At 69.1% G+C, this 111833-nt stretch carries 103 protein-coding genes, 2 tRNA genes and 2 pseudogenes (1 of these 107 running past the window's edge); 49 read left to right on the top strand and 58 right to left on the bottom strand.

The features are described 5' to 3' along the window. The 3 genes in view from rfbC to rfbA are tightly spaced (at most 11 nt apart) and all read left to right on the top strand, a layout consistent with a single transcriptional unit that may run on beyond the window. Positions 1–76: the 3' portion of a dTDP-4-dehydrorhamnose 3,5-epimerase gene (gene rfbC / locus GGR16_RS22140; RefSeq protein ID WP_183318217.1), read on the top strand. Its footprint begins 482 nt before the window's first position; 76 of the gene's 558 nt are visible here — the last part of the coding sequence; the start codon falls outside the window, past its left edge; the stop codon is at positions 74–76. Positions 77–87: 11 nt separating this feature from the next. Then, positions 88–996, top strand: coding sequence for a dTDP-4-dehydrorhamnose reductase (gene rfbD, locus GGR16_RS22135; protein WP_040405102.1), 909 nt, complete (start codon positions 88–90; stop codon positions 994–996). After that, a complete protein-coding gene (gene rfbA / locus GGR16_RS22130) occupies positions 993–1871 on the top strand; it encodes a glucose-1-phosphate thymidylyltransferase RfbA (protein ID WP_183318215.1) in 879 nt (292 codons plus the stop codon). The genes rfbD and rfbA overlap by 4 nt, the downstream gene beginning before the upstream one ends. A 27-nt stretch (positions 1872–1898) precedes the next feature. On the opposite strand, the gene GGR16_RS22125 is transcribed toward rfbA, so the two are convergent. Together GGR16_RS22125 and GGR16_RS22120 are read right to left on the bottom strand one after the other, a co-directional pair. Then, positions 1899–3368, bottom strand: a complete 1470-nt coding sequence (locus GGR16_RS22125) for an NAD-dependent succinate-semialdehyde dehydrogenase (protein ID WP_019403460.1) — start codon at positions 3366–3368, stop codon at positions 1899–1901. A 163-nt stretch (positions 3369–3531) separates the two neighbouring features. Further along, complete coding sequence (locus GGR16_RS22120; RefSeq protein ID WP_210289673.1) at positions 3532–4299, bottom strand: helix-turn-helix transcriptional regulator; 768 nt, start codon at positions 4297–4299, stop codon at positions 3532–3534. Positions 4300–4432: 133 nt separating this feature from the next. Here GGR16_RS22120 and GGR16_RS22115 point away from each other — a divergent pair, with 133 nt between their 5' ends. Next, positions 4433–5998 carry an MFS transporter gene (locus tag GGR16_RS22115; RefSeq protein ID WP_183318213.1) on the top strand — a complete coding sequence of 522 codons (1566 nt, stop codon included), beginning with the start codon at positions 4433–4435 and terminating at the stop codon, positions 5996–5998. 41 nt (positions 5999–6039) lie between these two features. On the opposite strand, the gene GGR16_RS22110 is transcribed toward GGR16_RS22115, so the two are convergent. Beyond that, positions 6040–7227, bottom strand: coding sequence for an MFS transporter (locus GGR16_RS22110; RefSeq protein WP_183318211.1), 1188 nt, complete (start codon positions 7225–7227; stop codon positions 6040–6042). A gap of 250 nt (positions 7228–7477) precedes the next feature. Between GGR16_RS22110 and GGR16_RS22105 the strand changes: the two genes are divergently transcribed. Next, a complete protein-coding gene (locus GGR16_RS22105) occupies positions 7478–7939 on the top strand; it encodes a MarR family winged helix-turn-helix transcriptional regulator (protein WP_183318209.1) in 462 nt (153 codons plus the stop codon). An 89-nt stretch (positions 7940–8028) separates the two neighbouring features. Here GGR16_RS22105 and GGR16_RS22100 read toward each other — a convergent pair whose 3' ends face one another. From GGR16_RS22100 to ccoN, 12 genes are all read right to left on the bottom strand, one after another. Continuing rightward, the gene (locus GGR16_RS22100; protein ID WP_246373248.1) at positions 8029–8397 is read right to left on the bottom strand and encodes an SPW repeat protein; all 369 of its coding nucleotides are present in this window, start codon (positions 8395–8397) and stop codon (positions 8029–8031) included. A 274-nt stretch (positions 8398–8671) separates the two neighbouring features. Further along, positions 8672–10237, bottom strand: a complete 1566-nt coding sequence (locus GGR16_RS22095) for a DHA2 family efflux MFS transporter permease subunit (protein WP_183318206.1) — start codon at positions 10235–10237, stop codon at positions 8672–8674. A 23-nt stretch (positions 10238–10260) separates the two neighbouring features. After that, entirely contained in the window at positions 10261–11427 is a 1167-nt protein-coding gene (locus GGR16_RS22090; protein ID WP_210289672.1) for an HlyD family secretion protein, read from the bottom strand. Between the two features lie 5 nt (positions 11428–11432). Beyond that, the gene (locus GGR16_RS22085) at positions 11433–11891 is read right to left on the bottom strand and encodes a MarR family winged helix-turn-helix transcriptional regulator (protein WP_019403452.1); all 459 of its coding nucleotides are present in this window, start codon (positions 11889–11891) and stop codon (positions 11433–11435) included. 169 nt (positions 11892–12060) lie between these two features. Next, positions 12061–12243, bottom strand: a complete 183-nt coding sequence (gene ccoS, locus GGR16_RS22080; RefSeq protein WP_019403451.1) for a cbb3-type cytochrome oxidase assembly protein CcoS — start codon at positions 12241–12243, stop codon at positions 12061–12063. Then, complete coding sequence (locus GGR16_RS22075) at positions 12240–14501, bottom strand: heavy metal translocating P-type ATPase (protein WP_183318202.1); 2262 nt, start codon at positions 14499–14501, stop codon at positions 12240–12242. Before GGR16_RS22075 ends, ccoS begins: the two co-directional genes overlap by 4 nt. A gap of 4 nt (positions 14502–14505) precedes the next feature. Next, complete coding sequence (locus GGR16_RS22070; RefSeq protein WP_183318200.1) at positions 14506–15300, bottom strand: DUF2189 domain-containing protein; 795 nt, start codon at positions 15298–15300, stop codon at positions 14506–14508. A 25-nt stretch (positions 15301–15325) separates the two neighbouring features. Continuing rightward, positions 15326–15556 carry a hypothetical protein gene (locus GGR16_RS22065; RefSeq protein WP_019403448.1) on the bottom strand — a complete coding sequence of 77 codons (231 nt, stop codon included), beginning with the start codon at positions 15554–15556 and terminating at the stop codon, positions 15326–15328. A gap of 3 nt (positions 15557–15559) precedes the next feature. Beyond that, complete coding sequence (gene ccoP, locus GGR16_RS22060) at positions 15560–16435, bottom strand: cytochrome-c oxidase, cbb3-type subunit III (RefSeq protein WP_183318198.1); 876 nt, start codon at positions 16433–16435, stop codon at positions 15560–15562. Next, positions 16426–16593 carry a cbb3-type cytochrome oxidase subunit 3 gene (locus tag GGR16_RS22055; protein ID WP_019403446.1) on the bottom strand — a complete coding sequence of 56 codons (168 nt, stop codon included), beginning with the start codon at positions 16591–16593 and terminating at the stop codon, positions 16426–16428. The genes ccoP and GGR16_RS22055 overlap by 10 nt, the downstream gene beginning before the upstream one ends. Further along, positions 16590–17330 (bottom strand): cytochrome-c oxidase, cbb3-type subunit II, encoded by a 741-nt coding sequence (ccoO, locus tag GGR16_RS22050; RefSeq protein WP_019403445.1) that lies wholly within the window; start codon positions 17328–17330, stop codon positions 16590–16592. Before ccoO ends, GGR16_RS22055 begins: the two co-directional genes overlap by 4 nt. Before the next feature lie 5 nt (positions 17331–17335). After that, a complete protein-coding gene (ccoN, locus tag GGR16_RS22045; protein ID WP_019403444.1) occupies positions 17336–18988 on the bottom strand; it encodes a cytochrome-c oxidase, cbb3-type subunit I in 1653 nt (550 codons plus the stop codon). A gap of 314 nt (positions 18989–19302) precedes the next feature. Here ccoN and GGR16_RS22040 point away from each other — a divergent pair, with 314 nt between their 5' ends. From GGR16_RS22040 to GGR16_RS22025, 4 genes are read left to right on the top strand one after another with little or no spacing between them, the layout of a single operon-like run. After that, positions 19303–20289 carry a metal ABC transporter solute-binding protein, Zn/Mn family gene (locus GGR16_RS22040; RefSeq protein WP_183318196.1) on the top strand — a complete coding sequence of 329 codons (987 nt, stop codon included), beginning with the start codon at positions 19303–19305 and terminating at the stop codon, positions 20287–20289. A gap of 43 nt (positions 20290–20332) precedes the next feature. Next, a complete protein-coding gene (locus GGR16_RS22035; protein WP_053193651.1) occupies positions 20333–21157 on the top strand; it encodes a metal ABC transporter ATP-binding protein in 825 nt (274 codons plus the stop codon). Continuing rightward, the gene (locus tag GGR16_RS22030; protein ID WP_183318194.1) at positions 21154–22365 is read left to right on the top strand and encodes a metal ABC transporter permease; all 1212 of its coding nucleotides are present in this window, start codon (positions 21154–21156) and stop codon (positions 22363–22365) included. The genes GGR16_RS22035 and GGR16_RS22030 overlap by 4 nt, the downstream gene beginning before the upstream one ends. Further along, positions 22365–23357 (top strand): metal ABC transporter permease, encoded by a 993-nt coding sequence (locus GGR16_RS22025; RefSeq protein ID WP_019401594.1) that lies wholly within the window; start codon positions 22365–22367, stop codon positions 23355–23357. The genes GGR16_RS22030 and GGR16_RS22025 overlap by 1 nt, the downstream gene beginning before the upstream one ends. Here GGR16_RS22025 and GGR16_RS22020 read toward each other — a convergent pair. Continuing rightward, positions 23318–23626, bottom strand: a complete 309-nt coding sequence (locus GGR16_RS22020; protein ID WP_019401595.1) for a hypothetical protein — start codon at positions 23624–23626, stop codon at positions 23318–23320. The genes GGR16_RS22025 and GGR16_RS22020 overlap by 40 nt on opposite strands. Before the next feature lie 120 nt (positions 23627–23746). Here GGR16_RS22020 and GGR16_RS22015 point away from each other — a divergent pair, with 120 nt between their 5' ends. After that, a complete protein-coding gene (locus GGR16_RS22015) occupies positions 23747–23899 on the top strand; it encodes a DUF3309 family protein (protein ID WP_019401596.1) in 153 nt (50 codons plus the stop codon). Positions 23900–24116: 217 nt separating this feature from the next. Here GGR16_RS22015 and GGR16_RS22010 read toward each other — a convergent pair whose 3' ends face one another. Continuing rightward, positions 24117–24959 carry a TrmH family RNA methyltransferase gene (locus GGR16_RS22010; RefSeq protein WP_183318192.1) on the bottom strand — a complete coding sequence of 281 codons (843 nt, stop codon included), beginning with the start codon at positions 24957–24959 and terminating at the stop codon, positions 24117–24119. A 170-nt stretch (positions 24960–25129) separates the two neighbouring features. Between GGR16_RS22010 and ilvD the strand changes: the two genes are divergently transcribed. Further along, positions 25130–26983 (top strand): dihydroxy-acid dehydratase, encoded by a 1854-nt coding sequence (ilvD, locus tag GGR16_RS22005; protein WP_183318190.1) that lies wholly within the window; start codon positions 25130–25132, stop codon positions 26981–26983. A 7-nt stretch (positions 26984–26990) separates the two neighbouring features. Then, positions 26991–28226 (top strand): MFS transporter, encoded by a 1236-nt coding sequence (locus tag GGR16_RS22000; RefSeq protein ID WP_183318188.1) that lies wholly within the window; start codon positions 26991–26993, stop codon positions 28224–28226. 3 nt (positions 28227–28229) lie between these two features. Here the strand turns inward: GGR16_RS22000 and GGR16_RS21995 are convergent, their stop codons facing one another. From GGR16_RS21995 to GGR16_RS21960, 8 genes are all read right to left on the bottom strand, one after another. Continuing rightward, complete coding sequence (locus GGR16_RS21995; RefSeq protein ID WP_183318186.1) at positions 28230–29222, bottom strand: Gfo/Idh/MocA family oxidoreductase; 993 nt, start codon at positions 29220–29222, stop codon at positions 28230–28232. Between the two features lie 3 nt (positions 29223–29225). After that, positions 29226–30116 (bottom strand): sugar phosphate isomerase/epimerase family protein, encoded by an 891-nt coding sequence (locus tag GGR16_RS21990; RefSeq protein ID WP_210289671.1) that lies wholly within the window; start codon positions 30114–30116, stop codon positions 29226–29228. Then, positions 30113–30949: a carbohydrate ABC transporter permease gene (locus GGR16_RS21985; protein WP_183318184.1), complete on the bottom strand. Its 837-nt coding sequence runs from the start codon at positions 30947–30949 to the stop codon at positions 30113–30115. The genes GGR16_RS21990 and GGR16_RS21985 overlap by 4 nt, the downstream gene beginning before the upstream one ends. Then, positions 30946–31848, bottom strand: a complete 903-nt coding sequence (locus tag GGR16_RS21980; RefSeq protein ID WP_183318182.1) for an ABC transporter permease subunit — start codon at positions 31846–31848, stop codon at positions 30946–30948. Before GGR16_RS21980 ends, GGR16_RS21985 begins: the two co-directional genes overlap by 4 nt. Before the next feature lie 93 nt (positions 31849–31941). Beyond that, on the bottom strand, positions 31942–33204 hold the full coding sequence (locus tag GGR16_RS21975) for an ABC transporter substrate-binding protein (RefSeq protein ID WP_183318180.1): 1263 nt from the start codon (positions 33202–33204) through the stop codon (positions 31942–31944). Between the two features lie 80 nt (positions 33205–33284). Further along, a complete protein-coding gene (locus GGR16_RS21970) occupies positions 33285–34229 on the bottom strand; it encodes an alpha/beta hydrolase fold domain-containing protein (protein ID WP_183318178.1) in 945 nt (314 codons plus the stop codon). Continuing rightward, positions 34226–34858, bottom strand: coding sequence for an FCD domain-containing protein (locus tag GGR16_RS21965; RefSeq protein WP_183318176.1), 633 nt, complete (start codon positions 34856–34858; stop codon positions 34226–34228). Before GGR16_RS21965 ends, GGR16_RS21970 begins: the two co-directional genes overlap by 4 nt. 113 nt (positions 34859–34971) lie before the next feature. Then, positions 34972–35793: an IclR family transcriptional regulator gene (locus GGR16_RS21960; protein ID WP_019401607.1), complete on the bottom strand. Its 822-nt coding sequence runs from the start codon at positions 35791–35793 to the stop codon at positions 34972–34974. Between the two features lie 185 nt (positions 35794–35978). Here GGR16_RS21960 and GGR16_RS21955 point away from each other — a divergent pair, with 185 nt between their 5' ends. From GGR16_RS21955 to GGR16_RS21925, 7 genes are all read left to right on the top strand, one after another. Continuing rightward, complete coding sequence (locus tag GGR16_RS21955) at positions 35979–36881, top strand: dihydrodipicolinate synthase family protein (RefSeq protein WP_183318175.1); 903 nt, start codon at positions 35979–35981, stop codon at positions 36879–36881. Positions 36882–36934: 53 nt separating this feature from the next. Beyond that, positions 36935–37927 carry a Bug family tripartite tricarboxylate transporter substrate binding protein gene (locus GGR16_RS21950; RefSeq protein WP_019401609.1) on the top strand — a complete coding sequence of 331 codons (993 nt, stop codon included), beginning with the start codon at positions 36935–36937 and terminating at the stop codon, positions 37925–37927. Positions 37928–37943: 16 nt separating this feature from the next. Then, complete coding sequence (locus GGR16_RS21945; RefSeq protein WP_183318173.1) at positions 37944–38423, top strand: tripartite tricarboxylate transporter TctB family protein; 480 nt, start codon at positions 37944–37946, stop codon at positions 38421–38423. Positions 38424–38429: 6 nt separating this feature from the next. Beyond that, positions 38430–39953: a tripartite tricarboxylate transporter permease gene (locus GGR16_RS21940; protein WP_183318171.1), complete on the top strand. Its 1524-nt coding sequence runs from the start codon at positions 38430–38432 to the stop codon at positions 39951–39953. Then, on the top strand, positions 39950–40855 hold the full coding sequence (locus tag GGR16_RS21935) for a PfkB family carbohydrate kinase (protein ID WP_183318169.1): 906 nt from the start codon (positions 39950–39952) through the stop codon (positions 40853–40855). Before GGR16_RS21940 ends, GGR16_RS21935 begins: the two co-directional genes overlap by 4 nt. Next, the gene (locus tag GGR16_RS21930; RefSeq protein WP_183318167.1) at positions 40855–41913 is read left to right on the top strand and encodes a tagatose 1,6-diphosphate aldolase; all 1059 of its coding nucleotides are present in this window, start codon (positions 40855–40857) and stop codon (positions 41911–41913) included. The genes GGR16_RS21935 and GGR16_RS21930 overlap by 1 nt, the downstream gene beginning before the upstream one ends. 122 nt (positions 41914–42035) lie before the next feature. Further along, positions 42036–42800 (top strand): SDR family NAD(P)-dependent oxidoreductase, encoded by a 765-nt coding sequence (locus GGR16_RS21925; protein WP_019401614.1) that lies wholly within the window; start codon positions 42036–42038, stop codon positions 42798–42800. A gap of 114 nt (positions 42801–42914) precedes the next feature. Here GGR16_RS21925 and GGR16_RS21920 read toward each other — a convergent pair whose 3' ends face one another. The 10 genes from GGR16_RS21920 to GGR16_RS21875 form a co-directional block, all read right to left on the bottom strand. Further along, positions 42915–44576: a Na/Pi cotransporter family protein gene (locus GGR16_RS21920; RefSeq protein ID WP_183318165.1), complete on the bottom strand. Its 1662-nt coding sequence runs from the start codon at positions 44574–44576 to the stop codon at positions 42915–42917. 92 nt (positions 44577–44668) lie between these two features. Next, positions 44669–45418: a 5'/3'-nucleotidase SurE gene (gene surE / locus GGR16_RS21915; RefSeq protein WP_183318163.1), complete on the bottom strand. Its 750-nt coding sequence runs from the start codon at positions 45416–45418 to the stop codon at positions 44669–44671. Positions 45419–45426: 8 nt separating this feature from the next. Then, complete coding sequence (locus tag GGR16_RS21910) at positions 45427–46578, bottom strand: MBL fold metallo-hydrolase (RefSeq protein WP_183318161.1); 1152 nt, start codon at positions 46576–46578, stop codon at positions 45427–45429. A 5-nt stretch (positions 46579–46583) separates the two neighbouring features. Next, positions 46584–47660: an ABC transporter ATP-binding protein gene (locus GGR16_RS21905; RefSeq protein ID WP_019401618.1), complete on the bottom strand. Its 1077-nt coding sequence runs from the start codon at positions 47658–47660 to the stop codon at positions 46584–46586. Then, complete coding sequence (locus GGR16_RS21900; protein ID WP_019401619.1) at positions 47648–49354, bottom strand: ABC transporter permease; 1707 nt, start codon at positions 49352–49354, stop codon at positions 47648–47650. Before GGR16_RS21900 ends, GGR16_RS21905 begins: the two co-directional genes overlap by 13 nt. A 21-nt stretch (positions 49355–49375) precedes the next feature. Continuing rightward, positions 49376–50374 carry an ABC transporter substrate-binding protein gene (locus GGR16_RS21895; RefSeq protein WP_183318159.1) on the bottom strand — a complete coding sequence of 333 codons (999 nt, stop codon included), beginning with the start codon at positions 50372–50374 and terminating at the stop codon, positions 49376–49378. Positions 50375–50488: 114 nt separating this feature from the next. Next, complete coding sequence (locus tag GGR16_RS21890) at positions 50489–51787, bottom strand: dihydrolipoamide acetyltransferase family protein (protein WP_183318157.1); 1299 nt, start codon at positions 51785–51787, stop codon at positions 50489–50491. Next, on the bottom strand, positions 51787–52785 hold the full coding sequence (locus GGR16_RS21885) for an alpha-ketoacid dehydrogenase subunit beta (RefSeq protein ID WP_343059924.1): 999 nt from the start codon (positions 52783–52785) through the stop codon (positions 51787–51789). The genes GGR16_RS21890 and GGR16_RS21885 overlap by 1 nt, the downstream gene beginning before the upstream one ends. A 7-nt stretch (positions 52786–52792) precedes the next feature. Further along, a complete protein-coding gene (locus GGR16_RS21880) occupies positions 52793–53809 on the bottom strand; it encodes a thiamine pyrophosphate-dependent dehydrogenase E1 component subunit alpha (protein WP_183318154.1) in 1017 nt (338 codons plus the stop codon). 241 nt (positions 53810–54050) lie between these two features. Beyond that, a complete protein-coding gene (locus tag GGR16_RS21875) occupies positions 54051–55394 on the bottom strand; it encodes an NAD(P)H-dependent oxidoreductase (protein ID WP_210289670.1) in 1344 nt (447 codons plus the stop codon). Positions 55395–55580: 186 nt separating this feature from the next. Here GGR16_RS21875 and GGR16_RS21870 point away from each other — a divergent pair, with 186 nt between their 5' ends. The 6 genes and pseudogenes from GGR16_RS21870 (at position 55581) to ptsP (ending at position 61420) form a co-directional block, all read left to right on the top strand. Beyond that, positions 55581–56543 (top strand): sugar-binding transcriptional regulator, encoded by a 963-nt coding sequence (locus GGR16_RS21870; protein ID WP_055460328.1) that lies wholly within the window; start codon positions 55581–55583, stop codon positions 56541–56543. 364 nt (positions 56544–56907) lie between these two features. Then, a complete protein-coding gene (locus GGR16_RS21865; protein WP_019401115.1) occupies positions 56908–57348 on the top strand; it encodes a transcriptional regulator GutM in 441 nt (146 codons plus the stop codon). Between the two features lie 111 nt (positions 57349–57459). After that, a pseudogene (gene srlA, locus GGR16_RS21860) lies at positions 57460–57978 on the top strand (PTS glucitol/sorbitol transporter subunit IIC); the annotation flags it as partial. A 37-nt stretch (positions 57979–58015) separates the two neighbouring features. Continuing rightward, a complete protein-coding gene (gene srlE / locus GGR16_RS21855; protein ID WP_183318152.1) occupies positions 58016–59026 on the top strand; it encodes a PTS glucitol/sorbitol transporter subunit IIB in 1011 nt (336 codons plus the stop codon). An 18-nt stretch (positions 59027–59044) separates the two neighbouring features. Continuing rightward, positions 59045–59428 carry a PTS glucitol/sorbitol transporter subunit IIA gene (locus GGR16_RS21850; protein ID WP_019401413.1) on the top strand — a complete coding sequence of 128 codons (384 nt, stop codon included), beginning with the start codon at positions 59045–59047 and terminating at the stop codon, positions 59426–59428. 3 nt (positions 59429–59431) lie between these two features. Next, positions 59432–61420, top strand: a complete 1989-nt coding sequence (ptsP, locus tag GGR16_RS21845; RefSeq protein ID WP_246373245.1) for a phosphoenolpyruvate--protein phosphotransferase — start codon at positions 59432–59434, stop codon at positions 61418–61420. A 146-nt stretch (positions 61421–61566) separates the two neighbouring features. On the opposite strand, the gene GGR16_RS21840 is transcribed toward ptsP, so the two are convergent. The 4 genes from GGR16_RS21840 to GGR16_RS21825 form a co-directional block, all read right to left on the bottom strand. Further along, positions 61567–61962 carry a VOC family protein gene (locus GGR16_RS21840; protein ID WP_183318150.1) on the bottom strand — a complete coding sequence of 132 codons (396 nt, stop codon included), beginning with the start codon at positions 61960–61962 and terminating at the stop codon, positions 61567–61569. A 125-nt stretch (positions 61963–62087) separates the two neighbouring features. Further along, on the bottom strand, positions 62088–62375 hold the full coding sequence (locus GGR16_RS21835; RefSeq protein ID WP_019401410.1) for a PTS sugar transporter subunit IIB: 288 nt from the start codon (positions 62373–62375) through the stop codon (positions 62088–62090). Positions 62376–62456: 81 nt separating this feature from the next. After that, the gene (locus GGR16_RS21830; RefSeq protein ID WP_019401409.1) at positions 62457–62921 is read right to left on the bottom strand and encodes a PTS sugar transporter subunit IIA; all 465 of its coding nucleotides are present in this window, start codon (positions 62919–62921) and stop codon (positions 62457–62459) included. A gap of 9 nt (positions 62922–62930) precedes the next feature. After that, a complete protein-coding gene (locus tag GGR16_RS21825) occupies positions 62931–64361 on the bottom strand; it encodes a PTS galactitol transporter subunit IIC (RefSeq protein ID WP_019401408.1) in 1431 nt (476 codons plus the stop codon). A 312-nt stretch (positions 64362–64673) separates the two neighbouring features. Between GGR16_RS21825 and GGR16_RS21820 the strand changes: the two genes are divergently transcribed. Next, positions 64674–65669 carry a sugar-binding transcriptional regulator gene (locus tag GGR16_RS21820; RefSeq protein ID WP_019401407.1) on the top strand — a complete coding sequence of 332 codons (996 nt, stop codon included), beginning with the start codon at positions 64674–64676 and terminating at the stop codon, positions 65667–65669. 208 nt (positions 65670–65877) lie between these two features. Next, positions 65878–67500 carry a hypothetical protein gene (locus GGR16_RS21815; protein ID WP_183318148.1) on the top strand — a complete coding sequence of 541 codons (1623 nt, stop codon included), beginning with the start codon at positions 65878–65880 and terminating at the stop codon, positions 67498–67500. Between the two features lie 77 nt (positions 67501–67577). On the opposite strand, the gene GGR16_RS21810 is transcribed toward GGR16_RS21815, so the two are convergent. Beyond that, a complete protein-coding gene (locus GGR16_RS21810; protein ID WP_019401405.1) occupies positions 67578–68633 on the bottom strand; it encodes a LacI family DNA-binding transcriptional regulator in 1056 nt (351 codons plus the stop codon). Positions 68634–68818: 185 nt separating this feature from the next. On the opposite strand from GGR16_RS21810, the gene GGR16_RS21805 reads away from it, so the two are divergent. From GGR16_RS21805 to GGR16_RS21790, 4 genes are all read left to right on the top strand, one after another. Continuing rightward, positions 68819–69847, top strand: a complete 1029-nt coding sequence (locus GGR16_RS21805) for an ABC transporter substrate-binding protein (RefSeq protein ID WP_019401404.1) — start codon at positions 68819–68821, stop codon at positions 69845–69847. 240 nt (positions 69848–70087) lie between these two features. Then, entirely contained in the window at positions 70088–72325 is a 2238-nt protein-coding gene (locus GGR16_RS21800; protein WP_019401403.1) for an ABC transporter permease, read from the top strand. Then, positions 72322–73383 (top strand): ABC transporter ATP-binding protein, encoded by a 1062-nt coding sequence (locus GGR16_RS21795; RefSeq protein ID WP_183318146.1) that lies wholly within the window; start codon positions 72322–72324, stop codon positions 73381–73383. Before GGR16_RS21800 ends, GGR16_RS21795 begins: the two co-directional genes overlap by 4 nt. Before the next feature lie 38 nt (positions 73384–73421). Then, a complete protein-coding gene (locus GGR16_RS21790) occupies positions 73422–74231 on the top strand; it encodes an inositol monophosphatase family protein (protein WP_019401401.1) in 810 nt (269 codons plus the stop codon). Between the two features lie 4 nt (positions 74232–74235). Here the strand turns inward: GGR16_RS21790 and GGR16_RS21785 are convergent, their stop codons facing one another. The 3 genes from GGR16_RS21785 to GGR16_RS26310 all read right to left on the bottom strand — a co-directional run bounded on the left by GGR16_RS21785 (position 74236) and on the right by GGR16_RS26310 (position 79249). Then, positions 74236–75015, bottom strand: coding sequence for a bestrophin-like domain (locus GGR16_RS21785; protein ID WP_053193679.1), 780 nt, complete (start codon positions 75013–75015; stop codon positions 74236–74238). A 76-nt stretch (positions 75016–75091) separates the two neighbouring features. Beyond that, positions 75092–75379, bottom strand: a complete 288-nt coding sequence (locus tag GGR16_RS21780) for a hypothetical protein (protein WP_156332738.1) — start codon at positions 75377–75379, stop codon at positions 75092–75094. A gap of 525 nt (positions 75380–75904) precedes the next feature. After that, positions 75905–79249, bottom strand: a complete 3345-nt coding sequence (locus GGR16_RS26310) for a calcium-binding protein (RefSeq protein ID WP_281380650.1) — start codon at positions 79247–79249, stop codon at positions 75905–75907. Positions 79250–79607: 358 nt separating this feature from the next. On the opposite strand from GGR16_RS26310, the gene mbfA reads away from it, so the two are divergent. Then, complete coding sequence (gene mbfA / locus GGR16_RS21745; RefSeq protein WP_019401986.1) at positions 79608–80591, top strand: iron exporter MbfA; 984 nt, start codon at positions 79608–79610, stop codon at positions 80589–80591. Positions 80592–80639: 48 nt separating this feature from the next. Here mbfA and GGR16_RS21740 read toward each other — a convergent pair. Next, a tRNA-Thr gene (locus GGR16_RS21740) sits at positions 80640–80714 on the bottom strand. A gap of 122 nt (positions 80715–80836) precedes the next feature. Continuing rightward, entirely contained in the window at positions 80837–82063 is a 1227-nt protein-coding gene (gene hemA / locus GGR16_RS21735; protein ID WP_183318144.1) for a 5-aminolevulinate synthase, read from the bottom strand. A 208-nt stretch (positions 82064–82271) separates the two neighbouring features. Here hemA and GGR16_RS21730 point away from each other — a divergent pair, with 208 nt between their 5' ends. Both GGR16_RS21730 and murA read left to right on the top strand, forming a co-directional pair. Continuing rightward, positions 82272–82526 (top strand): hypothetical protein, encoded by a 255-nt coding sequence (locus GGR16_RS21730; protein ID WP_156332739.1) that lies wholly within the window; start codon positions 82272–82274, stop codon positions 82524–82526. A 46-nt stretch (positions 82527–82572) separates the two neighbouring features. Continuing rightward, complete coding sequence (gene murA, locus GGR16_RS21725; protein ID WP_183318143.1) at positions 82573–83862, top strand: UDP-N-acetylglucosamine 1-carboxyvinyltransferase; 1290 nt, start codon at positions 82573–82575, stop codon at positions 83860–83862. A 64-nt stretch (positions 83863–83926) separates the two neighbouring features. On the opposite strand, the gene GGR16_RS21720 is transcribed toward murA, so the two are convergent. After that, positions 83927–84262, bottom strand: coding sequence for a hypothetical protein (locus GGR16_RS21720; protein ID WP_040404279.1), 336 nt, complete (start codon positions 84260–84262; stop codon positions 83927–83929). Between the two features lie 228 nt (positions 84263–84490). Between GGR16_RS21720 and GGR16_RS21715 the strand changes: the two genes are divergently transcribed. From GGR16_RS21715 to GGR16_RS21700, 4 genes are read left to right on the top strand one after another with little or no spacing between them, the layout of a single operon-like run. Beyond that, positions 84491–84940, top strand: a complete 450-nt coding sequence (locus GGR16_RS21715; protein ID WP_019401991.1) for a DUF2948 family protein — start codon at positions 84491–84493, stop codon at positions 84938–84940. Between the two features lie 2 nt (positions 84941–84942). Beyond that, positions 84943–86235, top strand: a complete 1293-nt coding sequence (hisD, locus tag GGR16_RS21710; protein ID WP_183318141.1) for a histidinol dehydrogenase — start codon at positions 84943–84945, stop codon at positions 86233–86235. 14 nt (positions 86236–86249) lie between these two features. Beyond that, positions 86250–86738 (top strand): UPF0262 family protein, encoded by a 489-nt coding sequence (locus tag GGR16_RS21705; RefSeq protein ID WP_183318139.1) that lies wholly within the window; start codon positions 86250–86252, stop codon positions 86736–86738. Positions 86739–86742: 4 nt separating this feature from the next. After that, positions 86743–87189 carry an arsenate-mycothiol transferase ArsC gene (locus GGR16_RS21700; protein WP_019401994.1) on the top strand — a complete coding sequence of 149 codons (447 nt, stop codon included), beginning with the start codon at positions 86743–86745 and terminating at the stop codon, positions 87187–87189. 60 nt (positions 87190–87249) lie between these two features. Here the strand turns inward: GGR16_RS21700 and GGR16_RS21695 are convergent, their stop codons facing one another. Further along, positions 87250–87930: a TerC family protein gene (locus GGR16_RS21695; protein ID WP_183318137.1), complete on the bottom strand. Its 681-nt coding sequence runs from the start codon at positions 87928–87930 to the stop codon at positions 87250–87252. Between the two features lie 279 nt (positions 87931–88209). Between GGR16_RS21695 and GGR16_RS21690 the strand changes: the two genes are divergently transcribed. Together GGR16_RS21690 and GGR16_RS21685 are read left to right on the top strand one after the other, a co-directional pair. After that, positions 88210–89175, top strand: a complete 966-nt coding sequence (locus GGR16_RS21690; protein WP_183318135.1) for a LysR family transcriptional regulator — start codon at positions 88210–88212, stop codon at positions 89173–89175. 387 nt (positions 89176–89562) lie between these two features. Continuing rightward, entirely contained in the window at positions 89563–90342 is a 780-nt protein-coding gene (locus GGR16_RS21685; RefSeq protein WP_183318133.1) for an outer membrane protein, read from the top strand. Between the two features lie 159 nt (positions 90343–90501). On the opposite strand, the gene GGR16_RS21680 is transcribed toward GGR16_RS21685, so the two are convergent. Then, the gene (locus GGR16_RS21680) at positions 90502–90723 is read right to left on the bottom strand and encodes a hypothetical protein (protein WP_019401998.1); all 222 of its coding nucleotides are present in this window, start codon (positions 90721–90723) and stop codon (positions 90502–90504) included. 242 nt (positions 90724–90965) lie between these two features. Here GGR16_RS21680 and GGR16_RS21675 point away from each other — a divergent pair, with 242 nt between their 5' ends. Both GGR16_RS21675 and bfr read left to right on the top strand, forming a co-directional pair. After that, the gene (locus tag GGR16_RS21675; protein ID WP_183318131.1) at positions 90966–91304 is read left to right on the top strand and encodes a (2Fe-2S)-binding protein; all 339 of its coding nucleotides are present in this window, start codon (positions 90966–90968) and stop codon (positions 91302–91304) included. A 115-nt stretch (positions 91305–91419) separates the two neighbouring features. Beyond that, entirely contained in the window at positions 91420–91899 is a 480-nt protein-coding gene (bfr, locus tag GGR16_RS21670; RefSeq protein ID WP_019402000.1) for a bacterioferritin, read from the top strand. A 57-nt stretch (positions 91900–91956) separates the two neighbouring features. Here bfr and GGR16_RS21665 read toward each other — a convergent pair whose 3' ends face one another. The 3 genes from GGR16_RS21665 to GGR16_RS21655 form a co-directional block, all read right to left on the bottom strand. Beyond that, on the bottom strand, positions 91957–94686 hold the full coding sequence (locus GGR16_RS21665; protein ID WP_183318129.1) for a bifunctional acetate--CoA ligase family protein/GNAT family N-acetyltransferase: 2730 nt from the start codon (positions 94684–94686) through the stop codon (positions 91957–91959). Between the two features lie 352 nt (positions 94687–95038). Continuing rightward, positions 95039–96196 carry an acyl-CoA dehydrogenase family protein gene (locus GGR16_RS21660; RefSeq protein ID WP_183318127.1) on the bottom strand — a complete coding sequence of 386 codons (1158 nt, stop codon included), beginning with the start codon at positions 96194–96196 and terminating at the stop codon, positions 95039–95041. A 156-nt stretch (positions 96197–96352) separates the two neighbouring features. Further along, on the bottom strand, positions 96353–99256 hold the full coding sequence (locus GGR16_RS21655; RefSeq protein ID WP_183318125.1) for a PAS domain S-box protein: 2904 nt from the start codon (positions 99254–99256) through the stop codon (positions 96353–96355). A 241-nt stretch (positions 99257–99497) separates the two neighbouring features. Between GGR16_RS21655 and GGR16_RS21650 the strand changes: the two genes are divergently transcribed. The 3 genes from GGR16_RS21650 (at position 99498) to GGR16_RS21640 (ending at position 101245) form a co-directional block, all read left to right on the top strand. After that, complete coding sequence (locus tag GGR16_RS21650) at positions 99498–99881, top strand: phasin (protein ID WP_019402004.1); 384 nt, start codon at positions 99498–99500, stop codon at positions 99879–99881. A 587-nt stretch (positions 99882–100468) separates the two neighbouring features. Then, a complete protein-coding gene (locus tag GGR16_RS26540; RefSeq protein WP_183318123.1) occupies positions 100469–101017 on the top strand; it encodes a phasin family protein in 549 nt (182 codons plus the stop codon). Positions 101018–101168: 151 nt separating this feature from the next. Beyond that, a tRNA-His gene (locus tag GGR16_RS21640) sits at positions 101169–101245 on the top strand. 38 nt (positions 101246–101283) lie between these two features. On the opposite strand, the gene GGR16_RS21635 is transcribed toward GGR16_RS21640, so the two are convergent. Continuing rightward, positions 101284–102477 (bottom strand): diguanylate cyclase, encoded by a 1194-nt coding sequence (locus GGR16_RS21635; RefSeq protein WP_183318122.1) that lies wholly within the window; start codon positions 102475–102477, stop codon positions 101284–101286. A 254-nt stretch (positions 102478–102731) separates the two neighbouring features. Here GGR16_RS21635 and ada point away from each other — a divergent pair, with 254 nt between their 5' ends. Both ada and GGR16_RS21625 read left to right on the top strand, forming a co-directional pair. Then, positions 102732–103805, top strand: a complete 1074-nt coding sequence (gene ada / locus GGR16_RS21630; protein ID WP_183318121.1) for a bifunctional DNA-binding transcriptional regulator/O6-methylguanine-DNA methyltransferase Ada — start codon at positions 102732–102734, stop codon at positions 103803–103805. Continuing rightward, on the top strand, positions 103802–104536 hold the full coding sequence (locus tag GGR16_RS21625; protein ID WP_183318119.1) for a 2OG-Fe(II) oxygenase: 735 nt from the start codon (positions 103802–103804) through the stop codon (positions 104534–104536). Before ada ends, GGR16_RS21625 begins: the two co-directional genes overlap by 4 nt. A gap of 37 nt (positions 104537–104573) precedes the next feature. Here the strand turns inward: GGR16_RS21625 and GGR16_RS21620 are convergent, their stop codons facing one another. Next, positions 104574–105188 (bottom strand): glutathione S-transferase family protein, encoded by a 615-nt coding sequence (locus GGR16_RS21620; protein ID WP_183318117.1) that lies wholly within the window; start codon positions 105186–105188, stop codon positions 104574–104576. A gap of 284 nt (positions 105189–105472) precedes the next feature. Between GGR16_RS21620 and GGR16_RS21615 the strand changes: the two genes are divergently transcribed. Continuing rightward, positions 105473–105952, top strand: a complete 480-nt coding sequence (locus tag GGR16_RS21615; protein ID WP_246373243.1) for a BA14K family protein — start codon at positions 105473–105475, stop codon at positions 105950–105952. 33 nt (positions 105953–105985) lie between these two features. On the opposite strand, the gene GGR16_RS21610 is transcribed toward GGR16_RS21615, so the two are convergent. Then, the gene (locus GGR16_RS21610; RefSeq protein ID WP_183318115.1) at positions 105986–106705 is read right to left on the bottom strand and encodes a GntR family transcriptional regulator; all 720 of its coding nucleotides are present in this window, start codon (positions 106703–106705) and stop codon (positions 105986–105988) included. Positions 106706–106867: 162 nt separating this feature from the next. Between GGR16_RS21610 and GGR16_RS21605 the strand changes: the two genes are divergently transcribed. After that, complete coding sequence (locus GGR16_RS21605; protein ID WP_183318113.1) at positions 106868–108268, top strand: NAD(P)H-dependent oxidoreductase; 1401 nt, start codon at positions 106868–106870, stop codon at positions 108266–108268. 99 nt (positions 108269–108367) lie between these two features. On the opposite strand, the gene GGR16_RS21600 is transcribed toward GGR16_RS21605, so the two are convergent. The 4 genes and pseudogenes from GGR16_RS21600 to GGR16_RS26300 all read right to left on the bottom strand — a co-directional run. After that, on the bottom strand, positions 108368–109885 hold the full coding sequence (locus GGR16_RS21600; protein ID WP_183318111.1) for a tripartite tricarboxylate transporter permease: 1518 nt from the start codon (positions 109883–109885) through the stop codon (positions 108368–108370). Between the two features lie 51 nt (positions 109886–109936). Continuing rightward, positions 109937–110437, bottom strand: a complete 501-nt coding sequence (locus GGR16_RS21595) for a tripartite tricarboxylate transporter TctB family protein (protein ID WP_183318108.1) — start codon at positions 110435–110437, stop codon at positions 109937–109939. 207 nt (positions 110438–110644) lie between these two features. Then, entirely contained in the window at positions 110645–111637 is a 993-nt protein-coding gene (locus GGR16_RS21590) for a Bug family tripartite tricarboxylate transporter substrate binding protein (protein WP_343059923.1), read from the bottom strand. A gap of 55 nt (positions 111638–111692) precedes the next feature. Beyond that, a pseudogene (locus GGR16_RS26300) lies at positions 111693–111833 on the bottom strand (4-hydroxythreonine-4-phosphate dehydrogenase PdxA); the annotation flags it as partial.

Raw genomic sequence — 111833 nt, 5'->3', positions numbered from 1 at the left:
ACGCGCGGCGGCCATCCTGTCCGGCAAGGACCGCACCCATCCGCGCCTCGCCGCGCTGCCGGAGTATTTTTCGTGAGCGCGCAGCCGCTGCGCATCGCCGTCACGGGCCGCGAGGGCCAGGTGGCGCGGGCGCTCGTGGAGCGCGGCCGCGCCCTCGGCGTCGAGGTCGTTCCCGTCGGCCGGCCGGCGCTCGACCTTGCGAAAGCTGAGACGGTCCTGCCGGCCCTCGCGGCGGCGGCGCCGCAGGTCATCGTCAATGCGGCCGCCTACACCGCCGTCGACAAGGCCGAGAGCGAGCCGGAGCTCGCCCATGCCGTCAACGAAGCGGGCGCCGGCGCGGTCGCGGCGGCGGCGGCGCGGCTCGGCGTGCCGGTGGTGCATCTGTCGACGGACTACGTCTTCGACGGGCACATCGGCCGGCCGCACCGGGAGGAGGACGCGCCTTCCCCGGTGAACGTCTACGGCCGCTCGAAGCTGGCAGGCGAAGCCGCGGTCGCCGCGGCCGCGCCGGACCATGCGATCTTGCGGGTCGCCTGGGTCTATAGCCCCTTCGGCCGCAATTTCGTCCGCACCATGCTGGCGCTCGCGGCGAGCCGCGAGGTCCTGCGCGTCGTCGCGGACCAGCACGGTGCCCCGACCTCCGCCCTTGCTATCGCCGACGGCGTCATCGCGGTGGCGCGCAATCTCGTGGCGCGGCCGGGCGAGGTGGCCCTGCGCGGCCTCTTCCACATGAGCGCGGCGGGTGAGGCGACCTGGGCCGATCTTGCCGAGGCCGTCTTTACCGAAAGCGCGACGCGCGGCGGCCCCGCCGCCCGCGTCGAGCGCATCGGCACGGCCGATTATCCGACGCCCGCGGCCCGCGCCCCGGACACGCGGCTCGATTGCAGCCGGATCGCGGCGGTGCACGGCGTCGCGCTGCCGCACTGGCGCGTCTCGCTCGCCGAGGTCGTGGCACGGTGCCTTGCGGGCGAAGAAGGGGAAGGGAAAACGGCATGAAGGGCATCATTCTCGCCGGCGGCAGCGGCACGCGCCTGCATCCGATGACGCATGTCGTCTCCAAGCAGCTGCTGCCGGTCTACGACAAGCCGATGATCTACTACCCGCTGACGACGCTGATGCTCGCCGGCATCCGCGAGATCATGGTCATCTCGACGCCGGCCGACCTGCCGCGCTTCCGCCAGCTGCTCGGCACCGGCGAGCAGTGGGGCCTCGCCCTGACCTACGCCGAGCAGCCGCGTCCCGAAGGGCTGGCGCAGGCCTATCACATCGCGGCCGATTTCGTGGCGGGCGGCCCCTCGGCCCTCATCCTCGGCGACAATCTCTATTTCGGCCACGGCCTGACCAACCTCCTGCAGCAGGCGCGGCGGCAGGCGCTCGCCGGGGGCGCCACGGTCTTCGCCTATCACGTCAAGGATCCGGAGCGGTACGGCATCGTCGAGTTCAGCGAGGACGGGCAGGCCCGCACCATCGAGGAGAAGCCGGCAAGGCCGCGCTCCAACTGGGCGGTGACGGGGCTCTACTTCTACGACGCGGACGTGGTCGACATCGCGCGCGGCCTCAACCCCTCGGCGCGGGGCGAGCTCGAGATCACCGACGTCAACCGCGCCTATCTCGACCGCAGCAAGCTCAGCGTCCTGCCGATGGGGCGCGGCTATGCCTGGCTCGACACCGGCACGCCGGACAGCCTCGTCGAGGCGGCGGAATTCGTGCGCACGCTCGAGAAGCGCCAGGGCTTCCGCATCGCCTGCCCGGAGGAGGTCGCCTTCGCCATGGGCTACATCGACCGCACCCAGCTGCGCGCCCTCGGCGAAGCCCTCGGCAAGAGCGACTATGGCCGCTACGTCCTCGCACTTGCGGAGGCGGGGCGCTGAACCCTGCCGCGGGCGTCGCCGCCTGCCTCACAGGCCGCCGACGCAGACGTACTTGATGTGCAGGTAGTCATCGATCCCGTATTTGGAGCCCTCGCGCCCGACGCCGGATTCCTTGACCCCGCCGAAAGGCGCGACCTCTGTGGTAATCAGCCCCTCGTTGATGCCGACGAGGCCGTATTCGAGCGCCTCTGAGACGCGGAAGGCACGGCCGAGGTCGCGCGTGTAGAAATAGCAGGCGAGGCCGAACTCCGTGTCGTTGGCGAGCCGCACGGCTTCCGCCTCGTCCTTGAAGCGGAAGAGCGGCGCCAGCGGCCCGAAAGTCTCCTCGCGGGCGACGGCCATGGCCGGCGTCGCGTCCGCGATCACCGTCGGCTCGAAGAAATTGCCGCCGAGGCCCTGGTGGCGCCGGCCGCCCGTGAGCATGCGCCCGCCCTTGGCGAGGGCGTCAGCGATATGCTCCTCCACCTTGGCGACCGCCTTCTCGTCGATGAGCGGGCCCTGCACGACGCCGTCCTCGAAGCCGTTGCCGATCTTCATGGCGGCCGAGGCCTTGGCGAGGCGTTCGGCGAAGGCGTCGTAGATGCCGTCCTGGACGAGGAAGCGGTTCGTGCAGACGCAGGTCTGGCCGGCATTGCGGTACTTGGCGACCATGGCGCCCTCGACGGCGCGGTCGAGGTCGGCGTCGTCGAAGACGATGAAGGGCGCGTTACCGCCGAGCTCCATCGACACCTTCTTCATGGTGCGCGCCGCCTGTTCGGCGAGCTGCTTGCCGACCTCCGTCGAGCCGGTGAAGGTGATCTTCTTGACGAGGGGGTTCGACGTCAGCTCTCCGCCGATCTGTCGCGCCGCGCCGGTGAGAATGTTGACGACGCCGGCGGGAATGCCGGCCTCCTCGCTGAGCACGCCCCAGGCGAGCGCCGAATAGGGCGTCTGCGAGGCCGGCTTGACCACGATGGTGCAGCCGGCAGCGAGCGCGGCGCCGAGTTTGCGCGCGATCATGGAGGAGGGGAAATTCCACGGCGTGATGGCGCCGACGACGCCCACCGGGTCCTTCGTGACGAGGATGCGCCGGTTCTGCCACGGCGAGGGGATGACGTCGCCATAGATGCGCCGGCCCTCCTCGGCGAACCACAGCACATAGGCCGCCGACATGCCGACCTCGCCGCGTGCCTCGGCGAGCGGCTTGCCCTGCTCGGCGGTGAGGATGCGGGCAAGGTCCTCCTTGTTGTCGGTGATGAGCTGGGCGAGGCGGCGCAGGTGGTCGGCCCGCTCGGCCGCGGTCTTTGCCCGCCAGGCCGGAAAGGCGGCATCGGCGGCCTCAATGGCCCGGGCGGTTTCGGCCTTGCCCGCATTGGGCACGGTGCCGACGAGCCGGCCGGTTGCCGGATCGGAGACGGCGATGGGCTCGCCGGCCGAGCTGTCCTTGACCCATTCGCCGCCGATGAGATTGGCGCTGCGGAGCAGTTCGGGGCGCTTCAGTCGGGGCTCTGTCTGCATGGTCGTTCTCTCCAGCTGAGCTCTCTCGCTGGCGCGCGCATCTCAACGGCACTGGCGAGGGGAGGCGAGGGCGAATGCGCTTCCCACATCCTCGAAGGGCAATGTGGCGCTGGCAAGGGCCACGGCGACAGCCGAGACCTGCGCTGTCGGCGCAGGCCGGGCTCTACGGAGCCCGGACGCCGGCCGGCGGCGAGTCCTCGAAGTAGACGACCATCCGGAGATGACGGTGCTCATCCACCGTCAGCACTTCGTGGCGGAACGTGCGGTGCCTGCCGGCCGGGTCGATGAAGGCGCTGATGCCGCGGCTGTAGCTGTCCATGGTCGGCTGCTCGATCCAGCGCCGGAAGTCCGCCGACAGGCTCTTGAGCTCGCCGATCAGCGACGCCAGCACCGGGCTGTCAGGCGCGGCGGCGAGATCGCAGCGGAACTGGGCGAGCAACCTCGGCGCATCCCGGTTCCATGCCGGTAGCCGGCGGCGCAGGTCGGGATCGGCGAAGAGCATGCGCATGACGTTGCGATCCGCCTGCTCGCGGCTCGCGAGGTCGAGCAGCCGGTCGATGGCCGCATTCCAGGCGATCACGTCCCAGCGCAGGTTGACGACGCAGGCCGGCCGCGCGGCGAGGTCGTCCAGCATCTGCTGGATGAGAGGGCTGACGGAGAGCCACTGATAGTCTTCGAGCGGCGGCGGCCGCCGGTGCGCCAGCAGGAAGAGATGGCAGCATTCCGCGTCGTCAAGCCTGAGGGCCTTCGACACCTTGAGCAGGAAATCCTCGGACACCTGGATGTCGCGCCCCTGCTCGAACCACGTGTACCACGTGAGCCCGACGCCGGCGAGGGCGGCAACCTCCTCGCGCCTCAGGCCCGGCGTGCGGCGCCGGCCCATGGAGGCGAGGCCGACATCGGCGGGCGTCAGCCTACGGCGGTGGCGCATCAGGAAGTCCGACAGTTCGCTGCGCGTGCGGGCGAGGGTCCGGTCCGACAGGGGATTGCTCCAGGTAACAGGATAATTTCCTATATTGTAACAGGATGATGCCGCGCCGACAGTCCTCCCGCAAGGAGGCAACATGACATCGCGCTGCGACATCGACATTTCTCTTCCAGGTGGCGTTCTGAGCGACGTTGCGTCGGTCCCGTCCGCTGCGGGCCTGCGGGAATGGCTGGGCCTTGCCCTTCTCGCCCTGCCGACGATCCTGCTCGGGCTCGATCTGACGCTGCTGCATCTGGCGCTGCCCGCGCTGGCGGCCGACCTCGAGGCAACGAGCACGCAGGCGCTCTGGATCATGGATGCCTACGGCTTCCTGATCGCGGGCTTTCTCGTCACCATGGGCACGCTCGGCGACCGCATCGGGCGGCGCCGGCTCCTGATGATCGGTGCGGCCGCCTTCGCCGCCGCCTCGATCGCCGCGGCCTTCTCGCCCTCCGCACCGATGCTGATCGCGGCGCGTGCGGCGCTCGGGATCGCCGGCGCGACGCTGATGCCGTCCACCCTGGCGCTCATCAGCAACATGTTCGCCGCCCCCCGCGAGCGGGCGCTGGCGATCGGCGTCTGGGCCACCATGTTCGCGGTCGGCATGGCCCTGGGGCCGATCGTGGGCGGCGCCCTGCTGGCGCATTTCTGGTGGGGCGCGGCGTTTCTCATCGCCGTCCCCGTCGTCGCCCTGCTGCTTGCCCTCGCCCCGGTCCTGCTGCCGGAATACCGCGCCCCTCGCGCCAGCCGCCTCGATCTTCCCAGCGTCGCCCTGTCCCTCGCCGCCATGCTGCCGGTGATCTACGGCATCAAGCGGATCGCAAAGGACGGGCTCACGCCCGAGGCCGCCGTCGCCATCGGGCTCGGGTCGACCGTCGCGCTCGTCTTCGTGCGGCGGCAGCGGCGCCTCGCGGACCCGCTCGTCGACATGGACCTGTTCGCCGAAAGGGCGTTCAGCGTCGCGCTCATCGTGCTGCTCTTCGGGCTCGTGGCCGTCGGCGGCACCATGCTGCTCGTCACGCAATACCTGCAGCTGGTGGCCGGCTTCTCGCCGCTCGTCGCCGGGCTCTGGATGGGGCCGCCGGCCGTGGCCATGGTCGTTGCCGGCATCGGCGCGCCGCTCGTCGCGCGGCATGTCAGGCCGGGATATGTGGTCTCCGGCGCGCTCGCTCTATCGGTCGCCGGCTATCTCATGCTGACGCAGCTCGGCAGCGACGACGCGGGGCTGGCGCTGCTCGGGATCAGCTTCTCGCTGGCCTATCTCGGGCTCGGCGCCATCGCGGCGCTCGGCACCGATCTTGTGGTCGGCTCGGCTCCCCCGGAGAAGGCCGGTTCCGCCTCGGCACTGTCGGAGACGGTGCAGGATCTCGGCGCCTCCCTCGGCATCGCCGCACTCGGCAGCCTCGCCACCGCCGTCTATCGCGGCGCGATGGCCGGGCGGGTGCCGGAGATGCTGGCCGGCAATGCACGCGAAGCGGTTGCGGACAGCCTCTGGGCGGCCTCCGCGATCGCCGGCGCGCTGCCGGCCGGGCTGATCGATGCGGCGCGGGGCGCCTTCATGGCCGGCTTCACCACCGCCGCCGCGGTCAGCGCCGCGTCGGTGGCGATCCTCGCCGTCCTTGCCGCCGTGGCGCTGAGGCATGTCGGCGGCCCGGGCGATTGAGCGGCCGAAGATTGAGCGGCAGGAGGCTTGGCGGATGCGCCTCAGGCACAGCCGAGGGCGGGCCGCTGCGCCCGGCTGTCGAGCATGGCGCTCCACGCGGTGAGGACGAGCGCCCCCGTGACCATGATCGCGCCGATCCACGGCGTCGCCGCCAGGCCGAGCGTAGGCGCTGCGACGATGACGCCGCCGAGCCAGGCGCCGATCGCGATGCCGAGATTGAAGGCGGCGATATTGAGCGCCGAGGCCGTGTCCACTGCGCCGGGCCGGTGCTCCTTGGCGAGCTGTACCACATAGAGCTGGAGGCCCGGCACGTTGGCGAACTGCAGGAAGCCGAGGGCGGCGAGCGTGACGAGGGCCGGGACGGCGCTCGCCGCGGTGAAGGTGAAGAGGACGAGCACGAGCGCCTGGGCGAGGAAGAGGCCGGTCAGCGCCCTTGCCGGGCTTCTGTCGGCGATGCGCCCGCCCGCCAGGTTGCCGGCGGCGATCGCGGCGCCGTAGAGCACGAGGACGAGGCTGACGCCCTGGGGCGAGAAGCCGGTGATCGTCTCGAGGATCGGCGACAGATAGGTGAAGGTGACGAAGGTGCCGCCGTAGCCCAGGGCCGTCATGGCGAAGACGAGCAGCAGCCGGCCGGAGCCGAGCACGCGGACCTGGTCCATGAGGGACGCCGGCGGCGCCTTGGCGAGATCGCGGGGCAGCAGCGCCCAGATGCCGGCGAAGGCGACCGCCCCGAGCAGCGCAACGGCCCAGAAGGTGGCGCGCCAGTCGAGGATCTGGCCGATATGGGTGCCGAGCGGCACGCCGGTGACGATGGCGACCGTCAGGCCCATGAACATGAGCGCGATCGCCGAGGCGCGGCGGTTCTCCGGCACGAGGCCGGCCGCGATGGTCGAGCCGACGGAGAAGAAGACGCCGTGCGCGAAGGCGGACAGCACGCGGCCGGCGAGCAGCAGTCCGTAGGAGGGGCTGAGCGCCGCCAGCAGATTGCCGGCGATGAAGAGCACCATCAGCCCGAGCAGCAGCGGCTTGCGCGCGATGCGGCCGGTGAGCGCGGTGAGAATGGGCGCGCCGAAGGTCACGCCGAGGGCGTAGACCGAGACGACGAGCCCGGCGAGCGGCAGGCTGATGGAGAAGTCGCGGGCGATGATCGGCAACAGGCCGACGCTGACGAATTCGGTGGTGCCGATCGCATAGGCCGCGATCGTCAGCGCATAGAGCGCAGCAGGCATGGGACATCCTTTCGCCGGCCGGGCAGCCCGGCCGGATCGTGGAGGCGACATTGAAGTCGGAGGGGTTGGTCCGGCCTAAGATGCTGTGCGCCTCTGCGCCGTTGAAGACAGGCGCGGTTCCAAGGACCTGTGCCTGGAATTCTCGAATGGTGGGGCAGGGCCGGTATGCCAGCGCAATGGCAAACTGCGGCCATGGTTGCGATTAAATCGCGTGCGATTATATTAGGCAGGAGGATGAAGGAGGTCTGGCATGGCCGCAAACAAGGACCCGGGCGCGAGGAGCCTCGACGGCTTTCTGTGCTTCATGGTCTATTCCACGGGCCTCGCGTTCAACCGCGTCTACAAGCCGCTGCTCGACCGGCTGGGCCTGACCTATTCGCAGTTCCTGGTGATCATGTCGCTGACGCAGCAGGACGATCAGACGGTCGGCTCCATCGGCGACGGGCTCTTTCTCGAATCGAACACGCTCACGCCGCTCATCAAGCGGCTCGAGGCGGCAGGCTTCGTGACGCGCCACCGCGACCCGGCCGACGAGCGGGTCGTGCGCGTCAGCCTGACGCCGGCGGGCCGCAAGCTGGCCGACGAGGCGGCTTGCCTGCCGGAGAAGATCCTCGAGACGACCGGCATGTCGCCGGGTGAGGTCGAGGCCAGCCGCCGGTCGCTGGCGGCGGTGCGTGAAAAGCTGCGCGTCGGCCTGTCGGACAAGGGCTGACGCGGCCGCCGGAACAGGGGCGTTCTTCTGGCGTCTTCTTCAGGAGGGCCCCGCCGCGGGCGACGGGGTCCACCCGCATGGGCTTGCCGTCAGGCGGCGGGCATCGGCCGCCGGTGGATGAACCACAGCTCGATCGCGGCAAGGGCTGCGACGATCACGCCCGCGATCACGTGCGGATAGAACGCCGCGGCGAGCCCGGTAAAGCCGAGCACCCATGGCGAGATCGCCGCCCAGATGCCGAGCGCGAGGTTCGCCCATTCCTCCCATTCCGCGAAGGAGACGAGCGCGCCGATGGCGATGAGCGCGATCGCCGCCCCGACCAGCCATGCGTTCCAGGCCGCGGCCCCCTCCATGGTGAAGCCCAGCACCCATGGGCTGAGCGCGAGGCAGACGCCGACGAGGGCATTGCCCACGTCGAGCGCCGTGTGCTCCGTCTTCCTCATCATTCTCGCTGGCATGACACTGCTCCTTCCTTGACGCACCGGTCGCGCGAGACGCCGGCAGCCGGCCTTCGCCATGGCAGAGCCGCAAGGCCACGCCGCCGGCGCGGCCAGCGAATATGCGAGGTGAAGGAGAGGGACACGTTCTGCGTCGTCCTCATGGCCACATCCTCCGGTGGAGGACCGTGCATGGGCGACATCTCCGGACCCTGGTCCGGCTGCGGCCCGTGTCACGGCGACCGCTTGCTCTTCATTTAGCCGGAAAAACCTTATTTTTCAAGGGTACCAGGCGTCAGTCCATCACCGCGTGGCCCGGTTCGCCCTTGGCAGCCGTCGCGCCCGGCCGGCGCATCATCAGGAGCAGCAGCACCGTCGGCAGGGTGATGAGCAGCATCAGCTTGAAATCGTCGGCATAGGCGACGATCGCGGCTTGGCGGTTGACGACCTGGTCGATGAGGCTCAACCCCTGGGTGGTGCCGATGTTCCAGTATTCACGCGCGGCGCCCGTCTGCAGCAACCGGTTGAAAGGCGTGATGTGCTCGGCGAGCGTCGCGTGCACGGTCTGGGTATTCTGCGCCAGCATGAAGGCCATCACCGAGATGCCGATGGCACTGCCGATGTTGCGCACCAGGCTGAAGAGCGCGGTCGCGTCGGTGCGCAGATCCGGTGCCAGCGTCGCGAAGGCGACGACCTGCAGCGGGATGAAGACGAAGCCGAGGCCGAAGCCCTGCAGCACGGTCGTCACCGTCAGCGTCGTGGCCGAGACGTCCGGCGTCCAGTAGCTCATGTCCCAGAGCGAATAGGCCAGCATGAGGATGCCGGTGAGCATGATGAGGCGCGGGTCGACCCGCGACGACAGCCGGCCGGCCACCATCATGGCGATCATGGTGCCGACCCCGCGCGGCGCCATCAGGAGCCCTGCGGTCGCAACCGGATAGCCGCCGAGCGTCTGCAGATAGGGGGCGAGCAGGGCGGAGCTGGCGAGCAGGATCATGCCGATGGCGAACATCAGCATGAGGCCGGACAGGAAGTTGCGGTCGTTGAAGATGCGCGGCGGGATGAAGGGCTTCTTCGCCGTGAAGAGATGGACGATGAAGAGGTAGATGCCGAGCCCGGCGAGCACCGTCTCGACGACGATCTCGGTGGAGCTGAACCAGTCCTTCTGCTCGCCGCGGTCGAGCATCAGCTGCAGGGCGCCGATGCCGAGGCTGAGGACGGCAAAGCCCAGCCAGTCGAAGCGCAGGGAGGCGTTGCGCTCCGTATCCTTCAGGAACAGCGCGAGCCCCGCGACGGCGGCGATGCCGAAGGGCAGGTTGACGTAGAACACCCAGCGCCAGTTGTAGGCGTCCGTGAGATAGCCGCCGAGGGTCGGCCCGAGGATGGGGCCGACCATCACGCCCATGCCCCAGATGGCCATGGCCGAGCCGCGCTGCTCGGCCGAGTAGATGTCGAGCATGGTGGCCTGCGACAGCGGTACGAGCGCCGCACCGAAGACCCCCTGCAGCAGGCGGAAGACGACCATCTGAGAGAGCGAGTCGGCGAGCCCGCACAGCATCGAGGCGCCGGTGAAGCCGACGAGGCAGACGATGAAGAAGCGCTTGCGGCCGAAACGGCTTGCGAGCCAGCCGACCGGCGAGGTCATGATCGCGGCCGCGACGATGTAGGAGGTCAGCACCCAGGTGATCTGGTCGCTCGTCGCCGACAGCGAGCCCTGCATGTAGGGCAGGGCGACATTGGCGATGGTCGCGTCGAGCGCCTGCATCAGCGTCGCGATCATCGCGCACAGGGTCACGATGCCGCGGTGCCGGCCGGCGTCCTCGGCCGGGGCAGCGCTTGTGGGCGATGCGGTGGCGCTCATGGCTCGTCCTCCGCCGGCGACCTTCAGAAGAGGTCGCCGAGGCCGCGCTGGTGGCCGGTGTCGATGTCGGCGACGACGCTCATGCCGACGCGCAGCGGCGGATCGTCGGGCCGATGCTCGACCGCGATGCGCACCGGAATGCGCTGCACGACCTTGACCCAGTTGCCGCTGGCGTTCTGCGCCGGCAGCACCGAGAAGGAAGCGCCGCTCGCGGGGCTGATGCTCGCGACGTGGCCCGTCCAGACGTGGCCCGGATAGGTATCGACGGCGATCGAGACGGGGTCGCCGGGCTTGACGTAGGTGAGGTCCGTCTCCTTGGCGTTGGCATCGACCCACAGGCCGCTGCCGCCGACGAGGCCGAAGGCCGCGGTATTGGCGGCGAGGAACTGGCCGGGCTGCAGCTGGTCGACCTGCGTCACGACACCGTCGAAGGGTGCACGCACGACCGTGTGGTCCAGCTCGCGCCGCGCCTCGGCGACTTCGGCCTGCGCCTGGAGGAACTGCGGATGCTTCTCGATGTCGGTGTCCGCCTGGCCGCCGAGCTTGACGAGCTGCACCTCGGCCTCCTGGCGCAGGGAGGCGAGCTTGCTCTCGGCCGCGTCGAGCGCGAACTTGGCCTGATCATAGGCCGCCGCCGAGACGTTGTTGCTGCGCAGGAGGGCGGAATAGCGGTCGAACTGCGCCCGCGCCTGGTCGACCACGGCCTGCTGGGCGGCGATGTCGCTCTCGATGCGCTTGTAGTCCTGGCGCATCGCCTCGAGCGTGAGCCGCGTCTCCGCGAGCCCGGCCTCGGCCTTGTCGAGCGCGATGCGGAACTGGCGCGGGTCGAGCCGGAAGAGCACGTCGCCCGCCTTCACGTCCTGGCCCTCGCGTACGTCGATGCGCTCGACGATGCCGGACACGTCCGTCGAGACGATGAGCTTGGCCGCCCCGACATAGGCATCGTCCACGGACACGTAGCGCCCGCCGTTGAGCCAGGCGACCGCGGCGCCGATCGCGACCACCGCGATGCCGCCGATCATCAGGACCGGGCGGCCGAGACGTCGGCGCGCCTTCGGCGGGCTCTGCGCGGGCGGCCGGGCGGGCGCCGGCACCTCGCCCCGCGCCTCGGCGGGAGCGGCCGGCTCGGCGATCTCGGCGCGGTCTTCGGCAACGGATGGCGATGCGGACAGCGAAATGGATTGCGACATGGTGGTCACCCTTCGTCCGTGGTCCGGCGCATGCGGGGCATGTCGGCCGCGAGATTGTTCTTGACCATGAGAAGCGTGCGCGAGAGGTCCGCGAGCGCCTCGCTGGGCACCCCCTCGGTCGCGCTTTCCACGAGGGCCGTCTTGTAGGCGGTGATCTCCCGCAGGACAGGCCCGGCGGCGGACAGGAGGTGCAGCCGCCAGACGCGGCGATCCTTCGGATCGCGGCGCCGCTCGACCAGCCCGCGCTCGGCCAGCCGATCGATGAGGCGACCGATGGAGATGGGCTCCACCTCGATGAGGTCGGCGAGTTCCTGCTGCGACAGGCCCGGCTGCTGGTCGAGCTTCATCAGGATGACCCACTGGGCACGGCTCATGCCGTGCTCGCGGGCGCGCTTGTCGGCGTGGGCCCGGATCAGCCGGGCGACGTCGAAGATCTCGCTGAGGAAATTGTCGTTGCTGGCCATGTCGGCCTCCGGGTCGGCAGCGCGGGCCGCCTCTCGTCAGGCCGACATATAATAAGCATAGTTATTATATCCATGCTGCAGTTCGCGCAGCTGCTCTGCATGCAGCGCATGATCGAGCCGGCGAAGCCCTGCTCCACCGGCTGCCGCTTCCGTTGCGATGATGCGGGGTTCAGCCTTGGCCCGGGACGGTCCGTCTCTGCGGCAGGATGGGCGCGTCCTCGTCGTCGAGGACGCGTTCGGCGGCGCCGTCGAGATCCTCGTACTGGCCGCCGCGCAGCGACCAGAGAAAGACGGCGAGCCCGACGAAGCCGAGGCCCAGCGACAGCGGGATGAGATAGAAGAAGTCGCTCATGCGTGTGCCTCCGACATCCGGGCGGCGCGCCGGCCCGGCTCGCGGGTGCCGCCGTCGGCGCGGCCGAGGCGCAGCGCATTCGCCACCACGATCACCGACGACGACGACATGGCGATGGCGGCGAGGAGCGGCGTCACGAAGCCGAGCACCGCGAAGGGCAGGGCGATGGCGTTGTAGATGAGCGCGAGGGCGAGGTTCTGGCGGGTCAGCACCTGCGCCGCGCGGGAGAGGCCGAGCGCCGCCGGCACGGCCTCGAGCCCGTCGCGCAGGAAGACGAAATCGGCTGCGTTGCGGCCGATATCGGCAGCCGTGGCCGGCGCCATCGAGGCATGCGCGGCGGCGAGCGCCGGCGCGTCGTTGAGGCCGTCGCCCACCATCAGCACCTTGCGGCCCTCGGCGGCGAGCGCGGCGAGGGCCGCCACCTTGTCGCCCGGTACGAGGTCGCCCGCGCATTCGTCGATGCCGAGCTCGGCGGCAAGGCGCAGGACCTCGTCGCTGCGATCGCCAGAGAGGAGGACGATCCTGAGCCCCTCGGCCTGGAGTGCCCGCACCGCCTGCTGTGCGCCCGGCCGCAGCCGGTCGGCGAAGGAAAAGCCGGCGATGAGGCGGCCGTTGCGCGAGAGCACGGTGCCGGTGATGCCGCTGGTGTCGCTGAGCGCCCAGGCCGCGCGGCCGAGGCGGTAGACGTGGCCGCCGGCCGTCGCCTCGAGACCGAGGCCGGGATGTTCGCCGACACTGTCGAAGACGGGCGCCAGCCGCACCCGGTCCTGTGCGGCGGCAGCGATGGCCCGCGCGTGCGGATGGCGCGAATGGGCGGCGATGGCCGCGGCGACGGCAAGGTCGGCCGGCGCGATGTTGCCGGTATTCGTGAGCGCCAGCGCCCCGAGCGTCAGCGTGCCTGTCTTGTCGAAGACGACGGTATCGACCTCGGTGATGCGCTCCAGCGCGCCCCCGTCCTTCACCATGATGCCCGCCTCGAAGAGACGGCGGGCGGCGACCACCTGCACCATCGGCACGGCGAGCGCCAGCGCGCAGGGGCAGGTGATGATGAGCACGGCGACCGCGACGGTGAGCGACTGGTGCCAGCCGCCGCCGACGAGCATCCAGCCGATGAAGGTGACGAGCGCAGCCGCGTGGACGAAAGGCGCATAGAGCGAGGCCGCCCGGTCGGCGAGGCGCCGGTAGCGCGAGCGTCCGCCTTCCGCCGCCTCCATGAGGCGCACCATCTCGGCGAGGAAGGAATCCTTCGCCGCCGCTCGCGCCCGCATGGTCACGGGCCCGGTGAGGTTGAGCGTGCCGGCCTCGACGGCGGTGCCCGGGCCGGCCTCGCGCGGCAGGCTCTCGCCGTTGACCAGCGAGCAGTCGATGTCCGACTGCCCGGCGATGATCTCGCCGTCGACCGGGATGCGCTCGCCCGCGGCCACCATCAGCGTCATGCCGGGGGCGATCTCGGCGAGCGGCAGGTATTCCTGCCGTCCGTCGCCATGGACCACATGGGCGCCGCGCGCGGCGAAACGTGCGAGGCCCTTGACGGCGGTGCGCGCGCGCTCGCGCATGACATGGTCGAGCGTGCGGCCGATGAGCAGGAAGAAGATGAGCGACACGGCCGCGTCGAAATAGGCATGGGCGCCGCTGTTCAGCGTGTCGTAGAGGCTCATGCCGAAGGCGATGAGGATGCCGATGGAGATCGGCACGTCCATGTTGGTGCGCCCGTGGCTGAGCGCGTTCCAGGCGGAACTGAAGAAGACGCGGCCGGAATAGGCGATGGTCGGCAGGGCGATGGCGGCGGAAATGAGGTGGAAGAGGTCGCGTGCGCCGGCCTCGGCGCCGGACCACACCGCTACCGACATCAGCATGATATTCATCGCGCCGAAGCCCGCCACCGCGAGCGCACGCACGAGGCTGGAGAGCGTCTCGTCGCGCTCGTCGGCTGCCGGGTCGTCGAGATGGGCGGGATAGCCGATGGCCGCAAGCGTCGGGACGAAGGCGCTCGGGTCCGCCACCTCGCGCCAGCGCACCGAGACGCGGCGCGTGGAGAGGTTGACGCGCGCGCCCTCGACGCCGTCGATGCGACCGAGCGCGTTCTCGACCGTGCGCATGCAGGCGCCGCAATGCACGGCCGGCACGGACAGGTCCGTCTGCCACAGGCCCTCGCCGATGCGATGGCTGGCGAGGACGATCTCCTCCCGCGAGGGCCCTCCTTCCGCGCCCGCGGGCGCGGCGGCGAGGGCGAGCGTGGCCGGCCCGCAGCAGCTCATGGGGTCATTCCTCCTGCGCGATGGCCTTGTAGGCGTGCCAGGTGCCGTGGCCGAGCACCGGGAAGGTGATGAGGAGCCCGAGGAGGCCCGTCGCGAGGCTCGCGAGGAAGAGCGCGAGCACGACGGCGCCCCAGGCGAGCATCACAGGCAGGTTGTTCCACACGAGCGCCATGCTCTTGCCCATGGCCGTGAAGGCGTCGACGCGCCGGTCGAGCAGCATCGGGATGGAGAAGGCGCTGATGGCAAAGGAGAAGGCGGCGAACAGCGCCCCGACGAGGCTGCCGACGACGAGCATGGCAAGGCCGAGCGGCGTGGCGAACAGCATCGCCGCGATGGGCCCGAGGCCCGGCACGAAGGGCTGCCAGCCGAAGAACAGCGCGTAGATGATGACGGCCGCCCGCATCCACACCAGCATCAGCATCATCAGGAGCGCGCCGGTGAAGAGGATCTGCCCCGTCGAGGCCGCCTTGACGAAGATCATGGCGATAAGGCTCGCCCGCCGCCCCTCGGCGAGGCGCCGGCTCTTCTCGTAGAGGCCGATGGCGAGCACGGGCCCGACCACCATGAAGCCGGCGAGGGCCGGGAAGAGGATGTAGTCGAAATCGAGGGCGAAGAGCCCCCAGATGGTGGCGAGCGACACGGCGAAGACGAGGAGGCCGTAGACGAGGCTCACCCCCGGCTGCATCGTGAAATCCCGCCAGCCCTTCCGGAGCCAGGTGAGGGCCTCCGATGCCGGCAGTCCGCGGTCGAGATCGACGCGGGCGGGCTTGACCGGCGCTTCGTGCGCAACTGTGCTCATGTCCTTTTCCCCTCGCTCGGTCCGCTCAGCAGGATGACTTCGCCGCGCGGAAGGCGCCTTCGCCCCCGCCCGGTGCCTTGAGATGGGTGACGCAGTCCGGCTGCGAGGACAGCGCCACCACGACGAGATGCGCGTTCGCCCCGACGATCACCGCGGCCGCCGCGGCGACGATGAGGAGCGCGGTGAGGCGCCCCCGCGACCAGGGCCTGCGGGCCGGATGTCCGGTTGGCTCCCTGCCTTGCGTCCTCGCCGTCATGGCTCACTTGCCTCCGCTAAGGTCGAGCACGTAGAGCGTGAGGATCTTGCGGTCGAGTTCCGAGAGCCGCGTCTCCCACGCCGGCATATGGCCCTGGCGGCCGCCGTAGACGGTGTTGAAGATCGACTGGCGGTCGCCGCCGTAGATCCAGAAGCTGTCCGTCAGGTCGGGCGCCCCTACGTCGGTGCTGCCCTTGCCCTCCGGCCCATGGCAGGAGGCGCAGTTGGCGTCGTAGACCTCCTTGCCGGCGACGACCGCTGCCTTCTCCGGCCCGCTGGCGAGGGTCGGGTCGCTCAGCGACTGCACATAGGTGACGACGTTGAGCACGGCCGCGCGGTCGAGCATCTGGTCGCGGCCGAAGGCGAGCATCTGGGCGATGCGGCCGTCGGGATGGCCGCTGTTGATGCCGACGCGGATCGTCTCCGCCACGGCGTCCGGCGTGCCGCCCCACAGCCAGGCGCGGGCCGCGAGGTTGGGATAGCCCGGTCCGCCCTTGCCGGAGGTGCCGTGGCAGACCGCGCAATTGTCGCCGAAGAGGGCGCGGCCGCTCTCGCGCACCTTCTGCATCAGGCCGGCATCCGCCTGGATGGTGGCGTAGTCGTCCTGCGCGACGCGCTGCGCCCAGCTGCGCTGGCGCGCGGCCTCGGCGACGCTCTCGCGCACGATCTCGCGCTGGTCGATGCCGAGCAGGCCCTTCGTATAGGTCACGCCGAGCGGCCAGGCCGGCATCAGCACCCAATAGACGAAGGCGAAGACGGCGGTGATGGAGAGGAAGAACCACACCGCCCTGGGGACGGGGGTGTTCAGCTCCTTGATGCCGTTCCACTCGTGCCCGGTCATCCGCTGGCCGGTGTAGGGATCGTGCTCGCCTACCGACATGGCATGTCCTCGTCGTCGATGATGCTCTTGGCGGCTTCCTCGAACCGCTCCTTGTTGGAGGGCCAGAAGGTGTAGGCGACGACGGTGATGGCCATCGCCATGAGGTAGAAGAGGCCGTAGGACTTGGAGAATGCGACGAGCGTGTCGTGGTCGATCATGGCTTCGCCCCTTCGGTCGATGCGGTCTGCTGGTGGGCGGCGTCCGTGAGGCGGCCGAGAACCTGCAGGTAGGCGACGAGCGCATCCATCTCGCTCACCCGCTCGGGCTTGCCGTCGAAGGCGCGCACGTTGGTGGCCTCGCCGTAGCGGGCGGTGACGCCGGCCGCGAAGGGGCCGTCCGGCATCGCCTGGCCATAGGCGTCGGCGGTGGCGTTGGCGATCATCTCGTCCGTGTAGGGCACGCCGACCACGCGCTGGGCGGCGAGATGGTCGGAGAGGTCGTTCACCTTGAGCGGCGTCTCGGCGAGCCAGCGGTAGGCCGGCATGATCGATTCCGGCACCACGTCGCGCGGGTTGATGAGATGCGCGACGTGCCAGGCGTCGGAATATTTGCCGCCGATGCGGGCGAGGTCCGGCCCCGTGCGCTTGGAGCCCCAGAGCATCGGGTGGTCGTATTTCGACTCGACCGCCAGCGAATAGGGCCCGTAGCGCTCCACCTCGTCGCGCAGGGTGCGGATCATCTGCGAGTGGCAGGCATAGCAGCCCTCGCGGATGTAGATGTTGCGCCCCGCGAGTTCGAGCGGCGTGTAGACGCGCATGTCGGGCGCCTCCTCGACCGTCTCGTCGATGGTGAAGAGCGGGGCGATCTCCATGAAGCCGCCGATGCTCGACACCACGATGATGGCGACGACGAAGCCGATGGCGTTGCGTTCGAGCTTTTGATGGATGCCGAACATCTCAATCATTCTCCCGCTTGGAGCGACCGGGCGAGGGCGGGGACGACGGGCGCGTCGGGCTCGTCGGCCCGCTCGGCCGAAGCCTCGCGGATGGTCATCCACACGTTGTAGAGGCCGACGACCGCGCCGATGGCGAAGAGGAGGCCGCCGATGGCACGGGCGATGTAGTAGGGCCGCATCGCCACGAGCGAGTCGATGAAGGAATAGGCGAGCGTGCCGCCCTCGTTATAGGTGCGCCACATCAGGCCCTGGATGATGCCCGAGTTCCACATCGCGAAGACGTAGACGAGCGTGCCCGCCAGCGAGAGCCAGAAGTGCACCTCGACGAGCTTGTTGGAATACATGGCCGGCCGCTTCCAGACCCACGGCACGACGGCATAGATCGAGCCGAAGGTGATGAGCGCCACCCAGCCGAGCGCGCCGGCATGCACGTGGCCGACGGTCCAGTCCGTGTAGTGCGAGAGCGAGTTGACGGCGCGGATCGACATGAACGAGCCCTCGAAGGTCGAGAGGCCGTAGAACACCGCCGCCAGCATCATGAAGCGCAGCGTGGCGTCGTCGCGCACCTTGTGCCAGGCGCCGTTGAGGGTGAGCAGGGCGTTCGCCGCCGCCATCCACGAGGGCACGATCAGCATGATCGAGAAGGTCATGCCGAGCGTCTGCACCCATTGCGGCAGGGCCGTGTAGTGCAGGTGGTGCGAGCCCGCCCACATGTACATGAAGGTGATGCCCCAGAAGCCGAGGATCGACATGCGGTAGGAGAACACCGGCCGGCCCGCGCGCTTGGGCAGGTAGTAGTACATCATCCCGAGGAAGCCGGCGGTGAGGAAGAAGGCGACCGCGTTGTGGCCGTACCACCACTGCGTCATCGCATCCTGCACGCCCGAGAAGGCGGAGTAGCTCTTGGCGCTGCCGAAGGAGATCGGCACGGCGAGGTTGTTGACGATGTGCAGGATGGCCACGACCAGGATGAAGGCCATGTAGTACCAGTTGGCCACGTAGATGTGCGGCTCCTGCCGGCGCATCAGCGTGCGCAGGTAGATCGAGAAATAGACGACCCACACGACGACGAGCCACAGGTCGGCGTACCACTCGGGCTCGGCATATTCCTTCGACTGGGTGATGCCGAGGAGATAGCCGCTCGCCGCGATGAGGCAGAAGAGGTTGTAGCCGACGAGCACGAACCACGGGCTGAACTGGTCGGGCAGGCGGGCGCGGGACGTGCGCTGCAGGACGTGGAAGGAGGTGGCGATGAGCGCGTTGCCGCCGAAGCCGAAGATGACGCCGGAGGTGTGCACCGGCCTGAGGCGGCCGAAGCTCGCCCAGGCGGCGTCGAAGGTCATGTCCGGATAGACGAGCAGCCAGGCGACCCAGTCGCCCACGCCCATGCCGATGACGCCCCAGATCATGGCGAGCACGACGCCGGCCTTCGTCGGCGTGTCGTAATACTGGGCGAGGCGCTCCTCGCCCGGCTCCGGCGCATAGAAGCCGGCGATGACGAAGAACATCAGGATGACGGCCGAGGCCATGATGAGCCCGCCGTGCACGGCGAGAATGTCTCCCCGGCCGGCGATGGCCAGGGCAAGGCCGAATGTCGCCACGGCCGTCAGTACGGCAAGGGCCAGCCGCCTCTCGCCCCTCGTCAGTTCCGATATCATGGTGGCGTTGCTCCCGCTCCGCTCCTGGACCCCTGCGACGGGCGTGAGAATCCACCCGTCCTTCAAGGCCATAGGACGAGCCGGCGACCAGTTGTTTGATGCGGATCAAAGAACGCCGGATTCGGCTGTGCTCGGCGCCCGCCTTTCCTCCTTTCCCGATGCGGCAAAGTGCCCGCGCGCGGAACCTTGCCGGGGGCACGCCGTTGCGGGTGCGGGATGCCAACTTCGTAATGCAACTCATTTGCACTTGCGCGGCGGAAGCGTGCAGCCTATATCTGCAATTGCAATTCATTCGCAACAAGGAGAGATGCCTCATGCCCGGTGCTTCGCGACGCAGCCTCATGGCCATGGCGGCCGGTGCCCTGCTCGCCTTCGCCGCCGCGGCCGGCCCGGCAGCGGCGCAGACGCCGCCGGCAGGCAGGCTCGCCATCGTCGCCACGACGGGCATGATCGCCGATGCCGTGCGCCAGGTAGCGGGCGACCGGGCCGAGGTGAAGGCCCTGATGGGTCCGGGCGTCGACCCGCACACCTATCGCCAGACCCGCGCGGACATCGTCGCCATGACGAAGGCCGATGCCGTCATGTGGCACGGGCTCTATCTCGAGGCGCAGCTCGAGGCCTTCTTCGTTGACCTTGCGAAGCACAAGAAGGTCATTGCCCTCGCCGACACCCTGCCGAAGACGGAGCTGCTGGCGCACGAGGATTATGAGGGGCGCTACGATCCGCACGTCTGGATGGCGCCGCGCATGTGGAAGGGCGTCGTTTTGGCCGCGCGCGACGCGCTGATCGCGCTCGACCCGGCCGGCGAGGAGACCTTCCGCCGCAATGCCGATGCCCATCTCGGCGAGATTGACGCGCTCGCGGCCTATGGCGAGCGGGCCATGGCGAGCGTGCCGGCCGAGGCGCGCGTCCTCGTCACCGCGCACGACGCCTTCCGCTACTTCGGCCGCGCCTATGGCTTCGAGGTGCTCGGCATCCAGGGCATCTCGACCGAGAGCGAGGCGGGGCTCAAGCACATCGAGGATCTCGTCGGCACATTGGTCGGGCGCAGGATCGGCGCGATCTTCGTCGAGACCTCGGTGCCGGACCGCAACGTCAAGGCCCTCATCGAGGGGGCGGCGGCGCGCGGCCACAAGGTGGTCATCGGCGGCGAACTCTATTCCGACGCCATGGGTCGGCCGGGCACCTACGAAGGCACCTATGTCGGCATGATCGACCACAACCTCACGACCATCGCCCGGGCCCTCGGCGGCGACGCGCCGGCCCTCGGCTTTCAGGGCAAGCTCGACCCGGTCGACTGAAGAGGCATGACGCCAGGATACCTGATGTCAGGAACATGACGCCATGAGTGCCCCGACCCTGATTGCCGACCACGGCCGCACGCTCGGCCAGAGCCATCCCGACAGTCCGCTCGCCATCAGCGGGCTGACGGTCAGCTATGGCGAGAAGCCGGTGCTGTTCTCGATCGACTTCGTCGTGCCGAAGGGGGCGATGGTTGCCATCGTCGGCCCGAACGGCGCCGGCAAGTCGACGCTCATCAAGGCGGCGCTCGGCATCGTGCCGCGCGTCGCCGGCGAGGTCACGGTCTTCGGGGCCCCTTATGAGAAGGCGCGCCACCGCATCGCCTATGTGCCGCAGCGTGCCAGCGTCGACTGGGATTTCCCCGCGACCGTGCGCGACGTCGTGCTGATGGGGCTCTACCGCGAGATCGGCTTCCTGCGCTTCGCCGGCCGCCGCCATCGCGAAAAGGCGCTCGCCTGCCTCGAACGCGTCGGCATGGCGGCCTTCGCCGACCGGCAGATCGGACAGCTCTCCGGCGGCCAGCAGCAGCGCGTCTTTCTCGCCCGCGCGCTCGCGCAGGAGGCGGACCTCTATGTGATGGACGAGCCCTTCGCCGGCGTCGATGCGGCCACCGAGCGCGCCATCATCGCCGTGCTCAAGGAGCTCAACGGCGCCGGCAAGACCATCGTCTGCGTGCACCATGACCTCGCCACGGTGCCCGACTATTTCGACCATGTCCTGCTCGTGAACGTGCGCAAGATCGCCGACGGGCCCGTTGCCGCCACCTTCACCTCGCACAACCTGCAGGCGACCTACGGCGGGCGTCTCGCGGCCGCCCATGTGGAGGAGGTCGCGGTGGGGCGGGAAGCGGCGGGGGAGGGGCGATGACGGCCTTCCTCACGGCGCTCGCCCTCGGTGCAGGCTACAACACCGCCCTCGTCACCATCGGCGCGGCCATCCTCGGCGGCAGCGCCGGGGCCATCGGCGCCTTCGTGCTCCTGCGCAAGCGCTCGCTCGTCAGCGATGCCGTCAGCCACGGCACGCTGCCGGGCCTCGCGCTCGCCTTCATCCTGATGGCGCTCCTGACCGGCGACGGGCGCAACATCGTCGCGCTCATGGCGGGTGCGGCGCTCAGCGCCGCCCTCGGCCTCTTCTGCGTCGAGTGGATCACCCGCCGCACGCGTCTCACCGAGGATGCGGCCATCGGTGCGGTCCTGTCCGTCTTCTTCGGCTTCGGCATCGTGCTGCTCACCGTCATCCAGTCGCTGCAGACCGGCGGGCAGGCCGGCATCGCCGGCTATCTCCTGGGCTCGACCGCCGGCATGCTGCGCTCGGAGGCGGAGACCATCGCCGTCGCCGCGCTTGCCACGGGAGCCGCCATCTTCGTGCTGCGCCGGCCCTTTACGCTGGTGTGCTTCGACGAGGGCTATGCCGCGACGCGCGGCATCGACGTGCGCCTCACCGACCTTGCCATGATGGGCGTGCTGCTCGCCGTCACGGTCATCGGCCTCAAGGTGGCCGGCCTCGTGCTCATCGTCGCGCTCACCATCATCCCGCCGGTGACGGCGCGGTTCTGGACCGACCGGCCGGAGCGCATGGTGCTCATCGCCGCCGCCTTCGGCGCCGCTGCAGGCTATGTCGGCGCCGCCATCTCCGCCTCGGACCGGGGCCTGCCGACCGGGGCGGTCATCGTGCTCACCGCCGCCGCTTTCTTCGCCCTCTCGCTTGTCCTGTCGCCCGTCCGCGGCCTGATGTCCGGCCTTGCCACGCGCCTGCGTTTCCGGCGGCGCGTGCACGAGCGCCAGGGCCTGCTCGCCCTCGCCCGCGGCGAGGCCATCTACGATCCCCTGACCATCAAGGTGCTGCGCCGGGCCGGGCATATCCGCGCCGACGGTGTCGCGACGCTCGAAGGCCGCGCCGCCGCGGCGGCCGCCGTGCGCGAGGAGGCCCTATGGGGGCTCTATCGTCGGCTGCATCCCGACGAGGCGGCGGCCCTCGACCATCAGGGCCTTGCGCCCATCGCCAAGGCCCTGCCGCCGGACGTGGTGGCCGACCTTGCAGCGCGTCTCGATCCGGCCGGGGCAGGAGCACGGTGATGGGCACCGATTTCGTCGTCCTCAGCCTTGTGCCGATTACCATCGGCATCCTCGTCTGCGTCTCCTGCGCGCTGCTCGGCAACTTCCTCGTGCTGCGCCGCCAGAGCCTCATCGGCGATGCGGTGAGCCATGTGGTGCTGCCGGGCATCGTCGGCGCCTTCATCTTCACCGGCACCGTCGCGGCCGGGGCCATGCTGCTCGGCGCCGGCATCGCCGCCGTCCTCGCCGTCCTGCTCATCGAGGTGGTGCGCCGGGTCGGCCGCGTCGAGCCGGGCGCGGCCATGGGCGTCGTCTTCACCACGCTCTTCGCCGCGGGCGTGCTGCTGCTCGAGCAGTCGGACACGAGCTCCGTGCATCTCGACGTCGAGCATGCGCTCTACGGCAATCTGGAAAGTCTCATCTGGCTCGCGGGCGGGGCCGGCTGGCCGGCGCTGCTCGATCCGGGCGCGCTCGCGGCCCTGCCGCCGCAGCTGCCGCGCCTGGCGCTCGTCACGCTCGCCGTGGTCGTGTTCCTGCTTGTTTTCTGGAAGGAGCTCGTCATCGGCACCTTCGATGCGACATTCGCGGAGAGTGTCGGCGCCCGGCCCGGACCCGTGGGCTTCGCCCTCATCGTCATGGTGGCGGTGGCGGCGGTCGCGGCCTTCGATGCCGTGGGCTCGATCATCGTCATCGCCATGTTCATCTGCCCGCCGGCCGCCGCGCGGCTGATGACCGACCGGCTCGTGCCCCAGCTCGGCTGGAGCGTCGCCTTCGCCGTCGTCTCGGCCATCGCCGGCTATGTGCTGGCCGGCTACGGCCCGCTGTGGCTCGGCGCCGCCTACAGCGTCAGTGCCGCGGGGATGATCGCGACTGTCGCAGGGCTGATCCTCGCGCTCGCCTGCCTGGCCGGGCCGCGGCGCTTCGGCACGCGCACGGCCGCCCGCCGGCGGCGGCCGTCGCCCGGGCGGGCATCTCACCACCAGTCGTCGATCTCGAATTCCTTGCAGGTATAGCCGATGAAGCAGCGTGGGGTGTCCGCGGCGACCACCCAGGCGGGGCGTGTGACCTGCGTCGGGTAGCAGAAGCTGCGATTGGCGACATAGCGGTCGTAGGTCGTCTGGCTCGTCGAGACGACGACGGCTCCGCGCGAGGCGACGATGCCGACGAGCGCGCGGCAGGTGAGCCCCGGCGCATAGGGCCGCGACTGTGCGAGGGCCTGCGCGGCCGGGCCGGCGACGGCCGCGGCGGTCAACAGGGCAAGGGTGAGGGTGCGGGCTTTCATCGTCTCGCCTCCACATCGGGCGCCGGGCGCCGGACGAACAATAAATTATAGCCTGCTTGAAACAGAATGGCCCCTTCGTGCGTTCCCATGACACTCGCTTAAGTCAAGGGGTGGAACGCCATGTCCACGATACTGATCGTCATACTGATATTGTTGCTCATCGGCGCTCTGCCGAGCTGGCCCTACAGCGCGGGCTGGGGTTATTACCCCAGCGGCCTCCTGGGCCTCATCCTTGTCGTCGTTCTCATTCTCGCACTGATGGGACGCTTGTAGCGCCCGACAAGATCAGGCGTTTTCGGGTCGGCCGCCGGCGCACGCTCTCTGCGCCGGCGGCGGCGTGACGTTTAGGGGTCACAGGGAGAGAGAACATGGAGTTGACGATCCAGCTTCTCGGTGTGCTCGGTTCCATGATCGTCTTCGTGACGATCTGCGCTCTCGAAGGGGCAAGCTGACGGCGTCGACCCAGGCCGGCTGGGGCAGGAGGCCGTTTTCAGGAAGCGGAGGGTGCACCCTCCTCGTCGTGACGGCGCTTTGCCACCTGTGACAGGTGGTAGAGCACGATGCCGCTCGTCGTCGCGACGTTGAGGGAATCGAAGCCGTGCGCCATGGGGATGGTGACGGTGTGAGCGCGCGCCATGACGCCGGCCGGCAGGCCCGGCCCCTCCGTGCCCAGGAGGATGGCGGCCCGGGCCGGACGCGCGAGCTGCGCAAGTGGCGTTGCGCCCGACGGGCTCAGCGCGAGGGGAACGAAGCCGTGCCGCTCCATGAGGGTCACGACGTCCTCGCCCTCGCCGATGCGGGCCGAGGGCACGATGAGGCTCGCGCCGACGGAGACGCGGATTGCCTTGCGGTAGAGCGGATCGCAGCTCGCCGCGTCGAGCAGCACGGCCGCGGCGCCGAAGGCGGCGGCATTGCGGAAGATGCCGCCGACATTGTCATGGTTGGCGATGCCGAGGCCGACGACGACGAGCGCCTCCTCAGGCAGTTGGGCGAGGAGCTCGGCCGCTCCCGGCATCGGCGCCCGCTCGCCAAGCGCCAGGATGCCGCGATGGATGTGGAAGCCGACGATGGCGTCCATCACGGCCGGCGCGGCCCGGTAAGCCGGCACGTCTGCCGGCATCCGTGCCAGAAGATCGCCGAGGCTGTCGAAACGGTTGGCGGCCACGAGCAACGAGCGCGTGCGGTGGACGGCGCGCGTCAAGAGCACGCGCAGCACCACCTCGCCCTCGGCGATGAAGTGGCCCTGCCGGCCGACGAGGTCGCGCTCGCGCACGTCGCGATAGGCGGCGATGCGCGGGTCGCCCGCATCGTCGATGTCGATGATCTCAGCCAACGGCAGCTCCCGCGCGGCTTTGTGCGCAGCAGTCGCCAGCCATGCGCTCGTGCGCATGGCTTTTCCTTGCGTTCGCTGGCATTGTCCCTTGCCTCATTGGAACAGCCATAAGAAAAAGCCCGCTCACGCTCAAGGACGGCGCCGCAAGGCGCCAGGATATGGAAGACCCGATGCCCAGCTATCGCTCGCGTACCTCGACCCACGGCCGCAACATGGCCGGTGCCCGCGGCCTGTGGCGCGCCACCGGCATGAAGGATGGCGATTTCGGCAAGCCGATCATCGCCGTCGTCAATTCCTTCACCCAGTTCGTGCCCGGCCACGTGCACCTGAAGGATCTCGGCCAGCTTGTGGCGCGCGAGATCGAGGCGGCGGGCGGCGTCGCCAAGGAATTCAACACCATCGCGGTCGACGACGGCATCGCCATGGGCCACGACGGCATGCTCTACAGCCTGCCCTCGCGCGAGATCATCGCCGACAGCGTCGAATACATGGTCAATGCGCATTGCGCCGACGCCATGGTGTGCATCTCCAACTGCGATAAGATCACGCCCGGCATGCTGATGGCGGCCATGCGCCTCAACATCCCGACGGTCTTCGTCTCCGGCGGGCCGATGGAGGCCGGCAAGGTCGTCCTCAACGGCAAGGAGAAGGCGCTCGACCTGATCGACGCCATGGTCGCGGCCGCCGACGACACCGTCTCGGACGAAGACGTGAAGGTCATCGAGCGTTCGGCCTGCCCGACCTGCGGCTCGTGCTCGGGCATGTTCACGGCCAATTCCATGAACTGCCTCACCGAGGCGCTGGGCCTCGCTTTGCCGGGCAACGGCTCGACGCTCGCGACCCACGCCGACCGCAAGCGCCTGTTCGTCGAGGCCGGCCACCTCATCGTCGACCTCGCCCGCCGCTATTACGAGCAGGACGACGCCTCGGTGCTGCCGCGCGCCATCGCCAGCTTCAAGGCCTTCGAGAACGCCATGACGCTCGATATCGCCATGGGCGGCTCGACCAACACGGTTCTGCACCTTCTCGCCGCCGCGAACGAGGGCGAGGTGCCGTTCACGATGAGCGACATCGACCGCCTGTCGCGGCGCGTGCCCGTCCTGTGCAAGGTGGCCCCGGCCGTCAGCAACATCCACATGGAGGATGTGCACCGGGCGGGCGGCATCATGGCCATCCTCGGCCAGCTCGATCGCGTCGGCCTCATCGACACCAGCCTGCCGACCGTGCACAGCACGACGATGGCCGAGGCGCTGGACCGCTGGGACATCGCCCGCACCGACAGCGAGAGCGTGCGCACGTTCTACAAGGCCGCGCCCGGCGGCGTGCCGACGCAGGTCGCCTTCAGCCAGGACCGGCGCTGGGACGACCTCGACCTCGACCGCGAAAAGGGCGTCATCCGCGCGGCGGAGCACGCCTATTCGAAGGACGGCGGCCTCGCCGTGCTCTACGGCAACCTCGCCGAGGACGGCTGCATCGTGAAGACGGCCGGCGTCGATGAATCGATCCTGAAATTCTCCGGCCCCGCCCGCATCTTCGAGAGCCAGGACGCGGCGGTCGAGGGCATCCTCGGCAACAAGGTCAAGGCCGGCGAGATCGTGCTCATCCGCTATGAGGGGCCGCGCGGCGGCCCGGGCATGCAGGAGATGCTCTATCCGACAAGCTACCTGAAGTCGAAGGGCCTCGGCAAGCTCTGCGCCCTCGTCACCGACGGGCGCTTCTCCGGCGGATCCTCGGGCCTGTCCATCGGCCACGTCTCGCCGGAGGCGGCCGAGGGCGGCACCATCGGCCTCGTCGAGGAGGAGGACGTCATCGAGATCGACATCCCGAACCGGCGCATCCACCTCGCCGTGGCGGAGGAGGAGATCGCCCGCCGCCGCGCCGCCATGGAGGCGAAGGGCCCTGCCGCCTGGCAGCCGGCCGCCCCGCGCAAGCGCGCCGTCTCGGCCGCTCTCAAGGCCTATGCGGCCCTGACGACCAGCGCCGCCCGCGGCGCCGTGCGCGACGTGAGCGGCCTGAAGCGCTGAGCCTGCCATGACGACAGCTGCGCCCGCCACCGCGCCCGCCGGTGGGCGCAGCTTCTTCATCACCGGCCTCGGCATCGGCCAGATCTGCTCGTGGGGCTCGCTCTACTACAGCTTCCCCCAGATCGCGGAGGCGATGGGCCGCGATCTCGGCTGGGACAAGCCGCAGCTCTACGGCGCGGCGACGCTCGGGCTCGTGCTCGGCGGCCTCGCCGCCTATCCCGTCGGCTCGGCCATCGATCGCGGCCACGGCCGCGCGGTGATGGCCGGTGGCTCGGCGCTCGCCGGGCTGCTGCTGCTCCTGTGGTCGCAGGTCGAGAGCCTGCCGGTCTTCTATCTCGCCGTCGCCGGCATCGGTGCCCTGCAGGCCGCGACGCTCTACGAGGCCGCCTTCGCCGTTGTCGCGCGCCGCACGGGCGCGGGCGAGGCCCGGGCCGGCATCACGGCGCTGAGCCTGTGGGGCGGCTTCGCCTCCACCGTCTTCATCCCGCTCGTCGAATTGCTGCTGTCCGGCCTCGGCTGGCGCGGGGCGCTCATGGTCCTCGGCGCCGTCAATCTCCTCGTCTGCGCAGGCCTCTATGCGGCGGTCATCGATCCGAGGGCCGATGCCATGCCGGTGCGCCACGCCGATGCGGCCCCGCCGCCCGGCGGGCGCGCCGCCGTCGCCGCCGCGGTGCGTCGCCCGGTCTTCTGGGCCCTGGCGCTCGCCTTCACCGCCTATGCCGCGACCTTCTCGGCCTTCACCTTCCATCTCTATCCGCTGCTGACGGAAAAGGGCTTTGCATCCGCCTCGGTGGTGGCGGCCATGGCGATCATCGGCCCGGCGCAGGTGACGGGGCGCGTTCTCGTCTGGCTGTTCGCCGCGCGCGCCTCGGTGAGGGCGATCGGCTCGGCGGTCGTCGCCGTCTTTCCGCTCGCGCTCCTGATGCTCGCCGCACTGCCGCCGAGCTTCGCGCTCATCGCCGTGGTCGCCGCGCTCTATGGCGGCGCCAACGGCATCATGACCATCGTGCGCGGCCTCGCCGTGCCGGAGATGCTGACGCGCGACGCCTACGGCGCCGTCAACGGCGCGCTCACGGCGCCCGCCACCGTGGCCAAGGCCTTCGCGCCCGTGGGCGCCGCAGCCATATGGGCCGCAGCCGGATCCTACGATGCGGTGCTCGTCGGCATCATCGCCGGAGGCAGCCTTCTCGCCGTCGGCTTCTGGGTGGCCGCGGCGCTGTCGCGCCGGGAGGCCACCCGGTAAGCCTCATCCCTTGACGATCGCCTCCAGCAGCCGCATCGCCCGCGCCCCGGCGGCGGCGTCGGGCACGTCGCGCTGCTCACCTCGTACCACCGCGAGGAAGTCACCGATCAGGGCGTGATAGCCCTTGTGGTCCTCGTTGGCGGCGACCGTCAGGTTCGGCTCCCAGACGAGCGTGTCCTCGCCGTCGACGAGGCTCGCGTCCGTGCGGCTCACCTTGAAGGGCGGCGCGCGGTAGTAGCGGACCTCGTGCACGTTGCGCACCTCGACGCGCTGGTGGTCGGCCATCACCTGCCACCATTCCATCGGCGTGCCGCGCGACTGGTGCGTGCCCATGACGAGCGTGCCGATGCCGCCGCTCGCGAAGCGGAAGTCGACGTGCAGCAGCAGCTTGCCGGGCGCAAGCTCGTGTCGGCGCACGCCGATATCGGCGACTTCGCCCATCAGCCACGGCACAAGGTCGAGATAATGCACGCAATGGTGCAGGTAGAAGCCGGTGTAGTCCGGGTCCTTCTCGAAATAGGTTGGCGCCGTCATGTACTCGCCGAGGAAGCTCGCCGGCGTGCCGAATTCGGGCCGGGCGACGACATTGGCGGCGATGCGGTTCGCCGTCGAATAGCGCTTCATGAAGCCGAGCACGACGGGCACGTCCGCGGCCTTCGAGGCCTCGGCCAGCTCTTCGGCCTCGCGCGCGCTCGCCGCCGGCGGCTTCTCGATGAACACGGGCAGCTTGCGGGCCATCGCCGCCATGCCGACGGCGAAGTGTACGGCAGGGCCCGCAGCGACGCCGACGGCATCGATGTCCTCGCGCGCCAGCAGCGCCTGCCAGTCGCGCGTCGTGTTCTGCGCCGGGACACCGTAGCGTGCCGCAGTTTGGGCGAGCCGCGCCTCGTCGGTGTCGCAGAGGGCGGCGATGGTGACCTTGTGGCGGATGAGCTGCGGCAGCAGCATCTCGTTGGCATGCGTGCCGCAGCCGATCCAGCCGATGCGGATGGTCATGGCTCAGGCCCTCCCGGCAAAGGCGAGCGCGGCCTTGAGATAGGCGACGCTGTGGGCGAGCTCAGCGTCCTCATCGCGCTGCGGCGCGCGCCATTGGGCGAGCGGCACCCCCGGCCGCTCGTCGTCGCGGCGGAATGGCTCGAGCGTGATCGGCCCAGCGTAGCCGACGTCGACGAGGGCGCGCGCCACCGCCGGCCAGTCGATATGGCCGGATCCGACGAAGCCGCGGTTGTTCTCGTTGGCCTGGAAGTGCACGAGCCACTTGCCGGCGCGGCGGATGGCATCGGGGATAGAGGGATCCTCCATGTTCATGTGGAAGGTGTCGAGCATCACGCCGAGCGCCGGCGAGGAGACAGCCTCGGCGATGGCGAGACCGTGGCGCGTGGTGTTGGCGATGTCCGTCTCGAAGCGGTTGAGCGGCTCGAGCCCGAAGGTGACGCCGGCATTTTCGGCTTTGAGGCTCGCCTCCTTCAGGCCGATGACGACGCGGTCGATGCGCCGCTTGCGCTCGTCCTCCGCGACCGGTGCGGGCGGGCGCCCGGCGAAGACCATCGGTGCGCCGTAGAGCGGCCCGCCGACGATGGTCGCGCCAAGCGCCGTCGCGGTCTCGACGCAGGTGCCGAGATAGCGGATGCCCGCCTGTCGGGCGCCCTCGTCGGCGCTCGAAATGTCGCGGGCGAGGCTGACGCGGGCGGCCAGCACCACGCCGAGACCGTTGTCGGCGAGCGCCGCTTTGGTCTCGGCGAGATCGAGCTCGCCGGGCTCGGGCACCAGCAGCTCGACGAAGTCGCAGCCGGCCTTCTTCGCCCGGGCGAAGGTTGCGAAATGCTCGCGGCCGAAGGGCCGGGCATAGAACATGGAGATGATGCCGATCGGGTTCGTTTTCATGGTCATGACTTCACCGCACCGGCCGTGAGACCGCCCACGAGCCGCCGTTGTACGAGGAGGAAGAGGATGGTGACGGGGATGGCGACGAGCGTTCCGCCCGCCGTGAGCAGGCCCCATTGCACCGTGAATTCGCCGATGAAGAGCTGCAGGGCCACCGTGACGGTGCGCACGTTCTGGCCCGACAGCATCATCGCGAAGAGGTATTCGTTCCACGAGGTGACGAAGATGTAGATGCCCGTCGTCACGATGCCGGGCATGACGATGGGCAGGATGACGAGGCGGATGGTCTGCAGCCGGCTCGCCCCGTCCATGATCGCCGCCTCGTCGAGCTCGGGCGGGATCGCGTTCATGTAGCTCGTCATCATCCAGATCGAGAACGGGATGGCGAAGGTCGAGTGCCCGGCGATGACGCCGAGAAAGGTGTCGAGCAGCCCGAGCATGCGCATCAGCACGAAGAGCGGGATGATGATGAGCACGATCGGGAACATGTTCACGACCAGGAACTGCACCATCAGGAAGCGCCGGCCGCGAAAGCGGAAGCGTGAGAAGGCATAGGCCGCCGGCACGCTGACGAGAAGCCCGACCGTGACCGCGCCGACGGCGACGATGAAGCTGTTGGCGAGATTGCCGGCGAAGGTCGTGCGGGCGAGGAGGTCCCGGTAGTGCTGCAGCGTGCCCGCGCTCGGCCAGTACTCGACCGGCCAGCGCGCGATCTCCTCGTTGGGCTTGAAGGAGGTGATCACCATCCAGGCGTAGGGCGCGAGCGCGAAGAGCACGATGAGGAGGACGGGGATCTCCACCTGGACGATGCGGGCGAGGCGGGAGCGGCGTTCGATCATCGGCTGAGCTCCCGCGCCACGCGGCGCACATAGATGAAGACGACGACGAGCAGGAGCGCCGTGAGCACCAGCGCGAGCGCCGCGCCATAGCCGAATTCCATGCCGCTGTAGGCCTTGAGGAAGGCGTAGAGCGGCAAGGTGTGGGTGGCGTAGCCCGGCCCGCCGCCGGTCATGACGAGGATCACGTCGAGCGAGTTCGCCACCCAGATGGTGCGCAGCAGGAGCGCGGTTGCGATCACCTCGGAGATCGACGGCAGGGTGACGTAGACGAGCTTCTGGAAGCGGCTCGCCCCGTCGATCTCGGCCGCCTCGTAGAGCTCGGCGGGGATCGTCTGCAGGCCGGCGAGCACGACGACGGCGAAGAAAGGAAAGCCCTGCCAGATGAGGGCGAGGATGACGGCGTAGAAGGCAGTGTCGGGCTGCGCGAGCCAGGCGACCGGCTCGGAGATGAGGCCGAGCCGCAGGAGCCCGTCGTTGATGACGCCGACGTTGAAGTCGTACATCCACGTCCACATCAGGCCGATGATGACGCTCGGCAGGGCCCAGGGCACGATGATCAGCGAGCGCGCGATGCCGCGCCACCAGAAGCTCTCGTTGAGGAGCAGCGCGGCACCGAGCCCGAGCAGGAACTGGAAGCCGACGACGAGCGCGATCCAGAGGAAGGAATGGCCGAGCGAGATCCAGAAGACCTCGTCGTCCCACATGCGCGCGAAATTGCCGAGGCCGATGAAGGGCACGTCCCGCGGGCGGAAGAGCACGAAATCGTGCAGGCTCATCCACGCTGTCTGCAGGACGGGAAAGAGGATGACCGCCGCCGTGACCACGAGGGCGGGCAGCAGGAAGGCATAGGGCGTCATGAGCGCGCGCGAGCGCGCTCCCGCCGTCACGAGGCTCGTCACGGGCCGAAACTCCGGAAAAAGGCGGGTGGAGGCGGTATTGCGCCGCGCTCCACCCGGGGTCGGCGGGGGGGCCAGGGGGGCCCCCCGCCACCATCAACCGTGGAAGTGCTTCTCGATGGCCTGCATCATGTCATCGGGGCTGATCTGGCCGAGCAGCGCGCGCTGCATGTTGGTCGGCCAGACGGTGCGCACGAAATCCGCCGTCTTGGGGCTGTCCGGCAGCACGCCGGCCATGGCGAGCGACTGTTCGCTCGCCTCGACGAAGCGCTTGGGATGCAGCTTCCAGTCCGCCATGCCCGAGGTGGTCACGGTGAGCTGGCCGGTGAAGCCGTTGAAGGTGACGTTGTTCTCGGCCGTGGACAGGAAGGTGATCCACTTGAAGGCGGCCTCCTTGTTGGCGCTTGCCGAGAAGACGGCGTTCGATTCGTCGCCGAAGGAGGTCCAGCCGTTGCCGTCGGGCCCGCGCGGCACCGGCACGGCCGAGACCTTGTCGCCGAGCGCCTCCACCATCTCGTTGGACGAGCCGACGTGGTGGATGGTCATGGCGGTGCGGCCCGCCTTGAAGCCGTCGATGATCTGGCGGAAGCCGTCGGTCGGCGCGGACGGCGGGAAGACTTTCTCCTTGGTGCCGAGGTCGACGAACCAGCGGTTGGCGGCGAGCGCCTTGTCGCTCACCATGCCGCCCTTGCGGAAATTGGCGCCGCCGCCGAGGACGAACGGCCCCCAATGGTCGTGGCCGCCGGCGCCGCCGCGCATGCCGAAGCCGAAGACGCCGTCCTTGGTGAGCGCCTTCGCCGCCTTGAGGAAGTCGTCGAACGTGCGCGGCGCTGCGACGCCGGCCTGCTCGAAGAGATCCGGCCGGTAGTAGAGATAGAGCACCACGTACTGCAGCGGCAGATAATACTGCTTGCCGTCGCTCGCCTTGTTGAGCTGCCAGATGTCCTCGGTGATGTCGGTGCGCGCGTTCCAGCCCTTGAGCATGTCGTCGAGCGGCTCGAGCACTCCCATCTCCACGAGGCGGGCCTGGTTGTTGAGCTTCACCATGGCGCAGTCGGGCGCATTGCCCGCGACGAGCGCGGCGAAGAGGCGCGTGTAGTAGTCGTTGCCGCCGCCCCACGGAATGCTTTCGGCGACGACCTTGATGCCGGGGTTCTCCTTCTCGAACTTCGCGACGAGCTCGGCCGGCGAGTGCTGCGGATTGTCGAAATGGTACCACCAGCGCACCGTCACGCCCTGCGCGACGGCCGGGGCGGGAAAGCTGCCCGCGAAGGGCGCGGCAAGCACGCCCGCGCCGGCGAGCTGCAGGAACCTGCGCCGCCCGATGCCCTTTTTGCGGGTCATGTTGTCCTTGGTCATGTCCTCTCCTCCGGTTCTTTGCGTGTTGTTGTCTGGGGTGCCGCCCCGATTCCCTCGCGGCCGAGGGGAGTTGCCGCCTCCTACCGGCCGAACACCTCCCTGATATGCGCTGCCCCCGCCGCGATGGCCGCCCGCGCCGCCGGCAGCTCGCGCGTCATGCGCAGGAAGCCGTGGACGACGCCGGGTGACACGTCGAGGCGGAAGGGAATGCCGGTGTGGGCGAGCTTTTCGGCGAGCAGCAGCGTGTCGTCGAGCAGCGGATCAAGCCCCGCCGCATTGAGATAGAGCGGCGGCAGGCCGTCGAGCTCGGCGCGCAGCGGGACGGCGAGCTCGGCCGTGTCCGCCGGCAGGGCGCCGAGGAAGTTGCCCCAGTACCACTGCATGATCGCGGTACCGAGGAAGAAGCTGCCGTCGCCGAGGCGTTCATGGCTCGCCGTGTCGAAGATCGGCGCATAGCAGCCGTAGAACAGGGCGGCCGTTGCCGGCAGCGCCTGCCCCTTGTCGCGCCGGGCGAGGAGGGCGGCGAGCGCGAGATTCGCCCCGGCCGAATCGCCAGCGAGCGCGATGCGCGCCATGTCGACGGGCCGGCCGAGCCCGCCGTCGGCCGCAAAGGCGAGGGCGGCGAGGACGTCGTCGAGCGGCGCGGGGAAGGGATGCTCTGGGGCGAGGCGATAATCCATGCCGAAGACGGCGCAGCCCGAGGCCGCGGCCAGGTTGCGCATGGTGCCGTCGTGCGTGTCGATGGAGCCGAAGGTCCAGCCGCCGCCGTGCACGAAGACGACGAGGCCGTTCGTGAGCGCGTCCGCCTGCGGCTCGTAGAGCCGTGCCCGCATGCCGCCGGCGGCCGTGGGGACGGTGAGGTCACGCACGGCGGCAAGCTCCGGCGCGCCCACGTTCCAAGGCTTCGCCAGCTCTTCGAAAGTCCGTCGGGCCTCGCCCATCGCCATGGCGCGGTAGTCGACGGCGGGCGCCGCGCGCATGCGCTCGTAGATGGGCTGGAAATGCGGGTCGAGGGGCAGGGTCATGCTGACTGACGCTCCGAGGAAACGTCGACGATGGTGTCGATGTGGTGGCCGAGCGCCTCGGCGAGGCCGGCGCCGTCGCGCGCGGCGAGGCGCTCGTAGATGGGCTGGTGCCGGCGCGCCGTTTCGAGCAGCGGCCGGCGATGGCGCGGCTCCCACAGCTTCTGCCGGTGCGAATGCAGGATGCAGCGCACGAGGATCTGCTCCAGCGCCTGCAGGCCCGCGAGGCGGAAGATGGCGAGGTGGAAATCGGTGTCGAGCTCGATGAGCCGGTACTGGTCGCCGGCGCTCGCGACCCGCTCCATCTCGTCCTGCAGGGCCTGCAGCTCCTGCAGCGCGCCGTCCGTCACCGCCGCCGCGGCGCGCACGGCCCCGCGCATCTCGATGCGGCGCCGGAGCGCGATGATCTCGTCGGCCTCTTCCGGGTCGAGCGGCGTGACGGTGGTGCCGCGATGGCCGCTGCGGATGACGAGCCCGTCCTCCTGCAGGCGCAGCAGCGCCTCCCGCACCGTGCCCTGGCTGCAGCCGAGCTCGCGCGCGAGGCCGAGCTCGGTCAGGGCGATGCCGGGCTGCAGGTCGTTGAGGATGATGCGGCGTTTGACCGCCGAATAGGCTGCCTCGCGCGGACGCACGTCCGAATCCTCCCTGCTTTCTTATTATCGATATTGATATTGATAATCCAAACGGCGTAGCCTGACAAGACGGCGCCTGCCGGGCGGCCGGAATGATCGAGGTGGCGATGGCCTCAGGACGCGGCGGCGCGTGGGGCGGAGTGGCTTTCCGCCTGCTTCGCGGGCGCTGTCCAGCCGAGTGCGCGCGAGATGGTGTCGGCCGTCTCGATGACGAGTTCGCCGAGCACGGGGATGCGCGCCGGCGAGATGCGCTCGGCCGGGCCGGAGACGCTGATCGAGGCGAAGACGCTGCCCGAGGCGTTGCGGATCGGGGCGGCGACGCAGTTGAGGTTGCGCTGGTGTTCGGACCAGTCGATGGAGTGGCCGCGCTTGCGCGTCGCCGCCATCTCCTCGCGCAGTCGCTGGGGATCGACGATCGTGCTTTCCGTGAAGGCCTTGAGCCCGGCCGCGATGACGCGCTCCAGCGTCGCCTCGTCCTGGAAGGCGAGGATGGCCTTGCCGACCCCCGTGCAATAGACCGGCGCGCCCTCGATGGTCATGACGAGCGAGCTCGGGCCGCTGTCCATCTCCTTCCGGTCGACGAAGACGGCGTGGAGGCCGTCGAAGATGCAGAGATGCACCACCTCGCCGCTCAACTTGGCGAGCCGGTCGACATGCGGCTGCGCCTCGCGGTGCAGGTCGAGGTTGGCGAGATAGAGGCTGCCGAGTTCGAACAGCTTGAGGCCGAGGCGATAGCGTTCCCGGTCGCGGTCCTGCTCGATGAAACCGATCTCCTTCATCGTCGCGAGCAGCCGGTGGGCCGTGGCCTTGGGATAGCCGGTCCGCGCCTGGATCATGCCGAGCGTCAGCGTCCGGTCGTGCTTGGTGAAGCACTGCAGGATGCTTGCCATCTTGCCGAGCGAGTTGACCAGATCCTTGCGCTGGGTCCGCGTCACGCGTTGCCTCGTTCATTCCACGATGCGGAACATATCGGCAAATTTGTGGGGGCCGTCAAGCTCTTTCGAGCCGTTTGTTGGCCTTGATGGATGCGAAATCCGATTCCGTGTTGACGGTCGGCTCGGAAGCTCGATAAAGTCTGCTATGCGGAATAAAGATCCGATATTCGGACTAGGGAGCTGAAATGCATACGAAACTCGCAGGTGTCATTCCGCCGATGACGACGCCGTTTCGGACCGATGGGGCGATGGCGCTGGAGGCCGTGGCTGGGCAGGTGGACTTTCTTGTCGCGGCCGGCGCGCACGGCCTCGCCGCCGGCGGCTCGACCGGCGAGGGCCATACGCTCGACCCGGAGGAGTTCCGCGATCTCATCGGCGCGACGGTCGCCGCCACCGCCGGGCGGGCGCCGGTGATCGCCGGCATCATTGTCGACAGCACGCGCGACGCGATCCGCCGCGGCAAGCTGGTGCGCGACATGGGCGTCGCCGCCCTGCAGGTCACGCCGGTGCACTATCTTTTCAAGCCGGACGACGAGGCGATGGTGCGCCACTTCCGGGCGCTCGCCGACGAGACCGGCCTGCCGATCATCATCTACAACGTGGTGCCCTGGACCTATCTGTCGCCGAAGCTGCTCGCTCGCATCATGCGCGAGGTGCCGATGGTGGTCGGCGTCAAGCAGAGCGCCGGCGATCTCAAGCTCTTCGCCGATCTCATGGCCGAGAACCTCGCCGACAAGCTGATCTTCAGCGCCGTCGACGCGCTGATGTATCCCTCCTACACGCTCGGCGCCCATGGCTCGATCGCCGCGATCCTCGCCGCGGCGCCCAAGGCGTCTGTCGACCTGTGGGACGCGGTGAAGGCCGGCGACCACCCGCGCGCGCTCGATCTCCACGTCAAGCTGCTGGCGCTGTGGAACGCCATGGTCTCGGACAACCTGCCGGCCTGCACGAAATACGCCCAGAGCCTGCAGGGCGTGAACGCCATGGAGCCGCGCGCGCCCATGCCGCCGGCCTCGCCCGCCCAGCGCGAGGCGATCCGTGCGGCGCTCGCGGGCCTCGGCGTCGCCGTCAAGGCAAAGGCGGCCTGAAGGCCGCCTCCTGTTCAAAAAAGCAAAAGCATATCGGGTTGGAGGAAACGTCCATGTTCTCGCGCAAATCGTTCTCGCGCATATCCCTGACGCGCCGGGTCGCCATGGCCGCGGCGGTCTCGCTCGCCTTTGCCGGGCCGGCGCTCGCCGCCTGGCCGGAGCGGCCCGTCACCATGATCGTGCCGTGGAGCGCTGGCGGCGGCACCGACGCGACGGCGCGCATCGTCGCGAGCCTGCTCGAGAAGGAGCTCGGCAAGCCCGTGTCGGTCGTCAACCGCACCGGCGGCGGCGGCATCGTCGGCCACACCGAGATCGCCAATGCCAAGGCGGACGGCTACACCATCGGCGTCGTCACGACCGAGCTGTCGATGTATCACTGGCTCGGCACCTCGGCGCTGAACTACGACAGCTACAGCCTCATCGCCCTCTACAACACCGATCCGCAGGGCGTGCACGTGCGCAAGGACGGGCCGGCCACGATCAAGGACCTCGTCGAGGCGATCAAGGCGGCCCCCGGCAAGCACAAGGCCTCTGGCGCCAACCAGGGCGGCGCGGCGCATCTGTCCTTCGTTGGCCTGCTCAACGCCATCGGCCTCAAGGCCCAGGACGCGCCGTGGGTGCCGACGGACGGTTCGGCGCCCTCGCTGCAGCTCCTCACCTCGAAGGCCATCGACATCGTCACGACGACGATGCCCGAGGCGCAGACCATGGTCGATGCCGGGGAGGTGAAGACGCTCGCCCTGATGCGCCCCGAGCGTGACCCCGCCTTCCCCGACGTGCCGACCATCAAGGAGACGCTCGGCGTCGACTGGAGCCTCGGCGCCTGGCGTGGTGTCGCCGGCCCCAAGGGCATGCCGGAGGAGGTCGTCGAGGCGCTCTCGAAGGCCATGGCCAAGGTCGTGAAGGATCCGGAATTCGTGAAGTTCATGGACGCCCGCAAGTTCGGCATCGAATATGCCGGCGGTCCTGATTTCGCGAGTTACCTCAAGCAGATGGATGAACGCTTCGGCGAAGCCATGAAGGCCGCCGGCCTCGCCAAGCAATAGGGCGAAGGCTCCTTCCATGCGCAAGGTGGATGTCGCCGCGGGCTTGCTCTTCGCGGCCTTCGGGGCGGGCGTCGTCGTTCAGGCGGCGTCCATTCCTCCGATGATCGGCCAGGCCTACGGGCCCGGCTTCTTCCCCTCGCTCGTCGGCGGCGGGCTCATCGTCGCCGGGCTCATCATCGCCCTGCGCGGCTTCTTTGCCGCGCCGGAGGCGGTGGGCGAGGGGGCGGGGCCGCCCGCGCCGGCCGCGACGCGGCCCTACTGGGGCGCGCTCGTCTGGCTCGTCGCGGGGCTCATCGTCATCATCCGGGCTTTCGAGCCCATCGGCTTTGTGCCGCTTCTCGGCACCTATCTCGCCGGCTTCATGCTGCTGCTCGGCGTGAGACTGGTGCAGGCGGTCGTCCTCGGGTTCCTCCTGACGCTCGGCGTCTATTTCCTGTTCGTCCGCCTGCTGCTGGTGCCGCTGCCGGCCGGGCTGCTGCAACCCCTTTTCGGGTGAGCGCTCATGCATTCGGTCATCCAGGCGGTCGGGCTCGTGCTCGATCCGCAGGTGCTTCTCACGGTGGTGCTCGCCTCGCTGTTCGGCCTGTTCGTCGGTGCCGTCCCCGGCCTCACGGCGACCATGGCCACGGCGCTGCTCGTGCCGATCACCTTCTTCATGGATCCCCTGCCGGCCGTCGCCGCCATCGTGGCCTGCACGGCGATGGCAATCACGGCCGGCGACATTCCGGGCTGCCTCCTGCGCATTCCCGGCACGCCTGCCTCGGCCGCCTATACGGACGAGACCTTCGCCATGACGAAGCGCGGGCTCGGTGCGCAGGCGCTCGGTGCGAGCCTCGTCTCCTCGGTCATCGGCGGCATCGTCGGCACCGTCGTCCTCATCCTCGCGGCGCCGGCGCTGGCGCGCATCGCCCTGCAGTTCTCGAGCTTCGAATATTTCTGGCTCGCGCTCATCGGCCTGTCCTGCGCCGCCTTCGTGAGCTCGGACGATCCCGTGCGGGGCTTCGTCTCCCTGCTCATCGGCCTCTTCATCGCCAGCGTCGGCATGGATGGCGTCAGCGGCACGCCCCGCTTCACCCTGGGCGTCACGGAGCTCCTGGGCGGCATCAGCTTCATCCCCGCCATGATCGGCATGTTCGCCGTCTCCGAGATCCTGAACAGTCTCGTCCGCGGCACGGCGCGTGAGCGCTTCGCCGCGACGCAGAAGGTCACCGGCATCTTCCGCGGCATCCTCGGCCTCGTCCGCCACTACTGGCGCAACGTGGCGCGCGGCTCGGTCACGGGCACGCTGATCGGCGTCCTGCCGGGCGCCGGCGGCGACATCGCCGCCTGGATCTCCTACGCCACCGCCAAGCGCTTCTCGAAGACGCCCGAGAAGTTCGGCAACGGCCATCCCGAAGGCGTCATCGAGGCGGGCGCGGCCAACAACGGCGGCCTCTCCGGCGCGTGGGTGCCGGCGCTCGTCTTCGGCATCCCGGGCGATGCGGTGACGGCGATCGCCGTCGGCGTCCTCTTCATGAAGGGGCTCAACCCCGGTCCGCGGCTGTTCGAGGCCCAGGCGGAGATGCTCTATGCCGTCTTCATCATCTTCCTCATCGCCAACCTGCTGCTCCTGCCCTTCGGCTGGGCGGCGATCCGGCTCGCGAGCCGCATCCTGACCGTGCCGCGCCCGCAGCTGATGGCGATCATCCTGCTCTTCTGCGTCGTCGGCTCCTTCGCCATCAACAACACCGTCTTCGACATCGGCCTGATGCTCGGCTTCGGCATCCTCGCCTTCCTGCTCAGCCTCGCCGGCTTCCCCGTGGCGCCCATCATCCTCGGCATCGTGCTCGGGCCGCTGCTCGAGCAGAACTTCCTGACCTCGATGGTGATCGCGGGCGGCGACATCACCGGCTTCTTCGAGCGCCCGGTCGCCGCCGCGCTCGGCGTGGCCGCCATCCTCATCTGGGCGGTGCCGCTCGGCCTCGCCGGCCTGCGCCTCCTGCGCGGCGGCGCGCGCGCCGCAAAGCCCGCGGAGAACAACTCATGACGAAACGCGTGATCGCCGTGGGCATCGCGGTGATGGACAAGATCTTCTCCGTGCCCGCCATTCCGGACGAGCCCATCAAGGTCTTCGCCACCGGCTACAGCGAGATCGGCGGCGGACCGGCCGCCACCGGCGCGGTGACGGTGGCGCGCCTCGGCGGCGAGGCCATGCTGTGGGCGCGCGTCGGCGATGATCCCGTGGGCCGGCGCATCGTCGAGGAACTGGGCGAATGGGGTGTCAGGCCTGAAATCCGGCTCGTCCCCGGCGCCCGCTCCGGCGTCTCGGGCGTGCTCGTCGACAAGGAGGGCGAGCGCCTGATCATCGCCTTCGCCGACCCCGGGCTCGACACCGATCCTGCGTGGCTGCCCCTTGCCGAGGTCGCGGCGGCGGATGCCGTCCTCGCCGACATGCGCTGGCCGCGCGCGAGCGAGATCGTGCTCGATGCGGCCCGGGCGGCCGGCGTGCCGGCCGTGCTCGATGCGGACTTGGCGTCCGACGACGTCGCCCACCGGCTCGTCGCGCGCGCGGATTATGCCGTCTTCTCGCGTCCGGCGCTCACGCGCTTTGCCGGGACGGACGATGTCGCCGAGGGGCTCCGGTCGGCGGCGCAGGTCTGCCCCGGCCGCGTCGGCGTCACCCTCGGCGGCGAGGGCTTCGCCTGGCTGGAGGGGGAGCGCCTCACGCGCGAGCCGGGCTTCACCGTCGAGACGGTCGACACCCTCGGCGCGGGCGACGTCTTCCACGGCGCCTTCGCCCTCGCCATCGCGGAGGGGCGCGACATGCGCGCCGCGGCGCGCTTCGCCAATGCCGCCTCCGCTCTCAAATGCACCCGGCGCGGCGGCCGCGCCGGCATTCCGGATCGGGCCGAAGTCACGGCCCTCATGTCTTTGTCCGAGGAGGTATGATGACTGTTTCCGCAGGCAAGCTGCGCGGGCTGAAGAGGCTCGCGGACGACAGCGGGCGCTTCAAGATGGTCGCCGTCGACCAGCGCCCGCCCATCCTGAAGGCGCTCGGCGAGAAGCTGGCGCCGCGCCAGCCCGGCTACGACGAGGTCAGCGCCGTCAAGGCGCTGCTCGCCCGCGTGCTGACGCCGCTGGGCTCGGCCGTGCTGATCGATCCCGACTACGGCTACAGCCGCGCCGTCGACGACATTCCCGCCCGGCGCGGCCTGCTGATCACGCTCGAGGACTTCCGCTTCGAGGAGGACGAGGGCGGCCGCCGCACCCGGCTTTATCCCGGCTGGGATGTCGGCAAGATCAAGCGCATGGGGGCGGACGGGGTCAAGCTGCTGCTCTGGTATCGGCCCGATGCGGCGCGCGAGGTCGTCGCGCACCAGCAGGCGCTGGTGCGGCAGGTGGGCGAGGCCTGCGCGCGCTACGACATCGCCTTTCTGCTGGAGCTCCTCGTCTATCCCTTCAAGGGCGCCAGCAACCACACGACGGATTACATCGAGGATCGCGAGAAGCGTCCCGATCTGGTGCTGCAGAGCCTCGCGGATTTCGCCGACCCCGCCTATGGCGTCGACATCTACAAACTCGAAAGTCCGGTGCCAGCCGGGGCCCTGCCGGATCCCGCAGGCAGCGATGCCGCTGTGGCGGAGACCGAGCGGCTCTTTGCGCGCATGGCCGGGCTCATCGATAAGCCCTGGGTGATGCTGAGCGCCGGTGCGGGGATGGAGGAGTTTCGCCGCGTTCTCACCTATGCCTACCGGGCCGGCGCCAACGGCTATCTCGCCGGCCGTGCCATCTGGTGGCAGGCCTTTCGCCATTATCCCGACCTTCAGGCGATGGAACGGGAGTTGGCGTCGGACGGCATCGGCTATATGAAGGATATAAATCGATTAACAGACGATTCCGCGCAGCCGTGGCAGACGGCTGCTGCCTTTGGCGGCGCGCCGGGGCTGGCCGACGCGGGACACGATTTCCCCGGGCGCTACGCGGGCTTCGGTTCGCAGGCTGCCTGAGGTGCGGGGCCGGAGGCGCGCCGCCTCCGGGGCGGCTCGCGCCGAACCGATGGGAAACGATCGCCGGCGATCTGCGGGTGAGCCGCAGCGCCGGCGGTCCAGTCTAGGGAGACGAGACCGATATGTTGAATGATCTGAAGGGCAAGCGCGTCCTCATCACCGGCGCGAGCACCGGCATCGGCGCGGCGACGGCCGTGGAGTTCGGCCGGCTCGGCAGCCATGTCGTCGTTCACTACAATTCGAGCGAGGACGATGCCAAGGCGGTGGTCGAGACCATCCGCAAGGCGGGCGGCAAGGCCGACATGCTGAAGGGCGACGTCAGCACCTCGGCCGAGGCGATCCGCGTCGTCGACGAGGCGGCCGGCGTTCTCGGCGGGCTCGACGTGCTCATCAACAATGCCGGCGCCCTCGTGCAGCGCATGTCGCTGACCGAGATCACGGACGATTTCTACGACCGGGTGCTCGACCTCAACGTCCGCTCGGTGGTGATGGCCTCGAAGGCCGCCGTGCCGCATCTCAAGAAGGCCGGCGGCGGCACCGTCATCAACACGAGTTCGGTCGCCGCGCGCAACGGCGGTGGTCCGGGCGCGGCGCTCTACGCGAGCTCCAAGGCCTTCGTGTCGAACCTGACGCGCAACATGGCCAAGGAATATGCCGGCGACAACATCCGCGTGAACGCGGTCGCCCCGGGCGTCATCATGACCCCGTTCCACCAGCGCTTCTCGACGGCCGAGATGCTGGAGGCCATGCGCAAGACCATCGTCATGGGCCGCATCGGCGAGCCGCAGGACTGCGTCGGCGCCTATGTCTTCCTCGCCTCGCCGGCCATGAGCGGCTACCTCACCGGCCAGGTCATCGAGGTCAACGGCGGCCAGTTGATGCCCTGATGTGCCAGGGAAAAGCCGCAGGCTTTCCCAACGAGCACAAGGTAACTGCGAAGCGGCCCGGTCCGGCAGGATCGGGCCGCTTTTCTTCGGGCCAGGAGGCGGTCTCACAAAAGCTCACGCGACAGCCGCCTTGCCATCGCCGCGCAGGCGGCTTTCGCGCAGGGCGCCGGCCTCGTCGAGGATGGGGTAGGCGACCGACGTGATATGGGCGTTGATCTGTTTGAGGTCGCGCAGCACGTCGAGGTGCAGGGTGCTCGACTGGATGCTCTCGATGCGCCCTTCGCGCAGGCGCTCCAGGTGCCGCTCGGCCGACAGGCGCTCCATGTGGCGCACATCCACCTTCACCTCCACCAGCTTGCGGGCGAGATCCATGTCGCGGCTGATGAAGATGCTCTGCGCGATGCGCAGGTTCTCCAGCGTGCGCGCGTGCAGTTCCTCGATCTCGGCCATGCCCTCGCGCGAGAAGCGCAGGCCGTACTTGATCTTCTTGGCGATCATGTCGAGCAGGCTCTTGTCGATGATGTCGCCGATGTGCTCGAGGTTGATGGCGTAGGAGATGATCTCGGTCGCCTTGCGTGCATCCTCGTCGTCGAGGCCCTCGTGGCCGAGGCGCGAGAGATAGAGCTTGACCGCCTGCTGCAGCGCATCGACCTCGTCGTCCATCTTGGCGATTTCGCTCTTGAGCTTGGCGTCGTTGTTGCGCAGCGCCTCGAGACTCCTGACCAGCATGACCTCCACCACGTCGCCGATGCGCAGCGTCTCGCGCGCCGCGCAGCTCAGCGCCACCGCCGGCGTGTCGAGGGAGGACGTGTCGAGATAGCGCGGGCCCAGCCGGTCTTCCGGCTGCGGCGGCATCAGCCGCTCGGCAATGCGGGCGATGAGGCCGACGAGCGGCAGGAAGAGGAGGGCGAGCGCGATGTTGAAGGCAAGGTGCACGTCGACGGCGAAATTGCCGGTCAGCGCCGCGGCCCGGGCGAGATAGCCGTCGATGGGGCCGATGAGCGGCAGGGCGAGCAGGCAGCCGGCGCCGCGCACCGCGAGGTTGCCGAGGGTGACGCGCCGCGCGAGCGGGCCATAGCCCGCCGTGGCGAGCGCCGGCGGCACCGCCCCGCCGAGATTGGCGCCGAGGACGAGCGCGACGACGAGTCCCGCATCCATGTTGCTCGAGGCGGCCAGCGAGGCGACGAGCAGCACGATGGCGAGGCTCGACGAGGCGACGAAGGCGAGCACCGCCGCGACGAGCAGACCGATGACGGGCGCGGCGCCGAGCGCGGCGAGCAGGCTCTGCAGCGTGGGCGAGGCGCGCATCGGCTCCGTCGCCGCGCCGATGAGCTGCAGCGACAGGAGCATGAGCCCGAGCCCGATGATCGCGCGGCCGATGGCCTTGGGCCGCGAACCGTCGCTCGCCATGAAGGTGGCGACGCCGGACAGGATCAGGACCGGCGACAGCCAGTGCAGGTCGAGCGCCAGGAGCCGCGTCACCAGCGCCGTGCCCACGTTGGCGCCGAGCATGATCGCCTGCGCCATCGCCGTCGTCATCAGCTCCCGGCTGGCGAAGGAGGCGGTGATGAGGGCGGTGGCCGTGCTGCTCTGCACGGCGATGGTCGCGGCGAGGCCGGCGAAGAAGGCCTTGAAGCGGTTGGTGGTGCCGAGCGCGATCCAGTGCCGGAGGCTCGAGCCGAAGGCACGGGTGACGCCGGTCTTGACCATGCGCAGGCCCCAGAGCAGCAGGGCGCCCGCACCGAGAAGGTCGATCAGCACCAGATTCGCCGACATTCAACGCTCCCTTGCCGCCAAGCCGGCCCTGTCCAACTGCTTCGACCGGTGTTCGATCCTCCCGCCGGTGCCGGCATCTTACTGTAAGCCGGCTATTTGACCATGCTGCTCCAGCCCGCCAGGGTTGCATCCTCGAGCGGCGCATGGGCGAACCAGCAATGCCGCACGATGGTGACATGGCCGCTGTCGATCGCGGTGTTCTCGTCGCCCGGCAACAGCGTATGCGGCCGCCCGCGGCGGATGCGGCAGGTGATGCGCTCGCCGTCCTGCGTGGTCACGTCCATGGCCGCGGCGATCTTGTCGCGGCCGATGCGCGCGCCGGCGAGCGGGGCCGGCAGGTCCTTCGGCAGGTTGACCGAGATCCAGGTGCCCTCGTGGTGCCAGTCGCCGCGCGCCGCCCACAGAAGGTCGATGAGCGCCCGCACCGCGTCGCGCTCGCGAAGGCCCGTCTCGCCGCCCTTCGTGCGCGAGAAGGCGAGGGCCGGCAGGCCCCACATGGCCGCCTCGCGGGCGATGGCCATGGTGCCGGAATAGGCCATGTCCTCCCCTACGTTTCGCCCGTCATTGATGCCGGAGAGGACGAGATCGGGCGGTGTCGCCGCCATCAGCACCGACAGGGCGGCGACGACGCAGTCCGCCGGCGCGCCCGAGCAGGCATAGGTCCGCGCCTCCCGGCGCGTCAGCACGATGTCCTTGTCGAAAGAGAGCTGATGGCTCGCCGCCGTCCATTTCCGCTCCGGCGCGACGATCCAGACCTCGTCGCCGCGCGCCCGTGCGGCCTCGGCGAGAAGCGCGAGGCCGGGGGAGGCGATGCCGTCGTCGTTGGCGATGAGAACGCGCATGGAAACCTTCAGATGTCGAGGCTCGTGCCGGTCGCAAGATCGGCACGGAGGAGGGGAATGTGCGCGGCCAGGGCGCGAAGCGTCGCCGGGTCGCAGGAATGGCCAAGGACGATGCGCGCGCCGCTGGCGGCGACGATGGCGCGGTTCTCGCCGAGCGTCGGGTGGGTCGGCAGGCGGTTCCAGGCAGCGCGCCCGGCCCGCACCATCCTGTCGCCGGGGCTGCCCTTCGGCAGGTGCCCGGTGAACAGCACAGGGTGGCCCTGCCGCTCGGCGAGGGGCAGGATCGTGGCCGAGGGGCCGGACATGCCCATGCCGTCGTAGCAGAGGAGGGCGGCCTTCGGCAGCGGCTCGCCTTCCCGCCAATCGGCGGCAGCCGCGAGGCGTTCGGCGAGGCGGTCCCGGATGCCGGGGCGCAGCCATTCCTGCGCGGCGAGCTGTGCGGCAAGGGATTCGCGCATGTCGGGGGCGAGCGCGATCGGTTCGGGCAGGATGGCGAGCAGCTCCAGCGAGCGGCCGGCCAGCGGCGTCGGCAGCACGCAGCCCTGCGGATGCCGCGCCACGAAGGCGGCGACCTGCCGCGCCCGCTCGCGCGCCGGCACGTCGTCGTCGCCATAGGAGGCGTCGATGGCGATGGCGTCGCAGGGCGGCAGCGGATCCATCATGAAGACGGGGCTTTCGGGCACCACGTCGCCGCAATAGGCGAAGCGCCGCGCGCCGTCGTCGATGACGCACCAGGACCCGCCGACGATGTGGCCCGAGCGGCCGGTGGTCACGGTGAAGGGGCCGAGCGCGACGGTGCCGCGCGCCGGCAGGGTCTCGACCGCGGCCGCGCGCGCCCGCTCGCGGTCCGCCGGCGCCGCATAGCCGGCCCATGCCATGTCCGCGTCGCGCGCCGTCTCGGCGCCCATCAGGATGCGGCCGGCAAAGCCCTGCGCGATGGCCCAGCCGAGCGCCGTCACATGATCTTCATGGGCATGGGTGATGATGAGCGCATCGGTGGCCACGAGAGCGGCGGGGGAGACGCGCGGGTAATAATCCGCGTCGTCCATGCTCACGCTCGTGTTGATGCCCGCGTCGAGCATCAGGCGATAGCCCTTGCTCTCGATGGCGAGGCTCGTGCGGCCCTTTTCACCGAAGCCGCCGAGAAGGTGGATCCGCATCTGCTTCAGCTTTCGGTCGTCGCCGGCAGTACCCAGCCGTCGTGCACGGCGATGTCCACGATGTCGCCCGGGCCGTGGTGGAAGGGCTCCGGCACCTCGAGATGAACGGTAACGTCGGGCGCCCGCACGAGGCTTGCCTCGAGCCGGAAGAAGCCACCCTGGTAGACGGTCCGCACGATATGCGCTCCGAGCCCCGCTTCGCCAGGCCCGGCGATCGCAAGGTCGCGCGCCCTGAGGCACACCTTCGCATGGCCGGCCTTCTGCAGTGGTGAAGCACGCAACGAGACCTCAAGGCCTTGGATGCGGCCCTGGCAGCGGCCCTCGCTGTCCGCGGCGCCGACCTCGACGGGCAGCACCATGCCCTCGCCGATGAAGCGGGCGACGGTCTCGTTGGCGGGCTGGCGGAACAGGTCGGAGGGGGTCGCGAGCTGCAGCAGGCGGCCCCGGTCCATCACCGCGATGCGGTCGGCGAGTGCCATGGCCTCGGCCTGGTCGTGGGTGATGTAGATCATCGTCGTCGCCGTGCGCTCGTGGAAGCGGGCGAACTCGTCCTCCATCGCCGCGCGCAGGTGCACGTCGAGGTTGGCGAGCGGCTCGTCGAGCAGCACGAGCGAAGGCTCGGTGACGAGGCAGCGGGCGAGCGCGACGCGCTGGCGCTGGCCGCCGGAGAGAAGGCCCGGGCGGCGCTCGGCGAAGGTCTCCAGCCCGACGAGCGTGAGCGCCTCCTTGACGCGGCGCGTGCGCTCGGGGTCTTTCACCCCCGCCACCTTGAGGCCGTAGGCGACATTGTCGAACACGCTCATGTGCGGCCACAGCGCGTAGGACTGGAAGACGATGCCGACGCGCCGATGCTCCGGTGGCACGTGCCGGCGCGTGTCAGAGACGACCGTGTCGCCGATGCGGATCTCGCCGTCGTCGACCTGGTCGAAGCCGGCGACCTGCCTGAGCAGCGTGGTCTTGCCGCAGCCCGAAGGGCCGAGCACGGCGAGGAATTCCCCGTCCCGGACCTCCATGGAGACGGTGTCGAGGGCGCGGTAATTGCCGAAGTTCTTGGAGACCCGGTCGATGGTCAGTCGCGCCACGGCAGCACTCCCTGGGGCAGCTTGCGAGCGAAGAGAAGGGTGGAGAGCATCAGCGCCAGCGTGACGATGACCGTCAGCACCGCGAGCGCCGCCGCATAGGTCGAATCCCCGCCCTGCTCGAAGGAGAAGACGACGACGCCGAGCGTCTCGTTGCCGGACGACCACAGGAGGGCCGAAACCGTGAGCTCGTTGAAGGCGGTGAGGAAGACGAGGAGGGCGCCCGCCGTCGCCGCCGGCGCGACGAGCGGCAGGATGATGGTGACGAGCCGGCGGATGAGCCCGGCACCCGCGACCTGGGCCGCCTCTTCCAATGTGCGGTCGAGCTGGTGATAGCCGCTGGCGACCGGGCGCAGCCCGAGCACGAGGAACCGCGCCACATAGCAGAAGAAGATGATCCAGATGGTGTTGTAGAGCGAGATGCCGAGAACCGGCAGCGGCTTCAGGAAGATGAGGATGGCCGCGATGGCCAGCACCACGCCCGGCAGGGCATAGGGCAGCTCGGCGGCGAGGTTGAGCAGCCGCAGCATGCGCGAGCGCCGCCAGACGAGGAAATAGGCGAGCGGCACCGAGACGACGACGATGACGAGCGCAGCGGCAGCCGACAGCCCGAAGCTGTTGGCGAAGGCGCGTCTCGACCCCGCGTGGTCGAACATCACATAGTCGTAGTTCTCGAAGGTGGCCGTCGCGGCATTGAGCGGCACGCCGTAGCTGGGCACGAGCGAGGTGGCGAGGAGCCCGGCGAGCGGCACCACGAGGATGAGGAGGACGAGCCCCCACAAGAGGATCTCGCTCGGCAGCCGCCACCCGCGCAGCTCGAAGGGGCGCGCCGCCGTCGAGGTCGTGGTGATGCGAAAGTCGCGCCGGCGCAGCATCACGTCCTGCAGGATGATGCCGGCCATGGCGATGACGCCGATGAGGGTCGACAGGACGGCCACCTCGGAGAGGACGCCCGGGCCGAGCCCGGCGAGGCGCTGGTAGATCAGCGTCGGCAGCACGAGGTAGTTGGCGGGAATGCCGAGAAAGGCCGGAATGCCGAAATTGCCGAGGCTCGAGACGAAGCACAGCGCGATGCCGGCGACGAGCGGCGGCGTCATCAAGGGCAGGATGATGGTGCGCAGCACCGTCAGCTTGCCGGCCCCGGCGGCAAGGCCCGCCTCGATCAGCTCCTTCGGCAGGGCGCGCAGGCCCGCGCGCAGCGTCAGGAAGACGAGGGGGGCGTACTGGATGCCGAGCAGCAGGATGATGCCCTCGGCCGAATAGAGCGGGTTGCGCGTGCCGAGCGGCGGGGCGAGCCCGAGCATCTTGAGAAGAGCGCTCGACGGCCCCGTCACCTGCAGCCAGGCGAGCGCCGTGACCTGCGGCGCGATCATCAGCGGCAGCACGAAGCAGAAGACGAAGGCGTTGCGTGCCCGCATGTCGGTGAGGGCGACGAAACAGGCGACGATGCTGCCGATGACGACGGCGAGCACGGTGCCGCCGAGCGTCGTCACCAGGCTGTTGCGCACCGCCGTCCAGGTGGTCGGATCGGACAGGACCGAGCCGATCACGCCCGAGGACACGGCGCCGCCGGGCGCGATGCCCTCGATGACGAGGCGTGCGAGCGGCAGGATGGAGAGGATGGCGACGAGGACGACGAGCCCCCACAGGAGCGTGAGGTCCCCGCCGCGCATGGCCTTGGCAGCACTGCCGCTCATGATGTCCGCGACCCGTCCGGCTCAGTTGCCGAACATGTCGGCGAAGCGCTTCTTGTCCGCGTCGGTCGTCTCGACGACCTTGGCGATGTTCGTCGCCATCAGCTCGATCTTCGTGCCCTCCGGCAGCCACTCGGGATTGGCGATGCCGGCCTTGGCGGGGACGTAGCCCATGGAAGCGGCGAGCTTCTGGCCCTCGTCGGAGAGGATGAAGTCGACGAAGGCCTTGGCGGCGGCCTCGTTCTTGGTAGTCTTGAGGATGGCGACCGGCTCCGTCACCGCCGGCACGCCCTCGGCCGGGAAGACGAAATCGACCGGCGAGCCCTTGGCCTTGGCGTTGAGCGCCATGAAGTCGACGAGGACGCCATAGGCCTTCTCGCCGCTGGCGACCGACTTCAGCACGGCGCCGTTGCCGCGCACGGCCACCGCGTCATTGGCCTTCAGCCCCTCGTAGAACGACCAGCCGAGGTCGGCGTTGTCCACCATCGTGCCGAGCATGATGGCGGCAGCGCCCGAATAGAGCGGGCTCGGCATGGAGATCTGGCCCTTGTAGGAGGCCTTGGTCAGGTCCTTCCAGGACGTGGGCTTCTCGGCCGCGCCGGTGTTGTAGGCGATGCCCGTGGTGATGAGCTTGGAGCCGAAATAGGTCTTGTCGGCGTCGTAGGTCTCCTTGTCGAAGCCCTCGACCTTGGCCTCGGCGTAAGGCAGGAGGCGCCCGTCCTTCTTCAGCGCCTGCATGCTCGCCGCGTCGGCGATGAGGAGGACGTCGGGGCGCGGGTCGCCGGCCGTGAACTCGGCCGCGAGCTTGCCCATCACCTCGGTGGTGCCGGAGCGGAAGATCTCGACCTCGATGCCGGGATAGGCCTTCTTGAAGGCCTCCGTCGTCAGGCTCGCGTCCTTCTCGGGCTGCGAGGTGTAGAGCACCAGCTTGCCGGACGGCGCCTGCGCAAAGGCGGGGGCCGCGGCAAGCGCGGCGGCGAGCGCACCGGCGGCGACGAGGGTGCGGCGGGTCAGCGTGTTCATGAATTCTCCTCCCACTGTGGGCCGGGCTGCGCAGGATGCGCGAAGCCGGCATTCCTATCGTCCGGGCATATTGTTTTTGTGACGATGGATTCTTTTATATTTCCGATAGTTACCTCAGATAAGCACCTCCGGGCATTCAATGGCCTCCCTGAGGTCCGCCATGAAGCGTGCGGCGGCCACACCGTCGACGATTCGATGGTCCGACGACAGCGAGAAGGTCGCCATCGGCCTCAACACGATCTCGCCGTTGCGGCCGACCGGCATCTCCACCGTGCGGCCGATGGCGAGGATGGCGCTCTCGGGCTGGTTGATGATGGCCGTGAAGCTGTCGACGCCGAACATGCCGAGGTTCGAGAGGGTGAAGGTGCCGCCGCGCATGTCCGCCGGCTGGATGCTGCGGCTCGCCACCGCCTCGCGCAGGCGTCCGAAGTCGCGCGTCAGCTCCGCAAGGGTCTTGCCCTCCGCGCCGCGCAGCACCGGCACCACGAGATCGCCGTCGCGCTCCATAGCGATGCCGATGTTGACGGCGGCGTGCAGGCGGGCCGCATCGCCCTCGACGCTCGCGTTGAGCATGGGGTGGCGCGGCAGGATGCCGCCGACGACGCGGGCGAGAAGCACCGTGAGGCTCGGCTTGACGCCGACAGCCTTCTCGATGCGCGGGCCGACGCGCTTCAGCAAGGCCTGCAGGGCGCTCATGTCCATCTGCGCCGTCATGTAGAAATGCGGCGCGACCCGCATGCTCTCGGCAAGGCGGCTCGCGATGATGCGGCGCACGGGGCCGAAGGGGACGAGCTCGCCTTCCGCCGGCGTTTCGGCGGGTGCCCGTGCCGCGACGGGCGCCGGCGCGGCGCTCTCCGCCTGCGCGAGATGGGCGAGGACGTCCTTCTCCGTGATGCGCCCGCGCGGGCCCGAGCCCGTCACCGCGTCGATGGCGATGCCGTTGAGGCGCGCCGTCCGGCGGGCGAGCGGCGTCGCGCGGATGCCGTCCGCCGTGGGGGCGGCATGTCTACCGTTCATCGGCGCGCCCGACTCCCCTCCCCCTTGCGGGGAGGGGCTGGGGGTGGGGGTCGTGACGGAAGACGGCAGCGGCCCCTCTTGTGGCGCCACTCTGCCAACGGCGAGAGAAGTTCCCGGCGCTCCCGCCGTCGGTTCGGCTGCCTCTCCCGCCTCCTCACCCTCCTGAAAGATCCACGCCACGGGCGTGCCCACCGCGATCGGCTCGCCAGAGGCGGGCACGAGGTTGCGGATAATGCCACTCGCCGGGGCCTCCACCTCCATCACAGCCTTGTTGGTGCCGATCTCGAAAAGGATGTCGCCCTGCTTGACGGCATCGCCCTCGGCGACCTTCCAGGCCTCGATGGAGCCGGTCTCCATGTCCATGTCGACCTTGGGGAGGATGACCTCGACGGGCATCAGGCGTCTCCCCTAGCGAGCCGGCGCGCGGCGGTGAGGATGTCATCCTCCTGCGGCACGGCGGCCTTCTCCAGCACCGGGTTGTAGGGCAGGGGCACCTCGGCCCCGCCGAGGCGGACGATCGGTGCGTCGAGGAAGTCGAAGACGTCGCTCTCGGCGATCATGGCCGAGATCTCGGCGCCGATGCCCATGGTCTTCACGCCCTCGTAGACCACCATCAGCCGGTGCGTCTTGCGCACGCTCGCGGCGATGGTGTCGAAATCGATGGGGCGCAGGCTGCGCAGGTCGATGACCTCGGCGTCGATGCCTTCCTCCGCCAGCTTCTCCGCGGCCGCCGCGGCGCGCACGGCCATGATCGACGAGCCGACGATGGTGAGGTCGCGGCCCTCGCGCCGGACCGCCGCCTTGCCGATCGGCACGCGATAGTCGCCCTCAGGCACATGGCCCTTCGTCTTGTAGAGCAGCTTGTGCTCGAAGATGAGGACGGGATTGGGGTCGTCGATGGCCGACAGCAGCATGCCCTTGGCATCGTGCGGGCTCGACGGCTGGATGACCTTGAGGCCCGGGACGTGGGCGAACCACGCCTCGAGGCTCTGGCTGTGCTGCGCCGCCGCGCCGGTGCCCGAGCCGCCGGGCAGGCGCACCACCATCGGCACCTTGGCCTTGCCGCCGAACATGAAGCGGATCTTGGCCGCCTGGTTGACGATCTGCTCCATGGCGAGCGTCACGAAATCCGAGAACTGGATCTCCAGCACAGGCTTCATGCCGGTGATCGCCGCGCCGACCGCCGCCCCCGCGATGCCGAGCTCGCTGATCGGCGTGTCGATGACCCGCTCGGTGCCGAAACGATGCACCAGATCGCCCGAGACGCCGAAGGCGCCGCCGTAGACGCCGACATCCTCGCCGAAGAGGAAGACGCGCTCGTCCGCCTCCATGGCGATGGCCAGCGCCTCGCGGATGGCTTCGGCATAGGTGAGTTCGCGCACCGCGCTCTCCACGGGGGCCTCAGTCAGCGTAGACATCGCGGGTCAGGTCCTTCGGGTCCGGGTCGGGGCTCGCCTTGGCGAAGTCGAGCGCGGTGTCGATCTCCGCCTGCGCCGCCTCCTCGATGGTCATCAGCACTTCGGGCGTGAAGCGCTCGTGCGCCACGAGCTCCGCCTCGAGGCGGCGGATGGGGCAGCGGTTGCGCCAATCCTCGATCTCTTCCTTGGTGCGGTAGAGATTGCGGTCGCTCTTGGAATGGCCGCGCAGGCGATAGGTCTTGCATTCGATGAGCGTCGGCCCGCCGCCGGCCCGGGCCCGCTCGGCCGCCTCGCGCGCCACCGCGGCGACGGCGGGCAGGTCGTTGCCGTCGACGACGACGCCCGGCATGGCATAGGCCACGGCACGATCGGCGACGTTCGGCACCGCCATGGCGCGGCCGATGTCCATCGACATGCCGTACTTGTTGTTCTCGCAGACGAAGAGGATCGGCAGCTTCCAGATCGAGGCCATGTTGAGCGCCTCGTGGAAGGCACCCTCGTTGGAGGCCCCGTCGCCGAAGAAGACGACGGCGACCCGGTCGAGCTTCTGCGCCTTGATGCTCATGCCGACGCCGACCGCGATGGGCAGGCCGCCGCCGACGATGCCGTTGGCGCCGAGATTGCCGCCGTCGACATCCGCGATGTGCATGGAGCCGCCGCGCCCGCGGCAATAGCCGTTCTCCTTGCCGAAGAACTCGGCGAACATGCGCGCCGGCTCCGCCCCCTTGGCGATGCAATGGCCGTGGCCGCGGTGGGTGGAGAGGATGTAGTCCTCGTCCATCAGCGCCAGCGTCGCCCCGACGGCGCTCGCCTCCTGCCCGATGGACAGGTGCATGGTGCCGTGGATGAGGCCGCGCATGTAGCTCGCCTCGGCCGCCTCCTCGAACTTGCGGATGAGGTGCATCTTGCGCAGCACGCTCCGCATCGTCTCGTCGTCGATGGCCGCCAGCTCCGGCCGCTGGTTGGGCCGCCTGGCGGTGGTGTCAGTGTCGGCTTTCATCGCGTCATGACCTCGGTGGCTGGTCGGGTGGACGTTGGCACAGCACCCTGTCCTTCGCATTCAAACGCCGGAGGCGTTGATCCTCCCCCGTGAGGGGGAGGTGGCGCCGCGAAGCGGTGACGGAGGGGGCGATGCGGCCAACGTTGAACATGGTTCCCGGTTTCGACCCCACCCGTCTCGCGCCTTACGGCGCGATCCACCCTCCCCTCGAGGGGAGGGATCAACCCCCCGCGTCTCCGCATCACCGCCCCTCCAGCCCGGCGACGAAGGCGTCCTGCTCCTTGCGCACCTTGGCGATCATCAGGCTCTCATCGGGCGCGCAGTTCTCGTAGGTGAGATACTCGCCCTTGCGCACCGGTCGGGTGACCTTCGCCCCTTGCGCGAGGCCGATGGGCAGCGCCTTCAGCGAGAGCGCATCCGCCCGGGAGAGGGCGATGCCGCGGTAGCAATATTCGCCGATGGCATCGAGCGTCTCGCCCGCGGTGAGGTCGCGCTTGGCGATGGCGCCGACTTCCGCGCTCGGCACCGGCAGCGGCCGCATCAGGCTGCGGCCGTAGATGACCGCGTTCGCCGCCGACAGCGGCACCTCGATGCTGGTGAGATGATAGGGCCGGTAGAAGGTGTAGTAGGGCCCTTCGCCGAGGTGCAGGTCCTCCATCCGCTCGCGGATGCGCGGATGGCGCATCTCGGCGATGACGAAGACCCCCGGCGCGACGCCGCGCGCCACCGAGAAATCGACGACGCCGCGGCGCGACAGGAGGCCCCCGTCCTCCTGCGGGCACAGCACCTTGTGAAGCTCCTCGCGCGGCGCGGCGGGCCCGTGCATGCCCGGCCGGTCCGGCACCAGGCCGGCGGCATTGGCGACGGCGACCATCTCGACCATGGTCTTCGAGCCATCGACGAACTCCACCAGCATGCGCGGGTTCATGTTGCGCCGGTGCGCCTCCTCCTCGTAGGCGTCGGGCGTGGCATCGAACTTCAGCGGGTTGTTCTTGCCCTTGCCGGCGGCGACGACGGGATAGCCGAGGCTGCGCACGAAATTGATCAGCTCCATCGTGCAGCAGGGCTCGTCGCCGGCGGCGAGCGTGTAGACGACGCCCTTCTCGTCGGCCTTGGCCGCCAGATAGCTGCCGATGGTGATGTCCGCCTCGACGTTCATCATCACGATGTGCTTGCCGGCGGCGATGGTGGCGAGCGCGACCATGGCCCCGACATTGGGATTGCCCGTCGCGTCGATGACGACGTCGACGCCCTCGGCGGCGCAGACCGCCTCGTAGGACGGGGCGACCGCGAGGCGGCCCTCGGCGATCGCCGCCGCGACCTCGCCCGGGCTCGTCGCGGTCTTCGGCTGCCGGGCGCTGCCGCCGGCGATGGCGCAGGCCTCGCTGACCCGCTCGGCGATGGCATCGGCCGCAGCGACGATCTCGATGCCGGGCATCTGGGTCGTCTGCACCACGATGTCGGTGCCCATCTGGCCGACGCCGATGAGGCCGACGCGGACCGGCCGTCCCTCGCGCTCGCGGCGCTGGAGGGCGTCGATGAGGGAATCGTCACTGGCACGCCCCGCAGGCGCTCTGGTGTCCATGGGCTGTTTCCCCTCTCCACGGCGGTTCCGTGACATGCCGTGATCGGCACATTTGTACATTGCAACGAACATAAATTCATGAACGATTGCGCGTCAAGCGGGATGCGATGTACGCCGCGCGCTTGCCTCCCGGGGCGCTTGCGGTCACTGTCGCGGCCGATTGGATGATTGGGAAAATCGTTGCCGATGCGTGCCGAGAAGCTTGCCCGCCAGGAGGTTCAGCCCTCGTCCGACATGAAGGTGCGGGCGGCCTGGCTCTATTATGTCGAGGGCCTCACGCAGGAACAGATCGCCCAGACCATGAACATCGGGCGCATCAAGGTCGTGCGCCTCCTGGCGGCGGCACGCGAGGAGGGGCTGGTCCGCATCCGCATCGAGGCCAAGGGCGCCGAGCAGATCGCGCTGGAGCGCCGCCTCGTGCGTGAGCTCGGCCTCGGGGAAGCGATCGTGGTGCCGGCGGCCGCCGACGAGGCCGACACCGCGACGCTCGTCGGCCACGCGGCCGGCAGCTATCTCAACGACCAGGTGCGCGACGGCATGTCCATCGGCATCGGCTGGGGCGCCACCCTGCACATGAGCCTCAAGGCCCTCGGCAACGGCCGCTACGACAATCTCTCCGTCATCTCGCTCATGGGCGGGCTCACCCATTCGCGCACGATCAACCCGTCCGCGGTGGCCCGGCGCGTGGCCGATGCCTTCGGCGCCGAATGCTACCAGCTGACGGCGCCGATCTTCGTCGCCAATGAGGCGGTGCGGGCGCTCCTCTGGGAGGAGCCGGGCCTGAAGGAATTGCTCGACAGGGCCCGCCGCGTTGATATCGCGCTCGTCAGCGTCGGCAACGTCAGCGAGGAGGCGACGCTGTTCCGCCAGGGCCTCCTGCCACGCTCGCAGCTCGAGAGCCTGCGCAAGGCCGGTGCTGTCGGCGACGTGCTGTGCCATTTCCTCGATGCCGAGGGCAATGTGGTCGACCATCCCTTCAACCGCCGCATCATGGCGATCGACCTCGACGACATCCGCCGCATCCCCAAGGTCGTCGTCGCCGCCGGCGGCTACAGCAAGGTGCGCGCCATCCGCGCCGCGCTGAAGGCGACCTCGGCGAGCGTCCTCGTCACCGACGAGCCGGCAGCGCTGGGGCTGCTCGAGGGCTGAAGGCGGATAACGCCATCGATTCCGGGCGTCCTTATTCCGGACAGTCGCGACACGTCAGTCCGCCCTTCACACCTGGCGCACCCTCGTGCCCCGGACGCGCCGCAGCATGAAATGATGCGGCGCAGAGCCGGGACCTATTCATGCGGTGCCTTCGGCAGGTTCATGTGCTGGTTTCCGGGTCGCATTCCGCTTCGCTGCATGCGCCCGGGAAACGAGGTTGCTTTCGGTTGCGGCGGCGTGAGGTCCGCCCAACTGCCGACTGCCGACTGCCGACCGCCACATCAAACACATTGACGATCGTAGAAACAAATGTACACTCATTTGTGCAAGACACGAACAAACGTGCGGCATAGGGGAGGAACGCATGAATTTCTGGCAAAGCGCGCTTCTCGTTCTCGGCGTCCTGTGGGCGCTGCAGAGCCTCGGCACCTACCTGCAGATGCGCCACTACCGCCGCGTGCTCGGCGACATCACCACGCGCTGGGCCGACGGCTATGTCGGCGTCGGCGTCGCCAAGGCGAGCTTCGGCCGCGGCGTCATCGCCATGCTGGTCGTCGGGGCAGACGATCTGGTGCGCGAGGCCCTCGTCATGGAAGGGCGCAGCGTCTTCGCCAAATTCGTGCCCCTGCCGGATCTGACCGGCATGCCGGCCGCCGAGCTGCGTGTGGGCACGCCCTTTGCCGGGGCCGCCAACCGGGCCGCCGCCTTCCGCCAGGCGCTGGAGCAGGTCGATCGCCTGCGCACCGGGCGCGCCGAGGCGCCTGGGCCCGGCCGCGTGGCGCGGCCGACCCCGGCCGTCGCCTGACGCCAGGTGCCGGGAAGCCCTCGGCGGCGGTCGCCGCGAGGGATCGATCAAGCAAGGCAAAATGTCTGGGGAGGGTGAACCATGTTGGAATGGCTGGCCGGAGGCGCCGAGGCCTTCATCGGCGTGTTCAACGAGGGCGGGAAGGTCTTCATCGCCTTCGTCACGGGTATCCTGCCGACGCTGATCGTGCTCCTGACGGCGGTCTACGCCATCATCGAGCTCGTCGGCGAGCAGCGCGTGCACAAGGTGGCGCGCTATGCGGCGGGCAATGTCTTCACGCGCTACACCATCCTGCCGCTGCTGGCGGTCTTCTTCCTCACCAACCCGATGGCCTACACCTTCGGCGTTTTCCTGGAGGAGAAGCACAAGCCGGCCTTCTACGATTCGGCCGTGTCCTTCGTGCACCCGATCACCGGCCTCTTCCCCCATGCCAATCCGGGCGAGCTCTTCGTCTGGCTCGGGGTTGCTGCCGGCATCACCAAGCTCGTCGAGAATGGCACCGCGCCGTTTTCGCTCGCCAAGCTCGCGCTCTTCTACTTCGTCGTCGGCCTCGTGGTGATCCTGCTCAAGGGCATCGTCACCGAGTGGATCACGAAGATCATCGCGCGCCGCGAAGGCGTGACGCTCTGAGCCGCCGTGCTCGTGACGCGAAAGAAGGAGCACGGACATGTCGGACAGGCAGTTCAAGGCCGTCAGGATCGAGCGCGGCGCGCGCGGCTGGGGCGGGCCCCTGGTCATCCAGCCCACCACCGAGCGTGACAAGGTCGTCGCCGTCACCGGCGGCGGCATCCCGGAGGTCGCCCGGCGCATCGCCGAATTGACCGGCGCGACGGCGGTCGACGGTTTCACCGCGCCGCCGCTCGAAAGCGAGATCGCCGTCGTCGTCGTCGATTGCGGCGGCACAGCCCGATGCGGCGTCTACCCGCGCAAGCGCATCCCGACGGTGAACCTCACGCCCGTCGGCCAGTCGGGGCCGCTCGCCCAGTTCATCACCGAGGACATCTATGTCTCCGGCGTGACGGTGGATTCGATCCGCCTCGCCGACGGCAGCGAGGCGGCCGCGCCGGCCGCCGCAGGGGCGCCGCCGGCGGGCGCCAACCCCTTCGCCGCGCCGGCCGGGGCGGCCATGCCGGCGGCGGAATCGGGCAGCCTCGTCGGCTTCATCACCGGCATCGGCCGCTCCATGGGCCATGTCGTCGGCGTCCTGTTCAACAGCGGCCGGCGCTCGATCGACCAGGTCATCCGCAACGTCCTGCCGTTCATGGCCTTCGTGACGATGCTCATCGGCGTCATCAACGCCACGGGCATCGGCAACTGGCTGGCGCACCTGCTCGAGCCGCTGGCGGGCAACATCTTCGGCCTCCTGGTGCTCTCGGCCATCTGCGGTCTGCCGTTCCTGTCGCCGGTGCTCGGGCCGGGCGCGGTCATCGCCCAGGTCATCGGCGCGGCCATCATCGGCCCGGCCATCGGCAACGGCACCATTCCGCCCGCCATGGCCCTGCCGGCGCTGTTTGCCTACAACACCCAGGTCGGCTGCGACTTCGTGCCCGTGGGCCTCGCGCTCGGCGAGGCAAAACCCGAAACCATCAAGATCGGCGTGCCGGCGGTTCTCCTGAGCCGCCAGATCATGGGACCCGTTTCCGTGGTCATCGCCTGGCTCGCCAGCTTCGCGCTCTGAAGAAAAAGGAGATCCGCCATGACGCAGCTCTATCGCACGGTGATCACGACGATCGGGCCCGATGTGGCGGATCTCGCCGAAGGGGGCGTCGTCATCCTCTTCGCCGAGGGGGCGCCGCCGGAGCTCGCGGAAGTCGCCGTGCTGCACCGGGCTGAGGGGGAGGCCGGCGCCGCCCCCGCCCCGGGCGACGTGCTGCGCATCGGCGGGCGGGACTTCGCCATCACCGCCATCGGCGAGACGGCGTGGAAGAAGGTGGCCGACATGGGCCATGTCGTCTTCAATTTCTCGGGCGTCGCGAGCCCGGACCGTCCGGGCGAGATCTGCCTCGAGGAGACGCAAGGGGCGGCCGTGCTGCCGCTGCTCGTCCCCGGGGCTGCCATCGAAATCCTGGCGAGGGCCTGAGCGATGGCAGGGCAGGCAACCGTGGAGCAGGTGATGGACGTCGAGCGGACGGCGGTCGTGCGGCTGGAGGAAGGGCTGCACGCGCGTCCCGCCGCGCGCGTGGTGCAGTTCGCCAAGGGCTTTTCGTCCGACATCGAGATCGTCAAGGGTGGGCGCTCGGCCAATGCCAAGAGCACGGTCAAGCTCATGCTGCTGGCCGTCAAGGAGGGCGACGAGATCGTCATTCGCGCCCGCGGCGAGGATGCCGAGGCCGCCGTCGAAGGCCTCGCCGCCATCGTCGCCGGCGAGGCGGACGATCCGGCCCGGGAGGCCGCGCAGACGGTCCCGCCAGAACATGTGCCTGCCCCGACGGTGGCGCAGGAACCTGCGGCGCCGGGAGAACTCGTCGGTGTCGCCGCGAGCGAGGGCGTGGCCGTCGGCCGGGCCTTCGTCTATCTGCCGCGCGAGCCGCAGCCGGAGCGCGGCCGCATCGCGGCGCAGGAGGTGGAGGCCGAGACGCTGCGCTTCCGCCGCGCGGTGGAGACCGTCTGCGCCATGCTCGAGCGCAAGGCCGACAACGGCGATGCTGCCGCCGCGACCGCTGCCGACATCATGGCGGCGCTCAAGGACGTCGCGCAGGATCCCGAGTTCCTCACGGCCGTCGAGGCGCGCATCGGCGCGCAGGAGGATCCGGTCGCGGCGGTGCTCGCCGTCGGCGCGGACCTTGCCGAGCGCTTCACCCACATCGACGACGCCTATTTCCGCGCCCGCGCCGAGGATGTGCGCGGCGTCGCCCGCCAGGTCGCGAACGTGCTGCTCGGCCGCGACGAGATCGACCTTGCGGCGCTCGCCGAGCCGGCGATCCTCGTCGCGGGGCACCTGAGCGCGCTCGATCTCGCGCGCCTGCCGCTGCGCCTCCTCGAGGGGCTCGTCACGACCGAGGGCGGGCCGACCTCGCATATCGCCATCCTCGCCCGCTCCTTCGGCTTTCCCGCTGTCGTCGGCGTCAAGGCCGAGGAGGCGGCGCTGCGCTCGGCGCAGACGGTCGCCATCGATGGCGGCCGGGGCGTTGCCGTCGTCAATCCCGATACGGCCGTCGCGGCCGCCTATGCTGCGCGGCTCGAAAAGGCGAAAGCCGAGCGGCGTGCGCTCGCCGCCTTCACCCATGTCGCGCCGAAGACGCACGACGGGCGCGCCATCGAGGTGGCGGCCAATCTCGGCTCGGAGGCGGAGATCGACGGCGCCCTCGGCTTCGGCGCCATGGGCGTCGGCCTCTTCCGCACCGAGTTCCTGTTCATGCACGGCAAGACCCTGCCGAGCGAGGACGAGCAGTTCCGCATCTATGCGCGTGTCGTGAAGGCCTTCGACCCGCATGCGGTCATCTTCCGCACGCTCGACATCGGCGGCGACAAGGCCCTCCCCGGCATCGCGCCCGAGCGGGAGGAGAACCCCTTCCTCGGCTGGCGCGGCATCCGCATGTGCCTCGACCGGCCGCATCTGCTGAAGCCGCAGCTGCGCGCCATCCTGCGCGCCGCGGCCGTGGGGACGGCGCGCGTGATGTTCCCGATGGTGACGGATATCGCCGAGGTGACGGCGGCGCGGGCGCTCATCGAGGCCTGCCGGCAGGAGCTCATGGACGAAGGCCGCGAGGCCGGCCCGCTCGAGGTCGGCATCATGGTCGAGACGCCGGCGGCTGCCCTGTGTGCCGCGACGCTTGCCCGTGAGGTCGACTTCTTCTCCATCGGCACCAACGACCTGACGCAATATACGATGGCGGCGGACCGCACCAACGCCCGCCTTGCCCATCTCAACCGGGCCGACCATCCCGCCGTGCTCGCCATGATCGAGATGACCTGCCGGGCCGCGCGCGAGGCCGGCATCAAGGTCGGCGTCTGCGGCGAGGCCGCCGGCGAGCCGGACATGATCCCGCGGCTCCTCGGCTGGGGCGTGAGCGAGCTCTCCATGAGCCCCTCGCTCATCCCGCGGGCCAAGAAGATCGTCAGCGAAACGTGATCGGACCGGGCGCTGAGGCGCCCGGCCTCAAAGGGCTCTTCCCCTGACTGGAAAGCCCGCCGGAAAGCTTCCGGCGGGTTCTTTTTTGGGGCGGAGGAAGGATTCGTTGCGAATGCCCGAGACGGGCGCGAAGTGGGCCTTCGCGTTCAAAACTCGGCATAGATCTCGATAATGTTGTCCTCGGGATCGCGGAAGAACAGCGTGCGGTGACGCCACTTGGGCAGGTCGGTCGGTTCCCGCAGGATGGCCACGCCTTTGCCCGCCAGTTCCTCATGGCAGCGATCGACGGCATCCAGCGGCACGCGGAAGGCAAGCTGGACCGCCGCCGAGCCTTGCGGCCGTGGGCCATCATCGCAGAGGGACCACGGCCCGCGAGGACGAAGCGTGAGCAAGGTCGAGCCGACTCGAAAGCTGACCCAGTTTTCTTGATCCTCGGCGATCTCGAACCCCATCACATCGCCATAGAAGGTTCGGGTCTCCTGCATCTTGCTGCAAAGGATGACCATGTAGTCGAGGTTCGCGATCCCGCCGAGGCTCATCATCGTCTCCACTTCGCCTGGAGACGCTATCAAAGCGACCGGCTAGGCACCACCAGTCCCACCGTCGCGTTGGGTGGCGGGCCCGCTACGTATCTGGTCTTCCCTTCCCGCAAGAGAAGCGGAGAACATCACCCCCGCAGCGCCGCCTCGATCTTGTCGAGCACCTCGGCCTTGCCGATGCCGGTGAGGAAGGCGAGCGTGGTGATGACCGGCTTGTCGAGGTCCGGCGGCACCGGTGTCGTCGAGACGACGAGATCGACGTCGTCGATCAGGCCCGGCACCTCGGTCGCCTTGCACTGGCGGATGTCGACCGCGATGCCGCGCTCGCGCATCTCCTCCTCGATGGCATTGGCAACGACGGTCGACGTCGCGACGGCCGTGCCGCAGGCGACGAGGACGACTTTGGTCCTTGGCATTCTTCTTCCTCCCGTTCCTGTCAGGCGATGCTGGTCGCCGGGGGCGGCAAAGGCAAGGCGGACCTTTCCGCGCCCCCCGCGTCAGGCTCCCAGCACTGCATAGATTTCGTCCGGCGACGTCGCGGCGGCGAGCGCCGCGAGCGCTCCTGGCCGCTGGATGAGCTCCGCGACCTCGCGCAGCATGTCGATCTGCGCGTCCTTGTTGTCGAGCGCCAGCATCATCACGACGCCGACGGGGATCTCCTCGTCCGGATCGTCCATGCTGCCGAAGCCGACGGGCCGCGCGAGGGTGGCAAGCGCAAGCGACGGCTTCACCACGTGCTCCGGGTCCGTATGCGGCACGGCGACGTTGACGGCGCCGCCGAGCGGCAGGCCGGTCGGCATGCTTGCCTCGCGTGCAAGGACGGCGCCGGCGAAGCTCGGCCGCACGCGGCCGAGGGCGGCAAGGCGCCCGGCGAGCAGGTCGATGACGTCACGGTTCGATGTGGCCTCGACCCCGAGGCAGATCGCCTCGGGGTCGAGATGCCGGGAAATACTGTCGTGCATGGGGCCTCGTCACTCCGCGGGCGTGGCGGCGGGGGCTTTCGCCGGTGCCGGCGCGGGGTCGTCGCTGCCGGCGAGCCGCTCCCAGGCGGCCGGCCGGCGGTGGAAGGCGATGAAGCAAAGCGCGATCACCGCAAGCAGGACGAGGAGCCCGACGATGCCCAGCCCCGCCACCGCCTCGACGACCACATAGGACACCCACAGGAAGCCGTCGACGATGCTGGTGATCTGCGTCGTGCCCTCCGGCAGCGCGAAGCCGGCGGCGACCGCGGCACTGGTGAAGAGCGGCGCGAGCCCCGTCGCCACGTAGAAGCCGACCGCGAGCGTGATGGTGCCGATGATCACCATGCGCAGCACGTTGCCGCCGACGACCGGCGCGGCCATGGCGACGAGGAAGGGGATGACCGCGAGATCGGCGAAGAGGATGACGCGGTTGCCGGGCAGGATGATCGACAGGACGATGGCGATCGGCACCAGGATCAGCGCGCTCGAGATGGCCGCCGGATGGCCGATGAGGATGGCCGAATCGAGCCCGACGAGGATCTCCCGGTCGCCGGCGCGCTTCTGGACGAAAGTCCGCGCCGCCTCGGAGACGGGGATGAGCCCCTCCATCAGGATCTTCACCATGCGCGGCAGCAGGAACATGACCGCGGCGAGGTTCATGCCGGTCTGGAGCACCTTGCTGACCACCGTCGAGGCGTCGCCGGCGTCGTAATAGCCGATGGCGCCGAGCACGAGGCCGATGGCGAGGCCGAGGATGACGGGCTCGCCGAAGACGCCGAGCTTCTTCTGGATGACGTCGGTGTCGAGGTTGATCGCGTTGAGGCCGGGGATGCGGTCGATCACCCAGTTGACGGCGATGGCGATGGGCAGGATCTGCGCCGAGGCGAGATGCGGCACCGATACGCCGGGGATGCCGTAGAAGCGCTGCACGGCCTTGGCCGTCCAGTCGGCGAAGAGGAGGGCAAGCGCCGCCATCAGCGCCGCCGCGACGAGGCCGTAGAAGAGGCTGCCGGTGGCCGCGACGACGAGCGAGCCGATGAAGGCGAAGTGCCAGAAGTTCCACACGTCGACATTGAGCGTGCGCGTCATCCGCGTCATCAGCAGCAGCACGTTGACGGCGATGCCGATGGGGATCACCCACAGCCCGACCGAGGAGCCGAAGGCAATCGCCGCCGCGGACGGCCAGCCGACGTCCACCACGTCGCGCGTGATTCCGGTGTTCTTCACGATCGCCTGCGCCACGTCGCTGAGGCTCGTGAACATCAGGCCGATGACGAGGTTGATGCCGATGAAGGCGACCCCGATGGTCACGCCCGCCCGGAAGGCGCGGCCGGGCCTGGCGCCCAGCACGACGGCGATGATGAAGATGACGATGGGGAGCAGAACGGTCGCTCCCAGGGAATCGACGACGGTCTTGAGACCGCTCAGCAGCCCATCCATGACCTTTCCTCCGGCGGCGCCGTCGTTCCGCTGTTGCGGCGGGCGCCGTTGTTATGGCGTTGTCCTGCGAGGCGCATGAGGGCGCCTTGCGTCCCTGGTCCCGTCCGGCGGCGGTCGCGGGCCTTGGCGGCCTCTCTCGTGACATCCGGCGCCGGCTTGCACGCAGTGCTTCGTCGGTTTTCGGTGATATGAGCTGGCGGCGAAGCGTCTGAACAATCGTGCGCTGCGTGCACACAAGTTCATGATGTCAGCCTTTTTAACTATCGTCAATTCGTGCGATCTGTGCACGATCGTGCAGAAAAGGGAGGAACGATGAGCGAGGCGGGGCGGGGCGATCAGGACCTCATGGTGCGTGCGGCGTGGCTTTACTACGTCCACGGCAAGGGCCAGGAGGAGGTGGCGCGCGACCTCAAGATCTCGCGCTTCAAGGTCACGCGCATGCTCGCCCAAGCGCGCGAGGCCGGCATCGTCAAGATCTCGATCCAGCACGAGACGAGCGAGACGCTCGCCCTGGCCGACTGGCTCGCCGCCCGCTACGGCCTTGCCGAATGCATCCTGACGCCGCCGTTCGACGAGCAGACGGGAAGCCTCGACGACGAGACGGCGGACCGGCTGGCGCGGCGCGGCGTCGGTCTGGCCGGCGCCAACTACCTGACGCGGCGGCTCCTCGGCACGCCGCGGCTCACCATCGGCGTCGGCTGCGGCCGCACCGTGACGGCGGTGGTCGACGCCTTCACCGCCTTCCCCAAGCAGAACGTGCGCTTCGTCTCCGTCATCGGCTCGCTGACACGCGACGTGTCGCTCAACAATTTCGAGGTCGTGCGCCTCGCCGAGGCCTGCAGCGGCGAGGGCTATTTCCTGCCCGCGCCGCTTGTCGTCGACGAGGCGGGCGATCTCGGAGCGGTGCTGCGCCAGCGCCCGGTGCAGGCGTCGCTCGCTTTGGCCCGCGAGGCCGATTTCCACCTCATGAGTTTCGGCGACTGTTCGCCCGATGCCTTCCTCTTCCGCCACGGGCTGCTCTCGCCGGCCGACCTTGCCGAGCTGCGCGCCGCCGGGGCCGTCTGCGAGCTCGCCGGCAAGTTCTTCGACCGCGAGGGCCGGCTGGTGGAGTGCGGCGTGAACGCCCGCACCATCGGCATCGCGCCGGAGGATCTGCGGCGTACCGAGGTCGTGATGCTCGCGGCGGGACGCTCCAAGGCCGATGCGTTGCAGGCCGTGCTGAAGACGGGCGTCGTCAACCGTCTCATCATCGACGGCGAGCTCGCCGGCCGGCTCGTCGCCGCGATGCCGCTGCGGGAGAGGCGTTAGGAAACGACGGCGCCATCAGTTCCCCATCCACGCCGGGCGCTTGTGTTTGAAGATGCGAAAACAGGGCGCCTGCTCGCGATCCACGCGGGTGCCAGTATATTGTAGTAATTCTTGTAATATATTTGGATTTGGTTTTACGGCAATGTATAATGGCGGTTTCTTGTAAAAAGTCGATTGTTTCTATATTTATTGCAGTAAGAGGTGGGATATGTCGGTCCCGGTCAGTTATGGGAATGGGCATCTAGAGAGATACGTTCAGCCGCTTCCGAAGAATTCGGCGAGTATTCTGTTCGATCGCAATGCGCCGCCTTCGGCTTCCGCCGCGCGGGATGCCGCGCGCACCCTTGGCAGTCCCGATGCAAGGCTCAAGCCGAGATCGCAGGTCTCGGTGGAGAACGGCTACGAACATCCGAAGACCTGGGGGGCTGGCGAGCTTATCGAGGACTACTTCGCCAAAGTGTGGAAATACAGTCCCGTCATGATGTTCCTGAATATTCTCGAGGGCAAGGGGCTGCTTGATCCTCGCAGCAAGATCGGGAAGGTGAACCAGCTTTTCGACAGGGATTTCGATGATGTGAAGCGTCGGACGGTCGAGGCCATGATGACGCTGTACCGGGATTCGCTGCAGCAACTGCCGGATGGCGATCCCGTCAAGAACGCCTTCGCCGGAAAGGCGGATGTCGGAGAGAGGCGTCTTCAGCTCGCGGCCACCTACCGCAAGGTGGTTGGCGGGCCCTGGGACGGGCAGGTCTCGGGGCTCGAATTCTATGTAAAGCCCAGACACAACCCCGCCCCCTGGCTGAAGCTTGGCGGAGAGATCGGCGCGATCGAAGAGGCGGAAAGAAAGAACTCGTACAAGCGATATACGTTCAGCTTCTCCACGGGCGCGTTGCGCCGGTTGAGCCGGGACGGCATGAACGGCCCGGACGCGACGGACAGCATCATGGTCGGCCATCCGGCCAGGGAAAGCCTGACATTCCTGTCGATCACCGGTGATCTCGCCCAGCCTGGAAAGATCCCGGAAAAGGTCTTCGAGCTGAAGGACATCGATTCGGAGCTGAAGAATATCCTGAACGATTACGTGGAGACATTCCGCGAGCCGCTGCGCGAGGCAAGCCTGGCGGAGATCGTCGTGGGTGCCCTCGGCGACCTCGTGAACAATCTCGGCCCCTTCGCCGGCGCGGTGGAAGCGCTCACGGAGGGGGACCTCAAGGGCTTTGCCATCGAGCTGGGCCTCGACCTCGCCATGATGGCGACCCCCGGAGGGCGGCAGCTGGCCTCCCTCATGAAGCGGGGCTGGAAGCTGGAGGACGTGGCGCGCGCCGTCGCCAAGGGAACGAAGGAGCGCCTGCCGCCTCTCATCGGAGACGTGATTGCGCCGATGTCGGCGCAGGATGTCGCCTATCGCAACGGTGGCAAGGGCTTCGAGCGTCTCACGCAATTCGGCTATAACCGTTCGCAGGACCTGAAGGCCTATCTGAGCGGGCCCGCCGAGCTCCAGGTGACGCGGGCGGCCAATTATGCGGACCGGGCGGAGCACCTGGTACGCTATCTGAACGACCGACCCGTCAACCCGCCCTTGTCGCGCGACGAGAGTGGAGACCTGATGCCGGTCCAGCTGTTCGGTCATGCCTATAACCGTGCAACCCCGCTGGAGCCCGACGAGCGCATGGCGCCGCTGCCCGTGACGGAGCGCCAGGAACGCCTGCATACGACTGGCTCCGAGCGCGCCGGCCGGTCATCGCTCGGGCAGGGCTCATCGTGGCAACTGCAACAGCCTTCCGGCCGCTGGGACAAGCTCCCTTCCGCTGCATCCCGGAAGGGTGATTGAGGAGCTCATGCCGGAACCGATTGGGGCGAAAGCCGCCCACCGCGGCGCGGCGGTTACCGCTTACGCCTTCGGGCGCGTCAGGCTCCTGCGGCGGAGCGCAGGTCCGGCGACAGGTCCTGCGCGTAGCCCCGCACTGTCCGGCGCCAGACCATGCGGGCCTCGAGCTCCACGGCGGCAGGGCGCCGTGTCGCCTCCTCCGGTGCCAGCATCAGCCAGGCGAAGGCTTCGCGGGCGATGTCGGACACCGGCTGGGCGAAGGTCGTCAGGCCGTAGGAGGACCAGCCCGCCTGCTCGATGTCGTCGAAGCCGGTGACGCACAGGTCCTCCGGCACGGCGAGGCCGAATTCGTGGCGTGCGGCGTCGAGGAAGCCGCAGGCGATGAGGTCCGTCGCGCAGAAGACGGCGTCCGGCCGCTCGCGGGCGGTGAGCAGGCGCCGCGCCAGCTCGCGTCCGCTGTCATACACGCTCGGGCCGAAGCGCTCGACGGCGACCGTCAGGCCGATGGCGCCGGCTGCGGCGAGGAAGCCGCGCTCGCGCGCCATCAGGCTCGGGGTGCCTGCCTCGGAATTGGCGAAGGCGAGGCGCCGGCAGCCGGCGCGCAGGAAGGCGGTGAGCGTGTGCCGCGCCGCCTCGCCATCCTTGAGGTTGATGCGCAGCGGCCCTTCCTGGTCGTCATCGCGGTTGATCAGCACGATGCGCTGGCCGTTCTCGAGGCACAGGCGCGTGATCGACTTGTCGGGCAGGCCCGACAGGATGATCGAGGCATCGGCGCGATAGTGCAGGGCCTGCCGGAGGGCGGCGCCGACGCTCGCATCCGAGCGGTCGGTGTTGATGACCATGGCCACCTTGCCGGCGTCCTGCGCCGCCTGCGTCATGGCCTTCACGAGATTCGCCCGGTAGGGCGTGCCGAGTTCCGAGCCGACAAGGCAGACGATGCCGCTCTCCTTCAGCGACAGCCCGCGGGCGAGATGGTTGACGTGGTAGCCGAGCGCGTTCGCCGCCTCCAGGACGCGCCGGCGCGTGTCCTCGGAGACGCTCGCCCCCGGCGTGAAGGCGCGTGACACGGCCGAGCGCGACACGCCGGCACGTTCGGCCACCTCACGGGCGCTGACGAACTTTCGGGGCGATGGCATGGCGATCCTGCAGCCGTCGTCAGGGAATGCTTTCCCTATGCACCGCCTTGCAACAGCGTGCAACGGCGTTGCAGAAAAATTTGCCCGTCATGTTTCTTGACAGGGGCCATGGCTGCATGGAACCTTTGCACACGGTTGCAAAGACAGACGCCGCGGAAACAGCGGCGCGCAAGGGGGAGGAAGACATGCGTTCCGGTTTTGTCGCCGTTGCGGCGGTTGCCGCTGCCGTCCAGTTCACGCCTGCGGCTGCGCTGGCCCAGGGCTCGCTCAATCTCATCTGCTCGGCTGACGTCGTCATCTGCGAACTGCTCGAGAACCGCTTCGAGAAGGAGACGGGCATCGACGTCAACATGGTGCGCATGTCCTCCGGCGAGGCCTATGCCAAGGTCCGCGCCGAGGCACGCAACCCGAAGACGGACGTCTGGTGGGCCGGCACGGGCGATCCGCACCTGCAGGCCGCCTCCGAGGGACTGACGCTCGAATACAAGTCGCCGCGCCTTCCCGAGCTGCAGACCTGGGCTGTCAAGCAGGCCGAGAGCGCTGATTACCGCACGGTCGGCGTCTATGCCGGCGCGCTTGGCTGGGGCTACAACGCCGACATTCTGGCGAAGAAAGGCCTGAAGGAGCCCCAATGCTGGGCCGACCTCCTCGATCCAGGCTTCAAGGGCGAGATCCAGGTGGCCAATCCCAATTCCTCGGGCACGGCCTATACGGCGCTCGCCACGCTCGTGCAGATCATGGGCGAGGAGAAGGCCTTCGACTATCTCAAGAAGCTCAACGCCAACGTCTCGCAATACACCAAGTCCGGCTCGGCGCCGGTGAAGGCCGCGGCGCGCGGCGAGACGACGGTCGGCATCGTCTTCATGCACGACGCCGTGGCGCAGGCGGTCGAGGGCTTCCCCGTGAAGGTCGTCGCCCCCTGCGAGGGCACGGGCTACGAGATCGGCTCCATGTCCATCGTCAAGGGTGCGCGCAACCTCGACAACGCCAAGAAGTGGTACGACTGGGTGCTGTCGCCGGAAGTGCAGTCGCAGATGAAGGAGGCCAAGTCCTTCCAGCTGCCGTCCAACAAGAATGCCGAGGTGCCGCCCGAGGCGCCGAAGTTCGAGGACGTCCGGCTCATCGACTACGACTTCAAGACCTACGGCGATCCGGAGAAGCGCAAGGCCCTGCTGCAGCGCTGGGACCGCGAGATCGGCACGCTGGCGAACTGAGCAGGGACTTGGCAGACGAGCGGCGTCTTGCATGGCCGTAACTCCCTCTCCCCGCTCGCGGGGAGAGGGTTGGGGTGAGGGGCAAGGGCTGACGCAAGCCCGAGCCCCCGCATTTGCGGAAACGGTTCTCCCTCACCCTACCCCTCTCCCCGCAGGCCGGGAGAGGGGACGTGCCGCTCTTTTCCGCTCCGCCCCGCGCAGGGCCGCCCCATACGGAACCTCTCCAGTACGGAACCTCTCATGGAGCATCGCGACCGCAGAGTGGACATGGCGCTCGGCCTCGGCCTCGCCGGGTTCGTGCTCTTGCCCTGGTACAGGATCGACGAGGGGTTCTACGCCTTTCGCTGGCCGGCGCAGTTCCCCTTCGGCGCCGAGGAGGCGCCGGCCCTGGTGCAGATGGCGGCGCAGGGCCGCTGGTGGCTCGCCGTCGTCGCCGCGCTGCTCCTTGCCGCAGCCGCGGTCCGCTTCGCCGCTCCGGCCGTGTCGCGCGGACGCCTGCTCGTCGCTCTCGGCGCGGCCGGCATGGCCTTCCTCGTCCTGCAGGGCTTCGCCATCACCTTCGGCGGCTGGAGCTGGGACATCGGCGAGGCGCTCTTCGGGCCGCTCGCCACCGGCCAGCCGGCCATGGGCGCCGGTGCCGTCCTCGTGGGGCTCACCTTCCTCTTCCTGTTCTCGGCGGGGCTCGCCGAGCAGGGCGTGATGAAGGGCGATTTCTTCGTCATCGCCGCCATCGCTCTCCTCGTCGCCCTCGTCGCCGTCTTCGTGTTCTATCCGGTGCTGAGCATGTTCGTCGGCTCGGTGCAGGACTTCGACGGCTCCTTCGAGCCCTCGGGCTTCATGCGCAACATCCGGGATCCGGCCATCTGGAGCCTCGATTGCGTCATCGGGGGAGGGCGTTGCGGCGTCGCCTGGCGGACGCTGTGGCTGGCGCTGATGACGGCCACCGGCTCGACCGTCCTCGGCCTCGCCTTCGCGCTCGTCGCCACGCGCACGCGCTTCCCCTTCAAGAAGGGCCTGCGGCTGCTGACCGTGCTGCCGATCATCACGCCGCCCTTCGTCATCGGCCTCGCGCTCATCCTGCTCTTCGGCCGCGCCGGCGTGGTGACGACCTTCCTCTCCGACCTCTTCGGCGTGGAGCCGGGGCGCTGGCTCTACGGCCTCACCGGCATCTGGATCGCCCAGATGCTCTCCTTCACGCCGATCTCGTTCCTCGTCCTCATCGGCGTCGTCGAGGGCGTCAGCCCCTCCATGGAGGAGGCGTCGCAGACCCTGCGCGCCGACCGCTGGCGCACCTTCTGGCACGTCTCGCTGCCGCTCATGAAGCCGGGCCTCGCCAACGCCTTCCTCATCGGCTTCATCGAGAGCATGGCCGATTTCGGCAATCCGCTGGTGCTCGGCGGCAGCCACGGCGTGCTCTCCACCGAGATCTTCTTCGCCGTCGTCGGCGCGCAGACCGACCCCTCCCGGGCGGCCGTGCTCGCCATCGTCCTGCTCTGCTTCACGCTGTCGGCCTTCCTGGCGCAGCGGCTGTGGCTCACGGGCAGGAACTTCGCCACCGTCACCGGCAAGGGCGACGGCGGCGTGCATCCGGCGCTGCCGCGGCCGCTCGCCATCGGCGTCAATGCGCTCGTCATCCCGTGGACGGCGTTCACCCTCGTCGTCTACGGCATGATTCTCGTCGGCGGCTTCGTGAACACCTGGGGCCTCGACAATTCGCTGACGTTCGCCCATTTCGAGCGCGCCTTCTCCTTCGCCTTCCGTGACGGCTCCATCGCCTGGACGGGCGTCGCCTGGGATTCGTTCTGGACGACGATGATGATCGCGCTCGTCGCGGCGCCCCTGACGGCGGCGGTCGGCCTCTTGACGGCCTATCTCATCGTCCGCCAGCGCTTCGTCGGCCGCAACGTCTTCGAATTCGCGCTGATGATGAGCTTCGCCATCCCCGGCACGGTCATCGGCATCAGCTACATCATGGCCTTCAACCTGCCGCCGCTGGAGATGACGGGCACGGCCCTCATCCTCATCGCCTGCTTCGTCTTCCGTAACATGCCGGTGGGCGTGCGCGGCGGCGTCGCGGCCATGACGCAGATCGACGCGAGCCTCGACGAGGCCTCGCTCACGCTGCGCGCCTCGAGCTGGCGCACCATCCGCCACGTGGTGCTGCCGCTGCTGCGGCCGGCCATCGTCGCGGCGCTCGTCTATTCCTTCGTGCGGGCGATCACCTCCATCAGCGCCGTCGTGTTCCTCGTCAGCGCCAAGTACAACATGGCCACCGCCTATATCGTCGGCCTTGTCGAGAACGGGGAATACGGCGTCGCCATCGCCTATTCCTCCATGCTGATCGTGGTCATGCTCGTCGTCATCGCCGGCTTCCAGCTCGCCGTCGGCGAGCGGCGCCTGCGGCGCGAGACGCGCATCGCCGCCCCGGCCGCGGTCCGTCCGCTGCCGGCGGAGACAATCAAGGAGAAAATCGCATGAACGGGTTGAAGACCGGCTCGGTCGTCTTCGAGCACGTTCGCAAGACCTTCGGCACATTCACGGCGATCCACGACCTGTCGCTGACGATCGAGCCGGGCACGCTCGTCACGCTGCTCGGCCCCTCGGGCTGTGGCAAGACGACCACGCTGCGCATGCTTGCCGGGCTCGAGCACCCGACCGACGGGCGCATCCTCATCGGCGGCAAGGACGTGACCATGCTGCCGGCGAACGAGCGCGACGTGTCCATGGTCTTCCAGTCCTATGCGCTCTTCCCGCACATGACGGTCATCGAGAACGTCGCCTACGGCCTCGAATCCTCGGGTCTTCGGAAGACGGAGGCGCGCGAGAAGGCGGAGGCGGGGCTCGCCCTCGTCGGCCTCGCCGGCTTCGGCGCTCGCCTGCCGGCCGAGCTCTCCGGCGGGCAGCAGCAGCGCGTCGCGGTGGCACGCGCCCTCGTGCTGGAGCCGCAGGTGCTGCTCCTCGACGAGCCCCTGTCGAACCTCGATGCGCGCCTGCGTCGGCGCGTGCGCACCGAGATCCGCGAGCTGCAGCAGCGCCTCGGCTTCACGGCCGTCTATGTGACGCACGATCAGGAGGAGGCGCTCGCCGTCTCCGATCGGATCGTCGTCATGGTTGAGGGCCGCATCGCGCAGGAGGGGCCGCCGCGGGCGCTCTACGAATCGCCCGCCTCCTCCTTCATCGCCGACTTCATGGGCGAGGCGAATGTCGTGCCCTGCGAGGTCGTCGGCGTCGAGGGAGCTGAGGCCGTGGTGCGGCTCGGCGCCCTCGAGCATCGTGTGCCGGGCCGCGCGGCCCGGCCGGGGCCGGCCAAACTCGCCATCCGGCCCAATGCCATCCGCCTCGCCCCGGCAGACGACGGCGGGCTCAAGGGCCTCGTGCGCCATGCGGCCTATCTCGGCGACCACGTCGAATATGAGGTGGAGACGGAGGTCGGAACGCTCTATGTCGTCGATCCGGACGTGGAGCGGAGCCTTGCCGCGACGACGCCGGTCGCGATCGGGCTTCACAACCGCGGGGTCGCCATCATCACCGCGTGAAGGTGCTACGCGCCCTTCACGAGACAACGAGGACATCCATGACAGTCGATGCCGCAGACGTCGAGGCGCGCCTGGCGCTCGCCCGCACGCTCGCCCGCGATGCGGGGGCCGTGGCACTAGCCTATTTCAATGCGCGCGAGACGCTGGTCGTCGAGGCCAAGGCCAACCCGCAGGATGTCGTCTCCATCGCCGACAGGCGGGTCGAGGAGATGCTGCGCGCCCGCATCGCCGAGGCCCATCCCGGTGACGGCGTGCTCGGCGAGGAATACGGCCTCACCGAGGGCACGTCCGGCTTCACCTGGGTGCTCGACCCCATCGACGGCACCAGCCCCTTCGTCAACGGCATGCCCAACTGGTGCGTCTCGATCGCCGTGCTCGCCGGCGACGAACCGGTGGTCGGCGTCATCTTCGCGCCCTGCGTGGATGAGCTCTACGCGGCAGGCAAGGGGCAGGGCGCGACGCTCAACGAGGCGCCCATGCACGTGTCCACCGGACGTTCCCTGCGCGACGGCGTCGTCGGCCTCGGCGCCAATCACCACGTCGCGCCGGCCGAGTTCGCCGGCATTGTCGAGCGCCTGCTCGGCATGGGCGGCAACTTCATCCGCAACGGCTCGGGCGCGCTCATGCTGGCCTATGTCGCGGCGGGGCGCCTTGTCGGCTACTACGAGCCCTACATGCACGCCTGGGATTGCCTCGCCGGCTACTGCCTCGTCGCCGAGGCGGGCGGGGCGCTGCTGCCGTTCCCGGCGGCCGGCGAGGGCCTGACGCGCGGCGCGCCCGTGATGGCCGCCGCGCCCGGCGCCGTCGCCGAGCTCAGCCGGATCGCCGGCCTGCCGCGGGCGGCCTGAAGGCTCAATACCGCGCGATATGCGCGAGCGCCCGCGTGATCGGCTCGGGCCCGACGCTCTGCTGGCCCCGGAAGGGATAGTCCAGGATGACGAGCAGAGCGACGAGCAGGGCGATCGCCGCGGCATAGCCGGCCTTCGGCACCACGAGGTTCCAGTCGAAGCGGAAGAGGAGCGCCTCGGCGGCAAGCAGCACGATGAGGCTGCCGAGAACCTGCCAGAAGATGGTGGGCAGCCCCGTCGTCGCCGCGTTGAGGCGCAACGCCCGGATATCCACGAGCTCGTCCGCCGCGTCGTCGACCGACTCGCGTGTCGCGGCCTCCACGTCCGTCCATTGATGCACGGCGTGGATGCGGTCGATGAGGTCGTGAAACAGCGCCTGCGTCTCGGCGCTCTCGCGCCCGTTCTTCAGGGCCGGCCACTCTTGCGTGACGACGGACTGGCCGTAGGCGGCGAGCGCGGCGCGAATCGGTGCCGCCTCCGCGCCGAGCCTCCGCAGCGCGCGGTCGAGCTGCGTGATCTCGGTGGCTTCACGCAGGACGAGCGTCTCGGCCTCCCGGTAGCGGTTGATCGCCTGCAGCAGCGTGAAGGCCGTGAAGATGGCGATGACCGGGCCGATGAGCTTGAAGGCGTCGAGCGCGAAGCCGGCCCGAGCCGTCGCCTGCTCCTGCTTCAGGAGGCGCGTGCCGATGAGGGGCAGCAGGACCGATGCGGTGACGGCCACCCCGACGAAGACGATGGCGAGAACGCTGTTGGAGAAGCGATAGATCACGTCAGTGAAAGGCATCGCGGGCGCTCCGGCCGTCGTCGCTCGCGATACTTTGCGCCAATCGCCTGTGCGGCACCATAGTTCCCCCGGCGACTCAGTTGATGAGAGCGCCCAGCTTCTCGCGCAGATCGCTGAAGATCTCGCGGATTCGCTGCCGGGTGATGGTCGAGGCCTCGGCCGCCCGGTCGAGCTGGTAGCTGCGGGCCTGCTGCTCGGCCCGGTAATGGACCTCGTCGAGGCGCGCCTCGATCAGGTCGAGCAGCCGCGAAGGGTCGCCGCCCTGGGTTCTCAGGGCGTGGGCGAGGGCCTCGACCGTCTCCAGCAGGGCTGCGGTGACGAAGCCCTCGGCCATGACGGCTGGCGGGATGGGTGGTTCGCGCAAGAGCTGCACTCCTTGCTACGTCGGACGCCGGCGCTGTTCGCCCGGTGCCGGTGTCGTCCCTCGCAAGCGAAGGATCCCGGCGCCCGTTTCCCGCTGCGCGGGGGCGAGCCGTACGAGAGGTGGTGTGACCGCGGAAAAGCCTAGGCGCCAGCGGTCGATCGTCCGGCCGGACAATGCCGGCCTTTCTGCACCGTTCATGGCCGGCGGGCGCTTGCCCGGGCCTTGAGCCGTCGCATTCGGCCACGCGCACCGGCGTGCGTTCCGTGCCGCCGCGAGACGGCGGAGCATGCCTGATCGGTATGAGCTTCCTGCCTCATGATGCGATCCCCCCTGATCGCAGTTGCCGCGCCACCCCTGCGTTCCGCATCAAAGTGGCGATCGATCTTCACGCGTATCAGATGAACCTTGCCTGAAGGCATCGGCCGCCCGCTTCCTCGGGCAGGAGCACCGAGCCGATGCCGCAGACAGGGCGATGAGGCCGGCGGCACGGCCGCCGGCCTCATCGCTATCGTCGTGCCTCGCAGGTCAGGCGACGAGCAGGCTGCTCTCGAGCGTTGCCTTGTCGATGCCGAAGATGGCGATCTGCGTGCCGTTGTGGTCGAAATAGACCCCACCGTCCGTGTCGGCGAAGAAGGAGGCGGCTTCGGCCGCACTCGTGAAGCCGAATCCCTGCAGGCTCACGGAGTCGATCTCGCCGCCCACGTTGAAGTCCATGACCCGGCTGAGGCCCTCGTCCGGCCGGAAGACGAAGGTGTCGTGCCCGGCTCCGCCGAACAGCCAGTCGTCGCCCGCCCCGCCGGCGAGCACGTCGTCCCCGGCGCCACCGATCAGCGTGTCGTCGCCATTGCCGCCCTCGAGCGTGTCGTTGCCGGCGCTGCCGTAGAGCTCGTCGTTGCCGTCACCGCCGGAGAGGAAGTCATCGCCGTCGTGGCCGTCCATGGTGTCATTGCCACCTTCACCGAGCAGGGTGTCGTTGCCCGCTTCGCCGAAGACGAGGTCGTCGCCGTCACCGGCCGCTACATGATCGTTGCCTTCGCCGCCGAGGAGCGTATCCCTGCCGGCCCCGCCGATGAGGCTGTCGTCGCCATCTCCACCGTCGAGCCAGTCGTCGCCGTCGCCGCCGTCGAGGGTGTCGTTGCCGCTGCCGCCGTGGATGGTGTCGTTGCCGGCCTCACCGTAGACCTGATCGTCATCTTCCTCCGACGAGATGAGGTCGTCGCCCCCGCCGCCGTAGATGATCTCATTGCCGATACTGCCGAAGATGGTGTCGTTGCCGTCATCGCCGAGGATGGTGTCGTTGCCGGCCCCACCGCTCAAATGATCCTCATAGGGCGTGCCGACGAGAAGGTCGTTCTCGGGCGTGCCGATGACGGCATTGGCGAGGTCGAAGTCGCCCGGCACGAAGGCATCGACGGTGGTGTTCCTGACGGTCAGGGTCCGTCCGGGGCCGAAGGTGAAGACGGTGTCGCTGCCCACCTGCTGGGCGGTGGCCATGATGTCGGCGAAGGTGGTGAGGCCGGTTGCCGAGAGATCGATGACGTCGCGGTTGCCCGCCACGCGCGAGAAGTCGGTGATCGTGTCCGCGCCGGAGCTATAGATGAACCGGTCGTTGCCCGTCCCGCCGGTGAGCGTGTCGTCGCCCTGGCCTCCGGAGAGCGTGTCGTCGCCCTGGTCGCCGGAGAGGCTGTCGTTGCCGTCGCCGCCATCAAGGCTGTCGTTGAAGTCGCCGCCGTTGAGCGTGTCGTTGCCGGCCCCGCCCCAGAGCGTGTCATGGCCGCCCCCGCCGTCGATGCTGTCGTTGCCGTCACCGCCGTGGATGGTGTCGTCACCGGTGCCGCCGGTCATGGTGTCGTCTCCGGCAGTTCCGGTGCCCGAGCCGGCGATGTTGACCAGCAGCATCTCGGGCGTGAACTGGGCCTTGGTGAAGTTCTTCACCAGCACCGTCGTGTTCTCGTTGATGGTGAAGAGCACGTCGCCGTTCTGCTCGGTGGCGATCGCCATCAGCGCGTCGAAGGTGGTGTAGCCCCAGTTCCGGAGGTCGAGATAGTCTTCGGCCGTGAAATCCTCGATGACGACGTGGCTGCCGCTATTGGTGGGAGGAGATCCGCCATGCCACTGCCCGAGATTGAGGAACACGTCACGGCCTGCCCCGCCGATCAGGGTATCGGTGCCACCGCTGCCAGCAAGCACATCGTTGCCGGCGCCGCCGGTCAATATTTCATCATCCGTGCCGCCGACGAGGAAAACCTCTTCGGAGTTTTGTATCGGCGAGAAGCCGAATGCTTCGGGAGCGATATCATTGATATTGACTCGATACAAGCTGATGCCGGATCCAATATAAATGCTGGTGGCGTGCCAGCCGGTATGGTCTGCCCAGTGCTGTGAGAGGGCAAGAAGATGATTATAGCTCGTTATATTTGCTTTTATATCTAATCTATCGTAATTCCCTGCCTCGTAGGACAGGTCCCTGATATCGGCGCCGCCGGCCCGAGGATCGAAGACAAACGTATCGTTCCCGGCGCCGCCGGTCAGCTGGTTGTATCCTCCGCCGCCATCGAGCGTGTCGTCGCCGTTCCCGCCGTTGAGGACATCGTCTCCCTCTCCGCCGAGCAGCAGATCGTTGCCGTCGCCGCCATTGAGCGTGTCGTTGCCGGCCCCGCCCCAGAGCGTGTCGTGGCCGCCCCCGCCGTCGATGCTGTCGTTGCCGTCACCGCCGTCGATCGTGTCGTCGCCGGTTCCGCCGGTCATGGTGTCGTCTCCGGCAGTTCCGGTGCCCGAGCCGGCGACGTTGACCAGCAGCATCTCGGGTGTGAACTGGGCTTTGGTGAAGTTCTTCACCAGCACCGTCATTTCATCGATGGTGAAGAGCACGTCGCCGTTCTGCTCCGTGGCAGTCGCCATCAACGCGTCGAAGGTGGTGTACCCCCAGTAGCGCAGGTCGAGATAGTCCTCGGCCGTGAAATCCTCGATGACGATGTGGCCGCCGCGATTGAGGAAGACGTCGCGTCCGTCTCCGCCGACGAGGGTATCGGTGCCATGATGGCCGACCAGCACGTCATCGCCGTCGCCGCCGCTCAGGATCTCGTCCCCTGTGCCGCCCCGCAGGTAGACCGAGCCGGGGCGTCCTTCCGACGAGAAGCCGAACACCTCCGGGGCAATGTGCTCGATGTACTTATGGTAGAAACTCAGGCCTTCGCCGATGTGAATCGTGGTTGATGTCCAGCCTGTGGGATCCCAATAATTGACCGCGAGCGCCTTCAGGTGATTGTAGCTCAGCACGGGCGCCTGGATGTTGACCCTGTCGTAATTGCCCGCCTCATAGGAAATGTCCTTGATCTCGACGGAGCCCGACAGCGGATCGAAGACGAACGTATCGTTCCCCGCGCCGCCCGTCAGCTCGTTGGCCCCCGCGCCGCCGTCGAGGGTATCGTCGCCGGCGCCGCCGTTGAGCGTGTCGTTGCCGCCGTGGCCATAGAGGATATCGTCGCCGTCCGTCCCGTCCAGGCTGTCGTCGCCTTCACCGCCATGGAATACGAGGCCGGGGATGGCCGAGCTCAGGGCATGGACATGCCCGTCGTCGGGGCTGCTCGATGCCGGGGGCGCGTCGCCATCGCCCGGCGTGTCTTCGTAGCCAGCCTGATTCACCGCGACCTCGACGAGGTCGTCGCCATCATTTGCCATATCAATTCTCCGGTAAATGAAAGAAATAAGGTCAGCCGCCAGACGAAAATGGTTGTCCGATGATTGGTTCCGATGGCCTGCGATGGCTGCGGGGCCTGCCGGTCTTTGCGGCGGCCCCGGATCGCTGGTTCTGAATTTATGCGGCGGGGATTGACATGGGAATCGCTTGCACATGCGTTTTGCATGCATATCGCGCCCATATCTTATACGTCTTAAATTATATTAAGATTTTCATTATCGCGCGTGGTTATGGGGCCGATCCATCATCAGAACAGATGGTGCGAATACGCTGGGCCGTTGCCGGCGCTGCCGGCCGGCAGCGACTGCGGCAATGTCGGCGGGCGTATGGCCGCGAGCCGGTTGCTCCTCTGCGCCTTCAGCCGCGGGCGCATGCTTCCTTCGCGCCTGCGCCTGCCCCGAGGTCCGGTGCCGATGACAGCTATCCTTCTGCGGCGTCCCGCCGCCCTTGGCGATACAGACGAGCCCGTTGCCTTCTGCGGCGCTGCACAATAGATTAGAAGAATTCCAATCTTAGGGGCGATCATCGATGCTTTCCAGGGTTTTCGGCTTCGGGCGCCGCTCCTTCGATTCGCTTTCCGAACAGGAAATCCTGGCGCTCGCCATCTCCTCGGAGGAGGACGACGGGCGTATCTATCTTGCCTATGCGGACGGGCTGCGCGAGGCCTTTCCCCAGTCGGCCAAGGTCTTCGAGGAGATGGCGCGGGAGGAGGACCGGCACCGGCAGGCGCTCATCGATCTCTACCGGACCCGGTTCGGCGATCGCATCCCGCTGCTGCGCCGCGAGCATGTGAGGGGCTATTACGAGCGCAAGCCGGACTGGCTGGTGCGCCCCCTCGGCATCGACAAGGTGCGCCAGCAGGCGGAGGAGATGGAGGCGCAGGCGCACCGCTTTTACGTGGAGGCAGCCAAGCGCGCCGGCGACGCCTCGACCCGCAAGCTGCTCGGCGATCTGGCGGCGGCCGAGCAGGTTCACGAAAGCCTCGCCAGGCGGCTCGGCCTCGCCCACGCACCGGAAAGCGTTCAGGAGGAGGAGCGGCAGAGCGAGCGCCGCCAGTTCATCCTGACCTTCGTCCAGCCGGGCCTCGCCGGGCTGATGGACGGCTCCGTCTCGACACTGGCGCCGATTTTCGCCGCCGCCTTCGCCACTCAGGACACCTGGCAGACCTTCCTCGTCGGCCTCTCGGCCTCTGTCGGCGCCGGCATCTCCATGGGCTTCACCGAGGCAGCCCACGACGACGGCAAGCTCTCGGGCCGCGGCTCACCCGTCAAGCGCGGGCTCGCGTCAGGCATCATGACCGCCATCGGCGGGCTCGGTCATGCCTTGCCCTATCTCATTCCATCGTTCTGGACGGCGACGATGATCGCCGTGGCCGTGGTCTTCGTCGAGCTGTGGGCCATCGCCTTCATCCAGAACCGCTACATGGAGACCCCGTTCCTGCGCGCGGCCTTCCAGGTTGTGCTCGGCGGCAGCCTCGTCTTCGCCGCGGGCGTCCTGATCGGCAACGCCTGACGTCCCGCCGAAAGGCGGCAGAGCGTCGAAAGGGGCTGCGTCAGGATCTGGTGCTGCCGGAGAGGATTGAACTCTCGACCTCTCCCTTACCAAGGGAGTGCTCTACCACTGAGCTACGGCAGCGAGGCCCCTAAGGGGGCGAAAGCGCGCGGACACTGCCACAAGGGGGGCGTCGGCGCAAGCCGGGTCGGCGCGGCATTTTCGTCCGGGCCGACAGCCTGTGGATCGTCGCCTGCGGCCGGCCGTCAGGCGGCCGCTGCGCGGTCGACGAAGGGCAGCTTCAGCACCTTCCACACGGCGACGAGCGAATCGGTGAGATGCTCGATCATGGCCGCGTCGTGGAAGGGCGTCGGCGTGACGCGCAGGCGCTCGGTGCCGCGAGCCACCGTCGGATAGTTGATGGGCTGCACATAGATGCCGTGCTCGGCAAGCAGCATGTCGCTCGCCTGCTTGGCGCGCTCGGGGTCGCCCACCATCACCGGCACGATATGCGTCGGCCCGGCCTTGACCGGGAGACCGGCAGCCGCGAGCGCGGCCTTGGTCAGGGCCACCTGCCGGCGGTGGCGCTGGCGCTCCTCGCCGCTCTCCATCAGGTGCCGCACCGAGGCGGTCGCTGCCGCGGCCACCGCCGGCGGCAGGGCCGTCGTGAAGATGAAGCCGTGGGCGTGCGAGCGCACCGCGTCGATGATGTTGCGCCGCGCCGCGATATAGCCGCCGACGCAGCCGAAGCCCTTGGCGAGCGTCGCCTCGATCACGTCGAGGCGGTGGAGGGCGTCCACCTCCTCGGCATAGCCCGCGCCGCGCGCGCCATAGAGGCCCGCCGCATGCACCTCGTCGATATAGGTCATGGCACCGTAGCGCTCGGCGAGATCGCAGATGGCGTGGATCGGGGAGACGTCCCCGTCCATCGAATAGACGCTCTCGAAGACGATGAGCTTGGGCCGGGTCTTGCCCGCCTGGCGCAGCAGGTCCTCGAGATGCTCGAGGTCGTTGTGGCGGAAGATGACCTTCTCGGCGCCGGAGCGGCGCACGCCCTCGATCATGGAATTGTGGTTCTGCGCATCCGAGAGGATGAGGCAGTCCGGCAGCAGCTTGGCGATGGTGGCGATGCCGGTCTCGTTGGAGACATAGCCCGAGGTGAAGACGAGCGCGGCATCCTTGCGGTGCAACTCGGCGAGGGCGCGCTCGAGGCCGACGATCGGGGCGCTGTTGCCGGCGATGTTGCGCGTGCCGCCGGCGCCGGCGCCCATGCGCTGCGCCGTCGTGACCATGGCGTCGATCACCTGCGGATGGCGACCCATGCCGAGATAGTCGTTGGTGCACCACACCACGACGTCCCGCGGCCCCTCGTCGCTGTGCCAGACGGCCCGCGGAAACCGCTCCGCGTCGCGCTCGATGGTGATGAAGACGCGATAGCGGCGCTCCTTGTGCAGAAGGCCGAGCGCTTCGTCGAAATAGCTGTCGTAGTCCATGATCGCATCCGTCTGCCGCCGTGGCGGGCAGACCAAGTTTGGAACTGGTCCAGTGAACAACCGGAACCGCGCCGGGGCAAGCGGTTCTCGTCGCGTGTTCGTTTATATTGCTCTCGTTCCATAGTGCGTCCGGCTGCACAATGGGCCGCATCGCCGCAGTGCGGCGGCGCACCGCGCGCTTTGCGACGGCCCCTGCACCATCGCCTGCGTGGAGGAGGGGAAACCGGCGCTTGTCCTCGGGGCCGATGCCCGCTATCGATCAACCTTCGAGGAACCCAAGTCTTCGACGAGCATGTCGCACGCACCGCCTCCCGACAGGAAGGAGCGCCTTGCCGCAGCGCTGCGGGAGAACCTGAAGCGGCGCAAGCGGCAGATGCGCGAGCGCGCGGCCGAACCGCGCGGCGAGGCGCCGCATGGCACGAAAGAGCCGGCGCCGGGCGCTGGCCCAGACACGAAGGACTGATCGCCGGCGCCTCCGCCACGGGCCCCGGTCAATCAAGGAACGACACATGGATCGCATTCGCATCGTGGGCGGCCACAAGCTCGGCGGCGTCATTCCCATTTCCGGCGCCAAGAACGCGGCCCTGCCGCTGATGATCGCGAGCCTCCTGACAGACGAGACGCTGGAACTGCACAATGTGCCGCGGCTCGCGGACGTGTCGCTTCTGCTGCGCATCCTCTCCAACCACGGCGTCGATCACGGCATCGCCGGCAAGCGCCCGGGCCAGACGAGCGAGACCGGCCAGTCCATCCGCCTGCGTGCCCGCGACATCATCGACACCTGCGCGCCCTACGAGCTCGTCTCCAAGATGCGGGCGAGCTTCTGGGTCATCGCGCCGCTTCTGGCCCGCAAGGGGGAGGCCCGGGTGTCGCTGCCCGGCGGCTGCGCCATCGGCACCCGGCCCGTCGACCTGCTGCTCATGGCGCTGGAGAAGCTGGGCGCCGAGGTGGAGATCGACGGCGGCTATGCGGTCACGCGGGCGCCGAAGGGCCTCCGGGGGGCCGAGTTCGCCTTTCCCAAGGTGACGGTGGGCGGCACCCATATCGCCCTCATGGCCGCCAGCCTCGCCCACGGCACCAGCGTCATCGACAATGCCGCGCGCGAGCCGGAGGTGGTCGACCTTGCCGACTGCCTCGTCAAGATGGGCGCGCGCATCAGTGGCGCCGGCACCTCGCGCATCGTCGTCGAGGGCGTGGCGCGGCTCGGCGGCGCCGAGCACAATGTCCTGCCGGACCGGATCGAGACCGGCACCTATGCCATGGCCGTCGCCATGACGGGCGGCGACGTGCTGCTCGAGGGCGCGCGGCCGGAGTTGCTGCAGGCGGCCCTCGACGTGCTGTCGGGCGCCGGGGTTGACATCTCCTCGACCAACGAGGGCGTGCGCGTGCGTCGCAACGGTGCCGCCATCGAGGCGGTCAACGTCACGACGGAGCCGTTCCCCGGCTTCCCGACGGACCTGCAGGCCCAGCTCATGGCGCTGATGACGCGCGGCAAGGGCACGAGCCGCATCCGCGAGACGATCTTCGAGAACCGCTTCATGCACGTGCAGGAACTGGCCCGCCTCGGCGCCCGTATCCGCCTCGACGGCGATACCGCCTATGTCGACGGCGTCGCGCGGCTCAAGGGCGCCCCCGTCATGGCGACGGACCTGCGCGCCTCCGTCTCCCTCGTCATCGCCGCGCTCGCCGCGGAAGGCGAGACGATGGTCAACCGCGTCTACCACCTCGACCGGGGTTTCGAGGCGCTGGAGAGCAAGCTCGGCCGCTGCGGCGCCGAGATCGAGCGCATCTCGGGCTGAAAACGCAAAGACCCGGCACCGGGCCGGGTCCTCGTCGACGGTCCTCAGATAAGCCTTGCGGCCCTCAGTAGCCGATGGCGCCGCGCTTTTCGCCGAAGCCGGGAATGAAGCAGCGGCAGGGCGTGTTACGCGGCGCGCGGAAGCCGGCATTGCACTGCCCGCGCGAGGTGACGCACACGCTGCCGTAGCGCTCGCCGCGCGGGCGGGGGCGCTCCCAGCCACCGCGGTCCCAGCCGTCGTCGCGCCAGTTGCGCGGCGGCGGGCGCCGCGGGCGCCAATCGTCATAGTCGTCCTCATAGGGCCGTTGGCCCCAGCCGTAGGGTTGGGCCGAGGCCGGCGGTGGGGTGATCAGCATCAGCGCCGCGACGGCGGCGAGCGCAATCAGAACGATCCTCGTCATCATCGTCTCATCCAGGCGCCGCTCGCGGCCTTCGGCCGCTTGTGTCTCGGCGCGTCCTCATCAAATAGCACCATGGAAGCTGAACGCTTCATGAAGGCGAATGGTTTCCTCGGCTGCTGCCCCCGCCGGGTTTCTCCGGCAGATCGGTTGTCAGCAGCGGGCGGCGCCGATAACAACAGGGGCGGGACGCCAGTTGGGGCAACCCGGTCGGTCGTGGAGCCGTTGGAGATGGAGCCGTTGAAGCTCGTCGCGCTCGATGGGCAGGACCTCGCGGTCCTCTCGGCCCATGTGCAGGACGCCGTCGTGCGCGCACGCGATCTCGTCTACCTGCCGCGCGAGCGGCGCTTTGCCCTGGAGCTGCGGCGCTACGACTGGCAGGCGATGCCGGGCGAGCCGCCGCGCCGGCGCCTGTCGGCCCTGCATTTCGAGCGGGTGATGGCCGCCCGCATCCGGGCCGTCGCGCCGGGGGATTCGGATGCCGTGCTCAGCCTCCTGGCCGTCACCTTCGACGAACGCGATGCGCCGGGCGGCACCGTGACGCTGCATTTCTCCGGGGGAGGGGCCATCGCGCTCGATGTCGAGTGCATCGAGGCGCAGCTGATGGACCTCGGCCCGGCCTGGGAGGCGATCAGCCGCCCGCACCATCCCCTTGACGAGAACGACGAAAGGCAGGCCTGACGATGGCGCTGAGGATCGACAGTCGCGCCCCCGGTTTCGAGGAGGCCCTCGCGCGCCTGCTCGCCATGAAGCGGGAAGTGTCGCAGGACGTCGACGAGGCCGTACGCGCCATCATCGCCGACGTGGCGGCCCGGGGCGATGCCGCCGTCATCGACTATACGCGCCGCTTCGACGGTCTCGCGCTGACGTCCGGGACGCTGCGCATCGCGCCGTCGGAGATCGAGGAGGCGCTTGCCCGGTGCGATGCCAAGACGCTCGCGGCGCTCGAGACGGCCAAGGCCCGAATCGAGGCGTTCCATCGGCGCCAGCGCCCCGAGGACCTTGCCTTCACGGATGATCTCGGCGTCACCCTCGGCTGGCGCTGGACGGCCGTCGAGGCGGTCGGGCTCTATGTGCCTGGCGGCACGGCGAGCTACCCCTCCTCCGTATTGATGAACGCCGTGCCGGCCAAGGTCGCCGGCGTGCCGCGCATCGTCATGGCGGTGCCGTCGCCGCGGGGCGAGCTCAATCCGCTCGTGCTCGCGGCCGCGCATCTTGCCGGCGTCGACGAGGTCTACCGCATCGGCGGCGCGCAGGCCGTGGCGGCGCTCGCCCTCGGCACGGCGACCATCGCGCCCGTCGCCAAGATCGTCGGGCCGGGCAACGCCTATGTGGCGGCCGCCAAGCGCCGCGTCTTCGGTACGGTCGGCATCGACATGATCGCGGGTCCGTCCGAGGTGCTGGTGCTTGCCGACGGCTCCGCCAATCCGGCCTGGATCGCGGCCGACCTCCTTGCCCAGGCGGAGCACGACACCGCCGCGCAGTCGGTGCTGATCACCGACGACGCCGCGCTCGCCGATGCGGTCGAGCGAGCGGTGGAGGCCCAGCTCAAGACCCTGCCGCGCGCGGACATCGCCGGGGCGAGCTGGCGCGACTTCGGCGCTGTGATCGTCGTCGGGCACCTCGCCGAGGCGCTTCCCATCGTCGACCGCTTCGCCCCGGAGCATCTCGAGATCATGGCCGAGGATGCCGACAGCCTGGCGGCCGGGGTGCGCAATGCCGGCGCCATCTTCCTCGGCGGCCACACGCCGGAGGCCATCGGCGACTATGTCGGCGGCTCCAACCACGTCCTGCCCACGGCCCGCTCGGCCCGCTTCTCGTCCGGGCTCGGCGTGCTCGACTTCATGAAGCGCACCTCGATCCTGCGCTGCGGCCCGGAGGGCCTCAGGGCGCTCGCGCCGGCGGCGATCGCGCTCGGCGAGGCCGAGGGCCTCGACGCGCATGCCCGCTCGGTCGCCATCAGGCTCAACCGGTAAGAGTGGAGGAGCCCTTGAGCCCAGCCGAGCCGACGAAGCGCTGCACGCTGACCGCCGTCACGCTCGACGAGGGCTCGCTCGGCCGCGGCAATCCGGACCAGGAGCACGAGCGCGCCATCGCCATCTGGGACATCCTGGAGCGCAACCATTTCGCCGTCCCGGGCCACGACGGCGGGCCCTATGCGCTGCATGTGGCCCTGGTCGAGAAGAAGCTGACGCTCGACGTGCGCAACAGCGGCGCCGAGCCGGTCGTGACCCACTTCCTCTCGCTGACGCCGTTCCGCCGCGTCATCAAGGACTACGAACTCGTCTGCGAGAGCTATTATGCGGCCATCCGCACCGCTTCGCCGACGCAGATCGAGGCCATCGACATGGGGCGCCGCGGCCTGCACGACGAGGCCGCCGAGCTGCTGCGCGAGCGCCTCGCCGGCAAGATCGAGGTGGATTTCGACACCGCGCGCCGGCTCTTCACCCTCATCTTCGCGCTGCACTGGAAGGGCTAGGGCCATGGCGCCCGAGGCCGATGGCAGACGCAGCGTGCAGTCCGTCCTCTTCATGTGCGCCCATAATGCGGTGCGCTCGCCGATGGCGGAGGGCATCGCGCGGCATTATTTCGGCGCGTCGATCTATGTCGCCTCGGCCGGCGTGCGGCCCGACGAGCTCGACCCCTTCGCCGTGGCGGTGATGGAGGAGATCGGCATCGACGTCGCGCGCCATCGGCCGCAGACGCTGGAAGATCTCGAGGATGCCGGCTTCGACCTCATCGTCACCTTGTCGCCGGAGGCGCACCATCGCGCGCTGGAGCTGACGCGCACCCTCGCGGTCGACGTGGAATACTGGCCGACGCTCGATGCGACGGTCGTCCACGGCGCGCGCGAGCAGCGCCTCGAGGCCTATCGCGGCGTTCGTGACGGCCTCGTCGAGCGCATCCGGCAACGCTTCACCCGCCGCTGACGCCAGCAAAAAGGCCGGCGTCGCCGCCGGCCTCTGCAGATGTCGCTCGTTGCCCGTCAGTTAGCGAGTCGCGGGGCTGCGGTTGAAGCGCGTCACCACGAGGCCGATGGCCACGACGATCGCCGCGCCGACGACGGCCGCCAGATAGTGCAGGGTCTTGGTGACGCCGCCGATCTGCTCGATCACCCAGGGGTCGGCGACGAGCATCTCGCCCGCGATCCAGCCCAGCAGCGCCGCACCCGCCCACACGAAGATCGGGAAACGCTCGATGAGGGCCATGATCAGCGTCGAGCCGATGACGATGAGCGGGATGGAGAACAGGAGGCCGAAGGTGAAGAGCCAGACGTTGCCGTGCGAGGCGGCGGAGATGGCGAGCACGTTGTCGAGGCTCATCACCGCATCGGCGATGGCGATCGTGCGCACGGCCTCCCACAGGCTGCCGCTCTCCTTCACCTCGTGATTGTCGTCGTCGCCCTGGATGAGCTTGACCGCGATCCAGAACAGCAGCGCGCCGCCGACGATCTTGAGGAAGGGCAGGGCGAGCAGCTGGGAAATGATGAGGGCGAAGAGAATGCGCAGCACAATCGCCGTGCCGGCGCCGAGGACGACGCCGAGGCGCCGCTGGTTGTCGGGCAGCGACCGGCAGGCGAGCGCGATCACCACCGCATTGTCACCGGACAGGAGAATGTCGATCCAGATGATCTGGACGATCGCGATCAATGTCTGTGCATCTAAGGCCATAACGCTAACAGCTCTTGGGTCTGAAGGAGCGCCGGGCGCTCCGGAGGCGGGCCGAAGCTGCCGCAGAACTGCGCCGGCACGCCGTCGGGCCATCTCTTAGCGCGCGCGTGCCGCGCGATCGTCGTCAACTTATTTCATAATCCGGGGACATAATCGCTATAATGCGGCACCCGGCCGGGGCCGATGGTCGCAGTGCTGCGCCGGCCGATTCGGCGCCGGGTGGGGCGCCTTTGGTCGGTGCGCGGCCGTTGGCGCGCGGGGGATGGATTGTAGCAAGCGATGGATCTGCGCCAGCTCAAATGCTTCGTCGCCGTCGCGGAGGAGCTGCATTTCGGCAAGGCGGCGGAGCGCATGGGATTAGCGCCGCCGGCCCTGTCGCGCCAGGTGCGGGCGCTCGAGGAGGAGCTTGGCGCCGACCTCCTCACGCGCACGACGCGGAGCGTGAACCTGACCCGCGCCGGGCTGCTGCTGCTCGATGAGGCCAAGGCGATTCTCGCCCGGGCCGAGCATGCGGCGCGGCATGTGCGCGAAGCAGCGAGCTCGACCAGCAAGGTCCTGCGCATCGGCGCCATCGACGGCGCGTCGGCGAGTTTCCTGCCGCGCATCATGACGGAGTTCCGCCAGCGCCATCCCGGGGCGCACATCCAGTTCACCGAGGCGATGACGGCGCCCCAGCTGCAGATGCTCGACGCCGGCAAGCTCGACCTGTGCCTCGTGCGCCCACCCCGGCGCCAGGTGGACTGCGCCTTCGAGATCCTGCGCGTCGAGATGCCGCTCGTCGTCATGCCGGCGGCCCACCCTCTCGCGGGCCGTGACGCCGTCATGATGCACGACTTGGTCGGCGAGCCCTTCATCGTGCCGTCGCGCCGGGTGCGTCCTTACGCTTACGACCTGGTGATGCGCTATTTCGACAGCGTCGGCACGGTGCCCAACGTGGTGCAGGAGGTCACCGAGAAGCCGGCGGTGTTCGCGGCGGTCGCCGCCGGCATCGGCCTGGCGCTCGCGCCGGACTGGACGGCGGCGATGAACTGGCCGGGCGTGACGACCCGCCGCCTCAAGGGCCTGCTGCTCGACCCGCCGCCCGACGGCGCCCTCGTCGGCGTGGCGTGGCGTCCGCATCAGCGGCTCACGGCGCGGGACGCCTTCCTCGATCTCCTGCGCGAGCGCGTCAGCCTGACAGGCGACGACAGGACGGTTCCGTTCCGGCACCTGCCGCGCGTCAGGCGTCGGGCAAGAAAGGCCTGATCGGCAGGAAACGCGTCGGGGGCTGGCAAAAAGGGGCATTGCCCGGGAGCGATCCTGAACATCCCTTTCAAAAAACGCCGAGGCGCCATGGAACCGATGGTGGCTCTTCGCGTTTCCTGCCAAGGCCGGGGTAGCTTGCGCACGCCCGCATCACGGTTGCACCACAGGGCGGAGCTGACCATAGGTTGCTCTAATGATGAGCAATAGACGATGATAGGTATCTATTCTTTGTGTTGCATCAATGTCGCATGACTTTGCTCGTGTGATGCTAGGCCTATGTCATGCTTGACTCTTTCCGGCGGCTTCACGAGTCTAGCTTCGGCGTGAGATGATGGTCCGTTCGGGCCAGCGCGACAGGAACAGGTTTCGTTCAAAGAGGTGCCTCAGATGAAGAATCTCCTGCGACTATCGGCGGCGGCGACGGCATTGGCGCTCTCCGGCGCCGTGGCCTTTGCGGCCGATCTTCCGTCCCGTACCTATACGCCGCCGGCCGAGCCGCTGCCGCCGGTCTTCACCTGGACGGGCTTCTATGTCGGTGTGAACGCCGGCTACGGCTTCTCCGACTCGGGCAATACCCGCTATGTGGGCGACGCCCTTTATCTTAGCGATGTCTCCGCCGGCGATCTTCCGGGCAGCCTCTCCCTGAAGTCGGAAGGCTTCCTTGGTGGTGCTCAGGTCGGCTACAATTATCAGTTCGGGGCGTTCGTGGTCGGTCTCGAAGCCGATATCCAGTACGCCGACATGAGCGACACGGGCACCTCCTTCGCCGCGGCGGGCTTTGCCGAGGGCAAGAAGGAGCTCGAGTGGTTCGGCACGCTGCGCGCCCGGCTCGGCTTCGCCGCGATGGATCGCCTGCTCATCTTCGCCACCGGCGGTCTGATCTACGGTGACACCAAGCTGACGCACAGCGTCTTCGACACCACGGGTGCCCTGCTCGCCGTCGGCAGCAAGTCCGACACGCAGGCGGGCTGGACCATCGGTGGCGGTCTCGAATATGCCTTCACCAACAACCTGACGGCGAAGGCCGAGTACCTCTACTATGACCTCGGCGACACGACCGCGATTGCGCCGAACGTCATCGATCCTACGACGGTTGCCGTGCTCAAGGCCAAGAACCGCGGCAGCATCGTGCGCGTCGGTCTCAACTACAAGTTCGACACGTTCTGAGGTTCTCCCGGACGGACCGTCGAACGGACCTGCAACGCCCGGCTCCTGGCCGGGCGTTGTTTTTTGTGCGGTTGGCGAAGACGGACGAAACCCGGCATTCGAGGAACGCCGGGCTTTTTCAAGGCCTCATGCAGCCCGGGAGAGGGCAGGGCCGGTGCGTCACTCGCGCCGCAGTTCCCACAGGGCCGCGATCTCGGTCGGCCGCAGCTTGCGGCCGCTCGCCGTGTCGGCCCAGGCGAGTTCGCGATTGCCCGGGTTCTGCGTCATGGCGAAGGCAACCGCGTCCTCCAGCGAGGGGAAGTCGATGACGTGATCGGGATCCGTCAGATGCGGGCTCGAGCGGTAATGGAGACGCGCCGTGTCCTGCATGTTCGCTTGCATCGCTGTCCTCCTGTCGGTTGAGGGTTGCTCCTGCACTTCGTCAACAAAAGCGCGACCAGCCGCATCTGCACAGAAGCGGGCTTTGATCGTTTCAACCAGATGGGGGCGTCGTGGTTCCGGTGCAATGGTTCGCCACGCGGGCATCGGGCGCTGGCTGCGGCATTTCGGTCGTTGCGAAGAGCGAATTCAGTCGTTAAGTTATTGAAAGACAACGTAATTTTGAATCGTTCCAAACTGGCTCGATGATCGTCTGCTCCTGTAACGTCCTCACTGACAAGCAGATCCTCGAAACGCTGCAGAGCGAGGCCCCGGGGGCCCCGCGCTCGCCGGCGCAGGCTTACCGCTGTCTCGGTTGCAGTCCCGAGTGCGGGCGGTGCCTCGTCACCGTGCGGCGCCTCCTGCAGGCCGCGCGCGTGGACGCCTGCGACATCGGTTGCCCCGGCTGTCCCGGCGCCGTCGAGCACGCGGCGCACGCGCCTGCCGCCGACAACGTGGTGCCGTTCGACAGCGGTCCGCATGTGGCCCCGCGCAACGAGGAACCCGCCGAGGCGCCCGCCCTCCCGCTCATCGCCGCCGAATAGCGGCTTCTCCCGCAATGGTGTATGTCGTTGGAACCGAGCCCGGGCCCTTGATGCGTCCGGGCTTTAGTTTATAATGATTCTAAACTCGATTTTCTCAACGACGTGGAGTGGAGCGATGAAGGGTGACGCCAAGGTCATCGAATATCTCAACCGCGGTCTGCGCAGCGAGCTGACGGCGGTCAATCAATATTGGCTCCACTACCGCATGCTCGACAACTGGGGCTTGAAGGACCTCGCCAAGAAGTGGCGCGAGGAATCCATCGAGGAGATGCACCACGCGGACAAGTTCATCGACCGCATCCTGTTCCTCGAGGGCCATCCGAACCTGCAGGTTCTCGATCCGCTGCGCATCGGCCAGTCCGTGCAGGAGGTGATCGAGTGCGACCTCGCCGCAGAGGTCGAGGCGCGCGCCCTCTATCAGGAGGCGGCCACCTATTGCCGTTCGGTCAAGGACTATCCCTCGAAGGACCTGTTCGAGGAGCTGATGGCTGACGAGGAGGGGCACATCGACTTCCTCGAGACGCAGCTCGACCTCATCGGCAAGCTCGGCGAGCAGCTCTACAGCCAGCACCACATCGGCAAGCTCGAGGACTGAGCTCCCGGCATCCCGGGCTCCTTGAGGCCGCCGGTCCATGCCGGCGGCCTTGCCATTTCAAGGGGCAGGGTGCACGGCCGCGGCCGGCCCACCGGAGACCGCGAGCCGCACGAGCCGGATGTCGGGGTCGTGCGGGTCGGGCCCGATGGTGAAGCCGAGCTTCTCGCACATGGCGAGCATCATCGTGTTCTCGCGCAGCACCTGGCCTTCGATGACGTTGAGGCCCTCGGCGCGGGCATAGGAGATGATCATCTCCATCAGCAGCCAGCCGAGCCCGCGGCCCTTGAGGTCCGAGCGCACCAGGATGCCGTATTCGCCCTTGTCGTAATTGGCGTCCGCGTGCAGCCGCACGGCGCCGAGCATGGCGCCGGTCTCTTCCTCGATGGCGACGAGCGCCATGGCGCGCGCATAGTCGAGCTGGGTCAGCCGGGCGATGAAGGTGTGGCTGAAATCGCGAATGGGCGCGAAGAAGCGCAGGCGCAGGTCCTCCGGCGTCACCTTCTCGAAGAAGCTGCGGAACAGCTCCTCGTCCTCCGGCCGCACGGGCCGGATGAAGACGCCCGTGCCGTCCGGCAGGGTCGCGTGCCGCTCCCATTCCTTCGGATAGGGGCGGATGGCGAAGCGCGGGTGGCCTGCGGGCCCGCGGACCGGCTGGATGCTCGGCGCGACCGCGACCCGCGCATCGACGGCGATGACGCCGTTCTGGTCGGCGAGCAGCGGGTTGATGTCGAGCTCGCGCACCTCGGGCAGGTCGGCGGCCAGCTGGGCGAGCTTGACGAGCACGAGGGCGATCGCGTCCTCGTCGGCCGCCGGCACGTCGCGATAGGCCTTGAGCCGCCGCGAGACGCGCGTGCGGCCGATGAGCGTATGGGCGAGCGTGAGGTCGAGCGGCGGCAGCGCCAGCGCCTTGTCGTTGATCACCTCGACCGCCGTGCCGCCACGGCCGAAGACGACCACCGGGCCGAAGGTCTCGTCGTCGGCCAGGCCGGCGATGAGCTCGCGCGCCTTCGGCCTCAGGATCATGGGATGGATCGTGAGGCCGGTGATGCGCGCCTCGGGCCTCAGCGCCCGGGCCCGCTCCAGGATGTCCCGCGCCGCCTCGCGCACCGCCGCCTCGTTGGTGAGGTTGAGCCGGACGCCGCCGACGTCGGACTTGTGGATGATGTCCGGCGACAGGATCTTGACGGCGACGGGATCGCCCGCTTCGAGGAACGGCCGCGCCACCTCGCCGGCCTCGTCCGCGCTGACCGCCAGGACGGCCGGCGTGATGGGCAGGCCATAGGCCTCGAACAGGGCCGTGACCTCCAGCGGGTCGAGCCAGCTGCGCCCCTCGGCGAACGCCCCGGCGACCACGGCTCGCGCCTTGTCCGTCTCTGGCGCGAAATCCTCCGGCAGGCTCGGCGGCGTCTCCATGAGCAGGGCCTGCGCCTCGCGGTAGCGCACGATATGCATGAAGCCCTGCACCGCATCCGCTTCCGTCGCGAAATGGGGGATGGCGGCTTCCTCGAACAGATCGTCCGTCGTGCCGGAGGAGCCGAGCCAGACGGCGAAGACGGGCTTCGGCCGCATCGCCTGCCGGCGATGGCGCTCGGCGGTCGCGACCACGCGCCGCGCTGCCTCCTGCGGTGAGGCAAGTGCCGTCGGCACGTTCATGACGAGGACGGCGTCGCTGTCGCGGTCGGCCAGCATCACCTCGAGCGCGGCGCCGTAGCGCTCGGCATCGGCATCGCCGACGATGTCGACCGGGTTGGCCCGCGACCACGTCGGCGGCAGCGCGGCATCGAGCGCCGCCAGCGTGTCTGGCGAGAGCTCGGCGAGCGCCCCGCCGAGGTCCGCGAGCCGGTCGACGGCGAGGACGCCGATGCCGCCGCCGTTGGTGAGGATGCCGAGGCGCCGGCCGGAGAAGGGTTTCAGCCGCCCGAGCGTCTCGGCCGCCGAGAAGAGCTCGTCGAGGTCGAAGACGCGCAGCAGGCCGGCCCGGCGGAAGGCCGCGTCATAGACCGCATCGGAGCCGGCGAGCGCCCCCGTGTGCGTGGCCGCCGCCTTCGCCGCCTGCGCGTGCCGACCCGACTTGATGACGACGACCGGCTTGGCGCGCGCAGCGGCGCGCGCCGCCGACATGAACTTGCGGGCGTCGTTGATGGATTCGACATAGAGCAGGATGGCGCGCGTGCCGCGGTCGAGGGCGAAATAGTCGAGCAGGTCGCCGAAATCGACATCCACCTTGTCGCCGAGCGAGACGACGGCCGAGAAGCCTACGGCCCGCTCCGCCGCCCATTCGACCAGGCCCGCGGCGATGGCGCCGGATTGGGAAAGGAGCGCGAGATCGCCCCCGAGCGGCATGCGTGCCGCGAAGCTGGCATTGAGCTTCGCCGCCGGCGCCATGACGCCGAGGCAGTTCGGCCCCACGAGGCGGATGCCGTGCCGCCGCGCCGTCTGCTCGGCCTTCTCCGCCAGCGACCCGGGCCCATGGCCGAGGCCGGCGGTGACGATGACGGCCGCGGCGACGCCTCGTGCACCTGCGGCCTCGACGAGGTGGGGGATCGTCTCCGGCGGGGTCGTCAGCACGACGAGATCCGGCGCCTCCTCCAGCGCCTCGATGGCGGGAAGCGTCGCGATGCCTTCGATGGAGGGGTATTTCGGATTGATCACCGCGAGCGGGCCGGCAAAGCCCCCGGCCTTGAGATTGACCAGCACCTTGCGGCCGAGCGAGCCCTCACGCGGGCTTGCGCCGATAAGAGCGATGGAGCGGGGCGAAAACAGCCGGTCGAGGCGATAGGTCGACATGAGGCCTAGCCTTGCTGGACGGAGGGTGAACCGACATTGACCCCCATCAAACACGGCCCGGCCATGCGCGGTAAAGGGGCGATCGTGGCTTGCAGGCCATTGGCTGCCGGCAGTCGGCAATCGCAAGCACGCGCTCGTGCCCCGGACGCACCACAGCATGAAACGATGCGGTGCCGAGCCGGGGCCCTTCATGCGGTGCCTTCGGCGAGTCCTTGCGCTGGATCCCGGGTCGCATTCCGCTTCGCTGCATGCGCCCGGGAAACGAGGTTGTCCTTGGACCCGGCGGGGTGCGATCAGCCCGACTGCCGACTGCCGACTGCCGACTGCCGACTGCCGACTGCCGACTGCCCCTTCACCCGTTCTGGCGCAGGATCTCCCGGGCGATGACGAGGCGCTGGATCTCGGAGGTGCCCTCGTAGATGCGCGTGATGCGCGCGTCGCGGGCGTAGCGCTCGACGGGATAGTCCTTCACATAGCCCGCCCCGCCGTGGATCTGGATGGCCGTGTCCGTGGCGCGGTGCGCCGCCTCGGAGGCGAAGAGCTTGGCCATCGAGGCTTCCTTGGCGAAGGGGCGGCCGGCGTCCTTGGCCGCGGCGGCGTTGAGGATGAGCAGGCGCGCCGCCTCGAGGTCCACCTCCCGGTCGGCCAGCATCCACTGGATGCCCTGGAAGTCGCAGATGCGCGTGCCGAACTGGCGCCGCTCGCGCGCATAGGCCTTGGCCGCGTCCATGGCCGCGCGGGCGATGCCGAGCGACAGGGCCGCGACGCCGATGCGCCCGCCGGCGAGCTCGCCCACCGCGACACGGAAGCCGTCGTTCTCCTGCCCCATGAGGGCCGATGCCGGCACGCGGCAATTGTCGAAGGTGACGATGTTCGTCGCCGATCCTGTCTGCCCCATCTTCTTCTCGGCCTTGCCGATCACGAGGCCGGGCGTGCCCGCCTCGACGAGGAACAGGGAGATTCCGCGACCCTTCGGCGCCTCGGGATCCGTCACCGCCCAGACGACGAAGAGCCCGGCATATTCGGCCGAGGTGATGTAGATCTTGGCGCCGTCGATGACATAGTCGTCGCCGTCGCGTCGCGCCCGCGTGCGCATGGCGGAGGGGTCGGACCCGGCCTCCGCCTCGGTGAGGCAGAAGGCGCCGGCCGGATAGGTGCCGTCGGCGAGGCGCGGCAGATAGGCTCTCTTCTGCTCCTCGCTCCCGACGGTCTGGATGACCTCGCCGACCATGTTGGTGACGGAGACGGTGACGGCGGTTGCGGCACAGGCATAGCCCAGCTCCTCGACGGCGAGGGCGAAGGCAACCGAGCCCGCCTCCGTGCCGCCGTAGGCGCTCTTCACGTTGAGGGCCATGAAGCCGTTCTCGGCGAGCAGCCCGAGGTTCGCCAGAAGCCCCTCGCGGCCCTCACCCCGGTCGAGGGCTTCGGCGAGCGGGGCCAGCCGGTCCGCCGCGAGGCGCCGCGCCGTCTCGCGGATCATCTCCTCCTCGTCGCTCAAGGCGAAAAGCATGGCGCACCTCCCCGTTCGTCTTGAGCGGAAGGGTACGGCGCCCCCGCCGCAGGGGCAACGCGCGGCACCGGGCAGGCGGCTGTGCGGGAATGCGGCACAGGATGGTGCGTGCATGCGTCCCGCTTCGCCGACTATGCCGTTCGCCGGGCCGGCGGATCACTCCGCCAGCACGCGGGTGCGCGGCAGGGTGATCTCGACGAGGGTGCCCTCGTTCTTCGCGCTCTTGATGGCGAGCGAGCCGCGGTTGGCCTCGATGAGGGCCTTGGTCAGCGGCAGGCCGAGCCCCGTGCCGCCGGCGCGGCGGGCGGTGGCGAGCTGGCGGAAGGGCTCGAGCGCGGCCTCGATCTCCTTGTCGTTCATGCCGATGCCGGTGTCGCGCACGCGTACGACGACCTCGCCACGATCGGTCAGAGCCGTCGAGACGATGACCTGACCGCCCGCATCGGTGAACTTCACGGCATTCGACAGCACGTTGAGGATGATCTGGCGCATGGAGCGCTCGTCGGCGACGACCGCGGGAAGGTGCGGGGCGAGGCTCGTGCGCAGCACGATGCGCTCGCGGTTCGCCTGCGGCTGCATCAGCGCGACGCAGCTCGCCACGACATCGTTGAGCTTGACGCTGGTGAAGGAGAGGTCGAGCCGCCCCGCCTCGATCTTGGCGAGGTCGAGCAGGTCGTTGACGAGGCTGATGACATGCCCGCCGGAAACGTGGATGTCCTTGAGATATTCCTTGTAACGCTCGTTGCCGACGGGCCCGAAGCGCTCCTCCAGCATCACCTCGGCGAAGCCGATGATGGCGTTGAGTGGCGTGCGGATCTCGTGGCTGATCTTCGCGAGGAAGTCGGACTTCTGGGCATTGGCCTCCTCGGCGGCGCGCTTGGCCGCCATCAGCTCGGCCTCGGCCTTCTTCGAGGCCGTCATGTCGCGCAGGACGACACAGAACTTGCGGTGCGGACGCTCGCTGACGCGGCCGATGGTCATGGTCAGCGGGCACTTGCCGCCCTGGCGCACGCGCCCCGTCACTTCGCGCCCGTCGTTGAGGATGCTCGCGACGCCGCCCGCCTTCAGGCCCTCGATATAGTCGAGCGCGACCGCATGGCTCTCGGGGGCGAGGAGGATGGTGAAGGGCTCGCCCGCGATCTCGTTCTGGTCGTAGCCGAAGAGCGCCTCGGCCGACCGGTTGACGGACAGGATGCGCCCGTGCCCGTCGAGGACGATGACGCCGTCGGTCGCCGTGTCGAGGATCGAGGTGAGCTCGCTGGTGCGCTCCTCGTAGTTGCGCAGGTCCTCCTCGAGGCCGTCGAGGTGGCGCTGCAGCTCCGGCTCCATGGCGCGGCGGAAGGTCATGAGCGAGGCGGCGGCGCCCTGCCAGTCGATCGTTGCAAGGCGCGCATCGACCGGGATGGCCTCGCCGGTGACGCTGCGCAGGGCGATGCGCTCCTCCTCGCCCGGCCGGTCCGGCTGGCGCGCGAAGACCTTCGACATGCCGGCCGCGGCGAGGGCATTGACATCCGGATAGTCGAGGAGATCGAGCAGCGTGCGGTTGGCATAGAGCGGCTCCTCGCCCCGGCTCACCAGCACGCCGACCGGCAGCTTGTCGACGAGCTGGGCGAAGGGCGAGGGTGCCGGAGCGGGCTCGTTCACGGGTTGCGCGGCCGCTTCCTCTTCGCGGGCCGGTTCCTCGTGTGCCGGCTCCTCGATTGCCTGCGCGCCCTGCGGCGGCTCCGCCACCGCTTCCGTGGCAGGAGGCGTCGCAGGGACCTGCTTCGCAGGGATGGACGCAGGCGCGTCGATCACCGGTGTCTCGGGCGCGGAGGTTGCCTCGGCCGCGGCGAGGGGGGTCGTTTCGGGGCTCTGCGCCGGTGCGGCTGGCGTGTCGCTCCAGCCCTCGAACCGTGCGCCGAGGGCGCGCGCGATCTCGCGCAGCGCGTTGCGCTCGCTCGGCGACAGGCCGGGGCGCGGAGCCTCGGGCGGCCTCTGCTCGGCACGGGCCTGGGTGCCCGTGCCGGCGGGCGCCTCGGCGATCCTCAGCGGCACCACCTTCGGCGTGCCGAGCGTCGCGCCGACGCTGGTGCGCACGGCGGGGAAGGGAACGACCGCCCCGCCTTCGGATGTCGGGAGCTGTGAAGACGGGACGACAGTGGCCGGCGGCACTTCATCCTCGGGCGCTGCCGTGGGTTCGGCGGCCGGCGGCGCCGGCTCGGGCGTCGCGGGCGCCGCCGTGTCGGGCGTTGCGACGCCGATGGGCGGCGCGATGGCGACGTCCTCGTGGATCTCGTTGAGGCGGCACAGGCCGAAGCCGCGGAAGCCGGCAAAGCCTTTGTCCGGTCCCTGCACCGGCAGGCCAGCGAGCTCCACCTCGACGCGCAGCGGGCTGCCGGCGACGCGCCACAGCACGGTCGCGCCGCTCCAGGTCTCGCGCCGGTCGAGGGCGGCGGCGACGCGCCCGGCGCGGTCGCTGACGATCTCGGAGGCGATGTCCGCCCAGCTGCGCCCGACGATGTCGGCGCTCGCGGCGCCGACGACCTCGGCGAGCTCCTGCGAGAGCTTGACGAAACGCCCATCGGCATCGGTCTCGAAGAGGAAGCGGACGGTCGCACGGCGCCCGGCGAGGGCGCGCAGGCGCGTCGCGGCATCCGCTTCGTCCGCCGCGGAGGGGCTGGGCGCAGGCGTTGGCTGGACGGGCGCGGCGGCCTCTGCGGTGCCGGCGAGCGAGGCCGGCAGCGGCTGGGAGGCGGCGATGACGAGCGTTCCGGTGTCGCCGATGCGGCGGCAGGCGATCGTTACGGCGAGGATGCGCGAGCCGAAGGAGAGCCGCACCCGCTCGAGCCGCATGCCCTCGCGCGGCGCGAGCCCGCCGGCAAGGCGCGCGAGCTGGGCCCCGCCACCGGCGGCGAGCAAGGCTGCGACGAGGCGCCTGCCGGCCGGAGAGGCCGCGAGAATGTCGCCCTGGCCGTCGACGAGCGCGACCGCGCCGTTGCCGGCGACGAGCGGTCCGAAGATCGCGTCGTGCCGCAGCGCGTCGAGCGTCGCTCCAGCTTCCGGTGCGGTCCGCGTCATGCCTGTCGGTTCGCTCCTGCTCGCGTCATCAGGTTGATATGGCCAATGCCTAATGAAGACTTAATATAGGCATCGATGCCCGAGGTCACGAAAGGCCTTGCTGTCTTTCCCTGCGACCTCGCGGTAGCGTTAACGGCACGGAGGCGGCGGTGCCGTGGGTTGAGTTTGCGCCGCACAATGGTATATTGCAACGCAACAATTCCGCCGTGGCCCAAGGCCGGCATAACCCGAGGAGGTTTCCATGGACGCCAAGGATATGCCCAACTACGAAATTCCCGCTGAGATGCGTGATTTCGCCGAGCGCAGCGTCGAGCAGGCGCGCAAGGCGTTTGATGGCTTCATCACTGCCGCGCAGAAGGCGGTGACCGCCTTCGAGGGCTCGGCCACGACGGTCCAGTCCAGCACCCAGGACCTGACGCACCGCACCCTGTCCTTCGCCGAGCAGAACATCGCTGCCGCCTTCGACCTGGCGCAGAAGCTGGTCCGCGCCAAGGACATGCAGGAGGCCATGCAGCTGCAGGCCGACTACCTGCAGAAGCAGCTCGCGTCCCTGCAGTCGCAGATGAAGGAATTCGGCTCCGCCGCCGAGAAGGTCGTCGGCGAAGCGACCAAGCGCAAGGCCTGAGGCCAGCGTTCCGTAACATGTGAAGGAGATCGACCATGGCCACTGCGAAGTCGAACGGGGCATCGCCGCCAGGTCAGGGTCCGCAGGCCAAGGATGCCCCGGGGGCGAAGCCGGCGCCTGCCGCGCCCGCCGCCGGGACACCTGCCGCCACGCCCGCCAAGCCAGCAACGTCTGCCGGGCCCGTGTCGTCCGCGCCGCCTGCTCCGAAGCCGTCGGAACCCGCCGGGAATCCCGCCAAGGATACGGCGAAGGAACCGGCCGGGCAGCCCGCTGGCGGGCAGGCTGCAGCCAAGGCGCCTGTCGCCGTGGCGCAGGCGCCGAAGCCGGTAGCCGTGAAGGCGGCGCCCGTCGCGGTGTCGAGGCCCGAGCCGGCACCGAAGCCGGCGTCGACAGGGGTTGCCCCGGCGGCGAAATCCGCGCCGGCATCCAAACCGGCCAAGACCGCGAAGCCGGCCAAGGCTGCCAAGCCCGCCAAGCCCGCAAACGCTGCCAAGCCCGCGGCCACAGCGTCGACGCCGGCCAAGGCGGCAGCTGGTGCCGGCAAGGTCGCGGCCGCGCCGGTAAAGCCTCTCGTCAAGGCGCCGCCCGTGACCCCGCCGGTCGCCAAGGCCGTGCCGGAGGCCCCTTCCTCGGTGGCGCGGACGGCGCGGGCGGTGGCGCATACGGTGGCCGAGGCGCTGGATCGGGGCGCCGAGGCGGCCCGGCGCGTCGAGGCGGCTGTCGGTGAGCGGCAGACGGCGTCGGGCGCCGAGGCGCTGACCCGGGCCGGCCTCACGCAGGCGCGTGACGGCTATGCCGTCGTCCGGCAGTCGCTCGAGCAGCTGCAGGGCGGCCTCGCCGAGAGCGCCGGCATCGCCTCCAAGGGCGCCGCGGAAATCAACGGCAAGGTGCTCGACCTCATGCGCGCGCAGGCGGATGCCGCCTTCGGCCTGTGGCGGCAGCTGCTCGGCGCGGGCTCGTTCTCGGAGGCCGTGCAGTTGCAGACCAAGGGCTGGCGGCATGGCTACGAGATGACGTCGTCGCGTCTCAAGGACATCGCCGAGACGACGGGGCGCGTCGCCGAGACCTCGATCAGTCCCGTGCGCCGCATCGTCGATACCTGGAGCAAGGAAACCCGGCTGAAGCGGGGCGGCTGAAGCCCCCCGATCCCGGGCGGCAGAACGCCTTGCGGCCCCTGCGCGGGGCCGCTGTCAACAGCCCCTTCGCGCTGCGGCGAAGGGGCTTGAAATCGCAAAGCGATGCGCCTAGTTTCCGCCTGACTGCGGAGCCTGCGGCTCCCCGGGCTGTGCAGCTGTAGCTCAGTTGGTTAGAGCGCCTGATTGTGGATCAGGAGGTCCCCCGTTCAAGCCGGGGCAGCTGTACCATCTTCCTCTGAAAAACCTTTGCGATGATCGGCGGGTGATCACTCCTGCGGCGCAACGTGCGTCCGTTGCCGCACGCGTCTTTCGTCGCCGTCGGGCGTGTCGTCATCGGTCATGATGCAGTTGCGGCCGTGGGCCTTTGCGGCATAGAGCGCGCGGTCGCCGGCAGCGATGAGTTCGTCGAGGGTCGCGGTGGGCCGCGGCCGCGTGCTCACCCCGACGCTCGACGTGATCGTGATGAACCGGCCCTCGACGCTCAGCGGCGTGGATCCGAGGGCGCCCTGGATGCGCTCGGCCACGGCCTTGGCCTCGGCCAGGCTCGAAACGGGCAGGCAGGCGGCGAACTCCTCGCCGCCGAGGCGGGCGAAGGCGTCTCCCTCCCTGAGGCTGGCGGCTGCGATGCGAGCGAAATGGGCGAGCGCCAGGTCGCCGGCCTGGTGGCCGTGCCGGTCGTTGACGCGCTTGAAGTGGTCGAGGTCGAAGACGAGCATCGCCAGCAGCGGCGGATCCCGCCGGCCGTTCGCCGTCATGGCGTCGAAGCGCTGTGCAAGGCCGCGCCGGTTCAGGGCACCCGTCAGGGGATCGGTCTCGACGAGCTGGCGCAGTCCCTGCTCGGTTTCCTCGACGAGGAGGCGGGCGCCCGCGATGACGGTTGCCACCAGCGCGGCGAGCCCGGCGACGAGTGCCACGGCGGCGAACCGGTAGGAGAAGAAATCCGCGGGCGGAAACAGCGCGGCGAGGACGAGCGAGACGAGGTTGAGGCCGGCGGCAAACCAGAAGATCTGGGAGAGCCAGTGCCGGGCCGGCGAGCGCCGCCCCGCCCGTCGCAGCACCGCGACGTGGAGGAGATAGGCGAGCCCGGCCGTACCGTGCGCCAGCATGATGCGGAAGCTGCCGCTCGCGGCGAAGGCCGGGGTGAGGCAGCCGAGGACCCAGAGCCCGAGCGGCAGCAGGAACCACGGGCGCGGCCGCAGCCGGTCGAGCACGGAAAACCCCGTCAGCGACAGGGAAAAGCCGGCGAGCGACAGCGCGACGGCGATCTCGATGGCCAAGGTGTCGGCGACGTGCCCGCGCAGGGCCAGCAGCAGCCTGCCGGCGGACATCAGGGCAAAGGCCCCCGACCACCAGAGGCTCGCCACGAACGCCCGGTTCCGCCACCACACGATGAACAGCACGACGGCGACCGTTGCGGTGGCCGACGACCACAGGACGAGGGCGGTCACGAGATCGAGCACGGCCGTGCCTCGGGCATGCTGATGGCTGGAGCAATGCCGATACCGCGTCGCCGGGGCGATAGCCACGAATTTTGCAGGGGATCCGGCAGATTGCCGGCGACGGCGCCGGCCGGCGTGCGGCGCGGGCGTGACCATCGGCCGTCGGGGCACTATCCTCGACGGGCTTGCCGCGCCGAATTCGGCAGCAAGGAGCGGAGTGCCCCGCGGCGGGAAGCGCGATAGATGGGATGACGTTCCACGGAGGGCCAAGGACCATGAACGTCATCACGAGGACAGAGCCGGTGGAGGATGCACGCTGGCAGGCCGTGCTCAGCCGGGACGCAGCGAGCGACGGGCGCTTCGTCTATGCGGTGCGCACGACGGGTGTCTATTGCCGGCCGACCTGCCCGTCGCGCCGCGGCCGGCGCGAGAACGTCGCCTTCTACGACAGCTGCGCGGCAGCGGAAGCCGCCGGCTACCGTCCGTGCCGTCGCTGCCGGCCGAACGAAGCGGCGGCGCCCGCGGCGAGCCGCCATGCCGCCGCCGTGGCGCGCGCCTGCCGCATGATCGACGAGGCCGAGGAGATGCCGGACCTTGCGGCGCTCGCCGCGGCGGCCGGCCTCAGCCCCTTCCACTTCCACCGCGTCTTCAAGGCCGTGACGGGCATCACCCCGCGGGCCTATGGCACGGCCCAGCGCGCGCGGCGCCTGCGCGAGGAGCTGGCGCAAGCGGATGTCAGCGTCACGGAGGCCATCTACGGGGCCGGCTTCAACTCCAACAGCCGCTTCTATGCCGCGTCGAACGCCATGCTCGGCATGACGCCGACGGCCTATCGCCGCGGCGGCGAGGATGCCGAGATCCGTTTCGCCATCGGCCAGTCCTCGCTGGGCGCCGTGCTCGTCGCCACGAGCGACAAGGGCGTGTGCGCCATCGCCCTCGGAGACGATCCGGAGGCGCTCGCCCGCGATCTGCAGGACCGCTTCCCGCGCGCCAGCCTCGTCGGCGACGACCCGGCCTTCGCCGATCTCGTCGCCCGGGTCGTCGGGCTCGTCGATGCGCCCTCGCTCGGGCTCGACCTGCCGCTCGACCTGCGGGGCACGGCCTTCCAGCAGCGGGTGTGGCAGGCCCTGCGCGAGGTTCCGCCCGGCAGCACGGTGAGCTATGCCGATCTCGCCCGGCGCATTGGCCGGCCGGAAGCGGTGCGGGCCGTGGCCAATGCCTGCGCCGCCAACGGCCTCGCCATCGCCGTGCCCTGCCACCGGGTGGTGCGCCGCGACGGCGATCTCTCCGGCTATCGCTGGGGCGTCGAGCGCAAGCGCGCGCTCCTCGCCCGGGAGGCGAAGGCATGACGGCCCTTGCGCAAATGGCGCCGGACACCGCCGCCGACCGTGTTGCGCGCTACGGCTGGCCGGACCTGACGCAGGAGCTCGACGGCTTCGGCTGCGCCGTGCTCCCCGGCCTTCTGAGCGCGGATGAATGCACCGGCATCGCCGCGCTCTACGATGAGGAAGCGTGGTTCCGCAGCCATATCCATATGGCCCGGCACGGGTTCGGGCGCGGCGAGTACAAATATTTTCGCTACCCGCTGCCGGACCTCATCGCCGCCCTGCGCACGGCGCTTTATCCGCCGCTCGCCGAGATCGCCAATCGCTGGAATGTGCGGCTCGGGGTGGATGTCGTCTATCCGCGCAACCATGCCGATTTCCTGGCGCAATGCCACGCCGCCGGGCAGGGGCGGCCGACGCCGCTCCTGCTGCGCTACGGGCCGGGCGACTACAACTGCCTGCACCAGGACCTTTACGGCGCGCTGGCCTTCCCGCTGCAGGTGGCCGTGCTGCTGTCGCAGCCGGGCGAGGACTTCACCGGCGGCGAGTTCGTGCTGACCGAGCAGCGCCCGCGCATGCAGAGCCGGGCCGAGGTGGTGCCGCTGCGCCGGGGTGATGCGGTCATCTTTGCCGTGCACAACCGCCCCGTCGATGGCGCGAAGGGCGCCTATCGCGTCAACCTGCGCCATGGCGTCAGCCGCGTGCGCGCGGGGCGCCGGCACACGCTCGGCGTCATTTTCCACGACGCGACGTGAAGGAGCGGCGGCGGCCCTGGGGCGCCGCCCCACTTGTTCAGCTGGCGCCGATGCTGCGCTTGAAGGCCGGGCGCTCGCGCAGGCGCGCGATATAGCCGTCGAACACCGGTTCGCCCTTGAGGCCGGGGACGCCCATCATCATGCCCCAGGCCAGCTCCGAGCTGATGTAGAGATCCGCAGCCGTGAAATGGTCGCCGAGAAGATGGGGACCCGGGGTGAGGGCCGTTTTCAGCGTCGCCAGCACGTCCTCGTGGCAGCCCCAGCCGGCCATGCCTTTCTGCTGTCCCTCGAGGGGCGCGCGCTTCAGCATGACGTCGAGCGTCGCCGGCTCGTAGCAGCCGGAGCCGAAGAAGAGCCAGCGGTAATAGGCGCCGCGGGCCGGATCGTCCGTTGCCGGAGCAAGTCCGGCGGCGGGAAAGGCGTCGGCGAGATAGGCGATGATGGCCGGCGTTTCCGTCACCACGACGCCGCGGTGCACGATGGTCGGCAGCTTGCCCATCGGATTGATGGCGAGGAAATCGGGAGCCTTGTGCTCACGCTTCTCCATGTCGAGCGTGACGACGCGGTAGGGCGCGCCGACCTCCTCCAGCATCCAGTGCACGATGACCGCCCGCGAGCGCGGGCTGTAATAGAAGGTGACCTCTTCGGACATGGGTGGCTCCCGCCGGTTGCTGGGACCGCAGATTGTCCCGGCCGTCGCGGAAGTCAACGGCAGAGTTGTTGCGAACAGCTATGTTCCTGCGCGTGAACAATCCGGGATCTTGAAGGATCGAAGCGGGGGGTGGGAACTTGTGCCCCTCGCAAAGCGTTGTGTTCATGGATAGCTTTGCGCCTCTTCCGGTGAGGAACATTACGATTATTTAATTCCACATTCAGAATTGGTTCAGCGGGCCGGCGGCAGTCTGGGCCCACATTGCAAGAATGGAGGACGGAACGATGAAGCTATTGCTTTCCATGACAGGTGCGGCGGCCCTGGCCCTGGCTGCCGTCGGCGGCAGCGGCGGCACGGCGCAGGCCATGCCGCTGGGGATGGAGCGGGCCATGCCGGCCGGTGAGATGATCGAGACCGTGCAGTACAGGTACCGCTCGCCGCGTTATGTCGACCGCGGTTTCTATCGTCGCGGCGACTATTACTATTACAACGGCCATCGCGGCTATCGCTACGCGCGGCCGGGCTGGCGCCGCTACAATGACTGGTGGTTCCCGCCGGCGGCCTTCGCGACGGGCGCCATCGTCGGCGGGATCATCGCGGGCCAGGCCGCTCAGGCTGCGCCGCCGCCCGTCTATCGCAGCGGAAGCATGAGCGACGCGCACGTGCGCTGGTGCTATGACCGCTACCGGTCGTATCGCGCGGCGGACAACACCTTCCAACCCTACAACGGGCCGCGCCAGCAGTGCGTTTCGCCCTATTACTGACGGCCCTCTTGCACGGCTGATTGGAGCCCCGCCTCAAGCGGGGTTTTCTTTTGCCCGGGCGCGGCGGCGCGGCGGCTTCTTCTCGCCGGGTGCGGTATCGGCCAGCATGGCCCGCGTCACGCGCCAGCCGGCGAGGTGGTGGGCGCGCAGGATCTCGCGCAGCAGCGCCCCCGCGCGCAGCTGGAGGGCATCAAGGATCTGGGCGTGCTCCTGAAGCGCCCGCGCCCACCGCGTTTCGTCCAGGTTCCCCGTGTAGCGATAACGGCGGATGCGGGCGCTCTCGCTGCGATAGACCCGCGAGAGCGCGGCATTGTGGGCCGCGTCGACGATGCCTTCGTGGATCGCCTGGTTGAGGCGGAAATAACCCATCAGGTCGCCCGCGCGGTGCGCCTCCGCCATGCGCCGGTGCAGATCGGCGATGGCCGCGATCTCGTCCTCCCGCGCCCGCTCGCAAGCGAACGGGGCCGCCGTCGTCTCCAGCCCCACGAGCACTTCCATCGCCGCATCGACATCCGCGAGCGACAGCTGCGTCACCAGCGCGCCGCGGTTCGGCACGATCTCGACGAGGCCTTCCGCCGCCAGAACCTTGAAGGCTTCGCGCAGCGGCGTGCGTGTGACGCCGAGCCGCTCCATCAGGGCGCGCTCGCCGATGCGCTCGCCCGCCGGCAGGTCGCCGCCGACGATCATGTCGCGGATCCTCTCGGCAACGGCGGACGTCAGCCGGCCGCGGGATACCGCCTGCGTGTCCTCCATCAATCCTCCAATTGAATGCACTCATGCCTGTGTCGGTAGAATAAGGCGCGAAACGTGAATCTTGATGGCCATATTGCATGCAATTTGCCATCATGTCCATGACGTGCGGCCTTGCGGCCCCGCCAAGAAGACCCGCAACGACAGGAACGCCACAGGATCCCCATGAACTACCATCGCTATTTCGCCACCGAGCGTCCGCCCGTGGAGACCGCCATCGTCGGCACCGGCAGCTTCGGCCGCAGCTTTCTCCTGCAGGCGCAGCACATGAAGGCGGTCAATGCGCGCGTCGCGGTCGACGTCGATAGCGCGACCGCCGCTGCGGCCTTGCGCGCCGTGGGCATCCCGGGGGAGCGCATCCGCCGCTGCGCGACGGCCGAACAGGCGGAGGCGGCCTGGGCGGCGGGCGATTTCATCGCCGCCGGCGATCTTGCCCAGGTGGTCGACCTGCCGATCGACGTCGTCATTGAGGCGACGGGCCATCCGGAAGCCGGCGCCCGCCATGGCGAGCTTGCCATCGCGGCCGGCCGGCATCTCGTGCTCGTCTCGAAGGAGGTGGACAGCGTCGTCGGGCCGGAGCTCGCCCGCCGTGCGCGGGAGAAGGGCGTCGTCGTGACGCCCGTCGACGGCGACCAGCCGAGCCTGCTGATCGGCCTCATCTCCTGGGCCGAAGTGCTCGGCTTCGAGATCGTCGCCGCCGGCAAGTCGAGCGAATACGACTTCGTGCTCGATGCGGCGGAAGGGGCCATCACCAGCAACGGCCGCACGGTCCCGGTACCCGATTTCGCCGGCCTCGGCCGGCTCGGCGATGCGGCGGCAGATGAGCGGGTCGCCGCCCGGTCCCGCGCCGCGGCGGCGCTTTCCCAGCGCGCCGTGCCGGACCTGTGCGAGCTGCTCCTCGTCGCCAATGCGACGGAGCTGTCGTTCGACCGGCCGGACCTGCACGCACCCATCGCCCGCATCGACGAGGTGGCCTCGCTCCTGTGTCCGGCGGAGGACGGCGGGCTGCTTGCGGGCACCGGCCGGCTCGACGTGTTCCATTGCCTGCGCGGCGCGCACGAGGTCAGCGCGGCCGGCGGCGTCTTCGTCGTCGTGCGCTGCACCAGCGAGGAGACGTGGCGCATCCTCGCCGAGAAGGGCCATCTCGTCGGTCGCACCGGCAACCATGCGACGATCCTCCTGCCGCGCCACCTGCTCGGCCTCGAAGCGGCGACGAGCGTGCTCGAGGCGGCCATTCACGGCGCCTCGACCGGCGCCGCGGCGCCGAAGCCCCGCTACGATCTCGTCGCGCGGGCGCAGCGCGACCTGCCGGCCGGCACGGTGCTCGCCATGGGCGGCCATCATCACACGATCGACGGTCTCGGTGCCGAGCTGCAGCCCGCCGCGCCGCTGTCGCCAGCGGCACCGGCGCCGTTCTATCTCGCCGCCAACCAGCGCCTGGTGCGCGACGTCCGGCAGGGGGCGCTCGTCACCATGGCCGACATCGAGATCGCCTCGGGCTCGGTTCTCCTGGCCCTGCGCCAGGCGCAGGATGTCGCCTTCTTCGGCCATTCGGCCGCGGCCTGAGGCGGGACGAGAAAAACCCCGGGGCCGATGGCCCCGGGGTGGAGAAGGTGCGGCAGCGGGTGAACGCTGCCGCCAGGGGAGGAAAGGGGAGGGGCGCGCTCAGGCGGTCGTCGCCCCGACATCGCGCGACGGCCGCAGGCGCTGGACGACGAGCGACAGGAGCGGCCACACCAGCAGCAGCACGCCAAGAGCCATGATCGTGGCGACGAGCCCGTTCGACCAGAAGATGGACAGGTCCCCGCCCGACATGATCGCCGACTGGCGGAAGGCGTCCTCCGCCTTGTCGCCCAGCACCATGGCGAGCACCATGGGCGCGATCGGATAGTCCAGCTTCTTGAAGACATAGCCGACGACGCCGAAGATCAGCACCAGCCAGAGGTCGAACGAGGCACCGGCCACCGTATAGGCGCCGCTGACGCAGATGACGAGGATGACTGGCCCGATGATGGCGAAGGGCACCCGCAGGATGGCGGCGAAGAAGGGCACCGTGGCGAGCACGAGCACGACGGCGACGACATTGCCGAGGTACATCGAGGCGATCAGGCCCCAGACGAAGTCCTTCTGCTCGATGAAGAGCATGGGCCCCGGCGTCAGCCCCCAGATCATCAGGCCGCCCATCATCACGGCGGCGGTGGCCGAACCGGGAATGCCGAGGGCGAGCATGGGCAGGATGGCGCTGGAGCCCGCGGCGTGGTCCGCCGTCTCGGGCGCGATGACGCCTTCCTCGCGGCCCTTGCCGAAGCCCTCGCGCCGCCGGGCGAAGCGCTTGGCGAGGCCGTAGCTCATGAAGGAGGCGGCCGTCGGCCCGCCCGGGGTGATGCCCATCCAGCAGCCGATGGCCGCCGAGCGCAGCAGCGTCACCCAGTAGCGCGGCAGCGTCAGCAGCGTCTCGAACACCTTGCGCGGCGACACGCGCGCCTTGACCCCGTCGAAGCGCAACCCCTCCTCCATGGTCAGCAGCAGCTCGCCGATGCCGAAGAGGCCGATGACCGCGACGAGGAAGCTGATGCCGCGGATGAGCTCGTCGATGCCGTAGGTGAGGCGCAGGCTGCCCGATACCGTGTCCATGCCCACCGCCGTGAAGGCGAAGCCGAGCATGATCGAGATGACGGTCTTGAAGGGCGAGGACCCGCCGAGGCCGATGAAGGAGGCGAAGGCGAGGAAATAGACGGCGAAGAACTCGGGCGAGGAGAAGCGCAGGGCGAACTTCGCCACCCAGCTCGACAGCACGGTGATCAGCACGACGCCGACGAGCGCGCCGAAGCCGGCGGAGAGGAAGGCGTAGGTCAGCGCTTCCGTGGCGCGTCCCTGCTTGGCCATGGGATGGCCGTCGAAGGTGGTCGCAACCGAGGAGGGCTCGCCCGGGATGTTGAACAGGATCGACGTCGTGGAGCCGCCGAACAGCGCACCCCAGTACATGCTCGTCAGCAGGATGATGGCCGAGATCGGGTCCATCGAGAAGGTCAGCGGCATCAGCAGCGTGACGCCGTTGGGTGCGCCGAGGCCCGGCAGCACGCCGACGAGGATGCCGAGCAGCACGCCGAGCATCATCAGGAGCACGTGGTGCATGGTCAGCGCGACGCCGAAACCATGCATGAGGGAAGCGATGTTTTCCACCCGTTTTCTCCCTGCTGGCCGCTGTGCGCGGCTTCTTGGTGCGGTGGTGCGTCAGTAGATGCCGAGGAGGGCTTCGAGCGGCCCCTTGAGCAGCGGCACCTGGAACCAGCGCTCGAACAGCACGAAGAAGAAGCCCGTGATGCCGCCGGCGACGGCGAGCGCGAAGGGCCAGCGATAGCCGCCCTGGAAGATCATGACGCCGGCGAGATAGACGAAGGTGCCGACGTAGAGGCCGAGCACGTAGGAGCCGACGGTGAAGGCCGCGAGCGGCAGGAAGAACGCCATCACCCGCGCAAAGCCCTCGCGCGTGACGAAGGCCTCGCGCGAGCGCCTGTGGTTGAGGAAGGCCTGCCCCAGCACGCCGAGGCTCGCGGCGATGATGATGAGCCCGACATAGAACGGGAAATAGCCGGGCTGCGGCCCGCCCTCGTCCCACCCGGTCTCGTACTCGATGGCGCCGAGGACGACGACGATGCCCGCGACGAGCGTGGCGCAGCCCGTCGCGATTTCCATGGCGAAGCGGGAGACGAGGCTTCTTTCGTTCGTCGACATGGGTCTCCTCCTCGATTGGCCCGCCCGCTCTTGTCGTTGTTCATTCAGCGAGCGGCGATGACGTTTCCCCTCCCCCTTGCGGGAAGGGGCAGGGGTGGGGTGGTGCAGCATGCAGGAGGCTGTGCGCTCCCTGTCACGCCTCCACCCCGCGCCAGTCCCCGGCAAATCGGTAAGCGACTTGCGCAGGGACGAGAGCACTTCGACGCCTCAGTTCACCAGCCAGCCTTCGGCGGCGATGACGGCGCGGCCTTCATCCTCGTTGTTCTTGATGAAGGTCTGGAAGTCTTCGCCGGCGAAGAAGCGGTTCGATTGCGACGTGCGCGTGATGTACTCCTGCCATTCCGGCTTCTCGCGCACCTGCTTCAGAAGATCGACGTAGAAGTCGACGGCGTCCTGCTGCACGCCTCCGGGCAGGAAGACGGTCCGCGGCATCTGGTAGTGCTCGAGCGGCACCCCGGCCTCCTTGCAGGTCGGGATATCCGCCCAGCCCTTGCCGTCCACCACCGGCTCGCCCCTGGCCATGCGCTCGGGCGCGAAGACGCACAGCGGGCGCACGCCGCCGGCCTTCCACTGGCCGAGGTTCTCCGCCGGGTTGTTGGTGTTGGCCTCGACATGGCCGCCCGCGAGCTGGGTCGCCGCCTCGCCGCCGCTCTTGAAGGGCACGTAGGTCACCTTGATGCCGGCGGCCTTCTCGATCTGCTTGACGAGGATGTGGTCCGTGTCCTTCGACTGGCTGCCGCCGATCTTCACCTTGCCCGGCGCAGCCTTCGCCGCCTCGATGAAGCTCTTGGCGTCCTGATGCGGGGAATCGCCCGGCACCCAGAGCAGGAATTCGTCAACCGCCATGGCCGCGACCGGGGTCAGGTCCTCCGGCTTGAAGGCGAGCTTGGCGACGAGGGGCAGCAGCCACTCGTTGTTGGTGGCGAAGATGACCTTGTGCGGCTCGCCCGCGGCCGTCTTGCCGTAGACGAAGCCCTCGGCGCCGCTGCCGCCGCCCTTGTTGACCACGACCACCGGCTGGTCGAGCAGGTTGTGCTTGGTGATGATCGCCTGCACGGTGCGGGCGAACTGGTCCGTGCCACCGCCGGCGCCGGAGGTGACCACGAACTCGACCGGCTTCGAGGGCTTCCACGCCGCTTCCGCCGCCGAGATGCCCAGCGCCGCGACGAGGGCCGTCGCAGCCATCAGCGCCTTTTTCATCATCATCGTTTCCTCCAGTTTCTTCTTCCGGGCCGCCACTGATCGGGCGGATTGTTCAGCCGGCCGCCGTGCGGATGTCCGGCTCCTGCGCCGCAAGCCGCTTCGCGGCGATATTTGCGGCGAGGCTGAATGCGGCGCGTGTAGCGCCGATATTGGCGATGCCCTTTGCGGCGATGTCGTAGGCGGTGCCGTGGGC

Source organism: Chelatococcus caeni, assembly GCF_014196925.1.
In the GTDB taxonomy this organism is placed as follows: Bacteria; Pseudomonadota; Alphaproteobacteria; order Rhizobiales; family Beijerinckiaceae; genus Chelatococcus_A; species Chelatococcus_A caeni.
This window is presented reverse-complemented; position numbering and strand designations above follow the sequence as displayed.

What these genes read in the sequence shown, in the direction of transcription:
- rfbA (WP_183318215.1), top strand. Translation starts at nt 993, where the DNA reads ATGAAGGGCATCATTCTCGCCGGCGGCAGCGGCACGCGCCTGCATCCG.
- GGR16_RS22125 (WP_019403460.1), bottom strand. Translation starts at nt 3,368, where the DNA reads ATGCAGACAGAGCCCCGACTGAAGCGCCCCGAACTGCTCCGCAGCGCC.
- GGR16_RS22120 (WP_210289673.1), bottom strand. Translation starts at nt 4,299, where the DNA reads ATGCGCCACCGCCGTAGGCTGACGCCCGCCGATGTCGGCCTCGCCTCC.
- GGR16_RS22115 (WP_183318213.1), top strand. Translation starts at nt 4,433, where the DNA reads ATGACATCGCGCTGCGACATCGACATTTCTCTTCCAGGTGGCGTTCTG.
- GGR16_RS22110 (WP_183318211.1), bottom strand. Translation starts at nt 7,227, where the DNA reads ATGCCTGCTGCGCTCTATGCGCTGACGATCGCGGCCTATGCGATCGGC.
- GGR16_RS22105 (WP_183318209.1), top strand. Translation starts at nt 7,478, where the DNA reads ATGGCCGCAAACAAGGACCCGGGCGCGAGGAGCCTCGACGGCTTTCTG.
- GGR16_RS22100 (WP_246373248.1), bottom strand. Translation starts at nt 8,397, where the DNA reads ATGCCAGCGAGAATGATGAGGAAGACGGAGCACACGGCGCTCGACGTG.
- GGR16_RS22095 (WP_183318206.1), bottom strand. Translation starts at nt 10,237, where the DNA reads ATGAGCGCCACCGCATCGCCCACAAGCGCTGCCCCGGCCGAGGACGCC.
- GGR16_RS22090 (WP_210289672.1), bottom strand. Translation starts at nt 11,427, where the DNA reads ATGTCGCAATCCATTTCGCTGTCCGCATCGCCATCCGTTGCCGAAGAC.
- GGR16_RS22085 (WP_019403452.1), bottom strand. Translation starts at nt 11,891, where the DNA reads ATGGCCAGCAACGACAATTTCCTCAGCGAGATCTTCGACGTCGCCCGG.
- ccoS (WP_019403451.1), bottom strand. Translation starts at nt 12,243, where the DNA reads ATGAGCGACTTCTTCTATCTCATCCCGCTGTCGCTGGGCCTCGGCTTC.
- GGR16_RS22075 (WP_183318202.1), bottom strand. Translation starts at nt 14,501, where the DNA reads ATGAGCTGCTGCGGGCCGGCCACGCTCGCCCTCGCCGCCGCGCCCGCG.
- GGR16_RS22070 (WP_183318200.1), bottom strand. Translation starts at nt 15,300, where the DNA reads ATGAGCACAGTTGCGCACGAAGCGCCGGTCAAGCCCGCCCGCGTCGAT.
- GGR16_RS22065 (WP_019403448.1), bottom strand. Translation starts at nt 15,556, where the DNA reads ATGACGGCGAGGACGCAAGGCAGGGAGCCAACCGGACATCCGGCCCGC.
- ccoP (WP_183318198.1), bottom strand. Translation starts at nt 16,435, where the DNA reads ATGTCGGTAGGCGAGCACGATCCCTACACCGGCCAGCGGATGACCGGG.
- GGR16_RS22055 (WP_019403446.1), bottom strand. Translation starts at nt 16,593, where the DNA reads ATGATCGACCACGACACGCTCGTCGCATTCTCCAAGTCCTACGGCCTC.
- ccoO (WP_019403445.1), bottom strand. Translation starts at nt 17,330, where the DNA reads ATGTTCGGCATCCATCAAAAGCTCGAACGCAACGCCATCGGCTTCGTC.
- ccoN (WP_019403444.1), bottom strand. Translation starts at nt 18,988, where the DNA reads ATGATATCGGAACTGACGAGGGGCGAGAGGCGGCTGGCCCTTGCCGTA.
- GGR16_RS22040 (WP_183318196.1), top strand. Translation starts at nt 19,303, where the DNA reads ATGCCCGGTGCTTCGCGACGCAGCCTCATGGCCATGGCGGCCGGTGCC.
- GGR16_RS22035 (WP_053193651.1), top strand. Translation starts at nt 20,333, where the DNA reads ATGAGTGCCCCGACCCTGATTGCCGACCACGGCCGCACGCTCGGCCAG.
- GGR16_RS22030 (WP_183318194.1), top strand. Translation starts at nt 21,154, where the DNA reads ATGACGGCCTTCCTCACGGCGCTCGCCCTCGGTGCAGGCTACAACACC.
- GGR16_RS22025 (WP_019401594.1), top strand. Translation starts at nt 22,365, where the DNA reads ATGGGCACCGATTTCGTCGTCCTCAGCCTTGTGCCGATTACCATCGGC.
- GGR16_RS22020 (WP_019401595.1), bottom strand. Translation starts at nt 23,626, where the DNA reads ATGAAAGCCCGCACCCTCACCCTTGCCCTGTTGACCGCCGCGGCCGTC.
- GGR16_RS22015 (WP_019401596.1), top strand. Translation starts at nt 23,747, where the DNA reads ATGTCCACGATACTGATCGTCATACTGATATTGTTGCTCATCGGCGCT.
- ilvD (WP_183318190.1), top strand. Translation starts at nt 25,130, where the DNA reads ATGCCCAGCTATCGCTCGCGTACCTCGACCCACGGCCGCAACATGGCC.
- GGR16_RS22000 (WP_183318188.1), top strand. Translation starts at nt 26,991, where the DNA reads ATGACGACAGCTGCGCCCGCCACCGCGCCCGCCGGTGGGCGCAGCTTC.
- GGR16_RS21995 (WP_183318186.1), bottom strand. Translation starts at nt 29,222, where the DNA reads ATGACCATCCGCATCGGCTGGATCGGCTGCGGCACGCATGCCAACGAG.
- GGR16_RS21990 (WP_210289671.1), bottom strand. Translation starts at nt 30,116, where the DNA reads ATGACCATGAAAACGAACCCGATCGGCATCATCTCCATGTTCTATGCC.
- GGR16_RS21985 (WP_183318184.1), bottom strand. Translation starts at nt 30,949, where the DNA reads ATGATCGAACGCCGCTCCCGCCTCGCCCGCATCGTCCAGGTGGAGATC.
- GGR16_RS21975 (WP_183318180.1), bottom strand. Translation starts at nt 33,204, where the DNA reads ATGACCAAGGACAACATGACCCGCAAAAAGGGCATCGGGCGGCGCAGG.
- GGR16_RS21970 (WP_183318178.1), bottom strand. Translation starts at nt 34,229, where the DNA reads ATGACCCTGCCCCTCGACCCGCATTTCCAGCCCATCTACGAGCGCATG.
- GGR16_RS21955 (WP_183318175.1), top strand. Translation starts at nt 35,979, where the DNA reads ATGCATACGAAACTCGCAGGTGTCATTCCGCCGATGACGACGCCGTTT.
- GGR16_RS21950 (WP_019401609.1), top strand. Translation starts at nt 36,935, where the DNA reads ATGTTCTCGCGCAAATCGTTCTCGCGCATATCCCTGACGCGCCGGGTC.
- GGR16_RS21945 (WP_183318173.1), top strand. Translation starts at nt 37,944, where the DNA reads ATGCGCAAGGTGGATGTCGCCGCGGGCTTGCTCTTCGCGGCCTTCGGG.
- GGR16_RS21940 (WP_183318171.1), top strand. Translation starts at nt 38,430, where the DNA reads ATGCATTCGGTCATCCAGGCGGTCGGGCTCGTGCTCGATCCGCAGGTG.
- GGR16_RS21935 (WP_183318169.1), top strand. Translation starts at nt 39,950, where the DNA reads ATGACGAAACGCGTGATCGCCGTGGGCATCGCGGTGATGGACAAGATC.
- GGR16_RS21930 (WP_183318167.1), top strand. Translation starts at nt 40,855, where the DNA reads ATGACTGTTTCCGCAGGCAAGCTGCGCGGGCTGAAGAGGCTCGCGGAC.
- GGR16_RS21925 (WP_019401614.1), top strand. Translation starts at nt 42,036, where the DNA reads ATGTTGAATGATCTGAAGGGCAAGCGCGTCCTCATCACCGGCGCGAGC.
- GGR16_RS21920 (WP_183318165.1), bottom strand. Translation starts at nt 44,576, where the DNA reads ATGTCGGCGAATCTGGTGCTGATCGACCTTCTCGGTGCGGGCGCCCTG.
- surE (WP_183318163.1), bottom strand. Translation starts at nt 45,418, where the DNA reads ATGCGCGTTCTCATCGCCAACGACGACGGCATCGCCTCCCCCGGCCTC.
- GGR16_RS21910 (WP_183318161.1), bottom strand. Translation starts at nt 46,578, where the DNA reads ATGCGGATCCACCTTCTCGGCGGCTTCGGTGAAAAGGGCCGCACGAGC.
- GGR16_RS21900 (WP_019401619.1), bottom strand. Translation starts at nt 49,354, where the DNA reads ATGAGCGGCAGTGCTGCCAAGGCCATGCGCGGCGGGGACCTCACGCTC.
- GGR16_RS21895 (WP_183318159.1), bottom strand. Translation starts at nt 50,374, where the DNA reads ATGAACACGCTGACCCGCCGCACCCTCGTCGCCGCCGGTGCGCTCGCC.
- GGR16_RS21890 (WP_183318157.1), bottom strand. Translation starts at nt 51,787, where the DNA reads ATGCCCGTCGAGGTCATCCTCCCCAAGGTCGACATGGACATGGAGACC.
- GGR16_RS21880 (WP_183318154.1), bottom strand. Translation starts at nt 53,809, where the DNA reads ATGAAAGCCGACACTGACACCACCGCCAGGCGGCCCAACCAGCGGCCG.
- GGR16_RS21875 (WP_210289670.1), bottom strand. Translation starts at nt 55,394, where the DNA reads ATGGACACCAGAGCGCCTGCGGGGCGTGCCAGTGACGATTCCCTCATC.
- GGR16_RS21870 (WP_055460328.1), top strand. Translation starts at nt 55,581, where the DNA reads ATGCGTGCCGAGAAGCTTGCCCGCCAGGAGGTTCAGCCCTCGTCCGAC.
- GGR16_RS21865 (WP_019401115.1), top strand. Translation starts at nt 56,908, where the DNA reads ATGAATTTCTGGCAAAGCGCGCTTCTCGTTCTCGGCGTCCTGTGGGCG.
- srlE (WP_183318152.1), top strand. Translation starts at nt 58,016, where the DNA reads ATGTCGGACAGGCAGTTCAAGGCCGTCAGGATCGAGCGCGGCGCGCGC.
- GGR16_RS21850 (WP_019401413.1), top strand. Translation starts at nt 59,045, where the DNA reads ATGACGCAGCTCTATCGCACGGTGATCACGACGATCGGGCCCGATGTG.
- ptsP (WP_246373245.1), top strand. Translation starts at nt 59,432, where the DNA reads ATGGCAGGGCAGGCAACCGTGGAGCAGGTGATGGACGTCGAGCGGACG.
- GGR16_RS21840 (WP_183318150.1), bottom strand. Translation starts at nt 61,962, where the DNA reads ATGATGAGCCTCGGCGGGATCGCGAACCTCGACTACATGGTCATCCTT.
- GGR16_RS21835 (WP_019401410.1), bottom strand. Translation starts at nt 62,375, where the DNA reads ATGCCAAGGACCAAAGTCGTCCTCGTCGCCTGCGGCACGGCCGTCGCG.
- GGR16_RS21830 (WP_019401409.1), bottom strand. Translation starts at nt 62,921, where the DNA reads ATGCACGACAGTATTTCCCGGCATCTCGACCCCGAGGCGATCTGCCTC.
- GGR16_RS21825 (WP_019401408.1), bottom strand. Translation starts at nt 64,361, where the DNA reads ATGGATGGGCTGCTGAGCGGTCTCAAGACCGTCGTCGATTCCCTGGGA.
- GGR16_RS21820 (WP_019401407.1), top strand. Translation starts at nt 64,674, where the DNA reads ATGAGCGAGGCGGGGCGGGGCGATCAGGACCTCATGGTGCGTGCGGCG.
- GGR16_RS21815 (WP_183318148.1), top strand. Translation starts at nt 65,878, where the DNA reads ATGTCGGTCCCGGTCAGTTATGGGAATGGGCATCTAGAGAGATACGTT.
- GGR16_RS21810 (WP_019401405.1), bottom strand. Translation starts at nt 68,633, where the DNA reads ATGCCATCGCCCCGAAAGTTCGTCAGCGCCCGTGAGGTGGCCGAACGT.
- GGR16_RS21805 (WP_019401404.1), top strand. Translation starts at nt 68,819, where the DNA reads ATGCGTTCCGGTTTTGTCGCCGTTGCGGCGGTTGCCGCTGCCGTCCAG.
- GGR16_RS21800 (WP_019401403.1), top strand. Translation starts at nt 70,088, where the DNA reads ATGGAGCATCGCGACCGCAGAGTGGACATGGCGCTCGGCCTCGGCCTC.
- GGR16_RS21795 (WP_183318146.1), top strand. Translation starts at nt 72,322, where the DNA reads ATGAACGGGTTGAAGACCGGCTCGGTCGTCTTCGAGCACGTTCGCAAG.
- GGR16_RS21790 (WP_019401401.1), top strand. Translation starts at nt 73,422, where the DNA reads ATGACAGTCGATGCCGCAGACGTCGAGGCGCGCCTGGCGCTCGCCCGC.
- GGR16_RS21785 (WP_053193679.1), bottom strand. Translation starts at nt 75,015, where the DNA reads ATGCCTTTCACTGACGTGATCTATCGCTTCTCCAACAGCGTTCTCGCC.
- GGR16_RS26310 (WP_281380650.1), bottom strand. Translation starts at nt 79,249, where the DNA reads ATGCATGCAAAACGCATGTGCAAGCGATTCCCATGTCAATCCCCGCCG.
- mbfA (WP_019401986.1), top strand. Translation starts at nt 79,608, where the DNA reads ATGCTTTCCAGGGTTTTCGGCTTCGGGCGCCGCTCCTTCGATTCGCTT.
- hemA (WP_183318144.1), bottom strand. Translation starts at nt 82,063, where the DNA reads ATGGACTACGACAGCTATTTCGACGAAGCGCTCGGCCTTCTGCACAAG.
- murA (WP_183318143.1), top strand. Translation starts at nt 82,573, where the DNA reads ATGGATCGCATTCGCATCGTGGGCGGCCACAAGCTCGGCGGCGTCATT.
- GGR16_RS21720 (WP_040404279.1), bottom strand. Translation starts at nt 84,262, where the DNA reads ATGACGAGGATCGTTCTGATTGCGCTCGCCGCCGTCGCGGCGCTGATG.
- GGR16_RS21715 (WP_019401991.1), top strand. Translation starts at nt 84,491, where the DNA reads ATGGAGCCGTTGAAGCTCGTCGCGCTCGATGGGCAGGACCTCGCGGTC.
- hisD (WP_183318141.1), top strand. Translation starts at nt 84,943, where the DNA reads ATGGCGCTGAGGATCGACAGTCGCGCCCCCGGTTTCGAGGAGGCCCTC.
- GGR16_RS21700 (WP_019401994.1), top strand. Translation starts at nt 86,743, where the DNA reads ATGGCGCCCGAGGCCGATGGCAGACGCAGCGTGCAGTCCGTCCTCTTC.
- GGR16_RS21695 (WP_183318137.1), bottom strand. Translation starts at nt 87,930, where the DNA reads ATGGCCTTAGATGCACAGACATTGATCGCGATCGTCCAGATCATCTGG.
- GGR16_RS21690 (WP_183318135.1), top strand. Translation starts at nt 88,210, where the DNA reads ATGGATCTGCGCCAGCTCAAATGCTTCGTCGCCGTCGCGGAGGAGCTG.
- GGR16_RS21685 (WP_183318133.1), top strand. Translation starts at nt 89,563, where the DNA reads ATGAAGAATCTCCTGCGACTATCGGCGGCGGCGACGGCATTGGCGCTC.
- GGR16_RS21680 (WP_019401998.1), bottom strand. Translation starts at nt 90,723, where the DNA reads ATGCAAGCGAACATGCAGGACACGGCGCGTCTCCATTACCGCTCGAGC.
- GGR16_RS21675 (WP_183318131.1), top strand. Translation starts at nt 90,966, where the DNA reads ATGATCGTCTGCTCCTGTAACGTCCTCACTGACAAGCAGATCCTCGAA.
- bfr (WP_019402000.1), top strand. Translation starts at nt 91,420, where the DNA reads ATGAAGGGTGACGCCAAGGTCATCGAATATCTCAACCGCGGTCTGCGC.
- GGR16_RS21665 (WP_183318129.1), bottom strand. Translation starts at nt 94,686, where the DNA reads ATGTCGACCTATCGCCTCGACCGGCTGTTTTCGCCCCGCTCCATCGCT.
- GGR16_RS21660 (WP_183318127.1), bottom strand. Translation starts at nt 96,196, where the DNA reads ATGCTTTTCGCCTTGAGCGACGAGGAGGAGATGATCCGCGAGACGGCG.
- GGR16_RS21655 (WP_183318125.1), bottom strand. Translation starts at nt 99,256, where the DNA reads ATGACGCGGACCGCACCGGAAGCTGGAGCGACGCTCGACGCGCTGCGG.
- GGR16_RS21650 (WP_019402004.1), top strand. Translation starts at nt 99,498, where the DNA reads ATGGACGCCAAGGATATGCCCAACTACGAAATTCCCGCTGAGATGCGT.
- ada (WP_183318121.1), top strand. Translation starts at nt 102,732, where the DNA reads ATGAACGTCATCACGAGGACAGAGCCGGTGGAGGATGCACGCTGGCAG.
- GGR16_RS21625 (WP_183318119.1), top strand. Translation starts at nt 103,802, where the DNA reads ATGACGGCCCTTGCGCAAATGGCGCCGGACACCGCCGCCGACCGTGTT.
- GGR16_RS21620 (WP_183318117.1), bottom strand. Translation starts at nt 105,188, where the DNA reads ATGTCCGAAGAGGTCACCTTCTATTACAGCCCGCGCTCGCGGGCGGTC.
- GGR16_RS21615 (WP_246373243.1), top strand. Translation starts at nt 105,473, where the DNA reads ATGAAGCTATTGCTTTCCATGACAGGTGCGGCGGCCCTGGCCCTGGCT.
- GGR16_RS21610 (WP_183318115.1), bottom strand. Translation starts at nt 106,705, where the DNA reads ATGGAGGACACGCAGGCGGTATCCCGCGGCCGGCTGACGTCCGCCGTT.
- GGR16_RS21605 (WP_183318113.1), top strand. Translation starts at nt 106,868, where the DNA reads ATGAACTACCATCGCTATTTCGCCACCGAGCGTCCGCCCGTGGAGACC.
- GGR16_RS21595 (WP_183318108.1), bottom strand. Translation starts at nt 110,437, where the DNA reads ATGTCGACGAACGAAAGAAGCCTCGTCTCCCGCTTCGCCATGGAAATC.
- GGR16_RS21590 (WP_343059923.1), bottom strand. Translation starts at nt 111,637, where the DNA reads ATGAAAAAGGCGCTGATGGCTGCGACGGCCCTCGTCGCGGCGCTGGGC.